The organism is Rhizobium grahamii CCGE 502 (genome assembly GCF_000298315.2).
Classification (GTDB): domain Bacteria; phylum Pseudomonadota; class Alphaproteobacteria; order Rhizobiales; family Rhizobiaceae; genus Rhizobium; species Rhizobium grahamii.
This window is the reverse complement of record NZ_AEYE02000025.1, coordinates 1-111,761: the sequence shown is the minus strand read 5'-3', so window position 1 is coordinate 111,761 and position 111,761 is coordinate 1. Positions and strand designations below refer to the sequence as shown.

105 protein-coding genes and 13 pseudogenes (1 of these 118 running past the window's edge) are annotated in these 111,761 nt (G+C 58.6%); 66 read left to right on the top strand and 52 right to left on the bottom strand.

Annotated features, from left to right (window positions below; translation table 11 throughout):
* Both RGCCGE502_RS20730 and RGCCGE502_RS20725 read right to left on the bottom strand, forming a co-directional pair.
* On the bottom strand, positions 1-2,052 hold the 5' portion of the coding sequence (locus tag RGCCGE502_RS20730) for a trifunctional serine/threonine-protein kinase/ATP-binding protein/sensor histidine kinase (RefSeq protein WP_016556152.1). The gene continues 3,492 nt to the left of window position 1, outside the view; 2,052 of the gene's 5,544 nt are visible here — the first part of the coding sequence; it begins with the start codon at positions 2,050-2,052; the stop codon falls past the left edge of the window.
* A gap of 553 nt (positions 2,053-2,605) precedes the next feature.
* A complete protein-coding gene (locus RGCCGE502_RS20725) occupies positions 2,606-3,244 on the bottom strand; it encodes a response regulator transcription factor (RefSeq protein ID WP_016556151.1) in 639 nt (212 codons plus the stop codon).
* A 252-nt stretch (positions 3,245-3,496) separates the two neighbouring features.
* Between RGCCGE502_RS20725 and RGCCGE502_RS20720 the strand changes: the two genes are divergently transcribed.
* The 7 genes from RGCCGE502_RS20720 (at position 3,497) to RGCCGE502_RS36765 (ending at position 12,682) form a co-directional block, all read left to right on the top strand.
* Complete coding sequence (locus RGCCGE502_RS20720) at positions 3,497-3,892, top strand: response regulator transcription factor (RefSeq protein ID WP_016556150.1); 396 nt, start codon at positions 3,497-3,499, stop codon at positions 3,890-3,892.
* 510 nt (positions 3,893-4,402) lie between these two features.
* Positions 4,403-4,627 (top strand): hypothetical protein, encoded by a 225-nt coding sequence (locus RGCCGE502_RS20710; RefSeq protein ID WP_016556149.1) that lies wholly within the window; start codon positions 4,403-4,405, stop codon positions 4,625-4,627.
* 654 nt (positions 4,628-5,281) lie between these two features.
* The gene (locus tag RGCCGE502_RS20705; protein ID WP_016556148.1) at positions 5,282-6,346 is read left to right on the top strand and encodes an efflux RND transporter periplasmic adaptor subunit; all 1,065 of its coding nucleotides are present in this window, start codon (positions 5,282-5,284) and stop codon (positions 6,344-6,346) included.
* Between the two features lies 1 nt (position 6,347).
* A complete protein-coding gene (locus RGCCGE502_RS20700; RefSeq protein WP_016556147.1) occupies positions 6,348-7,439 on the top strand; it encodes an efflux RND transporter periplasmic adaptor subunit in 1,092 nt (363 codons plus the stop codon).
* Complete coding sequence (locus RGCCGE502_RS20695; RefSeq protein ID WP_016556146.1) at positions 7,436-10,489, top strand: efflux RND transporter permease subunit; 3,054 nt, start codon at positions 7,436-7,438, stop codon at positions 10,487-10,489. Before RGCCGE502_RS20700 ends, RGCCGE502_RS20695 begins: the two co-directional genes overlap by 4 nt.
* A 1-nt stretch (position 10,490) precedes the next feature.
* A complete protein-coding gene (locus tag RGCCGE502_RS20690; protein ID WP_016556145.1) occupies positions 10,491-11,771 on the top strand; it encodes an alpha/beta hydrolase in 1,281 nt (426 codons plus the stop codon).
* A gap of 572 nt (positions 11,772-12,343) precedes the next feature.
* On the top strand, positions 12,344-12,682 hold the full coding sequence (locus RGCCGE502_RS36765) for a hypothetical protein (protein ID WP_141652390.1): 339 nt from the start codon (positions 12,344-12,346) through the stop codon (positions 12,680-12,682).
* 323 nt (positions 12,683-13,005) lie between these two features.
* Here RGCCGE502_RS36765 and RGCCGE502_RS20680 read toward each other — a convergent pair whose 3' ends face one another.
* Together RGCCGE502_RS20680 and RGCCGE502_RS20675 are read right to left on the bottom strand one after the other, a co-directional pair.
* Positions 13,006-13,296, bottom strand: a complete 291-nt coding sequence (locus tag RGCCGE502_RS20680; protein WP_016556143.1) for a type II toxin-antitoxin system RelE/ParE family toxin — start codon at positions 13,294-13,296, stop codon at positions 13,006-13,008.
* Entirely contained in the window at positions 13,293-13,553 is a 261-nt protein-coding gene (locus tag RGCCGE502_RS20675) for a CopG family ribbon-helix-helix protein (protein ID WP_016556142.1), read from the bottom strand. Before RGCCGE502_RS20675 ends, RGCCGE502_RS20680 begins: the two co-directional genes overlap by 4 nt.
* Before the next feature lie 1,320 nt (positions 13,554-14,873).
* Here RGCCGE502_RS20675 and RGCCGE502_RS20665 point away from each other — a divergent pair.
* From RGCCGE502_RS20665 to RGCCGE502_RS20650, 3 genes and pseudogenes are all read left to right on the top strand, one after another.
* A complete protein-coding gene (locus tag RGCCGE502_RS20665) occupies positions 14,874-15,251 on the top strand; it encodes an alpha/beta fold hydrolase (RefSeq protein ID WP_016556140.1) in 378 nt (125 codons plus the stop codon).
* An 86-nt stretch (positions 15,252-15,337) separates the two neighbouring features.
* A pseudogene (locus tag RGCCGE502_RS39260) lies at positions 15,338-16,146 on the top strand (hypothetical protein).
* 173 nt (positions 16,147-16,319) lie between these two features.
* Positions 16,320-17,354 carry an LLM class flavin-dependent oxidoreductase gene (locus tag RGCCGE502_RS20650; RefSeq protein WP_016556137.1) on the top strand — a complete coding sequence of 345 codons (1,035 nt, stop codon included), beginning with the start codon at positions 16,320-16,322 and terminating at the stop codon, positions 17,352-17,354.
* Between the two features lie 177 nt (positions 17,355-17,531).
* On the opposite strand, the gene RGCCGE502_RS20645 is transcribed toward RGCCGE502_RS20650, so the two are convergent.
* A complete protein-coding gene (locus RGCCGE502_RS20645) occupies positions 17,532-18,002 on the bottom strand; it encodes a YybH family protein (RefSeq protein ID WP_016556136.1) in 471 nt (156 codons plus the stop codon).
* A gap of 325 nt (positions 18,003-18,327) precedes the next feature.
* Between RGCCGE502_RS20645 and RGCCGE502_RS20640 the strand changes: the two genes are divergently transcribed.
* Positions 18,328-19,008 carry a response regulator transcription factor gene (locus RGCCGE502_RS20640; RefSeq protein WP_016556135.1) on the top strand — a complete coding sequence of 227 codons (681 nt, stop codon included), beginning with the start codon at positions 18,328-18,330 and terminating at the stop codon, positions 19,006-19,008.
* Between the two features lie 218 nt (positions 19,009-19,226).
* Here RGCCGE502_RS20640 and RGCCGE502_RS20635 read toward each other — a convergent pair.
* Positions 19,227-20,277 (bottom strand): annotated as a pseudogene (locus tag RGCCGE502_RS20635) (NAD(P)H-dependent flavin oxidoreductase).
* A 271-nt stretch (positions 20,278-20,548) separates the two neighbouring features.
* On the opposite strand from RGCCGE502_RS20635, the gene RGCCGE502_RS20630 reads away from it, so the two are divergent.
* The 6 genes from RGCCGE502_RS20630 to RGCCGE502_RS20605 all read left to right on the top strand — a co-directional run bounded on the left by RGCCGE502_RS20630 (position 20,549) and on the right by RGCCGE502_RS20605 (position 25,858).
* Positions 20,549-21,274: an SDR family NAD(P)-dependent oxidoreductase gene (locus tag RGCCGE502_RS20630; protein ID WP_016556134.1), complete on the top strand. Its 726-nt coding sequence runs from the start codon at positions 20,549-20,551 to the stop codon at positions 21,272-21,274.
* Positions 21,268-21,738, top strand: coding sequence for a RidA family protein (locus RGCCGE502_RS20625; RefSeq protein ID WP_040675245.1), 471 nt, complete (start codon positions 21,268-21,270; stop codon positions 21,736-21,738). Before RGCCGE502_RS20630 ends, RGCCGE502_RS20625 begins: the two co-directional genes overlap by 7 nt.
* A 35-nt stretch (positions 21,739-21,773) precedes the next feature.
* Entirely contained in the window at positions 21,774-22,763 is a 990-nt protein-coding gene (locus RGCCGE502_RS20620) for an enoyl-CoA hydratase/isomerase family protein (protein ID WP_016556132.1), read from the top strand.
* Between the two features lie 154 nt (positions 22,764-22,917).
* Positions 22,918-23,469, top strand: a complete 552-nt coding sequence (locus RGCCGE502_RS20615; protein WP_016556131.1) for a hypothetical protein — start codon at positions 22,918-22,920, stop codon at positions 23,467-23,469.
* A gap of 18 nt (positions 23,470-23,487) precedes the next feature.
* The gene (locus RGCCGE502_RS20610) at positions 23,488-24,120 is read left to right on the top strand and encodes a cysteine hydrolase family protein (protein ID WP_016556130.1); all 633 of its coding nucleotides are present in this window, start codon (positions 23,488-23,490) and stop codon (positions 24,118-24,120) included.
* 208 nt (positions 24,121-24,328) lie between these two features.
* Entirely contained in the window at positions 24,329-25,858 is a 1,530-nt protein-coding gene (locus tag RGCCGE502_RS20605) for an aldehyde dehydrogenase (NADP(+)) (RefSeq protein ID WP_016556129.1), read from the top strand.
* Positions 25,859-25,930: 72 nt separating this feature from the next.
* On the opposite strand, the gene RGCCGE502_RS20600 is transcribed toward RGCCGE502_RS20605, so the two are convergent.
* The 4 genes from RGCCGE502_RS20600 to RGCCGE502_RS20585 form a co-directional block, all read right to left on the bottom strand.
* Positions 25,931-26,524, bottom strand: a complete 594-nt coding sequence (locus tag RGCCGE502_RS20600) for an NADPH-dependent FMN reductase (RefSeq protein WP_016556128.1) — start codon at positions 26,522-26,524, stop codon at positions 25,931-25,933.
* A gap of 47 nt (positions 26,525-26,571) precedes the next feature.
* Positions 26,572-27,600 carry a D-cysteine desulfhydrase family protein gene (locus RGCCGE502_RS20595; RefSeq protein WP_016556127.1) on the bottom strand — a complete coding sequence of 343 codons (1,029 nt, stop codon included), beginning with the start codon at positions 27,598-27,600 and terminating at the stop codon, positions 26,572-26,574.
* Between the two features lie 40 nt (positions 27,601-27,640).
* On the bottom strand, positions 27,641-28,039 hold the full coding sequence (locus RGCCGE502_RS20590; RefSeq protein WP_016556126.1) for a tautomerase family protein: 399 nt from the start codon (positions 28,037-28,039) through the stop codon (positions 27,641-27,643).
* Positions 28,040-28,271: 232 nt separating this feature from the next.
* Positions 28,272-29,117, bottom strand: a complete 846-nt coding sequence (locus RGCCGE502_RS20585; protein ID WP_016556125.1) for an SDR family NAD(P)-dependent oxidoreductase — start codon at positions 29,115-29,117, stop codon at positions 28,272-28,274.
* A 245-nt stretch (positions 29,118-29,362) separates the two neighbouring features.
* On the opposite strand from RGCCGE502_RS20585, the gene RGCCGE502_RS20580 reads away from it, so the two are divergent.
* The 4 genes from RGCCGE502_RS20580 (at position 29,363) to RGCCGE502_RS20565 (ending at position 35,806) form a co-directional block, all read left to right on the top strand.
* Positions 29,363-30,031: a VOC family protein gene (locus RGCCGE502_RS20580; protein ID WP_016556124.1), complete on the top strand. Its 669-nt coding sequence runs from the start codon at positions 29,363-29,365 to the stop codon at positions 30,029-30,031.
* Between the two features lie 764 nt (positions 30,032-30,795).
* Positions 30,796-32,673 (top strand): PAS domain-containing sensor histidine kinase, encoded by a 1,878-nt coding sequence (locus tag RGCCGE502_RS20575; RefSeq protein WP_244441760.1) that lies wholly within the window; start codon positions 30,796-30,798, stop codon positions 32,671-32,673.
* A complete protein-coding gene (locus tag RGCCGE502_RS20570; protein ID WP_016556122.1) occupies positions 32,670-33,038 on the top strand; it encodes a response regulator in 369 nt (122 codons plus the stop codon). The genes RGCCGE502_RS20575 and RGCCGE502_RS20570 overlap by 4 nt, the downstream gene beginning before the upstream one ends.
* A 122-nt stretch (positions 33,039-33,160) precedes the next feature.
* The gene (locus RGCCGE502_RS20565; protein ID WP_016556121.1) at positions 33,161-35,806 is read left to right on the top strand and encodes a PAS domain-containing sensor histidine kinase; all 2,646 of its coding nucleotides are present in this window, start codon (positions 33,161-33,163) and stop codon (positions 35,804-35,806) included.
* Positions 35,807-35,942: 136 nt separating this feature from the next.
* On the opposite strand, the gene RGCCGE502_RS34680 is transcribed toward RGCCGE502_RS20565, so the two are convergent.
* On the bottom strand, positions 35,943-38,354 hold the full coding sequence (locus RGCCGE502_RS34680) for a PAS domain-containing protein (RefSeq protein WP_016556120.1): 2,412 nt from the start codon (positions 38,352-38,354) through the stop codon (positions 35,943-35,945).
* A gap of 268 nt (positions 38,355-38,622) precedes the next feature.
* On the opposite strand from RGCCGE502_RS34680, the gene RGCCGE502_RS20555 reads away from it, so the two are divergent.
* Together RGCCGE502_RS20555 and RGCCGE502_RS20550 are read left to right on the top strand one after the other, a co-directional pair.
* Positions 38,623-39,921, top strand: coding sequence for an epoxide hydrolase family protein (locus RGCCGE502_RS20555; RefSeq protein WP_016556119.1), 1,299 nt, complete (start codon positions 38,623-38,625; stop codon positions 39,919-39,921).
* A 137-nt stretch (positions 39,922-40,058) separates the two neighbouring features.
* Positions 40,059-40,943: an N-acyl homoserine lactonase family protein gene (locus RGCCGE502_RS20550; protein ID WP_114715889.1), complete on the top strand. Its 885-nt coding sequence runs from the start codon at positions 40,059-40,061 to the stop codon at positions 40,941-40,943.
* 33 nt (positions 40,944-40,976) lie between these two features.
* Here RGCCGE502_RS20550 and RGCCGE502_RS20545 read toward each other — a convergent pair whose 3' ends face one another.
* Positions 40,977-43,271 carry a PAS domain-containing sensor histidine kinase gene (locus RGCCGE502_RS20545; protein ID WP_016556117.1) on the bottom strand — a complete coding sequence of 765 codons (2,295 nt, stop codon included), beginning with the start codon at positions 43,269-43,271 and terminating at the stop codon, positions 40,977-40,979.
* Positions 43,272-44,102: 831 nt separating this feature from the next.
* On the bottom strand, positions 44,103-44,357 hold the full coding sequence (locus RGCCGE502_RS38150) for a hypothetical protein (protein WP_244441759.1): 255 nt from the start codon (positions 44,355-44,357) through the stop codon (positions 44,103-44,105).
* Between RGCCGE502_RS38150 and RGCCGE502_RS38145 the strand changes: the two genes are divergently transcribed.
* The gene (locus tag RGCCGE502_RS38145) at positions 44,259-44,768 is read left to right on the top strand and encodes an enoyl-CoA hydratase/isomerase family protein (protein ID WP_341875044.1); all 510 of its coding nucleotides are present in this window, start codon (positions 44,259-44,261) and stop codon (positions 44,766-44,768) included. The two genes, RGCCGE502_RS38150 and RGCCGE502_RS38145, sit on opposite strands and share 99 nt — an antisense overlap.
* Before the next feature lie 372 nt (positions 44,769-45,140).
* Positions 45,141-45,422 (top strand): ATP-binding protein, encoded by a 282-nt coding sequence (locus RGCCGE502_RS20530; protein WP_016556114.1) that lies wholly within the window; start codon positions 45,141-45,143, stop codon positions 45,420-45,422.
* A 194-nt stretch (positions 45,423-45,616) separates the two neighbouring features.
* On the opposite strand, the gene RGCCGE502_RS20525 is transcribed toward RGCCGE502_RS20530, so the two are convergent.
* The gene (locus RGCCGE502_RS20525; protein WP_016556113.1) at positions 45,617-46,315 is read right to left on the bottom strand and encodes a type 1 glutamine amidotransferase domain-containing protein; all 699 of its coding nucleotides are present in this window, start codon (positions 46,313-46,315) and stop codon (positions 45,617-45,619) included.
* Between the two features lie 415 nt (positions 46,316-46,730).
* Here RGCCGE502_RS20525 and msrA point away from each other — a divergent pair, with 415 nt between their 5' ends.
* A complete protein-coding gene (gene msrA, locus RGCCGE502_RS20520) occupies positions 46,731-47,207 on the top strand; it encodes a peptide-methionine (S)-S-oxide reductase MsrA (protein ID WP_016556112.1) in 477 nt (158 codons plus the stop codon).
* 19 nt (positions 47,208-47,226) lie between these two features.
* Complete coding sequence (locus RGCCGE502_RS20515) at positions 47,227-48,816, top strand: ABC transporter substrate-binding protein (protein ID WP_016556111.1); 1,590 nt, start codon at positions 47,227-47,229, stop codon at positions 48,814-48,816.
* 831 nt (positions 48,817-49,647) lie between these two features.
* Here RGCCGE502_RS20515 and vapC read toward each other — a convergent pair.
* Complete coding sequence (vapC, locus tag RGCCGE502_RS20505) at positions 49,648-50,049, bottom strand: type II toxin-antitoxin system tRNA(fMet)-specific endonuclease VapC (protein ID WP_016556110.1); 402 nt, start codon at positions 50,047-50,049, stop codon at positions 49,648-49,650.
* A complete protein-coding gene (gene vapB, locus RGCCGE502_RS20500; protein ID WP_016556109.1) occupies positions 50,049-50,279 on the bottom strand; it encodes a type II toxin-antitoxin system VapB family antitoxin in 231 nt (76 codons plus the stop codon). Before vapB ends, vapC begins: the two co-directional genes overlap by 1 nt.
* A 352-nt stretch (positions 50,280-50,631) precedes the next feature.
* On the opposite strand from vapB, the pseudogene RGCCGE502_RS20495 reads away from it, so the two are divergent.
* From RGCCGE502_RS20495 to RGCCGE502_RS35600, 3 genes and pseudogenes are all read left to right on the top strand, one after another.
* Positions 50,632-51,286: pseudogene (locus tag RGCCGE502_RS20495) on the top strand (TetR/AcrR family transcriptional regulator).
* A gap of 325 nt (positions 51,287-51,611) precedes the next feature.
* Positions 51,612-51,818, top strand: a pseudogene (locus RGCCGE502_RS20490) (isochorismatase family protein); the annotation flags it as partial.
* 208 nt (positions 51,819-52,026) lie between these two features.
* Positions 52,027-52,293, top strand: coding sequence for a type II toxin-antitoxin system ParD family antitoxin (locus RGCCGE502_RS35600; protein ID WP_016556106.1), 267 nt, complete (start codon positions 52,027-52,029; stop codon positions 52,291-52,293).
* On the opposite strand, the pseudogene RGCCGE502_RS20485 reads toward RGCCGE502_RS35600, so the two are convergent.
* From RGCCGE502_RS20485 to RGCCGE502_RS20475, 3 genes and pseudogenes are all read right to left on the bottom strand, one after another.
* Positions 52,221-52,813, bottom strand: a pseudogene (locus RGCCGE502_RS20485) (type 1 glutamine amidotransferase domain-containing protein); the annotation flags it as partial. The gene RGCCGE502_RS35600 and the pseudogene RGCCGE502_RS20485 overlap by 73 nt on opposite strands.
* 55 nt (positions 52,814-52,868) lie before the next feature.
* Positions 52,869-53,171, bottom strand: a complete 303-nt coding sequence (locus RGCCGE502_RS20480) for a putative quinol monooxygenase (protein WP_016556104.1) — start codon at positions 53,169-53,171, stop codon at positions 52,869-52,871.
* Positions 53,172-53,184: 13 nt separating this feature from the next.
* Positions 53,185-53,976, bottom strand: coding sequence for an SDR family NAD(P)-dependent oxidoreductase (locus RGCCGE502_RS20475; protein WP_016556103.1), 792 nt, complete (start codon positions 53,974-53,976; stop codon positions 53,185-53,187).
* Positions 53,977-54,073: 97 nt separating this feature from the next.
* Here RGCCGE502_RS20475 and RGCCGE502_RS20470 point away from each other — a divergent pair, with 97 nt between their 5' ends.
* On the top strand, positions 54,074-54,994 hold the full coding sequence (locus RGCCGE502_RS20470; RefSeq protein ID WP_016556102.1) for a LysR family transcriptional regulator: 921 nt from the start codon (positions 54,074-54,076) through the stop codon (positions 54,992-54,994).
* Between the two features lie 78 nt (positions 54,995-55,072).
* Here the strand turns inward: RGCCGE502_RS20470 and RGCCGE502_RS20465 are convergent, their stop codons facing one another.
* The 3 genes from RGCCGE502_RS20465 to RGCCGE502_RS20455 form a co-directional block, all read right to left on the bottom strand.
* On the bottom strand, positions 55,073-55,792 hold the full coding sequence (locus RGCCGE502_RS20465; RefSeq protein ID WP_016556101.1) for a hypothetical protein: 720 nt from the start codon (positions 55,790-55,792) through the stop codon (positions 55,073-55,075).
* A 10-nt stretch (positions 55,793-55,802) separates the two neighbouring features.
* Positions 55,803-56,627, bottom strand: coding sequence for an alpha/beta fold hydrolase (locus tag RGCCGE502_RS20460; RefSeq protein WP_016556100.1), 825 nt, complete (start codon positions 56,625-56,627; stop codon positions 55,803-55,805).
* Positions 56,628-56,691: 64 nt separating this feature from the next.
* Positions 56,692-57,714: an alcohol dehydrogenase catalytic domain-containing protein gene (locus tag RGCCGE502_RS20455; protein ID WP_016556099.1), complete on the bottom strand. Its 1,023-nt coding sequence runs from the start codon at positions 57,712-57,714 to the stop codon at positions 56,692-56,694.
* Between the two features lie 146 nt (positions 57,715-57,860).
* Between RGCCGE502_RS20455 and RGCCGE502_RS20450 the strand changes: the two genes are divergently transcribed.
* Positions 57,861-58,802, top strand: a complete 942-nt coding sequence (locus RGCCGE502_RS20450; RefSeq protein ID WP_016556098.1) for a GlxA family transcriptional regulator — start codon at positions 57,861-57,863, stop codon at positions 58,800-58,802.
* Between the two features lie 274 nt (positions 58,803-59,076).
* Here RGCCGE502_RS20450 and RGCCGE502_RS20445 read toward each other — a convergent pair.
* Together RGCCGE502_RS20445 and RGCCGE502_RS20440 are read right to left on the bottom strand one after the other, a co-directional pair.
* Positions 59,077-59,452 (bottom strand): annotated as a pseudogene (locus tag RGCCGE502_RS20445) (alcohol dehydrogenase catalytic domain-containing protein); the annotation flags it as partial.
* A gap of 257 nt (positions 59,453-59,709) precedes the next feature.
* Positions 59,710-60,429 carry a hypothetical protein gene (locus RGCCGE502_RS20440; protein ID WP_016556096.1) on the bottom strand — a complete coding sequence of 240 codons (720 nt, stop codon included), beginning with the start codon at positions 60,427-60,429 and terminating at the stop codon, positions 59,710-59,712.
* 385 nt (positions 60,430-60,814) lie between these two features.
* Here RGCCGE502_RS20440 and RGCCGE502_RS37440 point away from each other — a divergent pair, with 385 nt between their 5' ends.
* From RGCCGE502_RS37440 to RGCCGE502_RS20395, 9 genes and pseudogenes are all read left to right on the top strand, one after another.
* On the top strand, positions 60,815-61,270 hold the full coding sequence (locus RGCCGE502_RS37440) for a hypothetical protein (protein WP_176705721.1): 456 nt from the start codon (positions 60,815-60,817) through the stop codon (positions 61,268-61,270).
* A gap of 165 nt (positions 61,271-61,435) precedes the next feature.
* Positions 61,436-61,819 (top strand): ABC-three component system protein, encoded by a 384-nt coding sequence (locus RGCCGE502_RS37435; protein ID WP_016556094.1) that lies wholly within the window; start codon positions 61,436-61,438, stop codon positions 61,817-61,819.
* Between the two features lie 52 nt (positions 61,820-61,871).
* Positions 61,872-62,099: an ABC-three component system middle component 5 gene (locus RGCCGE502_RS38960; RefSeq protein WP_341875043.1), complete on the top strand. Its 228-nt coding sequence runs from the start codon at positions 61,872-61,874 to the stop codon at positions 62,097-62,099.
* A gap of 1 nt (position 62,100) precedes the next feature.
* The gene (locus RGCCGE502_RS38140) at positions 62,101-62,352 is read left to right on the top strand and encodes a cytochrome P460 family protein (RefSeq protein ID WP_244441758.1); all 252 of its coding nucleotides are present in this window, start codon (positions 62,101-62,103) and stop codon (positions 62,350-62,352) included.
* A gap of 8 nt (positions 62,353-62,360) precedes the next feature.
* Positions 62,361-62,525 (top strand): cytochrome P460 family protein, encoded by a 165-nt coding sequence (locus tag RGCCGE502_RS38135; RefSeq protein ID WP_244441765.1) that lies wholly within the window; start codon positions 62,361-62,363, stop codon positions 62,523-62,525.
* Between the two features lie 113 nt (positions 62,526-62,638).
* The gene (locus RGCCGE502_RS20410) at positions 62,639-62,872 is read left to right on the top strand and encodes a DUF6894 family protein (protein ID WP_016556092.1); all 234 of its coding nucleotides are present in this window, start codon (positions 62,639-62,641) and stop codon (positions 62,870-62,872) included.
* A gap of 186 nt (positions 62,873-63,058) precedes the next feature.
* Positions 63,059-63,547: pseudogene (ku, locus tag RGCCGE502_RS20405) on the top strand (non-homologous end joining protein Ku); the annotation flags it as partial.
* Positions 63,526-64,263, top strand: a pseudogene (gene ku / locus RGCCGE502_RS20400) (non-homologous end joining protein Ku); the annotation flags it as partial. The pseudogenes ku (RGCCGE502_RS20405) and ku (RGCCGE502_RS20400), both read left to right, overlap by 22 nt.
* Before the next feature lie 14 nt (positions 64,264-64,277).
* Positions 64,278-64,538, top strand: a complete 261-nt coding sequence (locus RGCCGE502_RS20395) for a hypothetical protein (protein WP_040675241.1) — start codon at positions 64,278-64,280, stop codon at positions 64,536-64,538.
* A gap of 41 nt (positions 64,539-64,579) precedes the next feature.
* Here the strand turns inward: RGCCGE502_RS20395 and RGCCGE502_RS20390 are convergent, their stop codons facing one another.
* The 3 genes from RGCCGE502_RS20390 to RGCCGE502_RS20380 are packed head-to-tail and all read right to left on the bottom strand — an operon-like array spanning position 64,580 to position 67,160.
* Positions 64,580-65,521: an HlyD family secretion protein gene (locus tag RGCCGE502_RS20390; protein ID WP_016556088.1), complete on the bottom strand. Its 942-nt coding sequence runs from the start codon at positions 65,519-65,521 to the stop codon at positions 64,580-64,582.
* A complete protein-coding gene (locus RGCCGE502_RS20385) occupies positions 65,518-65,763 on the bottom strand; it encodes a DUF3302 domain-containing protein (protein ID WP_016556087.1) in 246 nt (81 codons plus the stop codon). Before RGCCGE502_RS20385 ends, RGCCGE502_RS20390 begins: the two co-directional genes overlap by 4 nt.
* 47 nt (positions 65,764-65,810) lie before the next feature.
* Entirely contained in the window at positions 65,811-67,160 is a 1,350-nt protein-coding gene (locus RGCCGE502_RS20380; RefSeq protein ID WP_016556086.1) for a DUF1254 domain-containing protein, read from the bottom strand.
* A gap of 432 nt (positions 67,161-67,592) precedes the next feature.
* On the opposite strand from RGCCGE502_RS20380, the gene RGCCGE502_RS34675 reads away from it, so the two are divergent.
* Complete coding sequence (locus RGCCGE502_RS34675; protein WP_019280201.1) at positions 67,593-67,937, top strand: DUF1254 domain-containing protein; 345 nt, start codon at positions 67,593-67,595, stop codon at positions 67,935-67,937.
* A gap of 55 nt (positions 67,938-67,992) precedes the next feature.
* Here the strand turns inward: RGCCGE502_RS34675 and lhpI are convergent, their stop codons facing one another.
* Genes lhpI through RGCCGE502_RS20355 form a run of 4 tightly spaced genes read right to left on the bottom strand, consistent with a single transcriptional unit; the run spans position 67,993 to position 71,576 of the window.
* A complete protein-coding gene (lhpI, locus tag RGCCGE502_RS20370; protein ID WP_016556084.1) occupies positions 67,993-68,937 on the bottom strand; it encodes a bifunctional Delta(1)-pyrroline-2-carboxylate/Delta(1)-piperideine-2-carboxylate reductase in 945 nt (314 codons plus the stop codon).
* Between the two features lie 11 nt (positions 68,938-68,948).
* Entirely contained in the window at positions 68,949-69,710 is a 762-nt protein-coding gene (locus RGCCGE502_RS20365; protein ID WP_016556083.1) for an amino acid ABC transporter ATP-binding protein, read from the bottom strand.
* Positions 69,707-70,645, bottom strand: coding sequence for an amino acid ABC transporter permease (locus tag RGCCGE502_RS20360; protein ID WP_016556082.1), 939 nt, complete (start codon positions 70,643-70,645; stop codon positions 69,707-69,709). The genes RGCCGE502_RS20365 and RGCCGE502_RS20360 overlap by 4 nt, the downstream gene beginning before the upstream one ends.
* A 58-nt stretch (positions 70,646-70,703) precedes the next feature.
* Positions 70,704-71,576 carry an ABC transporter substrate-binding protein gene (locus RGCCGE502_RS20355; RefSeq protein ID WP_016556081.1) on the bottom strand — a complete coding sequence of 291 codons (873 nt, stop codon included), beginning with the start codon at positions 71,574-71,576 and terminating at the stop codon, positions 70,704-70,706.
* Positions 71,577-71,756: 180 nt separating this feature from the next.
* Between RGCCGE502_RS20355 and RGCCGE502_RS20350 the strand changes: the two genes are divergently transcribed.
* Complete coding sequence (locus RGCCGE502_RS20350; protein WP_016556080.1) at positions 71,757-72,857, top strand: LacI family DNA-binding transcriptional regulator; 1,101 nt, start codon at positions 71,757-71,759, stop codon at positions 72,855-72,857.
* On the opposite strand, the gene RGCCGE502_RS20345 is transcribed toward RGCCGE502_RS20350, so the two are convergent.
* Positions 72,852-73,700 (bottom strand): PfkB family carbohydrate kinase, encoded by an 849-nt coding sequence (locus RGCCGE502_RS20345; RefSeq protein ID WP_016556079.1) that lies wholly within the window; start codon positions 73,698-73,700, stop codon positions 72,852-72,854. The genes RGCCGE502_RS20350 and RGCCGE502_RS20345 overlap by 6 nt on opposite strands.
* Before the next feature lie 80 nt (positions 73,701-73,780).
* Here RGCCGE502_RS20345 and RGCCGE502_RS20340 point away from each other — a divergent pair, with 80 nt between their 5' ends.
* The 3 genes and pseudogenes from RGCCGE502_RS20340 to RGCCGE502_RS38795 all read left to right on the top strand — a co-directional run.
* Positions 73,781-74,782 (top strand): SIS domain-containing protein, encoded by a 1,002-nt coding sequence (locus RGCCGE502_RS20340; RefSeq protein ID WP_016556078.1) that lies wholly within the window; start codon positions 73,781-73,783, stop codon positions 74,780-74,782.
* Between the two features lie 67 nt (positions 74,783-74,849).
* Positions 74,850-75,351: pseudogene (locus RGCCGE502_RS38130) on the top strand (DUF6088 family protein); the annotation flags it as partial.
* 289 nt (positions 75,352-75,640) lie between these two features.
* Positions 75,641-76,319: pseudogene (locus RGCCGE502_RS38795) on the top strand (TniB family NTP-binding protein); the annotation flags it as partial.
* A gap of 266 nt (positions 76,320-76,585) precedes the next feature.
* Here the strand turns inward: RGCCGE502_RS38795 and RGCCGE502_RS20325 are convergent.
* The 6 genes from RGCCGE502_RS20325 to RGCCGE502_RS20300 are packed head-to-tail and all read right to left on the bottom strand — an operon-like array spanning position 76,586 to position 80,947.
* Complete coding sequence (locus RGCCGE502_RS20325) at positions 76,586-77,845, bottom strand: ABC transporter substrate-binding protein (RefSeq protein WP_016556076.1); 1,260 nt, start codon at positions 77,843-77,845, stop codon at positions 76,586-76,588.
* A gap of 47 nt (positions 77,846-77,892) precedes the next feature.
* The gene (locus RGCCGE502_RS20320; protein ID WP_016556075.1) at positions 77,893-78,315 is read right to left on the bottom strand and encodes a DUF4440 domain-containing protein; all 423 of its coding nucleotides are present in this window, start codon (positions 78,313-78,315) and stop codon (positions 77,893-77,895) included.
* Entirely contained in the window at positions 78,312-79,370 is a 1,059-nt protein-coding gene (locus RGCCGE502_RS20315; RefSeq protein ID WP_016556074.1) for an aldo/keto reductase, read from the bottom strand. The genes RGCCGE502_RS20320 and RGCCGE502_RS20315 overlap by 4 nt, the downstream gene beginning before the upstream one ends.
* Complete coding sequence (locus tag RGCCGE502_RS20310) at positions 79,367-79,714, bottom strand: TIGR04076 family protein (protein ID WP_040675254.1); 348 nt, start codon at positions 79,712-79,714, stop codon at positions 79,367-79,369. The genes RGCCGE502_RS20315 and RGCCGE502_RS20310 overlap by 4 nt, the downstream gene beginning before the upstream one ends.
* Before the next feature lie 7 nt (positions 79,715-79,721).
* Positions 79,722-80,210 carry a DUF3830 family protein gene (locus tag RGCCGE502_RS20305; RefSeq protein WP_016556072.1) on the bottom strand — a complete coding sequence of 163 codons (489 nt, stop codon included), beginning with the start codon at positions 80,208-80,210 and terminating at the stop codon, positions 79,722-79,724.
* The gene (locus tag RGCCGE502_RS20300; protein WP_016556071.1) at positions 80,207-80,947 is read right to left on the bottom strand and encodes a GntR family transcriptional regulator; all 741 of its coding nucleotides are present in this window, start codon (positions 80,945-80,947) and stop codon (positions 80,207-80,209) included. Before RGCCGE502_RS20300 ends, RGCCGE502_RS20305 begins: the two co-directional genes overlap by 4 nt.
* A gap of 127 nt (positions 80,948-81,074) precedes the next feature.
* Here RGCCGE502_RS20300 and RGCCGE502_RS20295 point away from each other — a divergent pair, with 127 nt between their 5' ends.
* Genes RGCCGE502_RS20295 through RGCCGE502_RS20275 form a run of 5 tightly spaced genes read left to right on the top strand, consistent with a single transcriptional unit; the run spans position 81,075 to position 85,780 of the window.
* A complete protein-coding gene (locus RGCCGE502_RS20295; protein WP_016556070.1) occupies positions 81,075-81,875 on the top strand; it encodes an ABC transporter ATP-binding protein in 801 nt (266 codons plus the stop codon).
* Positions 81,872-82,618, top strand: a complete 747-nt coding sequence (locus RGCCGE502_RS20290; protein WP_016556069.1) for an ABC transporter ATP-binding protein — start codon at positions 81,872-81,874, stop codon at positions 82,616-82,618. Before RGCCGE502_RS20295 ends, RGCCGE502_RS20290 begins: the two co-directional genes overlap by 4 nt.
* Positions 82,615-83,523, top strand: a complete 909-nt coding sequence (locus RGCCGE502_RS20285; protein ID WP_016556068.1) for a branched-chain amino acid ABC transporter permease — start codon at positions 82,615-82,617, stop codon at positions 83,521-83,523. The genes RGCCGE502_RS20290 and RGCCGE502_RS20285 overlap by 4 nt, the downstream gene beginning before the upstream one ends.
* Positions 83,520-84,497, top strand: a complete 978-nt coding sequence (locus tag RGCCGE502_RS20280) for a branched-chain amino acid ABC transporter permease (protein WP_016556067.1) — start codon at positions 83,520-83,522, stop codon at positions 84,495-84,497. Before RGCCGE502_RS20285 ends, RGCCGE502_RS20280 begins: the two co-directional genes overlap by 4 nt.
* A complete protein-coding gene (locus RGCCGE502_RS20275; protein WP_016556066.1) occupies positions 84,494-85,780 on the top strand; it encodes an NAD(P)/FAD-dependent oxidoreductase in 1,287 nt (428 codons plus the stop codon). The genes RGCCGE502_RS20280 and RGCCGE502_RS20275 overlap by 4 nt, the downstream gene beginning before the upstream one ends.
* 234 nt (positions 85,781-86,014) lie before the next feature.
* Here RGCCGE502_RS20275 and RGCCGE502_RS36745 read toward each other — a convergent pair.
* Both RGCCGE502_RS36745 and RGCCGE502_RS36740 read right to left on the bottom strand, forming a co-directional pair.
* Positions 86,015-86,116, bottom strand: a pseudogene (locus RGCCGE502_RS36745) (type II toxin-antitoxin system VapC family toxin); the annotation flags it as partial.
* 42 nt (positions 86,117-86,158) lie between these two features.
* Positions 86,159-86,325: pseudogene (locus RGCCGE502_RS36740) on the bottom strand (IS256 family transposase); the annotation flags it as partial.
* A 322-nt stretch (positions 86,326-86,647) separates the two neighbouring features.
* Between RGCCGE502_RS36740 and RGCCGE502_RS20265 the strand changes: the two are divergent.
* Entirely contained in the window at positions 86,648-87,364 is a 717-nt protein-coding gene (locus RGCCGE502_RS20265; protein WP_016556064.1) for a hypothetical protein, read from the top strand.
* Between the two features lie 552 nt (positions 87,365-87,916).
* On the opposite strand, the gene RGCCGE502_RS20260 is transcribed toward RGCCGE502_RS20265, so the two are convergent.
* The 4 genes from RGCCGE502_RS20260 to RGCCGE502_RS20245 form a co-directional block, all read right to left on the bottom strand.
* Complete coding sequence (locus tag RGCCGE502_RS20260) at positions 87,917-88,360, bottom strand: type II toxin-antitoxin system VapC family toxin (RefSeq protein WP_016556063.1); 444 nt, start codon at positions 88,358-88,360, stop codon at positions 87,917-87,919.
* The gene (locus RGCCGE502_RS20255; RefSeq protein WP_016556062.1) at positions 88,357-88,590 is read right to left on the bottom strand and encodes an AbrB/MazE/SpoVT family DNA-binding domain-containing protein; all 234 of its coding nucleotides are present in this window, start codon (positions 88,588-88,590) and stop codon (positions 88,357-88,359) included. The genes RGCCGE502_RS20260 and RGCCGE502_RS20255 overlap by 4 nt, the downstream gene beginning before the upstream one ends.
* Positions 88,591-89,666: 1,076 nt before the next feature.
* Positions 89,667-89,861, bottom strand: coding sequence for a cupin domain-containing protein (locus tag RGCCGE502_RS39255; RefSeq protein ID WP_019280199.1), 195 nt, complete (start codon positions 89,859-89,861; stop codon positions 89,667-89,669).
* A 111-nt stretch (positions 89,862-89,972) separates the two neighbouring features.
* Entirely contained in the window at positions 89,973-90,422 is a 450-nt protein-coding gene (locus RGCCGE502_RS20245) for a hypothetical protein (protein ID WP_141652387.1), read from the bottom strand.
* Positions 90,423-90,568: 146 nt separating this feature from the next.
* Here RGCCGE502_RS20245 and RGCCGE502_RS20240 point away from each other — a divergent pair, with 146 nt between their 5' ends.
* Positions 90,569-90,928: a hypothetical protein gene (locus tag RGCCGE502_RS20240; protein ID WP_016556060.1), complete on the top strand. Its 360-nt coding sequence runs from the start codon at positions 90,569-90,571 to the stop codon at positions 90,926-90,928.
* A gap of 992 nt (positions 90,929-91,920) precedes the next feature.
* Here RGCCGE502_RS20240 and RGCCGE502_RS20230 read toward each other — a convergent pair.
* Positions 91,921-93,855: a hybrid sensor histidine kinase/response regulator gene (locus tag RGCCGE502_RS20230; RefSeq protein ID WP_016556058.1), complete on the bottom strand. Its 1,935-nt coding sequence runs from the start codon at positions 93,853-93,855 to the stop codon at positions 91,921-91,923.
* A gap of 1,167 nt (positions 93,856-95,022) precedes the next feature.
* On the opposite strand from RGCCGE502_RS20230, the gene RGCCGE502_RS39115 reads away from it, so the two are divergent.
* The 3 genes from RGCCGE502_RS39115 (at position 95,023) to RGCCGE502_RS37430 (ending at position 98,289) form a co-directional block, all read left to right on the top strand.
* Positions 95,023-95,331, top strand: a complete 309-nt coding sequence (locus RGCCGE502_RS39115; RefSeq protein WP_176705720.1) for a YbaN family protein — start codon at positions 95,023-95,025, stop codon at positions 95,329-95,331.
* 113 nt (positions 95,332-95,444) lie between these two features.
* Positions 95,445-96,791, top strand: coding sequence for a hemolysin family protein (locus RGCCGE502_RS20220; RefSeq protein WP_016556056.1), 1,347 nt, complete (start codon positions 95,445-95,447; stop codon positions 96,789-96,791).
* 1,330 nt (positions 96,792-98,121) lie between these two features.
* Positions 98,122-98,289 carry a hypothetical protein gene (locus RGCCGE502_RS37430; protein WP_176705719.1) on the top strand — a complete coding sequence of 56 codons (168 nt, stop codon included), beginning with the start codon at positions 98,122-98,124 and terminating at the stop codon, positions 98,287-98,289.
* Between the two features lie 249 nt (positions 98,290-98,538).
* Here RGCCGE502_RS37430 and treZ read toward each other — a convergent pair whose 3' ends face one another.
* The 4 genes from treZ to RGCCGE502_RS20195 form a co-directional block, all read right to left on the bottom strand.
* Entirely contained in the window at positions 98,539-100,323 is a 1,785-nt protein-coding gene (gene treZ / locus RGCCGE502_RS20210; RefSeq protein ID WP_016556054.1) for a malto-oligosyltrehalose trehalohydrolase, read from the bottom strand.
* A complete protein-coding gene (locus RGCCGE502_RS20205) occupies positions 100,323-101,099 on the bottom strand; it encodes an SDR family oxidoreductase (protein WP_016556053.1) in 777 nt (258 codons plus the stop codon). Before RGCCGE502_RS20205 ends, treZ begins: the two co-directional genes overlap by 1 nt.
* A 485-nt stretch (positions 101,100-101,584) precedes the next feature.
* On the bottom strand, positions 101,585-102,406 hold the full coding sequence (locus RGCCGE502_RS20200; RefSeq protein ID WP_016556052.1) for an SDR family NAD(P)-dependent oxidoreductase: 822 nt from the start codon (positions 102,404-102,406) through the stop codon (positions 101,585-101,587).
* 18 nt (positions 102,407-102,424) lie between these two features.
* Entirely contained in the window at positions 102,425-103,594 is a 1,170-nt protein-coding gene (locus RGCCGE502_RS20195; RefSeq protein WP_016556051.1) for a zinc-dependent alcohol dehydrogenase, read from the bottom strand.
* A 383-nt stretch (positions 103,595-103,977) separates the two neighbouring features.
* On the opposite strand from RGCCGE502_RS20195, the gene RGCCGE502_RS20190 reads away from it, so the two are divergent.
* The 5 genes and pseudogenes from RGCCGE502_RS20190 to RGCCGE502_RS20170 all read left to right on the top strand — a co-directional run bounded on the left by RGCCGE502_RS20190 (position 103,978) and on the right by RGCCGE502_RS20170 (position 106,552).
* The gene (locus tag RGCCGE502_RS20190) at positions 103,978-104,316 is read left to right on the top strand and encodes a hypothetical protein (RefSeq protein ID WP_019280195.1); all 339 of its coding nucleotides are present in this window, start codon (positions 103,978-103,980) and stop codon (positions 104,314-104,316) included.
* Positions 104,317-104,404: 88 nt separating this feature from the next.
* A complete protein-coding gene (locus RGCCGE502_RS20185) occupies positions 104,405-105,016 on the top strand; it encodes a flavodoxin family protein (RefSeq protein ID WP_016556049.1) in 612 nt (203 codons plus the stop codon).
* A 326-nt stretch (positions 105,017-105,342) separates the two neighbouring features.
* Entirely contained in the window at positions 105,343-105,645 is a 303-nt protein-coding gene (locus RGCCGE502_RS34655; RefSeq protein WP_016556048.1) for a hypothetical protein, read from the top strand.
* Between the two features lie 9 nt (positions 105,646-105,654).
* Positions 105,655-106,095: pseudogene (locus RGCCGE502_RS20175) on the top strand (DUF421 domain-containing protein).
* A 106-nt stretch (positions 106,096-106,201) separates the two neighbouring features.
* Positions 106,202-106,552 carry a DUF2934 domain-containing protein gene (locus tag RGCCGE502_RS20170; protein WP_016556047.1) on the top strand — a complete coding sequence of 117 codons (351 nt, stop codon included), beginning with the start codon at positions 106,202-106,204 and terminating at the stop codon, positions 106,550-106,552.
* An 82-nt stretch (positions 106,553-106,634) separates the two neighbouring features.
* On the opposite strand, the gene RGCCGE502_RS38115 is transcribed toward RGCCGE502_RS20170, so the two are convergent.
* A complete protein-coding gene (locus RGCCGE502_RS38115) occupies positions 106,635-106,823 on the bottom strand; it encodes a hypothetical protein (RefSeq protein ID WP_016556046.1) in 189 nt (62 codons plus the stop codon).
* A 362-nt stretch (positions 106,824-107,185) separates the two neighbouring features.
* Here RGCCGE502_RS38115 and RGCCGE502_RS20160 point away from each other — a divergent pair, with 362 nt between their 5' ends.
* Positions 107,186-107,617 carry a pyridoxamine 5'-phosphate oxidase family protein gene (locus tag RGCCGE502_RS20160; protein ID WP_040675234.1) on the top strand — a complete coding sequence of 144 codons (432 nt, stop codon included), beginning with the start codon at positions 107,186-107,188 and terminating at the stop codon, positions 107,615-107,617.
* Between the two features lie 855 nt (positions 107,618-108,472).
* On the opposite strand, the gene RGCCGE502_RS20155 is transcribed toward RGCCGE502_RS20160, so the two are convergent.
* Entirely contained in the window at positions 108,473-108,847 is a 375-nt protein-coding gene (locus RGCCGE502_RS20155) for a hypothetical protein (RefSeq protein WP_019280194.1), read from the bottom strand.
* Positions 108,848-109,003: 156 nt separating this feature from the next.
* On the opposite strand from RGCCGE502_RS20155, the gene RGCCGE502_RS20150 reads away from it, so the two are divergent.
* The 3 genes from RGCCGE502_RS20150 to RGCCGE502_RS20140 all read left to right on the top strand — a co-directional run bounded on the left by RGCCGE502_RS20150 (position 109,004) and on the right by RGCCGE502_RS20140 (position 110,948).
* On the top strand, positions 109,004-109,282 hold the full coding sequence (locus tag RGCCGE502_RS20150; protein WP_016556042.1) for a hypothetical protein: 279 nt from the start codon (positions 109,004-109,006) through the stop codon (positions 109,280-109,282).
* A gap of 227 nt (positions 109,283-109,509) precedes the next feature.
* Positions 109,510-109,773, top strand: coding sequence for a DUF982 domain-containing protein (locus RGCCGE502_RS20145; protein WP_016556041.1), 264 nt, complete (start codon positions 109,510-109,512; stop codon positions 109,771-109,773).
* A gap of 266 nt (positions 109,774-110,039) precedes the next feature.
* Positions 110,040-110,948: a hypothetical protein gene (locus tag RGCCGE502_RS20140; RefSeq protein ID WP_016556040.1), complete on the top strand. Its 909-nt coding sequence runs from the start codon at positions 110,040-110,042 to the stop codon at positions 110,946-110,948.
* Positions 110,949-111,078: 130 nt separating this feature from the next.
* Here the strand turns inward: RGCCGE502_RS20140 and RGCCGE502_RS20135 are convergent, their stop codons facing one another.
* Positions 111,079-111,288: a cold-shock protein gene (locus RGCCGE502_RS20135; RefSeq protein ID WP_016556039.1), complete on the bottom strand. Its 210-nt coding sequence runs from the start codon at positions 111,286-111,288 to the stop codon at positions 111,079-111,081.
* Between the two features lie 211 nt (positions 111,289-111,499).
* On the opposite strand from RGCCGE502_RS20135, the gene RGCCGE502_RS35585 reads away from it, so the two are divergent.
* Complete coding sequence (locus RGCCGE502_RS35585; RefSeq protein ID WP_016556038.1) at positions 111,500-111,751, top strand: WGR domain-containing protein; 252 nt, start codon at positions 111,500-111,502, stop codon at positions 111,749-111,751.
* Positions 111,752-111,761 lie beyond the last annotated feature (10 nt).

The window sequence follows — 111,761 nt, the reverse complement described above, 5'->3', positions numbered from 1 at the left end:
TATGCGAAGGTGCAACTCGCCGCGTCGGTCCTCCTGAATTAGCGAATAGGCGGCTTCTTGAACGCGATCGTGGACGAAGCGGTACGCGCCTGGCAGACGCTCGAGCAGTTCGTGATCGACGGCCCGCCATAAGGCTCCGGCGACCTGCTCCTCCGGGATCCCGAGCACGAGTGAAAGCACCCTGGTATCTGCGATGTTTCCAAGACAGGCGAACTGCTGCAATGCCTCCCGAGTATCGGGCGGCTGGCGCGCAAGCTTGCCGACCATGAGGTGCACGACGTTGTCGGTGTATCCCTTGGCGTGAATGCGCTCGAGATCCCAGGACCAGCATGCCGCGTCATGGTCGAACACGAGCATTCCCTCGTCGGCGAGCGAAAACAGGAACTGACGGACGAAGAACGAATTGCCGCCGGTCTTGTCGTGCATCATTCGCGCGAGCGGGGCTGCTCGATCGGGTTGACATTGGAGCGCATCCGCAACCAACTGCTGGAGACAGTCCTGCGTGAGCGGCGCAAGCGTGATCTCCGAAACCTTGCCGCCCGCGGTCTTGATCAGGTCAAGCGTCCGCATCAGCGGACGGGCGGCGGTGACTTCATTGTCGCGATAGGCGCCGATCAGCATGAGCTGCTTCAGATCCGACCGGGTCAGCAGATCTTCAAGCAGATTGAGCGTCGCAGCGTCGAGCCATTGGAGATCGTCGAGGAACAGCGCCAGCGGATGTTCGGGTCGGGCAAAGACACTGATGAACAGCCGCAATACCAGTTGGAACCGTCGTTGCGCTTCCAGTGGTGGAAGTTCTGGGACCGGCGGCTGGTCGCCGATGACGAGCTTCAATTCGGGGACGAGATCGACCATCAGCTTTGCGTTCGGTCCGAGCGTCGCGCTCAGCGCCGCGCGCCACGGTGCCAAGTCGGCCTCGCTCTTCGCCAGGAGTCCCTTGAGCAGGCCCTGAAAGGCCTGCGCCAGGGTCGCATAGGGAATGTCTTGTTTGTATTGGTCGAATTTGCCGGACGCGAATAGCCCGCGCGGCGGCAACAGTACCTTGTGGAGTTCGTTCGCCACCGCCGACTTTCCAATTCCGGGATAGCCTGAGACCAAAACCAACTCCGGGGCCCCGCCCGACACCACGCGGTCGAAGGCTGCGAGCAAGGCCTCGACCTCGTGCTCCCGCCCGTACAGCTTTTCCGGGATCAGCAGCCGGTCTGCGATATCGCGCTCGCCGAGCGGGAACGCCTCAATCCGCGATTTCATTTCCCATTGACGGAGGCAGCGGCTCAGATCGTGCTCGACGCCGCCCGCCGTCTGGTATCGTTCCTCGGCCGTCTTGGCCAGCAGCTTCATGACGATGGCCGAGACGGTCGGCGAAACATCCGCCACCCGCTGGTTGGGCGGCATCGGCTGTCGTGCAATGTGGCAATGCACCCATTCCAACGGGTCGGAAGCGGCAAAGGGCAGGCTCCCGGTCAACATTTCGTAAAGTGTCACGCCGAACGCATAAAGGTCGCTGCGGGAGTCGATCGAGCGGTTCATGCGCCCGGTCTGCTCAGGGGCCATGTAGGCAAGCGTTCCCGCCACCACTTCGGGCGGCTCGAGCGCCTGCCGCTCGCGGGAGAGACGTGAGGCGATGCCGAAGCCGGTCAGCCGCACCTCGGCGCTCGTGTTCTTCACCAGGATGTTGGCGGGTTTGATGTCCTTGTGGACCAGGCCGCGCTGGTGGACGCTGCCGAGCGCAGCGGCGATGCCGATCGCAAGGCGCAAGAAAAGTCCCGTTTCCATTGCCGTTCCGAGCCGACGGGCGAGCGGCTCGCTGCCCGGATCTTCAAGCACCAGCATGGTCCGGCTTCCGTCGCGCACCAACTCAAGCGGTCGCACCGCCCACGCGCTATCGAGCTCATCCTTCAATCCGTATTCATGGTCGAGGCGACCGAGGCTTGAAGGTGTCGGGTACTCGAGGGCCGAAAGCACGACCAGCACCGGGTTCCACTTGCCGTCGGCACCTCGGCGCCGTTGCCGGTGGAACACGCGATCACCGTCTTCCCAAAGAACCTCCAAACCGCCATCTCCACCAACACCGAAAGAGAATGTGCCTACCTGCCGAATACGTCATCACCGCCACTTCGTTCCCCAGATCCGCCAATCAAGTTGGCCAAAGCGAGCGCATATTACAGGCCGTGACGATCCCTTCCTTCTTACCACATATGGCCGGTTCCTCACAGCAACCGAGCGGCCATCACCCGCCCGTTCGATGTATCTCCACCTCTGCTGACGACGACCGCCCAGCAGCGGCTGGGCGGTCGAGGGGTCTCGGACCCGCAGAGCTTCGGTGGGAGGGGTGCGAAGCTCGTTGGTAGCAAGGAGGAATTCGCTACCTGCCTGTCTCGAGGCAACGAGTACAGGGTAGCGGCGGAAGCGGCGGCGGGAAATTATACAGTGGTTTCTTCTAGCCACACTTTCGAATACCGGGAGCGACACCCGCGTCTCGTTGATGGATCGACATACAAACGTCTCGAGGACGACAAGGAGCAAACCGCTTCTGAGAGACGGTCTCTGGGCTATTGGCTATGGCACAGGATCGGTTCGCAATGAGAAGGGATGAGCCAAGACCTTATGAGCCGGTTTGCGCCTTTCCGGGCGCGAGCATCAGCTTGTCGGCCATACGCGCGAGTTCGGGCAAGGATCTGGTGCCCATCTTCTGCATGACTTGGCTGCGGTGAACCTTCACGGTGATCTCGCTCACACCTAGAGCACTGGCAATCTGCTTGTTGAGCCGTCCTGTCACCACCAAAGCCATCACCTCACGCTCCCGTGGGGTCAGGCTAGCGAAACGAGCCCGCACCGTCGCCATCGCCTTTTCGTTTTCAAGCCATTCGCGGTCGCGCGACAAGCCGATGTGAACGGCGTCGAGCAAGTCCTGGTCTCGGAACGGTTTTGTCAGAAACTCGACGGCGCCCCCTTTCATCGCCTTGACAGACATCGGAATGTCGCCGTGGCCGGTGATGAAGACAATCGGCAACTGAATATTTTCCCGCGACAGCTCGAGCTGGAAATCAAGACCGCTTTGTCCTGGAAGCCGGACATCGAGCACGAGACAGGTCGGTCCATCGGGTCGCCCGGACTTGAGGAAGTCTCCCACCGAGGCGAGGAGATTGACGGCAAAGCCGACGGAACGCAGCAGACTGCCAAGCGCTTCCCGAACTTCGGGGTCATCATCGATGACAATGATGGTCGCTTGCGCCTCGGTCAACGTCAGAACCCCTAATGTAAATCGACGGTGGGATAGTACACTATCTACCGCTACAGTGGCAGCCCGCGTCCGTGGGCCATGCCAGCCGGCGAACGGCGCGTTTAGACCCCGTTCGTCTCAGCAAGTTTAGATAGTGTATACGATCGTATAACTTGCGATGCCTTTGTCGTCGGCCGATAATAAGTGGACCCAGCAATCGCGCCAATCACGCCGATTTGGCGCGACGCCAATCGACGAAGTCGGGAGGCCACAGTGCCAACCAAGAAACCTCTGATTGCGATCGTCGACGACGACGAGCCGATGCGGGTGGCCATCAAGGGGCTCATGAGGTCGATGGGTTTTGACGCCGAGACTTTTTCGTCCGCGGATGATTTCTTAAAATCCCCTCACATCAGCCGTACGGGATGCCTCGTAACGGACATCAACATGCCCGGAATGAGCGGGCTTGATCTGCACCGTAGGCTGGTGGCGTCGGGCGAGAGCATTCCAACTGTTTTCATCACCGCTTTTCCAGAAAAGAACGTGCGCCCGTCTGCGCTAGGCGGGGACATTGTCGGCTTCCTTACAAAACCGTTTGGCGAACATGTTTTGCTTGATTGCATCCTTTCTGCGCTGGGTCTCGGCGGCCAAGGCCAAAGCGGATCATAGGGTGCTACGACCTCCGAGGGCCTCGCGGAGTTTTTGAGCGGCGATCCGCTCACGGTGCGCCTCGATTGTTCACCACAGATGGGCATGTCTCACGCCGTAACGGTCTCGTACAAGCGCATCGCGTTTTCGGACGCGGAGGTCTTGGACGCCCCTCTTGCATCGTGGCGTCCTGTAATCAGACGCTTCGTCGCCTTCGTGGCCTTCGTGGCCTTCGTCACAGCCGCAATATCGCCTCAACCGACCTCTCACGTCCCAACGGCTTCAACGCAGCCTGCTCTTTGGGGCGTAGTCCGGCGCAGCCAAGGGACCGAGGCGAAAGGCGAACCAAACACGAGCCGCGAGGAGCTGCGTTCGGTAGACTTCGACAATCTGGTACTAAACCAAAGGAGGAGATGAGGTTACCTAGAATTCAGAAACGCTTCCCTCAGTCCAATAGACTGAGATAACGCTGGGAACTACCCTTGAAGGTGCGAAGTGTAGAGGGATACCGCACCCAAAAGGAAGCACAGTATGACTGACACTCTGGAGCACGATGATCCTGCCATAGAGGAAATGTTCGCAGACGCAGTAGCTTGTTTCCTGCTGGACAGGTTCGAAGTCGAGGAACGGTTGAAGGCAGCCGTCCAGAAGATCGCCCTGGAACTGGTCGCTGAAGAGATGGCCGCGCTGAGGGAGAAGGCCGCGAAGATCAAGTTGTCGGATGTCCAGGTCGCTGATGTGCTGACCGCGGCGTAGACTAAAATTTTGGACGAAATTCCTCTATCCGAATTTTGATTGGATACGTATCCGGTTCGCCGAAAGCGGTTCAAGCGCCCTTGCTTCCAACCATGCGCCATGCCGCGCGATATTAATCTCTGCTTCCGGCGCACTGGCGTCGGGCCAAGCAAGATGACTGACGGGGATTGCCTCCCGAACGGCGCGTAGCTCCATGCCGGTGTAAGGCGGGGTCATTGGGAAAACACAGACCAAGATCGTTTTCGGCCTCCAGTTCTCGTGGCGGTTCATAGAGCGGTTGCACCGATCAATCTTCGCGTTTCGTCCTTGTCCGACGACGATGACCCCCGAGCAGTGCTTTCGCGCCAGCGAGATCGCCGGGTCGACGATGGCGGCCAGCGCACCAGCCCGACAACGCTTCGCCCATGCATTGCTTCACCAGTGCAACTAACGATCTCGAGCGCGGGACCCCACATCGCATCGTAATCGGACGCGGTTCCCCAACGCCGCATCTCGCTGGGTGGACATATTTTCATCTGTCAATGTTGACATTGCCCACAACACTCACTAAGTGGGCGGTGACAACATCGGGCAACGACCCGCAGATCATAGTTCGTGAGCCGTCGTACAAGACGCCGGCTTCAGGTGATCGGAAACCCTATCGGAGCAACAAAGATGCAGTCCTCTCGATTGCTGGGAATTGGCTTCGCCTGTGCAGTTCTGGCTGCCTGCGACGAGAAAGCCGCTGTGCCCCCCCCGCTGCAGCAGGTCCGCGTGGTTGCGGCGGCGGAGACCCGCTACCAACCGGGAGCCGAGATCACCGGGGAGGTGAGAGCGCGGGTGCAGACCGAGCTCTCGTTCCGCGTCAGCGGCCGGATTGTCGATAGAAAGGTCGACGTCGGGTCACACGTCCACGCTGGAGACGTCCTTGCGCGGCTCAACGACACCGAACAGGAGGCTGATGTCAGTGTCGCCCGCGCAGCGCTGGAGTCCGCGCAGGCCGTCGTTGCGCAGAAAACGCTCGCATTCGACCGGGCGAAGTCGCTCCTGCAGTCGCAGGCGGTGCCGCGGGCGATCTTCGACGACGCCCAGAAGGAACTGCTGAGCGCGCAGGCTTCTCTCGAGGCGGCCGAGGCCGCGCTTGCGACCGCCGAGGACGCTCTGTCCTACACCGAGTTGAGGGCGGCCGCGGACGGGATCATCACCGCGCGCGGTATCGAGACGGGGCAGGTCGTGTCAGCGGCGCAGTCCGCCTTCACGCTCGCCCACGACGGTCCGGAAGATGCGGTGTTCGATGTCTTCGAGGCGTTCTTCCTCGACGGCCGACCGCTGAACGACGTCGAGGTCGCGCCAGTCTCAGATCCCGCGCACGACGTGCACGCCGGCATTCGCGAGGTCTCTCCCGTAATCGACGGGAAGAGCGGCACGATCCGGATCAAGGTCGGCTTGCAGGACGCCGCGCAGTGGCCGCTCGGGACGCCGGTGGTGGGCAAGCTGCGGGCCTCGCAGCGGGACGGAATCGTATTGCCCTATACCGCAATCGCCTCTGCCGGAGGCGAACCAGCCGTGTGGCTCGTCAACCCCCAGCACCATTCGGTCTCGCTCCGCAAGATATCGGTCGGCCGGTACCGCCAGAACGATTTCGTCGTCACCAGCGGCGTGGCGGCCCAAGACCTGATCGTCACCGAAGGCGGCAAATTCCTCAAGGAAGGCCAGGCAGTCGCCTGGGAAGGCAAGTGAGATGACACTCGTCCGCATATGCAGCGCTCTTTCAATTCTTCTCTCAATTCCTCTGCTCGTCGGCTGCGATCAAAACTACGCCGCAGAAGAGCAGGCGGGACCTCGTCCCGTCAAAGCGGTGATAGCCACAGCCGAGCGGGACCAAGCGGCAGGCTTGCCTGGCGTCGTCCGAGCCCGCATCGAGACCGATCTGGCGTTCCGGACTCTTGGGCGAATGGTATCGCGCAAGGTCGAGGTTGGCGACCTCGTGCGCAAGGGCGACGTGCTCGCGGAGATCGATCCTCTCAGTCTGCAGCTCGCGGTTAAGAGCGCGGAGGCCGATCTTCGCAACGCCCAGGCTCAGTTGGAGAACGCCGCGACGACCGAAACGCGCAAGCGAAGGCTCGTCCAGAACAATGCAGCCAGCATTGCCGAACACGATCTTGCCGAACAGCAGCTCAAGTCGGCTACCGCCAATGCTGCCAGAGCAACGGCGAGCCTTGGCAAGGCGCATGAGCAGCTTGGCTACTCCGAGCTCAGGGCCGAATTCGATGGCGTCGTCACCGCTACGTTCGTAGAAATGGGCCAGACCGTCTCGCCGGGGCAGCCTGTCCTGAAGCTGGCACGCCTCGAGCAGCGTGACGTGGTCGTCGACGTTCCGGAGGCGCTACTTTCATCTGGGCGCGTGGGCGACCACGTCGATGTCGCGCTCCAACTCAACCCCAAGCAGGAGACAGTGGGCAAGGTGCGCGAGATCGCGCCCCAGGCTGATCCCAGTACCCGCACTTATAGGGTCAAGCTCGCTATAGATCAGGCACCTGAGATTTTCCGTCTCGGTTCGGTGGTTTCTGTCAAGCCCCTGGCTGGAAAGAAGGCATCAGTCACTCTGCCGATCTCCGCCATAGTCGACAAGGATGGCGCCGACCAAGTCTGGATCGTGGACCGGTCGACAGGCGCGGTCAACCTCCGAGCCGTCCAACTCGCCAAGCGGGCTGGTGGCCGCGTCGTCCAGGTGCTTTCCGGCCTTCGGGAAGGGGAAGAGATCGTCGTCGCCGGGATCGATGAACTTGTCGACGGACAGAAAGTGAAACTCGCACAGGAGCCAAGCCCGTGAAAAAAATCAACCTTTCGGACTGGGCGCTCGAGCATCGCTCCCTCGTCTGGTACTTTATGATCATGTTCGCGGTGGCGGGGGCCTTTGCCTATCTCGGGCTCGGCCGCGAGGAGGATCCATCCTTCACGATCAAGACGATGGTGATCCAGGCACAGTGGCCCGGCGCTTCAGCCGCTGAGGTGACCCAGCAGGTCACTGACCGCATCGAAAAGAAGCTACAGGAACTCGACAACCTCGAACATACGCGAAGCATCACCACCGCCGGCCAGACGATCGTCTTCGTCGATCTACTGCCGGATACCAACGCGCGGAACGTGAAGCCGACCTGGTCGCGCGTCCGCAACCTGGTCGACGACATCAGGCACGAGTTTCCACAGGGCGTTGTCGGACCCTTCTTCGACGACCAGTTCGGCGACGTCTACGGGAATATCTTTGCCTTTACGGGCGACAGCGGGCTTACGCAGAGGGAACTGCGCGACTACGCCGAGAACGCCCGGACGCAGATCCTCAAGATACCCGACGTCGGCAAGGTCGACATCGTCGGGGCGCAGGACGAGGTGATCTATCTGGAATTCTCCACCCGCAAGATCGCCGCTCTCGGTATCGACCGCGCCGCGATTATCACCACGCTGCAGGCGCAAAACGCCGTAACCCAGTCCGGCTTTGTCGAAACCGGCCCCGAGCGCGTCGCCTTGCGGGTCGGCGGGCGGTTCATCTCGGAAGAGACCTTGCGCGGGATCAATCTTCGGGTAAACGACCGTTTCTTCCCGCTGACCGACGTCGCCACCATCACACGCGGCTATGTCGATCCGCCGACGTCGCTCTTTCGCTTCAACGGCAAGCCGGCCATCGGCCTCGCGATCGGCATGAAGACGGGCGGCAACCTGCTGGCCTTCGGGGGAACCCTTGAAAAGACGATGGGCAACATCATCCAGGATCTTCCTGTCGGCGTCTCCGTCGAGAAGGTCTCCGATCAGCCGAAGGTGGTTGAGGAGGCGGTCGGCGGCTTCACCAAGGCCCTGTTCGAAGCCGTCGCGATCGTGTTGGCGATCAGCTTCATCAGCCTCGGGATGAGAGCGGGCATGGTGGTGGCGGTCGCAATCCCGCTCGTGCTCGCCATAACATTCCTGGTGATGCTCTACACGGGCATCTCGCTGCAGCGCATCTCGCTCGGAGCGCTGATCATCGCGCTGGGTCTTCTCGTCGACGATGCCATGATCGCCGTCGAGATGATGGTCGCGCGACTGGAGGCGGGCGACAGCCTCAGAAGCGCTGCGACTTACGTCTATACTTCGACGGCCTTTCCGATGCTGACTGGGACGCTGGTCACCGTGGCGGGCTTCATTCCCGTCGCTTTCAACAAGAGCAGCGCTGGCGAGTTCACCTTCACGCTTTTCGTCGTTATCGCAGTTTCTTTGGTCGTTTCATGGGTGGTCGCGGTCTTGTTCACGCCTCTGATCGGTGTGACCATCCTACCGAAGACCATGAAGAAGCACGCCGAGCATAAGGGCCGCTTTGCCAAGGCGTTTTCGAGCCTGCTGCAGTTCTGCCTGCGCTGGCGCTGGATCACCATCGTCGCAACCGTTCTGCTCTTCGCTGGTTCGGTCGTCGGTCTGTCGATGGTGCAGCAGCAGTTCTTCCCAAGCTCCGACCGTCCGGAACTGATAGTCGACTGGAGCCTGCCGCAGAACAGTTCGATCGCTGAGACGAGCCGCCAGATGGCCCAGTTCGAACATGAGGTGCTAGCCGGTAACCCTGATGTTGAACATTGGTCGACATACGTGGGAAGGGGTGCGCCGCGGTTCCTTCTTTCGTTCGACGTGCAGCCGGCAGACGTTTCCATCGGCCAGACGATCATTGTCACAAAGGGGCTAAACGTTAGGGACAAGCTGAAGCACCAGATGGAAACTTATCTTCAGAAGACCTTTCCGGGAACGGATGCCTACGTGAAGCTGCTCGACATCGGACCTCCGGTCGGCAAGCCGATCCAGTATCGCGTATCCGGCGAGAACCTGCAGACGGTGCGCGACCTGGCGCAGAAGCTGGGCACCATCGTCGGCACCCATCCCTCGCTTAGGAACCTTGCTTTCAATTGGAACGAGCCCGCCCGCGTCGTGAAGATCGACGTTTTGCAAGACAAGGCCCGACAGCTTGGGGTCTCGTCCCAGGATATCGCGACGGCGCTCAACACCGTGGTCCAGGGAAGCGCGCTGACGCAGGTCCGCGACGACATCTACCTCGTAGACGTCATCGGCCGTGCCGCGGAAAAGGAGAGGGGCTCGATCGATACCCTGCTTGACCTGCAACTGCAGAGCAGCAGCGGCCAGGCCGTGCCGCTATCCTCGGTGGCGACATTCCACTACGAACTCGAACAGCCGACGATCTGGCGGCGCGACAGAATTCCGACCATCACCATCAAGGCCGGGATCGGCGACGCGACGCAGCCGGCAACGGTCGTGAAGGCGCTCTCCGCAAAGGTCGCGGCCTTCGAACAGACGCTGCCGGCCGGGTACTCTGTACAAGTCGGCGGCGCGGTCGAGGAAAGCGCCAAGTCACAGGGACCGATCGCCAAGGTGGCGCCCGCCATGTTCGTCATCATGGCGACGCTGTTGATGATCCAACTCCAGAGCTTCCACCGGCTATTGCTGGTCTTTTCGGTGGCGCCGCTGGCACTCATCGGCGTCGTCGTGGCGCTGCTCACCAGCAACTCGCCGCTAGGATTCGTCGCACTGCTGGGCGTCCTGGCGCTCGTTGGAATCCTCATCCGCAACTCCGTCATCCTCATAGTGCAGATCGAGGAGTTGCGCGCGGAGGGAATGTCGCCATGGAAGGCGGTGGTGGAGGCGACCGAGCATCGCATGCGACCTATCATGCTCACCGCGGCGGCCGCGACGCTCGCCCTGATTCCGATCTCGCACGAGATATTCTGGGGACCGATGGCCTACGCGATGATGGGCGGGATCGTGGTCGGCACGGCGCTGACGCTTCTCTTCCTGCCGGCGCTCTACGTCGCCTGGTTCCGTATCCCCCGCGAAGTGGAGCAGAACTGAAATGACAGGATCGCCCTCGCACCCTGGGCACGTTGCCCAGGGATACCGCCGCACTACGACGATCGCGACCGTTCGTTGCGCATGTAAGGCCGTCCCAGTGCTTGTTGCCCTGTCGCTTGTCGCGTCGGGTTGCGCCAGTCGAGCGCAAGACGTCCTGCGGCCGCTCGCCGCCGCCCCGATCGGCACCACTCGGGTTACCATGCTCGTCGCCACGACGCGCAAGCCTTCGGAGGATCCCGGCAAGCTCTTTTCCGGCGACCGCGGGACTGCGATCTCGCTTAACAGCGTCGACGTCTCCATTCCCCCCGACCGGAATCGCAAGATCGGCGAGGTGCAGTGGCCGTCGCGCATGCCGCCCAACCCGCAAAAGGACTTCGCGGTCACCCGGGTTGCCAAGGTCCAGTCCGAAGGGCAAGCCTTGGACTGGTACCGGGCAAATCGAAACAGGAAGCACCAGGTCATCATCTTCGTGCATGGATTCAACAACACCTATGCCGACGCGGTTTTCCGCTTCGCACAGATCGTCCATGACTCTGGAACTGACGCCGCGCCCATCCTCTTCACCTGGCCGTCCAGAGGGCGCGTCTTCGATTACCTCTACGACAAGGAGAGCGCGAACTACTCGCGCCGCGCCCTCGAGGATCTGATCCTCCAGGCGGTGAAGAGTCCCGACGTCTCCGATGTGACAATCCTCGCTCACTCGATGGGCGGCTGGTTGGCGGCGGAGGCACTCCGCGGCGTCGCAATGCGTGAGAAATCGATCCCGGCGAAGGTGAAGAACGTCGTGCTCGCATCGCCGGACATCGATATCGACGTCTTCCGCCGTCAGTTCACGGAAATGGGACCGACGCGGCCGCACTTTGCTATCCTGACATCGAAACATGACAAGGCGCTGGAAGTCTCGGGCTGGCTTTCGGGCGGCGTCAAACGTCTCGGCGGGTCCGATCTCAGACCCTACGCACCTCTTTTCAACGAACTCGGCGTTTCCGTCATCGACACGAGCGCGATCGCGACGAACGATCCACTCGGGCATAACGCCTTTGCCGACAGCCCGGAGATCGTGCGCCTGCTCGGGCGGCGCCTGGCTGGGCAGAGCCTGGATGGCGGACAGGCAAGCGCGGCAGACCATATCGGCGTGAGCGCCGCAAACTTTGCAGGCTCTGCCGCGCGTCTTGCCATCGCGGCACCAGTCGCTGTCATCAGTCCTGAGGCGCGGGAGATTCTCAAGGAGGAACTCTCCTCCGACGGCGCACCAATCAAGGATGGGCAGATTGCGTACTGAAGTTTAGCCGCCAACGGCAAGGATTTGTTAGTCGGGACGCTCTCGCCTGCTTGGAGCTCAGGGGCCATGGCTTCCGCTCCGCTGAGAGGAAGAAAAAGCCACCTGACTGAGGCTATTCCCGCGGTGCCAACACGACAGGACAGGTGGGGACTATCTGTGCATATCGTTGATTTTTGTCCGCACGCGACCATGTGGCCGGACAGACGGTGCGCGACAGGTTGGCGTCGCCGATGTCATAAATATTTTCGCCAGCAGTAGACTTTCGCGCAGCAATCGCCACCCACGCGACAATATCGTAATCGAACAGATTTTTGGAAAGAGGGACGGCTCGTGACCCATAGCGAACAAGACAAGCCCTTTATCGCAAGTCGCACATCCTTGAACCCACCCCGGCTACAAAAATGTGGCATAATCAACATTATGGAATTCACAGGCGGTTTCGTCCGTGTTGCTTTTTGCGGCCAAACCGCCCGTTGCGTTTTTGTGGATAACCTCGATAAGCGGCGGTTTCGCCTGTTGCTTTTTCGAAGCGGCGTTGTGACATTTGCCCGCGTTCGGGAGCGCGGGTCTATATGCCGGCTAAATCACCGGCTCCTCAGACCATCAAGAAGGCACCCCTGCTGGCCGACAATCGCGCGGCGCGGACCCGTGACGTTGCGGTGCGTGGACGTCGCTGGAGGTCACTCTTCGTATCGCTCAGCGACCACTGTTGTGCCTTCATTATTCCCCATGAGCCAGACGTGTCCGTCGGCTGCCTTAAGGTCGTAAAAGACACGCTTCTCCAAAGCTTTCTTGCCCGCAAATTGCCAACCAGACAGCACCTTGTCGAACTCCCGTGGGTCAATCTCAAACGAGCAGGTGACGATCACGTCAGTGGCGGCGTTGGCGTTACAGTCAAGGTTGCGAACTGACGGCGTATCTGAGAAATGTTTAGAATGAAGGCCAAACGGTCAAGGTCCCTGGTGCGGTCCCAGTGATTCAAGGCCGTAGTGCTGCCCCAACCAAAACACGGCAGCGCCAGCCATACCTGAGCTTCAATTCTCTCCCCGTGGATGCGCCTTCGAATTCTAACAGGTCGTGAGCTTGATTGTGCTAGTTGCTTTCGGACGTCGCTGCATCGGGCTTCCCTCAGGATGACGCTATCAATAACTCCATGTGCGGCTCCAAAAAGCAAAATAGCGTTCGTTCGCGGTTGTCCACGTGGTCGGGATCACATCTCGCATCCCTACTGAGGTTACGGCCACTCCTCCTCCTGCCAGTCGCGGGCCGCATGGATGACGCGGACGACCACTACTGCCTCGTCCGTCAGCGCGTAAGCGATGATGTAGGGCAAGCCCGTCACTACCTTCTCGTAAGTGCCAGTCACGCGCCCCGGCCTGCCGGTGGCGAACTCACTGAGCCTGTTGCCCGCGTCTTCGATGGCGTCAACGACCCGCTCGGCTGCATCCGGATTATCGTCGGCAATGTAGGCGAGGATGTCGAGATAGTCGCGGTGTGCGTCAGCCGACCAGACAACTTGACTCATCCTTGCGCTTTCTTGCGCCGTGCTTCCGCAATTATCTGGCGGGCTTCAGCCATCGCTTGCTCGTGCGGGACTACGCGGCCAGCCGTCACGTCGCCCAGCCCGCGCTGGATGCCTTCAATAATGGCAAGCTCGCGCTCGACGTAGGCCGAGACCGCCTCCCCCGCGAGGAAGGATTTGCTGCGCTTCGTCCCTTCGGCGATCTTTGTCAGCTTGGCCAAGGTGTCTTCCGAGACACGGATCGTCATAGTCGCACTCATGCTCCAATCTCCGTTGTGTTTACATGTACACATTATAGCACGGAACGCCGGTTGCGGGTCAAGGTTTGGCTGGCGTTTACCCGATGACAGCCATCGCATCGGCGTCCTGTCAGCACTTCGGCGATGACCTGCGCGTGACCGGCCTCGCATGCGCGAGCCTAGAGAGGCATGCTGCCCTCCAGTTCAGCGGCGTATAAAAAAGCAACACTCGGCTCTGTCGCCGCTGCAACACTTGCAAAGATGTTGCAACTCCTTCTCGGACAAAAAGCAACAAACGCCTGCAAAATAGGTATGCAACAGCAGGTTCGAACTCCGGAGGTCGGAAGCCTATGCCGAATACGAGGATCGCCTTCACTCACTCACCCAGCTTCACTGCCGAAACCGCACTCTTTGGAACACCTAGGCGGTTTGGCCCAGACGCCGCCGGTAAGTAGTCCCGTCCCGATCATTAAAAGTGTCGCGTCCAACGAAATAATCTACGGGCGACCAATTGATTGGATTCGTCCAACCAATTGGTCGCCGCGTTTTCCTCCATCTTCTCCAAGATCTAACGACGGGCTCTGATCGCGTCAGGGGGGCCAGTCGCCGACGCGGCCAGTCGCCAAGCGCGGCAATCACACCGCTGATTTCGACATCTAGCAGCCCCACAATATCGCTCCAGGTCTGCAGCCGCATCTGACTCAGAGGTGATTGGTCGCTTCCCTGCCATGTCTACACCGACGGCAAGAGCGGCCTCAATCTCTGGCCCGGATAATTTCCTGAAGCCGCTCGCGAATCGGAACTCCGGTCTGGAGCCAGCAAATAATATCCCGTGCCACCGCCTCCGCCTCCTCGCCATTTCTGTCACAGCGTAGAGCTTCGCAGTACTCCTTCAGGAGGCTTGCGGCGATCGACACCTCGTCCGGCATGAGCGGCCGAAGGCACCGCCTATCGCTTGGGCTTGGCATGATTATTTCCCCCCGACAAACGCGATCCGACAGGCAGAGCGGCACTCGCTCCTTGGCCAGCGGAAGCATTGGGAACCCAGACACGCGTCGGCGCTGGTCGATCGCTGACGACAACCAGAACCGCGACAATCGCCACCATCACAGTCGCGATCACAACAAGCGGAAAACCTAAATTTGAAGGCCCCTGTTCAGGGTAGAACATCATCTGCTCCCGATTTTTAGGCGCGGTTGAGCGCAGCCGCCGCTTTCGACCAGGATTATGTCGAGGGACATTTCGGAAGGCATTGGCACCTTGGTATAGGCGATACGTTCGTATAGACGATACCATCGTGTCTTTACGCCGGTTAGGCAACCACCATCGGAGACTGGCACAATGTCCAATTTCGTACGCGAAAATCTCACACGCCGATCGCTTGGCAGCTTTGCACTCGCTGTTACCGCAGCGGGTGTCCTCGGCGAAAAGATAGCCGAAGCCTCCCAGCAGACCACCCGTGTAGACGTACCAGCGGCCGCTGCTGGAGCCGCTCTCGAAGCAAACAAGAGCATCGAGGCAGGTGACTTGCGTGTCTCATTTGCCGACATCGGACCAGCGACGGGATCACCGGTCTTGCTCCTGCACGGTTGGCCTTACGACATCAACAGCTTCGCGCAGGTCGCACCTCTCCTTGCAAGCCGAGGCCATCGCGTCATCGTGCCGTTCCTGCGGGGCTATGGCGGCACGCGCTTCCTAGACCGTATGTTCGTGGGGTGAAGGTGGCCCGCCCCCGCGATAAGCTGAATTCGGGGGTTGCTCTGGATAGGCCGGAGCCGAGCCCCACCGCTTAGCGAGGGCGAACCATGAGGGAAGATAGCGTAGTCTTCATCGGCTTGGATACATCCAAGCTCAAGATTTCGATTGCGGTTGCCGATGGAGCGCGCAACGGCGAGGTGCGGTTTTTCGGCGACATCTCCTCGGAGCCGGCATCAGTGGCATCGATGGTCAATAAGCTTTCAAAGCGCGGAACCAAGCTTCATTTTTGCTAGGAGGCGGGTCCCACGGGTTACGGCCTTTACCGTCAGATTGTCGAACTGGGGCATGATTGCGTGGTCGTGGCGCCGTCCCTGGTGCCCAAGCGGTCGGGCGACCGGGTGAAGACAAACCGCCGGGATGCCGTAAGCCTGGCGCCACTGCCACCGCCCGCCGAACTTCAGTGGTGGTATCAATTCTATTTCGCTACAGATCGCGGTCGCGAAGGCTACGAGAAATACACCAGCGACTTCGCCAAGCTTATCTGGCAACTCGCCTCCCCACATTGGAAGTTCGATGACGAAACGTTCTCGCGAAGCGCCGCCGCATTCGCCAATCCCGACCATGTGGCGATCGTTGTCCATAACTATCGATGGCGTCTCGGACTGGCACCCGGCGAGGACCGGTTCGACGAATACGAGGCCGTGCTCGCCAAGGTCCCAGACGTATCGGTCCCTACAATCACGCTCGAAAAGGCGACGCGAACGGGGCACCTCATCCGGATCCAAAAGCCTACGCCGGGAAGTTCAAAGGAAGATATGAACACCGTCTGATCACCGGCGGGATTGGTCACAACCTTCCGCAGGAAGCACCAGAGGCCTTCGCACGGGCAGTGATGGATGTCGATGCCTGGACATGACGGGTATTCAGATGCCGTCATGCCAAAAGCACCTATCGAATTTATCGATCATCATCATTTTAAAAAGGAGGGTGGCGCGGTGCTGGCAGAAGTAGGATGAGTGTCACGTTTCTGTCGGCGACACACCGTGCAACTTGCGCCTGGCGGAAACGTCGCCTTGGAAGGATTCGTCATTGGAAATCGGTATCGATAGTTTTGCAATGCTCCTAGCCGACCCCGCGACGGGGCGATTGCAGTCACCCATCGATCGAATGGAGAGCGTGCTTGCAGAGATCGAGCTCGCAGATCAAGTCGGCCTCGATGTTTTCGGAATGGGCGAACATCATCGAGAGAACGCGCTGGATTCAGCCCCGGCTGTCATCCTTGCGGCCGCCGCCTCCCGCACCAAGTCCATCAGACTGACAAGCGCCGTCGCAGTCCTCAGCGCCGCCGATCCCGTGCGGCTCTTCCAGGAGTTCGCCACACTGGACCTGATTTCCGGTGGAAGAGCCGAAATCGTGGTCGGTCGCGGCTCATCCGTCGAGGCTTATCCTTTGTTTGGATTCGACCTGCGGGACTACGATACGCTCTTCGCAGAGAAGCTGGACCTCCTGCTGAAGATCAGGCAGCAACCCAATATCGAATGGCAGGGCCGCTTTCGTCCCGCGATCAATGGCGAGGGTGTCTTTCCTCGTCCACACCAGCCGAACCTACCCATCTGGCTGGGCGTCGGCGGCACGCCTGAATCCTTCGTCCGCGCTGGAACCCTCGGATTGCCGTTGATGGTCGCCATCATCGGCGGAAGCTTCGAGCGTTTCCTGCCTCTTGTCGATCTCTATCGCCGCGCATGGCTCGCGGCCGGCCACCCTCCCCAGGATCCGAAGGTCGGTGTACATGCCCTCGGCTTTGTCGGGGAGACCGACGCGGCCGCCCGGGAAGCATTCTTTCCAGGCTGGTTCCAGATGTTCACGGACGCTGGACGAGAACGGGGCTGGCCGCCGCCTACAAGGGCGCAGTTCGAGCACCTCTGCGGTCCGAACGGTGCATTCCTGGTTGGCAGCCCGCGGACGGTTGCGGCCAAGATCCTCCATCTTAACGATACCTTACGCGGGATCTCTCGCATCACCTTCCAGATGAGCACGGCGGCCCTGGAGACCGAGGCGATGCGCCGCTCTATCGAACTTCTCGGCACTGACGTCGCGCCTTTCATTCGCGGACAACGTCCTTAACTGAGAAGTTTGCGCGGAACGAGATTCGAGGGAAGGTTCGGTCACGACGTTCACTAGACGTTTTCTCACAGCGTCTCCCGATATCGATGCGTGAGCGGAGGAAGCGAAGCTGTTTTGTCGATCGGTCAAAGCGATCATGCGAGAACAATCGCGCCAGCATGAGTCCTGGCGCTGTAATCAATTGCTGCTGCCAAAAATTAGGTTCTGATAGGCTGCTAGCATCTCTGGATCCTCGACGGAGCCGTGATGATGGAGTTGTCGCCAGGCGCCGTCCATCCGCACGAACCAGCGGGTTGTTCGGAAGGCGACATCGAGACTGTCGCTCGCGGTGCGGCACTTACCCCGTTCGCGACCAACGAACAGATGCCATTCCCGCCCACCTTGGCTGGTGAAGTCGTGGAACGTGACGTTTACTGTGGCGGCGCCACCGAACAGTTTGGCATACCCCCCCGCGATCTCCGTCCAACCGCGGCGGATTCCACCGATGGGGTTGTCCATACTTGGGGCCGCCCCAGGAAACCATATCGCTTCGAGGCCCACCATATCGGCCGAATTGAACGCCCTGTAGAACTCGATCAGCGCATCCAGGGCGCCGCCATCACCTGCCGTCTGTTCTGTACCGGTGATCTCTTCAAAACGTTCTTTCATGTCGAAACCTCTTTTTGGAACTGTGGCGGGCAACACCAATCTACTGGCTTTAATCGTTCGAAGGCGGTGGTCCGCCAAGCCGACCGACCCAGCATGCGTGGCGATGATGGCGTAATCCATTGTACGATGGTGTTGGCGCGAACTGAGCGCCGCAAGGTTCCGATGAGACGTTGGCGATACCATCGTACAATGGACTTCTGGCCAAAACGGCGCATCCTCATCAGCGGACGGAGCAAGGCATTGCGCTGCCGCGGCGCAAGTTGAATGTTATCATATATACTTCGATTGGACGACGAGCCTGCTGTCTTCTCTGGGGACGAAGCACATGTATCGGGTGATTTCGGCAATGACGAATGCAGCGCTTCCCGATGGCGGGGATATCGAGCGGCCAACGGTAGTGGTCGTCGACGACGACGTATCTGTCAGGGAATCCCTCGAGCTGCTGATAGTGTCCGCGGGCTGGCGGCCCCTACTCTTTGACTCAGCCCAGTCCTTCCTCGCAACGCATCTCGCCTCGGCCCCGTGCTGCCTCGTTCTCGATGTAAATATGCCAGGCCTGAACGGCCTCGATTTGCAGACCATGATTAACATGGGAGGCAATCGCATGCCGATCATTTTCGTCTCCGGCTTCGGCGATGTCCCGATGACCGTAAAGGCGCTGAAAGGCGGCGCGCTCGATTTCCTTACGAAACCCATCGACACAATGGCGCTTCTGGAGGCGATCCGATCGGCACTCGCCCGGAGCGAAGAAATGTTGCGCAACGACGAGGAGCTTCGACGGCTGCAGCGCTCGTACGAGACGCTGACAAAGAGGGAACGCGAAGTGATGATACGGGTGGTCAAGGGTCTCTTGAACAAGCAGGTCGCCTTCGAGCTCGACATAAGCGAGATCACCGTGAAGGCACATCGCGGCCAAGTCATGCGTAAGATGGACGCCCGCACCCTTCCGGAGCTGGTGAACATGGCTGCAACGCTCCGCCTCGGAGAAACTGTCGAGACGGGCTGAAGACCGACTCCCGCGGCAACACGATTTCTCCGCTCTTTGATTTCTTCGGATGGCCAGAGGACGATCATGCCCACGAATGTCGCCGCCCGATCACAAGATGCTGGGGGCCAGCGAAAGATCGAACCGCGTGTCGCTGCTGGCCGTCCCGCCAAATGATGCTCATCACCAGAGGTTCCACTCTCTGGTGGTGACCGACCGCGACGAACGCTCGAGAGCAATCAGGCTCGGCGCTCGATCACGCTCAAGGCTGCCTCGTAGAGGTTCCGAGTCAGGTCGAGGGCACCCATTCTTGGCGCTAGCCTCACCGACTGGCCCGACCATAGGTTCGTGAAGTCATTCCGTGACGCGTTTTCCGCCTGGCCTCGCACTGGAGACAGTGCAGCTCCGGCGGTTGGGAAAGCCGGCACCACCTCTGAGATTGGACCGAGCTCCAGCATGAGACGATTAACGATTCCTCGGGCCGGGCGACCGGTGAACACGTTGGTGACCGCGGTGCTGTCGTCACCTGCCTCCGCAAGCGCTTGCGCGTGTACCGCCGGGATCTTTGCCTCCGGGCAGAACAGATAGGGAGTGCCTACCTGAACCGCGGAAGCGCCGAGCATTAACGCCGCTGCAACGCCCCGCCCATCAGCGATTCCTCCCGCTGCTATCACCGGAACCCCGACGGCATCGACAACCTGCGGAACGAGCGCCATTGTTCCAACCTGGGTGGCCATGTCCTGCGTGAGGAAGTTGCCACGATGACCCCTCCGGCTTCAGACCCCATCGCGATAACGGCTTCGGCCACAGTCGTTGCCGAAGACACAACCTTCGCCCCGGCCGCCTTCACGCGGTCCACGAACGGCATGGCGGGCAATCCGAAATGGAAGCTGACCGCCTCCGGCCTGTGTTCTTCGACAACCTCGCAGAAGGCTTCATCGAAGGGTGCGCGACCCGCGCCGGAAACGGGAGCGGCAGGGTCGAGATCGAATTCGACATAGTAGGGCGCCAGCAACGCCTCCATCGCATCTGAGCGACCGCGTCCACAGGAGGCATTTGATGCGCGAAGAAGTTGACGTTCAGCGGGGACCCGGTCGAGGCGCGTATGCTGAGGATCGCAGTTTTCAGTTGATCGACGGTCAATTGAGCACTCGGCAGCGATCCTAGTCCGCCAGCCTGGGCTGCGGAGACCACCATCTCGATGGTCGTAGCACCCGCCATGGGCGCCTGGATGATCGGAAGCGCGATGCCGAAAAGATCGAGAATGCGTCGGTCTGGCCAGCTCGTCATATCGGATACCGTCCCATTCGTGAGTTCGAATCCTGATAGATCCGTAAATGCCGCCAGTCTATTGCACCTGATAATCTGCACCCGATCCAAAGGTATCGGGGACACCTTCGTACAATAGCGAGAGGCCAAGGTCCGCGAGATGGTGTCGTCACGGCGGTTGGCGACGGTCGTTCCTAGCCGCAGCAGCAGAGACCTGACTTTGAAGATTCTGGCGAACCCGCCGCAAGTCGGCGGGCAGCGGATCGTGCGAGGTCCAACAATGGAGATGCCAATGAGCACGCGGAAGACAATCTTGATCACCGGCGCATCGCAGGGGATCGGGGCAGGCCTTGTGAGATCATTCCTCGAACGAGGCTACAACGTTGTCGGTACTTCACGCCGTGTGACGGAAGCAACGCTGCCGGACGCTCCGGAACACCTGGAACTTGTCGATGGCGACGTGGGCGATCCAGCGACCGCCGAACGCGTGGCGCGACGCGCAATCGAACGCTTCGGATCGATCGATGCGCTAGTGAACAACGCGGGCATTTTCTTCACCAAGCCGTTCCTCGAATACACGATCGACGACCTTCGGCTGCTTACCGCGACAAATATCGAGGGATTCATCCACTTCACCAAGCACGCGATCCGGCAGATGATCCGCCAAGGATCCGGAGGAAGCGTCGTCACGATAACGACTTCACTGACAGACCACCCGATCGCCGGCGTGACTGCGTCGTTCGCCATGATCACCAAGGGTGGCCTGAATGCGGCAACGAAGAGCCTCGCAATGGAATTCGCCAAGGACAACATCCGGGTGAATGCCGTCGCTCCCGGCATCGTCGACACACCGATGCATGAAACCGATCCGAAAGACTTCCTGAAGTCTCTCTCGCCAATGGGCACGATCACCCCTGTAGAGGAGATCGTCAACGGCGTCGTCTATCTGACGGAATCCACCAACATTACCGGGGAGGTGCTGCACGTCGACAACGGCGCACATTTGGGAAAATGGTAGTCTCTGGCGTAGACGCACGATTGCGGAATCTTGGTATCGAGCTCCCTCCCCCGCCAACACCTTTCGGCGCCTATGTCGAGGCGATCCGGGTCGGCCCGCTTCTGTTCCTCAGCGGCATGCTCCCTGTGATTGGACACGAGGCAATCTACCACGGGCGGGTCGGCGAGGATCTTTCGGTTCCTGAAGGCTACGCCGCCGCCCGTGCTGCCTGCCTCAGCGGGCTCGCCGCGGCGAAAGCGCACCTGGGATCGCTGGACAGGATCAGCCGTATCGCCAAGCTCGGCGTCTACATCGCATCGCCCGGCGACTTCCAGGAACATCCTAAGGTGGCCGACGGAGCGTCAGAGCTTCTGCGGGATGTGTTCGGCTCTCCGCTGGTTCCACTCCGCATCGTCCTCGGCGTCTCCAGCATTCCGTTGGGAATGCCGGTCGAAATCGAACTCGTCCTTGAAATTGAATCCTAGTCACATCGTTCACAACAATCCGAGTGGAGGTACTCATGAAAGTCAGATCGCCCATCTCGACGAGCGCAATGATTTCGTCGTCCAAGTTCCTGACCGCTGCGGCAGTGCTCATGCTTCCCGCGCTCGCGCTTTCCGGGCAGACCATGGTCGCGGAAAAAATCAACCGCCCCGCCGACGCAAAGTCGCAGCCTGCAAGCGAGAAGCCGCAGATCCGGATCGAGAAGCGCACGCCCGCATATTGGCGCGTCACCTTCGACAATCCGCCTTTCAACGTATTCGGTCCGGAGACCATTCCGCAGATGGAAAAGGTCGTCGCGGAGATCGAAGCGGACCCGAACCTGAGGATTGTTGTCTTCGACAGCGCTGTGCCGGGCTTCTTCCTCACCCACTACAACTTTACGCAGCCGCTGTCCGAATCGACGAGCTTGCCGTCTGGGAGGACCGGGCTCCATCCCCTGCCGGACATGCTCGTTCGCATCAGCAAGGCGCCCGTTGTCTCCGTCGCCCTCATCCGCGGGCGAGCCACGGGCGTCGGCAGCGAACTGGCGCTCGCCAGCGACATGCGCTTTGCGAGCAAGGAGAACGCAATTCTTTCTCAATGGGAGGTCGGAGCCGGTTTTGTTCCGGGTGGCGGTCCAATGGCACGCCTCCCCCGTCTGATGGGCCGCGGCCGTGCGCTCGAAGTGCTTCTCGGGTCCGATGACATCAACGGCGAGCTCGCCGAGGAATACGGCTACGTCAACCGATCGTTCGACGACGACAAGCTCGACCCGTTCGTAGATGCACTCGCCGCGAGGATTTCCGGTTTCGACCGCCAGGCGATCGCCGATACGAAGCGGCTCGTCGATTTCGCGAGCCTCCCGAGCGATCCGGAAATCGGAGCTGGCTGGGACGCCTTCATCCAATCCGTCCAGCGCCCGGTGGCGCAAAAGAACATCGGCCGCCTGATGGAAATGGGGCTTCAGACGAACCCCGACATTGAAGCGCGCCTCGGGCACTACACCCAGACTTTGGTCGACAAGTAGGCCGGAGCCGCGCCCGCGCGTCGGAACGGCAGGTCGCGCGGGCGCACATCTCATTCTGCCAGTCGGCCAATCAGAGAAATCGCGCGGATCCCAGCCGCGGTGATGAAGGCGCGGTCTTCCGCACGAGCCACCCAATCAGCCATGGAGACGTCACATGCACAGCATCGAAAACCAGATCGTCGATTCCAGCTTTTCGGCAATCATCAACGCACCGATCGAACAGGTGGACATTCCGAAGTGGTGCTTCACCCTGCCCGAGAAGGAATACCAGGGGTGTTCTCCGGCGCACATCGCTGCAGGCTTCACGACGGCGCCCGACGGCACGCGAATGTCCATCAATGTCGAGACGATCGGCGGAAGCCTGATGGTCCAGCATTATCTCGAAACCCTCGGCGAGAAGGATCATCTCATCCTCGACTCCGATTCCGACGTGTTCACGCCAAATGGCCGCGTGACGATCCACGTCACTTGGGAGCTCAGCGTCAAGAAACTCGACGCGGGTCGATGCGAGTTCACCAACCGCGTTAGGTCCTATGCGACGGACGAGATGATGGCCTCGCTCGACCGCCAGGGGATCCCGTTCGAGATCTTCCGGACGCAGCGGCAACCGATGTCGATCGCACACAACAAGGGCGAGACCCCACTGTTTGCGGCGAGCATCGAGCGGGCGGCGCTGAAGAACGCCGCCTCCACAAAGGCAGCCTGATCACCGGAGGAATACCCTATGACCCAACTGTCTTTCGACCGGAACAATACAGGTCTGCTGGTGGTCGATCCATACAACGACTTCATTTCCGAAGGCGGGAAGATCTGGCCAAGGATCAAAGAAGTGGCCGAGGCGAACAACTGCGTGCCGCACATGCTTCAGGTGCTGAACGCGGCACGCGAGGCCAGACTTCGAGTCTTCTACGCGATGCATCATCGGTATCGACCCGGCGACTATGAGAATTGGAAGTTTATCGCTCCGATCCAACGCGCGGCATGGCATCGCAAGAGCTTCGAGTTCGGCACCTGGGGCGGAGAATTCCGTGCCGAGTTCGTGCCGCAGGCGGGCGAAGTCGTCGCCTCCGAACACTGGTGTTCCAGCGGCTTCGCCAACACAGATCTCGATCTCGAGCTGAAGCGGCACGGAATCCAGAGGCTCATTGTGATCGGGCTCGTTGCACATACTTGCATCGAGGCCACTGTGCGCTATGCCGCCGAACTCGGCTACGACGTGACCGTCGTCAAAGACGCGGTAGCCGATTACTCGCCGGAGATGATGCATGCCGCTCTGGAGGTCAACCTCCCCAGCTATGCCAGCGCTATCGTTGACACCAGTGAAGCCATCCAAGCGATCGCCAACAAAGCCGCGTGAGCTTGCATCTCGGTGACCACAGCATCGGGCGGGCGTCCACGGACGCACGCCCGATCACTCATGAAAATCGAAAAGTAATACTTTTTAATTCTCGAGGGTTGGCATGGCCCTCGCCGGCACCTATGTGAGTTCGACAGCCAAATGCCGCTGACATACACCCCCTATGGTACGTAAACGCGGTCATGGCTCCCAATTCGAAAGGATCAACATGACATTCTCCGGCGACCTTCTCATCGGCGGCGCAAGCGTGCGTGGCGCGGCTGCGACCTTCTCCGCGATAAACCCTGCCGACGGTACTGCAATGGAGCCGAGTTTCGCGGGCGCGACAAAGGAGCAGGTGGAGCTGGCCACGGCTTTGGCGTGGGCGGCGTTTCCGGTTTACAAGGAGACCACGCTCGAAGAGCGGGCGCGCTTCCTAGAAGCCATCGCTGAACGCATCATCGCGCTCGGCGACGATCTCGTCCTGCGAGCGTCGGACGAGACTGGTCTGCCACCCGCTCGAATCGAAGGCGAACGCGCCAGAACCGTCGGACAGTTGCGCCTGTTCGCGAGAGAGGTCCGTGACGGCAAGTTTCAGGAGCTTCGCTTCGATCCGGCTGACGCTGAGCGCAAGCCTGTTGCTAAACCGGACCTTCGACTGAGAAACGTCGCTCTCGGTCCGGTCGCCGTATTCGGAGCATCGAACTTCCCGCTCGCATTCTCTGTCGCTGGCGGCGACGCAGCCTCGGCTCTTGCCGCCGGCTGCCCGGTTGTCGTCAAAGCCCACTCCGCCCACCCCGGAACGTCAGCACTCGTTGGCAAGGCAGTCGCAGACGCCGTCGCGGCTTGCGGGCTTCCCCCGGGGACGTTCGCGCTTTTGTTCGATGCAGGATTCGAGGTGGGACAGACGCTCGTCGCCGATCCCCGGATCCGTGCCGTCGGTTTCACCGGCTCGCGCCGGGGCGGCACCGCGCTGATAAAGATCGCGTCAGAGCGGAAGCAGCCGATACCCGTCTACGCCGAGATGAGCAGCATCAATCCAGTTATTCTTTATCCGAACGCGCTTCGCAACCGGGCATTTGAGATCGGAAGAACGTTCGCATCCGCTCTAACCCTGGGCGCAGGCCAGTTCTGCACCAATCCGGGTCTCATAATCGCCGTCGACGGTCCGGGGCTCGACGAGTTCATCGAAACTGCCACAGCAGCGATTTCGGAAGCACAGGCTCAGACCATGCTGACAGGCGGGATCTGCGATGCCTACCGCAAGGGTGTGGCAAGGCTGTCGTCGTCATCGTCTGTGTCACAGGTGGCCGCGGGGAAGAACGGAACTCCTTATCAGGCTGCGGCCGCGCTCTTCGAGACGACGGGCGCAGCGTTCCTAGGGGATCCGGAGCTTCAGGAAGAAGTCTTCGGCGCCTCAGGACTGATTGTCCGCTGTCAGGACGAAGCGGAGCTACGTGAAGTCGTCTTGTCCTTGGAGGGTCAGTTGACGATCGCCCTGCACGTGGATGCCGAGGACATCGCGGCCGCCTTGACGATAATACCGCAGTTGGAGCTTCTCGCGGGCCGACTTCTCGTCAATGGCTTCGGAACCGGGGTCGAAGTATCCCCGGCGATGGTCCATGGCGGGCCGTATCCGGCCACGTCGGATGGCCGATCGACCTCGGTCGGAACGCTGGCGATTTATCGCTTCTTGCGGCCCGTTTCCTACCAAGACTTCCCGGCGGAGCTGCTTCCGGAGCCGCTTAGGCGCTCATAAGCGCCCTCGGGCGGTCGCTGAAGACGTCGGGGAGGCGTGAACCGCCTCCCCGACAAACCTTACCTTCAAGTATCAAGCTTCGGACGCCTTGGCTGCCATAGTGGCCTTTGCCCACCAGACCAGCTCATCGAGCGCAGTCTTGGCCGATGGCAGTAGATTTGCCTCGATGTCCTCGATCGGCTTATTTCCACCCATCGGGAAAACTGCAAAGAAATCGCTTCCGCCAATGTGAACGGCAGCGTGCGTGGAGACCATCTGCAGTTCCACGCCTATGCCCCGGAGATGCTCGAGCGCGCGCGAGCCGCCGGTGCTCCCATATGCGATCGCAGTGAATGGCTTTCGGTTCCATTCCGTGTAGGCCTGATCGAGCGCGTTCTTCAACGCTCCGGTGATAGAGCGATTGTATTCCGCGACGACGAAGATGTAGCCATCATACTGCCCTACCGTCTTCTGCCAGCGGACCGCTTCCGGATCCTGGCTAGGTGCCCATGCATTGGACGCCACCTCATGGAAGAACGGCAGCGGATGGTCACGGAGGTCGACCACATCCACATCCATGTCGTCGCGGTCCTGAGCCTGCTTCAGCATCCACTGCGCTGGTTTGTCTGCGAAACGGGTGGGACGGGTCGAGCCGATGATGACGGCGATTTTCGGTTTGGAAGCCATGCGATCCTCACTTCTGTTGGTTTCTGTCTATGGCCCTCGTTCGAGGGTTAGTCGTCGTTCAGGATATCGGCGTACGCGTAAAGTCCTGGCGAACCTCCTGTCATTACGAAGAGCACGTTTGATCCCGGCGTGATCGTGCCGCTCTCGAAGTCGGAAAGCATCCCCGCGAATGCCTTGCCTCCATAGACGGGATCGACAAGAAGACCTTCCGTGCTGCCAAGCAATCTGACGGCCTCGACCATCTCCTGTGTCGGAATGCCGTAGCCACCTCCGAGCTGCGCGCCGCTGATCCTGAGATCGCCGGCCTCCACCTGCTCCTCCCTGGACATAAGCTGGAGAACAGAATTAACCTTGTCGACGGTGGCTGCAATGCAAGCATCAACGGGTGACAGAACGGTGTGGGCCAGTATTCGGGAGGGATCGCGGCCTGCGACCACCATTCCCGCCGCAAGCCCCGCATGCATCCCACCGCTGCCATTCGGGATTTCCACCTGGTCGAATTCCACTCCCAACTCGGCAGACTGCATCGCGATCTCGAATGCGCAGTCCACATAGCCCAAGCACCCAACTGGCGTTGAACCACCAAGGGTGGCCACAAAGGCCTTGCGCCCGGACGCGGCCAGCTCGGACGCCCGGCGCATGGCGAACCCACCCGCATCATCTCCCCGCTTCAGGACGTGCAAGCGAGCCCCGAACAAGCGGTTCAGCAGTACGTTCCCGTTCCCCTGATAGATCGCCATATCTCGAGGAACCATCTGTGCGAGAACCAGCTCGCAGGCCAGGCCGGATCTGGCACACGCCGCGGCGGCGAGCCGGGCGAAGTTCGATTGGACTCCTCCGATCGCCACCAGGGTGTCGCAACCCTCGGCCGCTGCCTGCCCTACCAAGAATTCTAGCTTGCGCAGCTTGTTGCCGCCTCCCCCCAACCCCATGAGGTCGTCCCGTTTCGCCCAGACCGATATGCCTTTTGCCCGCGCACCCAGTACACTCTCGAGGCGGTCGAGGCGTTGAATCGGCGTCGGCCCTTCCATAAGGCGGTTGTGCGGAAAGCGGCTCAGAAGCGGTGTTTTAGGCATCGGCTTGTCTCCACCACGGTTGGTGTGCTTCATGACTGTCTCAGTCTGTTCTGCTCGCGGTCAGTTCTCCGGCAATGAACTGAGCCCGTCCCATGCCAAACGACCAGTCCTCGTCTGAATTCTCCACGACCGAGACCATGACGTCGGACGGATCGATACCGCATTGCATGCGAAGCGACCGAGCAAGCGTTTCGTATAGGACTAGCTTCGTTGTGCGTGAGCGGACGCAGCTAATGATTACGATAAGAACGAATCTTTCGGATCTATCCAACCCAAGACCGGTATCAAGGACTCGAAGAGATTTCTCATGCTCCTCCAATATCTGATACCGATCGCGGCGCGGGAATGCTTCGACGATGACATCGTGGGCGACGTCGAGCAGCCTCTGAAGTTCTTCGCCGCTGCGCCCTTTGAAGACGTGGATCCTTACCAGCGGCATTGGTCATCTCCTTCATCTGTAAGGTGCTTCCTCAAGACTCGAACCCGCATCCCAAGGGGTGCAACTCGTACCGGAAGTCCGAGAGCTGGATCCCGCATGCCGCGACCTCCACAACCGTCGGAAGACGCGAACGCAGACATCGTCGGTGACACAATTCAGCATCAGCCCAGCACTCCTGGCGACGAGTGCTTTCCGTCCCACTGACACCCACAATCCAAGGGCTATGGGAAACTTAGACTTCCGCATGGGACACTTGGCGGCGCGCGGCTTCGTGGGAAATCGACCCGGGACGATATCGCGGCGCCGGAACGTTCCGCGACAAGTTCGGCATCAACTTCTGTCGCGCGGCCTCGTACGCGTTCCAATCATCTGCATCCGGAACAGAAGGAAGCGTCACCAGCTCCCCCAAATCCAGGCCCGAGAGTGCGGCGTCCACCGCGTCGTCGGCCTTCATCACGATATTTTCGGGAAGCTGCTTGAGCGAACCGCCGGAAGCCTCCCAGAAGGGAGTCTCCACCGCCCCGGGAAGGACGGCCTGAACGCGGATGTTCTTCTCGGCAAGTTCCTTGTGCAACGAGAACGTCAGCGCGAGAACAAATGCTTTCGTGGCACCGTAGACGCCGTTGAGGATTTCAGGCGCGAGAGCTAGCGCCGAGGCGACGTTGATGATGGTACCCCTGTCCCGCGCCACGAAGGAAGGAGCGGCGGCATAGACCAGGCGGGTCAACGCGGTGACGTTGATCCGGATCATGCGCTCCATGTCCTCGACGTCCGAAACAAGTAGTGGCTGGACTGCGCCAACGCCCGCGTTGTTGACGAGCATAGTGATCGACGGATCGCTGCGAAGCACGCTCTCGATCTTGAGGAGGTCTTCCCTTGTGCCGAGATCGGCCCGCAAAGCCGTCACACGGCGCCCCGTACCGCCAATAATCTCTCCGGCCACCTTTGTGAGGGCGTCCTGGCCGCGCGCCACGAGAACCAGATCATAACCTCGTCTCGCAAGCCTATCGGCGTAGACTGCGCCGATGCCGGAAGATGCACCTGTGATCAGAGCTGTCCCTTTCGAGGATTGGGTCATCTAGCGTCTCCGTACTGAGCGCCCGTGGGAGTGGTTCCCATCCGGCTGTTGGTGGTAATGGTCATAGGGATCGGCCGGAACCTGCCCTGAATCCATTGGACGAAGGTATCGGCGATACCTTGGAAGGGGTTTCCGCAATCCATCACCGATCAGAACCGACACCTTCGCACAATGGACGCGACCGGTGCAGGAGCGCAGCGTCATGCCGTCTGCGGAAGGCCCGCACATGTAGAGGGAGAAGGCGAATGACCACCGAGGAGCGCAGCACTCAGTCTGCCACTGCTGTGAACGACATCGACATGAAGCTTGAGGTCGTTGTGATACCGGTATCCGACGTTGATCGCTCGAAGTCCTTCTATACGGGCCTTGGCTGGAGACTCGACGCCGATGTCTCTGGCGCAGATGGCTTCAGGGTCGTCCAGGTTACGCCTCCCGGATCGCCCTGCTCGGTCATCTTCGGCAGTAACGTCACTGCGGCCGTCCCCGGCTCGGCACAGGGCCTGCATCTCATCGTATCGGACATCGAGATGGCTCATGCGGCACTCGCCGCGCGCGGTGCCGAAATGAGTGGCGTTTTCCATGACGCAGGTGGTGTGTTCCACCATAAGGGCACAGACGGGCGGCTGCCCGGCCCGCACCCCTCTCGCGCCAGCTATGGCTCGTTCGCGTCCTTCTCGGATCCCGATGGTAACGGATGGCTCTTTCAGGAAGTGACCACCAGGCTGCCGGGCAGAGTCGACGCCAAGGGTGCCACGTTCAGCTCAACCGCCGACCTTGCGCACGCCCTTCGTCGCGTCGCAGAAGCCCATGGCGAACATGAGAAACGCATGGGTGGGAAACACGACGAAGCATGGCCGGAATGGTATGCCGAGTACATGGTGAGCGAGCAGTCGGGCGGCCCTCTCCCGACTTGATCCTAGCCGGATCGCCCCCGCAGGCTGAGGTAATCTCAGACGACTGGCGCGTGCTTTTTTGGCGAGACCGACACCATTGCACAATAGACCGCTACCGAAGGGTGATGCATCATGTGATGACATGGAGCGAGGACGAGACGGTATCGAGGACCGTGACCAATTTGGAATGTTCCAGCTTATGAAGGGATATTGTGACGACGAATAGCACCGATAGTATCCATTCACACGATCCTGTCCTGGCGCGTCATGCGGCAAAGGCCACGGCGATGAGTGATGGTGATCGACTTCGTCGGTGCATAAACGACATCCTGGCAATCACCGATCTCCCGACTAAATGGCTGGGACTGGGTCTCGAGGACATTTGTCAAAGGCTCCTGGATGTCGTTGGCCCTCTGTTGAACGTGGATTTCCTGATTCTAAGAATTGCCTTGCGGGAGGGCGAACAAGACACCCAAATCGCGTGGTTCGGGAACCTCGCCGGATTGGAAAACAGCACTGGTTTCCGTCATAGCGTGACAAGCATGTTTGGCGGCGTAATATCGGCCTTATCGCAGGAGACCGCGGTTCAATTGGGGGGCGCGAGATGTTCCTATGTTCTCGAGAAGCTTGAAGCGAACGGCGCCAAGGGCTTGCTTGTCGCCGGCTCCCGAGCGACCTCCTTCCCCGATGAACACGACAGACCGCTCCTCCGCGTTGCAGCGAACCAAGCAGCGAGTGCAATCGGAGAGGCACTTAGATTTCGAGAGGATGCTCATGCGGGCATCTTGAGCGACCGGAACAAGATCGTCGATGCGATTCCCGTGATGGCATGGTCCTGCCTGCCAAATGGCAGCGCTGATTACTTCAACATGCACTTTCTCGCATATCTCGGCATTACAACGGAGGAGGCTGTAGGTTGGAAGTGGATGTCGGCGCTTCACCCGGACGATGCGGAGCAGTTGAAGGGTATTTGGCTGGAGCTGCTGAAATCGGGTCGCCGAGGAGAAGCGGAAGCCCGTCTGCGCCGCTCTGATGGCGAATACAGATGGTTCCTATTCAGAGCGAATCCAGTCTTTGCGGAAGATGGTTCAGTCGTCAGATGGTACGGCACCAATACCGACATCGATGATCGAAAGCGGGCTGAGGAGGAGTTGCGCAGAACTGCTGCGTTCCTGGAACAGGGCCAGCGACTAACTCAAACTGGCAGCGTGTGGTGGAAACCATCAAGCGGCCAGATCTACTGGTCAGACGGAGCATATCGCGTTGCGGGTTACCCTGTCACACAGAAGCCGACGGTGAACCTCATCCTGGACCGGTGCCACCCCGAAGATCTGCCCATGGTCCGTGAGATCGTAAATCGTGCGATATATGACGGCACGAATATGGATCTTGAGCATCGTCTCCTGCTGCCGGATGGGGAGATTAAGTACGTCCATGTGGTCCTACAGAACATCAGTTCAGATGCGGGAGACCCGGAATTCATAGGTGCTGTGACGGACATCACCGGGCGGACGATTGCGGATAAAAAGCTCCGCAGAAGCGATGTCCTTCTTGCCGAAGGGCAGAGGATCAGCATGACCGGGACCTTCTCATGGAAGGTGGACAGCGACGAACTTGCATTCTCCGACGAACTCAACCGGATCTTCGGCTTCGATCCGGACGTGGTGGTCGATTTCGATAGGATCGCCGCGCGCGTCTACGAGGAGGATCTTGAACTCCTGGCAAAGAAGATGGCCGAAGTGCGCTTGGGTGGCGACAATCCCGACTACGACATCAGATTGTTGGTTGATGGCCGCATCAAGTACGTGAGGGTCGTCGGACGTATTGTTAGACACCTCGACGGAACCAGCGAATGCATAGGCGCCGTGCAGGATGTATCCGCGCAGCGACTGGCTGAGCAGGCCCGCGACCGACTAAGGTCGGAGCTCGCTCAGCTCGCCCGTGTAATGAGCCTAAGTACCGTCGCCGCCTCCATTGCTCACGAAGTAAATCAGCCGCTGGCCGGGATCATCACGAACGCCAGCACATCTCTGCGAATGCTTGCGGAAACGCCGCCGAATGTAAGCGGCGCCATCGAGACCGCGCGCCGGACCATCCGCGACGTTAACCGCGCGGCCGACGTCATTGTCCGTCTTCGAACTCTCTTCAAGCGCGGCGTCGCAACGATCGAGCCTTTGGACCTCAACGCGGCGGCCCGCGAAGTGATCGCGCTCCTAACAAACGACATGCAGCGTAGCCGCATCAGTCTGCATTCGGAATTTTCCGGCGAATTGCCTCTTATCGTCGGCGATCGGGTGCAGCTACAACAGGTCGTGATGAACCTCCTCCGAAATTCCATCGACGCCATGGCGGAAAATTCCCCATCATCCCGAAAAATTGTCATTCGAACTGAACCTGAGGACGACGGCGGTGTGCAACTGACCGTGACGGACACTGGCTCCGGATTGGCAACTCCAGAAATCGAAAGGCTTTTCGATCCTTTCCACACAACGAAGCTTTACGGCATGGGTATTGGTCTGTCGGTAAGCCGCTCCATCGTCGAAGCGCATGGAGGCAGGATTTGGGCGGCTCCAGTTTCCGGGGGCGGCGCGATGTTCGGCTTCTGGATACCTGGCCGGGATAAACCGAACAGCCCCAGCGCGATGAAGGCGGATCCACCATGACAACTAAGCGCGCGCTGGTATCTATCGTCGATGACGACGAATCGGTTAGGGAGTCGCTTCCTGACCTGATCAGGATATTTGGATTCGACGTACGCGCATTTGCATCTGCCGCCGAGTTCCTGCGATCTGAGTGGGTATCAAGGACCGAATGCCTGATATTGGATGTCGCAATGCCTGGCATGTCCGGTCCCGAACTCGAGGAAGAGTTGATCCGTCGCGGTGACCGGATTCCAATTGTCTTTATCACGGCCCACAAGGACGAGAACGACAGGATGCCCCTCATGCAGAACGGCGCGGTTGCCTGCCTGTTCAAGCCGTTTAGCGATGTCGCCCTCCAGGAAGCGCTGGACTTGGTTTTCCCCTAAAAGCTTTCAGCCCTAGCGGAAATTCACACAGTTCGGCCACACCCAACACCATGGGATAATTTACGGTAGGTTGCCGAAATCGTAGGGTACGCGAAAAGGGGTGAACCCTTGAAAGGACAGGCATGCAGACGGAACTCGCTGGGGTTCTCGACACGCTACCCGGTATGGTGTTCAGCGCTCTTCCAGACGGACGCATCGATTTCGTAAACCACGAGTTGGCCGATTTTTCCGGCGTGCCTATGTCCGAGACAGCCCCGTGGGAATGGCCCGTGCACGCGGAACCTGCGGACGCGTCGATGATCGCCGAACGCTTTCGATCGATGCTAACTCTGGCTCAGCCATTTGAGCTGCATATCCCCACCCTGCGTGCCGACGGACAGTGTCGCCTCTTGGCAGTCCGGTGCAAGCCCATGCTCGCCGACGGGGAGTTGATGAAATGGTATGGTGTCGCAACCGAACGAGAGTGCCTGACGCCGAATGATCGTTCAGCGCACGAAACGGACTTCCAGCGTATCGTGAATAGCATCCCAGTTCCTGTCGCTGTCACCACGCCGACTGGGGACGTCGAGGCACTGAACGATCCCGCTCTCGAATATTTCGGCATGACCCTGAAGGAACTGAAGAACTGGAAGGCAATCGAAGTCGTGCATCCGGAAGATCTGCAGCAAACCATCGCTGATCAGCTCGAGGCGCACAGGACAGCGACTTTCTATAATGTCGAAAGCCGTCACCTTCGCTCGGACGGGGTGTATCGTTGGCACAATGTCCTCGGGTTGCCCTTCAAGGATCATGACGGGAAGATCCTGCGCTGGTTTCATCTGCTCGTGGATATTGACGATCGCAAAAAGGCTGAACTGGCGCTTGCCAGCCGCGAGCGCGAGGCGCAACTCATATTGGAAACCATCCCTGCGGGAATTGGCGTCTTGACTCCAGACGGAAGGGTCGAGGCGGTCAACGGACCGCTTTTGCGGTACTACGGACGAACACTCGAGGAGTTGCGGAGATGGGGCAACACAGACGTCGTGCATCCCGACGACCTTCCCCGTGTGATCTCGGCCGTATCGGATGCTCTGGTGTCTGGCTCTCCCTATGATCTCGAGGTGCGTTTGCGGCGAGCCGATGGAATTTATCGCTGGTTTCAGATCACTGGGCATCCTCTTAGGACGGAGGATCATAAGATCATCCGCTGGTACGCCCTTCACGTGGACATCGATGACCGGAAGCGGGCAGAACAAGCGTTGGCGGAACGCGAGCGCGAATCGCGGTTCGTCATCGACGGCATTGCGGGAATGATCGCAATCTTCTCGCCTGACGCGCGACTGATTGGAGGCAACCAGCAGATAATCGATTATTTCCAGCGCCCTATCGAAGAGCTCGACAACTGGGCGACGAATGGGATCACGCACCCCGACGATCTACAAATGTGTATCGACAGCTTCATGGGAGCGATCGCAACCGGAGAGCCCTATGACTACGAGACCCGCTTCCTAAGGCATGATGGAACATGGCGCTGGTTTCAGCTTCGCGGGTTGCCGTTGCGAAACGCGGACGGACAGGTCGTACGTTGGTATGGCCTGCTGACCGATATAGAAGATCGAAAGCGGACGGAGGAAAGCCTCCGCAGAAGCGAAGCTTTTCTTGCTGATGCCCAGCGGCTCAGCAAGACTGGAAGCTTCTCACTCAAGCTCGGCACCGGTGAAATCACCTGGTCAGCGGAAACCTATCGCATCTTCGACGTCGACCCGTCGACGGGGGTTACGCTGCGCACGATACTGTCGCGCCTGGATCACGACAGTTGCGCACGGGTGCAGGGCGTCCTCGAACGCGCGCGCGAAGGAAACGGCGATTTCGACTACGACATCACCCTCGTCATGCCCGACAAGTCGATCAAGCACGTTCGCGTCCTGGCGCACAGCGAGCGAAACAAGGATGGCGAGCAGGAACTGACCGGCGCAGTGCAGGATGTGACTGAAAGCAGACGGGCAGAAGAGACACTCAATCAGGTTCGTTCCGATCTCGCTTATGTCACCCGGGTGACAAGCCTCGGGGTGCTGACGGCATCAATCGCCCACGAGGTAAATCAGCCCCTTGCAGGGATCGTCACCAATGCAAGCACCTGTCTTCGCGCCCTGGCGTTGGAGCCGCCGAACCTGGAGGTCGCGAAAGACACGGCTCGCCGTATGGTCCGCGACGCCAACCGGGCCGCGGACGTGATCGTCAGGCTCCGTGCGCTGTTCAGCAGAAAACCTCCGGTTATCGAGCCGATCGACATGAACGAGATCGCAAGCGAGGTGATCGCTTTGGCACTAAGCGACCTCCAGCGGGCGCACGTGTCGGTGGTGACAGAATTCGGCAAGGATTTGCCCCGTGTCGCAGGTGCCCGCGTCCAGCTCCAGCAGGTGATCATGAACCTGCTGCGGAACGCCATCGAGGCTCTGGCAGGGGTCAACGACGGACCGAAGCAAATCATAGTCAAGACCCAAGCAGACCCGGCAGGTGAGGTTCAGGTTTCCGTGAGCGATGACGGAGTGGGATTGGGGTCGCAGGAGATGGAACGGATTTTCGACGCTTTCTACACGACCAAGCCAGACGGCATGGGCATTGGCCTTTCTGTCAGTCGATCCATAGTTGAAAACCACAATGGGCGGCTATGGGCAAAAGCAAACCAAGTCCATGGCGCAACGGTAGCGTTTGCGGTCCCGGTGCATGGGCGCGCTTGCTGCTCCAGCCCGAAGGACAAAGGCTCAGAAATGCTGCCCTCCGTCTAATCATCGAACCTTCATGTCTCGGTGCCCTGGAGTCCGCGCTGTTGTTGTCGTCGGTTCCTACCGGACCCTGCAGAATGAAGCTGTCGCCGATTGGCGCTGTCTCGCACACACTTGAATGCCGTCCGTCGTTGATCGCTTACGCGTGGCTTCTCCGTGCAGGTACGTCTCTGGGTATCGAGAACGCAAATGTCGCGCCAGGTCCTTCGGAATTCGATACTCCCCAAAGGCGCCCGCCGTGGGCCTCGATGATCGACCGGCTGATCGACAATCCGATCCCCATACCGTCGGCCTTTGTCGTGTGGAAGGCTTGGAAAAGCTGTTCGACGTTCTTGGCCTGGAGCCCCACGCCGGCGTCGCGCACGAAGAGGCTAATCTCGCCGCCATCGTCGGCCTGACTGGAAACATGCATCTCGCGAGCATGATCGTTGACCGCCGCCATGGCATCGGCCGCGTTTAGCACGAGGTTCAGAATGACCTGCTGGATCTGGACCCGGTCCGCCAGTACGGAAGGAACTTCGCCCGGCAGTTCGGTGCGTACGATGACCCGTCGACGCTGTAGTTCGCTTGACGACAAAGCGAGGACCTCGCGTACTGCTTCGTTGAGGTCGATATGTTCGAGCGACGGCGGCTTCCTAGTGAACAGACCGCGAAGGCGCTTGATTACCTCGGACGCACGATCGCCGTCCCTGAGCGTCCGTTGGACGGTCATGCGGGCACCGTCCAAGTTCGGCGGATCGGCGGCAAGCATTCGTAGGCAGGTGTTAGCGTTGGTCATGATCCCCGCGAGGGGTTGGCTCACTTCGTGGGCAATGGAAGCGGTCAGGGCGCTCAGCGCGGTCACGCGCGCCACATGAGCAAGTTCCGCACGCGCGCGGTTCAGATCGGCCTCTTGACGCTTCCGCTGCGTGATATCCTGCAATGCGCCCATGAATACCGGCCTGTCAGGTATCTGATCGATGCGGTGGCCGATGACATGGGCATGCCGCATGTCGCCATCGGCCCTCAGCACCCTGAACATCAATTCGAACTTCTCCCCGATCGCCGCGCCTCTAAGAAGCGTCTCCACATGAGGCATATCCTCGGGATGTATCGTTCTGGCGATCTTGTCCATGGTCACCTTCACACCAGGATCGAATCCGAAGACCTGATAGATGACCTCAGACCAATTGTGCTCGTCGCGCTCCAGATCCCAGGTAAAACTTCCGGTCTGGCTGAGCCGCTGGGCGGCGGTCAGGTAGGTATTCGTGCGCGCGAGTTCCGCTTCACTGGCTCTTTGGACTTCTTCGGCCAGTTTGCTTTCAGTGACATCCTGGGAACTTCCGAGATAGACGATATGCTCGCTGATGTCCGATACGATTCCCATCACCGTGTGAAGATACTTCACGCCACCAACAGGCGTTACTATTCTGTAGACAAGTTCGACGTCTTTGCGTTCGCGCACGGCATTCTCAAAGGCGCTGTGGGCCCGGTCGCGATCATCCGGATGGATGGCCGCTAGAACCATCTCCATCGTTGGAGAAGCCGTAGGCTCTAGCTCCCAGATGCGATAGTTCTCGTCCGACCACACTTGTTCGCCAGTTGTCGTGTCCAGCAAAAAGCTGCCCGTCTTGCTCAACCTCTGGGCCCCAGCCAGGAAACGGTTCGCACGCCGGAGTTCCAGCGTGCTCGCAGCAAGCATCGCATCCGACTCCGCCCGCTCCATAGCAATGCCAGAAAGCCTGGCGAATCGATCGATCAGTTCCTGCTCCTCGTCGGTCGGACCGACGCCCTCGAGTTTGTAGATGGCGAATATGCCAAGGACTTGTCCACGGCTCCCGACGATCGGCGCCGACCAGCATGATCCGAGACCGAACTCGACCATCATGCCCGGCCAGGCAGATCCAAGCCAGCGAGCGTCATTCGTGGGGTCGGTGACGATGACCTTGGATCTGGTCTTGATTGCGAGCGAGCACGGTCCGAAGTACGGATCGATCCTCAACCCATCGAGAACAGCATTATACGGTCCAGGAAGATTGGGGCCGGCGCCCATTCGAAACCGAAGTTCGTCGGGATCGGAAAAGAGGATGCTGCAGAGCGAACCCGGCGACAGCTTTTCCACCTCGAGGCATAGTTGATTCAGAATTTCCGGCAGCGCAACCCCGCGCGTAACAAGCTCCAGCAGTTGCTTCTCCACCTCGAGCTGCGCTTCTGCACGACTTTGGCGCTCTATGTCGGTGTTGACTCCATACCATCCTGAAATGCGACCATCATTATCGTGGAAGGGCTCTGCCTTGACACTGAAGCGTCGATAGACGCCGTCGTGCCGACGAAGGCGCATCTCGAACTCTGCCGGGCTACCTTCGGTGACAGCAGCACACCAAATTCCGCGGACCCACTCAATATCACTTGTATGAATAGTCGCCGTCCAACCGCGTTCCAGAAGCTCGTTGACGGTTATGCCCGTGTACTCGCGCCATCGGCGGTTCACGAAATTGATTACGCCATCTGCTCCTGTTGCCCAGACTAACCCAGGCAGGATGTCGAAAAGTTTCCGGAAGTCTGCTTCCATACCTCACTTTCCCACAGTTAGGGCGCCGCTATTTTCGGGCACTGGCTACAATCCCGTCAATAGTACTTAGGTGTCGGGGTTCTTCAGGTCTGGATGTTCGTAACCAGTAGAAAACTCCACCTCTTGCAACGCCTGAAATCTTTGAAGGGCGGCACCAACAACATCATAGATACCAAAGTATCGGCGATACCATCGTGCAATAGTTCCCACGCCGTTCAGTGTGATTTTTTTCCAAATCGAAACCCAGCAAATCGCGCAGGAGGATGCTATGTCCAGTATACAGCCGGAAGTCACTCGTCGAACGCTTCTCGCCGCCGCCGCAGCAGCAGGCGCGGTGGGTATACTTCCGGGAAAACTCGCCGCCTCTACGATGAGCACCGATATCAGGCCCTTCAAGTTTTCGGCTACCGAAGAGCAGCTAAAGGACCTTCGGCGTCGTGTTGCCGCAACCCGCTGGCCGGACCGGGAAACAGTCTCCGACGATACGCAGGGTGTGCGGCTCGATACGATCCAGAAAGTCGCCAAGTACTGGCGGGCGCATGACTGGTGCAAGGTCGAGGCGCGGCTGAACTCCTTCCCGCAGTTCATGACGGAGATCGATGGGCTGGACATTCACTTCATCCATGTGAAGTCCAAGCATGAAAGGGCGTTGCCCATCATCATCACGCATGGCTGGCCGGGTTCCATCATCGAGCAGATGAAGATCATCAAGCCGCTGACCGAACCGACCGCCTTTGGCGGCACCGAAGCCGACGCCTTTGATGTCGTCATTCCCTCGCTGCCGGGCTATGGCTTCTCGGGCAAGCCGACGGAAACGGGCTGGAACCCGCCACGCATCGCCAAGGCCTGGGCCGTGCTGATGCAGCGCCTCGGTTATTCGAAATATGTCGCCCAGGGCGGCGACTGGGGCAATGCCGTGACTGAACTCATGGCGGTGCAGGAGCCTGCCGGCCTCATCGGCATCCATACCAACATGGCAGCCACCGTGCCGGCCGACATTGCCAAGCTGCTGTCATCAGGCGCGCCTGCGCCGGCCGATCTCTCGGCCGAGGAAAAACACGCCTATGAACAGCTCGACGATTTCTACAAGAACGGTCTCGGCTATGCGATCGAGATGAACAATCGACCGCAGACGCTTTATGGCATCGTGGATTCGCCTGTTGGCCTAGCCTCCTGGATGCTCGACCACGACATCAGAAGCTACCGGATGATCGCCCGATCCTTCAACGGAGACAAGGAAGGCCTGACGCCTGAGGATGTCCTCGACAATGTCACGCTTTACTGGCTGACCAACACGGCGATCTCGTCGGCGCGGCTTTATTGGGACAATGCGCATTTCCCTTCGGGCGGCTTCTTCGATCCGCGCGGCATCAAGATCCCGGTCGCCGTCAGCGCCTTCCCGGATGAAATCTACCAGGCGCCGCAAAGCTGGGCGGAAAAGGCCTATCCGAAGCTCATCCACTACAACAGGCCGCCGAAGGGCGGGCATTTCGCCGCCTGGGAACAACCGGAGCTGTTTACCGACGAGCTGCGCGCCTCGTTCAAGTCGTTGCGCGACGAAACCTAGGGGCACAAAACTGCACGGCTACTGGTACTCCGGAGAAGTCACCTCTGATGCTGCGGACCGGCACCGCCATCGTGAACTTTCCTATCGTCGTGCTCGGCCGCCACAATGGATCTGCGCTGCTAGATCGGAGACAGACAATGAAGGCTCCTTTTGCAATTGCTGAAATCACTTGCCTCATGTTGTTCGCGACAGCATTGGCTCCGCAATTGTCAGCAACAGAAACAAAAACTCCTGCTGCAACGATTGATCGGCTGTACCGGGTCGACTGCGGCCACTCGCTCGCGAATGACGAGTCCGTATGGACGCCCGGCAGGAACAAGGGCAAGTCGATTGAGTTCTCCTCGACGTGTTATCTCATCCAGCACGGTGGCGAGTACATCATGTGGGATACCGGAGTGCCCGAAAGCGCGATCGGCGATCCGAACGGCTGGTCGACGCTCCCCAAGCTTATCGTCTATCATCTCGACAAGACAATTTCCTCGCAGCTTGCAGAAATTGGATTGAAGCCGGCAGATATAGACTACGTCGTCGTGTCACATACACACGGCGACCATATCGGTAACGTCGGCCTCTTCCCGGACGCAACCGTTGTAATGCAGCAGGCGGAATACGAATGGATCAATTCGCCTCCACCGTCGGACCCGAACCTCAACACTCTCGTGCAACTGGCTCGGAAGCTGCTCGGACATCCCCGCCGTCTTGAACTCGTGACTGGAGACGTTGACCTATTTCGCGATGGTAGCGTCAGATTGCTCTCGACGCCCGGACATACCCCCGGTAGCCAGTCGCTGATGGTTCATTTGGCAAAGACTGGCTTCGTCATCCTGTCCGGCGATGTGGCACACCTCGAAGACAACTTTGAGCATGACATCGTTCCTGCACTGAATGTCCGCAAGGCCGAATCCATCTCGTCCATGGACCGGATCAAGCAAATAATGAGCGAATACGATGCGCAGCTCTTCATCAACCACGACAAGCACCAGGCCGACGGGCTCAAGCTGCTGCCCGATTTTTACGACTAAACCACTGGTTCAAAGCATCTACGCACGTACGCTTCACCCCGAGGCGTTCGCTTCCTTCGGGCGATTTCCATCCCCTCGTAAGGGTATGGAAAAGGTGAAGACAGCTCCGTGTGGATCATTCGACTCCGCCCAGAGACGGCCCTCATGGCTTTCCACAATCGCGCGACTGACTGAAAGTCCCACTCCCATGCCGTTTGATTTTGTCGTGAAGAACGGACTGAACAGTTTCTCCAACATGCCGGAATCGAGACCAGACCCCGCGTCCCTCACCGATAGGCGTACATAATTCGTGTTTTCCCGAGCGGTGCCGATCTGCAGTTCCTTTGAGCGCCCAACTACGCCGCTCATTGCCTCGATGCCATTCTTGACAAGATTGAAGATGACTTGCTGCAACTGAACGCGATCGCCGTTCACCACCGGGAGATCCATTGTGAAACTTGTCTTTACGTTGACACCGTTTTTGCGCAGATCGCTGTGAGAAAACCCGATCACCTCCTGAGCTATTTCGTTCAGGTCCACAGTTTCCACGACAGGGTCACTCTTGCTGTAGAGGGCTCTAATTCGATCGGTGACTTCGGTCGCGCGGCTTGCGTCCCGAATTGTTCGCCTGATGGTTTCGCGGGCACTTTCGACCTCAGGCGGATTCATGCTCAGCATCCGAAGCCCGGCACTTGCATTGACCGTAATGCCGGAGAGTGGCTGGCTGAGTTCATGCGCAATGGCTGCGGTAAGCTGCCCCATGCCCATCATCCTTGTCATGTGGGCTAACTCCACCTGTGCCTCACGCAATTCATCCTGCGCGACCTTCCAATCATGGATGTCGACATTGACACCGAACCATTCGACGCCATCGGAAGCGTCAACGAGCGGATTCCCACGACATAAAAACCACCGGTATTCTCCGTCGAAGCGTCGAAGTCTCGCCTCGAAATCCCAAGGCTGCGTAGTGTCCGCCATTTTTCTCCAGGTTTCCGTCAACTCCGGAAGGTCCTCCGGATGTACGGCTGACGCCCATCCCCGCTCCCGAGCATCATCCATCGAAAGTCCGAGATAGGTGCGAAAATGACGATTGGCGAAATTGCCGCTACCATCCGGGCGCGCCGACCAAACCATACCGGGGATCGTGTCAATGATTAGCTGCAGCCTTCTTTCGCTAGCTTCTAAATCCTCTTGGGCGACTTTGCGGTCATGAATGTCAATGAGGCTGCCGTACCACATGAGGATGTTGCTATCTTTGTCCAGCATCGGGAGTGCCCTGACGTCAGCCCAGCGGTAATCCTCTCCTGAAGGCCGGCGGTACAAGACTTCGACATTGTACGGAGCACCAGTGGCCACGGCGTGCTGCCATGTCCGGATGACACCGCCAACCTGGTCTGGATGAAGTCCTTCGGCCCACCAAAAGCCGTCCGTAAGGTCGTCGGCTTCCACGCCCATGAAATCGAGGCCCTTCTTGTTGAGATATCTGATGGCTCCATCGGGTGTAGCGCTCCAGAGCGCCTGAGGGATCGTTTCGGTGAGCTGGTGCAGATGGAACTCTCGAGATTGCAGCGCTTCGGCTGCGCGCTTTCGGTCTTCGATATCAACGTTCAGCCCATACCAGCGAACGACAGTCCCGGCACTGTTCAGAAATGGATTGGTCCGAAAGAGAAACCAACGGTACTCACCGTCAGACCGGCGAAGTCTAGCTTCCGCCTCGCCGCCTTTTCCGGAAGCCAGCATTTCGCTCCAGGCCTTCTTGAGTTCATCGATGTCGTCTGGATGGACGGCGGTAGCCCATCCGACACCTCGCAGACTGTCGGCACCTTGACCTACGTACCTCAAATAGTAATCGTTGAAATACTCAGCCGATCCATCAGGCCCAGCCGACCAAGCCAAACCCGGAATCGAGTCGATTACTTCGGTGAGATTGTCTCCAGTAGAAGACGAGGCCGCAGAGTCTGGTCTGGCGGACGCCAACATATTCTTAAATCCCGCATTCGCCTGGAGGACCGCATGCGAAATAATCAGGCGTTGGCTTTCCGTCGGAAACCCACTGCGAGCGGAGCCAACAACCAAGTGCCCCCTGACCTGACCCTCACCAATCGGAGTGACAAAGAGTGCAATCCTACTGCCGTTGACAGCCAGCTCTTCAGGAATAGGGGCCGTGCCGGAAAATGCCTGCTTCAAGCCTTCGCGGATGTCTTCCTCAGTGAGCTCGTGCTTGCACCGTGTCAACTCAAGGGGGTCGCCTCTCGCCGCACTACGAAGAGCCACTGCGGCAAGATCGAGGTCCAATCCGAGAAGCAAAGCATCAAGAAGCGCTTCGGCGGTGAGAATCTCGTAATCCATCTGCGATGAAATCCCCAACATTGTCGCCGACTTGCACAACCTCGCATACCGGGAGCGCACAATATCGTACGAGCTGCATACCGGCAAATGTACAGCACGGGAATTCAGGTTCTCGCCCGGCCATTTTTGGTTGCATCGCAAGCCTCATCTGATCGAGCGGTCGGTAGGCGCTCCGATACCATTAGATCATTGTGCAGGCTTCGGCTCCGAACCTCGTGCCGCACCAACTCACGACGTAGAGATAGCTCGCGAAAAACTTCTACGGCTCCTTTGCGCCGCCAACTCCAACGTTCCCCGCCGCCCCGAGGCGAGAACGGTCAAGAGTGAGAGCGGGCATGGGGGCAGACACTACAATAACCGGCAGCATGTAAACTCCGCAATCGCGCCGCTGATCCTCTCCGGATCAAGTGCCATTCTCGCGCTTGGCTCTCTCGCAATGAAGTTCGACGAGGTATGGTCAAATCTCATCCAAGAAGTCGCGACCGGACTGGCTGGAGGCATGTAACTGTAGATTTCGCCTAAGATGCAATTCAGTCGGCGATCGTCTGTAGGTTTTTAGTTTACGTCGTGCTTCACAGAGGGCGTGCAGGGTCCTGGACGACATTCGAAAGATTGGCGTGAAACTACCAGCTTTCTACCCCGCTTGAATTCGTCGTGGCAGGAATCATACGGATAGATAATGGGAAGCAACATGCGGCGAAGCGCTCCCTCGTTCCTGTTCGAACCGCCGGCGCGTGGATCGCCGCCCGGGCAAGGCCCACTCGACCCACCCGGCGCGGCCTTTCTTCGTTGCCAAGGATTCGATCCTAGCTTTGACCGCGATACCTTCGTTCAATAGGATTCCTCAATCAATTGCGATGAAGTACCCGCGCAACAGCACGGCGAGGCAACCAAAATGCGCAAACAGATCGAAATCAATGTCCCCGCTCCTGGATTCTGGCGGGCGACTTCAGCAATTCCCCCATAAACCTCGTCGATCCCGACACGATCTCCGAACTCTCCGAACTCATTGCAAAACTCGAAAGCGATCCCGACGCCAAAGTAATAGTGTTCGAAAGCTCGGTTCCAGACTTCTTCCTCGCCCACTACGGCGTTCTTGTAGACAAGGCGCGAACAGCGGCGATGCCTCAGGGGCCAACAGGCATGCATCCCTGGCTGGACGTGCTTGTGCGGCTATCCCGTGCTCCCGTCGTTTCAATCGCATCGATCCGGGGCCGCGCTCGGGGCGCGGGCAGCGAGTTCGCTCTTTCCTGCGATGTCCGCTTCGCAAGCGCCGAGAAGGCGGTGCTCGGTCAATTTGAGGTCGGCGTTGGCGCGGTGCCAGGAGGAAACCCGATGGTCAGGCTCGCGGGCCTCATGGGACGCGGGCGCGCGATCGAAGTCGTGCTTGGAGCCGATGACATTCCCGGCGTATTGGCGGAACGTTATGGATACGTCAATCGAGCAATCCCGGATGCGGACCTTGACGCTTTCGTAGACCGCTTTGCCATTGCGTGATTTGACAAAGAGGCGCTGACGAGCGCCAAGCGATTTATTGACGAAGCTACCCTTCCAAATGATGGTCTCTTCCCGCCCGCCCTTGATCAATTCTTCATCTCCACCAAACGCCCCACAACAAGGGCGCGGATGGCAAAGCTGTTAGAAGCCGGGCTGCAGAAACGGCGATGCAGAACTCAACCTCGGTCAACGAGTCGGCGATTGGGGCGGCGAAGCATCAAGCGGGGTCCGACGAGAGCGATGATTGAAAGCGTCGACGTTTTGCAGAGCGCCCCGCCGCTAGCCTCCCACAAAGCAAGTAGCGAATGAAACCACCCCCCGTTCGGACCGAGTTGACGAAGCGATCACGCAACTGAGTCCGAAGAACGGTAAATGATCGGGATCTCTACCTGGGTAGATCAAGAGGGTCATGTAAGACTGGCCGTCGCCGACAATGGGGTCGGTATCGAGACAGATTCTGCGTCACGGATGTTCGATGCATTCTACACGTCGAAGACAGAAGGTATGGGTATCGGGCTCACCATCTGCCGCTCTATCATCGAGAGCCATGGCGGCAGACTGTGGGCCGAAGCAAACAATGGCCATGGCGTGACTGTCCAATTCTCCGTGCCGAAATATTCTGCTAAGGGCGATGCTTCGTCGGCCACCGCATAGCTTCTGGATAAGCTCGTGAGGCAATACGAAAGCATCGTCCGATTATCGCGCGAACTCATGGGATTCAGCCGTAGTCGCGGTTGATCCGGGTTGTCATTCGCCCGGCGATCTGACGCCGAACTCGGGTTGCCGTTCAAACCGTCAAGAGCCACGAAGATGCCTGCCTCGCGGCCCTGTCCCCCGTCAACGACCGGCTAAGCGGCAGCGCCAGACTTTATGCTCGTGAGGAGCGCGACGAGTGCCTGCGCTCCGGCGGTCGACGATGCCGGGTTTTGCCCCGTGATAAGCCTGCCATCTGTAATCGCAAAGCTCTCCCAGTTCGCCTTCTTCTCGTAGAGACCGCCAAGCCGCTTAAGTTCATCCTCAACCAGAAACGGTACGACCTTTGTAAGTTGAACTTCCTCCTCCTCGCCATTGGTGAAACCTGTCACCCGCTTGCCCTTGACGATCGGAGCCCCGTTGTAGGTTACTCGGTGCAACACGGCGGGCGCGTGGCAGACTGCCGCGACGGGCTTGCCGGATTCGTAGAACGACTCAATCAACTTTATGGACTCGGGGTTATCGACCAAATCCCACATGGGACCATGGCCGCCAGGGTAAAACACCGCATCGAAATCGTCAGAGCGCACCTCACTCAGCTTCACGGTGGTCGCGAACACTCGTTGTGCGGCTTCGTCGTACTTGAACCTCGTCATGGCGGGCGTCTGATTTTCCGGCAGATCGCTCTTCGGGTCGATCGGCGGTTGACCGCCCTTTGGTGAGGCTAGTGTCAAGTCGGCTCCGGCATCGCGGAAGACGTAGTAAGGGGCGGCGCCCTCTTCCAGCCAGAATCCTGTCTTGCGCCCTGTGCTTCCGAGCGTGTCATGAGAGGTGAATACCATGAGGATTTTCATTGTTCAGCTCCATCAAATTCTCTTCGACAGCAGAATAGCTGCACTTAAGAACTATTGAGGATCGGCGCCCTTCGCACTTGGACGATAGTATCGCCAACACCTTGGTATCGGGTGACGCGCGAAGGCGATGGCCGAGGCGCATTTCAGGAGCGGGATCGCGTGCTGATACGTAAGAATGGCGAGATTGGGGCATGATACATTTTGTTACGTAAACTCAGTCACTTACTATTAGCGCTTCAGAGAGTTCAATCGGGTCGGCCACCACCGCTGGCGTCGAAAAAAAGTTTGTTTCGACCTTCAATTTAACAATGTGATTTCTCCACAAAATGCTCTGGTTGGCTAAAACCCATTGCCATGGTTTGGTTGCTCGGCGCGCCAGCGGCCTGAAGATTCACCAGGACGGAAAGAACATTCTATGTCAGATACCCAACAGGCCACATTCGGAGCAGGATGCTTCTGGGGGGCAGAAGCCTATTTTCGTGAGATCGAAGGCGTGATTGATACCCGGGTCGGCCACGCCACGGGAACGGACGGCTCGACGCGACCGGGTCGCATTGAGGTCGTGCAGGTTGAGTTCGATCCATCGGTAGTGAGCTACGCCAAGCTGATTGATCTTTTCTGGCTTGGGCACGATCCATTGTCGTTCGACCGGCAGGGGGAGGAATCCGGCGAGGGCGTGAGATCGGCCATCTTTTTCCATACAACAGAACAGGAAGAGGCCGCGAAAAGCCTGAGGGCAGCCTTCAATTCGACCTCCCCTTCCCCAGCGACCACCCAGATCATTCAGTACGAGGGCCTGGAACTGGCGGACGATAAACACCAGCGATATGTCGAGAAGAATGGCCACCAGGCCTGCTCCGTTCCGAGCCCGGCATCAAGCACGGCATCCTGAAATCAAGAAAGCAACAGATATGAAGCCCATCATCGCTGGCACCACCCTTGCCTTGTCTATTATCCTGGCAGGCGCCGCCAACTCTAAAAGCCTGGTGTATTGTTCCGAGGCCAGCCCAGAAGGATTCGATCCTGCGCGATACACCTCCGGCTCGACGTTCGACGCCTCGTCCAAGACCGTTTACAACCGGCTCGTTGAATATAAGCGCGGTTCGACAGAGATCGTGCCGGCCTTGGCAGAACGGTGGGAGATCTCGGACGACGGCAAGACCTATACTTTTCATCTTAGGTCCGGAGTGCACTTCCAAAGCAACGAGGACTTCAAGCCGACGAGAGATCTGACAGCAGACGACGTGGTCTTCAGCTTCGAACGCCAGTCGGGGAAAGCCGATTTTGCAGCCTACGCCAACGGCGCGAGCTGGTCATATTACAACGATGTCGGCCTCGCTCAGTCGGTCGAGTCAATCGCGAAGGTAGACGACCTCACCGTACGCTTCACCTTGAGAAAGCCGAATGCACCTTTCCTCGGCCTGCTCGCCCTCGACTTCGCGTCTATTCTGTCAAAGGAATACGCTGACAAGCTCGTGACGGACAATCGGATCGATGATCTCAATCAAAAGCCTATCGGGACGGGGCCATTCCAATTCGTCGCCTACCAGCAGGACGCCGCTATCCGCTACCAAGCTTTCGGCGACTACTGGGGTGGGAAGCAGCCGATCGATGATCTGGTCTTCGCGATTACCACGGATGCCAGCACGCGCATCCAGAGGCTCAAAGCTGGCGAATGCCAGATCGCCGTATATCCCGTGCCAAGCGACATCCCCGCACTCAAGGAGGACAGCTCTCTAAAAGTCTTGCAGAGGCCTGGACTGAATGTCGGATACCTTGCCTTCAATACGACGCAAAAACCGTTCGACGACGCCCGAGTTCGCCGTGCAATAACCCAGGCGATCAACAAGCAAGCCATCCTGGATGCGGTATATCAAGGCGCCGGCGTAGAAGCAAAAAGCGTACTTCCTCCTGACATGATGGGATATAACTCTGCCCTCAAGACGGTGCAGTACGATCCCAATGCAGCCCGCAGCACTATCTCGCAGCTAGGACTGACGGGCCAGCAGGTCACGCTATGGGCCATGCCTGTCTCGCGCCCTTACAATCCCAATGGTCGTCGGACGGCGGAACTGCTGCAGGCCGACCTGCAGAACATCGGTCTTTCGGCCCAGATCGTTTCATTCGAATGGGGAGAGTACCTGAAGCGGTCCAGCGACCCGAAACACGACGGCTCGGTCTTGGCCGGCTGGACCGCGGACAATGGAGATCCCGACAGCTTTCTTACGCCATTGCTTTCATGTGCGTCTGTCGGCGGCAACAACAAGGCTGGCTGGTGTAACAAGGACTTTGACGCGCTCCTGGACAAAGCCCGGTCGGAGACTAATGAGGCGGCTCGCGCGAAGCTCTATCAGCAGGCGCAGCAAAAAGCGGCCGACGAGACCCCTTGGATACCGCTGGCAAACGGCGTAATCACCGTCGCCACCTCGGCGAACGTTATCGGCTACCAGATCGAGCCCTCTGATGCTCACCGGTTCGATGGCGTTGACATCGCCGAATGAAGTGAACTTGCCACGAGGGCCACGCTTGGGAACGCGGCTCTCGTGGTCCAACTCGTTGCTTTACCTTGCCGGCAACTGAGGACGCCCTAGGCGCCGCCCTTAGCTCAGGTGATACTCCACCATTTGGGCTCGGCTACGCCGGAGCCCCATTGACGATCGAACAGAGACATAAGCATTCCTGCAATAATCTCATTGAAGCGGCACATGACGATGCCGCGCCCTCGCCTCACGGCTTCCATGAAGGGAACGTGGCAATGCACTCGTTGCGAATACCAAGTCGTTCCCAGCAATGATCCTCGATTATCGGAGGCTTCGATGCAAAGCTCTTCAAGCAACGGGAGCCGCGTGCCGCGGCTCCAACTGACGAATGTTATAAAGTCCTTTTCCGGCACCCAGCTTTTGAAGAACGTGGCTTTCTCGGCATATCCAGGCAAGGTCGTGGCTACTCCAAGGCCATCGCCAAATGAGTATTGCCGTTATCAAAACGCTGCATGCAGTGATGCCTCGTAGCCCCTTCAACCAGTCTTGCTTTTTCAGATCGGAGAGATTGGTCGCGAATTGAGCCCCTGGGAATGTGTGCCCGTCCGCTCGCCCGCGCCGTGCTATGCCGCAGGGCGATATCCTTGGTTTCGCACCACGGCTGTGTGTGACAAAGCAGAAGCGGACATTATTGTAACGAATGTAGTAGACGCCATAAGATCCGTGCTTGGGTAAGAACGGCCTATTGCGACCGCCGGCAAATCTGTCCTTCGATTAGATCCGAACCCGCGACCAAAAAAAGGATTGGCGTGTAGGTTACACGCCAATGCAAGGGAATGGCGATAAGTACGATTAGACGGTCCAGTCCTCGATGCGTAAGCCGTCCACACGATCAAATTCGCGCCTGTTGTTTGTCACAATTATCAATCCGCGGGAGCGCGCGTGCCCAGCGATCAGTTGATCGTACGGTCCGATAGGCGTTCCCTGCCGAGCAAGTTCAGCTCGCAACTGGCCGGTATGGGCAGCCGCGATCTCATCATAAGGCAACACTTCTAGTCGCGCAGCAAAGCCTTCGACAACTGCAAGATTACGCTCTGGCATCGCCGATTTCTCTGCACCGTAAATCAGCTCCATCACGCTGACTGAGCTTATGCATAGTTGCCCATGGTGGCGATTGAAAGCATCGCGCACCTGTTGCGGCCGGTTCTTGATGGTGAAGATGCACATGTTGGTGTCCAACATGTATTTCAGCATCATAAAGCCTCTCGCTCCTGCAAGGCTGGTTGATCACGTTCGGTCATAAAGTCGGATGTAGCCTCTAGTTCCTCGAACCAGCTATCCCAGGCCTCGCCGGCAGGGGTTATAATTCGAGCTCGTCCGACGGCAACGATATCGACACGTTTCACATCGTCAGGCAGAGCGACTGCTTTCGGCAGCCGAATGGCTTGGCTCCGATTACTCAGAAATACCGCACCCTGTTCCATGATCGGCTCCTTTGGCATCTACAAGCGACATATCCTACAAATAATACGCACGATGGATATGTCAACGGGATATACCCAAATGACGCGAAACCACACGACGAAACCGCGCCGGTGGAATTGAGTTACGCGTGTCGGGATGGCGACCAATAACCATGTGTGATCTTGAAGCGGATAGATCGGTGATGCCAAGCATGACGCAGATGCTGCTTGAAGATCTATACCGCCTTGACGAAGACGACACGTTCAGGCCGGGGGCGTGGTCGACACGATGACACAGCCTGTCGTCGTGATCTACCAGTACTTCTGCGTGACCGCGGCCCACAATGCGTTCATCAAAGCATTCAAAGTAAAAGTGACGACAGGCCACGACGGAACGGACGTCGTCGGCAAATCGGAAACACCTAACCAAGAGCTGGGCCAAACTATCGTGGATGCGGCGAGCGAGCTCTTTGCGGAACTGGGGTTCAAGCGACGACCTTGGACAAGGTCGCCCAGCGAGCGAAGACATCCAAGCTCAGCATCTACAGGCACTTCGAGAACAAAGAGGCGCTGTTCAGCGCCTTTGCGGCCCGCTGTCAACAGATTGTACTGCGTGCACTGTTCGAGGGCTTCGATGGCTCGGCCGAAGATCAGCTCATGGCGGTAGGATCATCACTGCTGCGCACGCTGTTTCTCCCAGACGTCCGCAGTGTCGAAGCCATGGTGATGTCCGACACGACGAATCTAAAGTCCCTAAGCAAGCTCCATTACGACGCCGGCCCCGCCCATATCATCGCCCAAATCGAGGAACTGCTGCGTCAACTGCACGCCAAGGTACTTTTGAACGTCCCCGATCCCGCTCTGTCCGCCCGTTTATTCGTCGCGCTTATCAAAGGCTCCGATCTGCTGATGATCGCACGCTTCGATGAGATAAGAGCAGAGGACGACACGAAATCGAATCCTATTGCCGCTCAGCCGTCGCGTTGTTCATCGCAGGGCACTGTTGCAATGACAACGCGAGCGGATAGCCCAACAGGATCGCGTACAGAATGACAGCTTGCGGGAAACCGCAAAGAGGGTCTGAATGGCCAATTAAGGAGGCACAGCAATGGTGAGCATAAACCAAAATGCCTGAACAACGTCTTCGCCTTGAAGGGAAGTTAACTGCGGGTCTCCGAGGTTAATTTAGCTAAGTCTCTCATTCGCATACTGCTGCCCTCTCGTGTATTATCGGATCCGTGCCTGACGGTTCCGGAGCAGCCGTGGCAGGCTTTTAGAACAACCAAGTTCCAGTGCGAATCAAAGGCTACTATCGGATAAGGCTTCCCGCAACCAGTACGGCAGTTGCAGGAAGCCAGCATGGAAGACCAGATCCAGGGACCGCTGCTGCCTGAGCTCAAGGAGATACTGCCCGAGGCGTTCGACGCCCGCATCAAGCGTCCCGGTATTGTCAACGCGATGCACCACGATGGCTTCAATCTGGCCGTCAAGGCGATCGGCCGCAAGAAGCTGTTCGTTGCAGGCGTGACGACGGAGATCTGCGTCACCTTCCCGGTCCTCGGATGTGAACGAAGCCTGCATTCGCTTGATGGGCGCGAAGAACAACTGTTTTGATCAGATCAAGGCATTCGTCGACGAAGCCGGGCCTTGCTGCGGCGTACGCACGGATATCTGTGACGTTTTGTAGGACCTCACCAAAAGAACACTCGCCTTTGTAATAGTTGATAAATGGTCTATGTCTTCGCCATCACATTAGATGGAGGACCGTATGATCAGCGCCGATCTGGGAAAGCAGCTCGAAAGCTATATCCAGCAACTCGTTGACACAGGGCGCTACGGTTCGAAAAGCGAAGTCCTGCGTGAAGGCGTGCGATTGGTCCAAGATCGCGAGACCAGGCTCGCCGCGCTGGATGCTTCTATCATGCGCGGTATTGCCGATGCGGACGCTGGCCGGACTAAGGCAGCGAGCGATGTCTTCGACCGCCTCGACGCCAAGTATCGGGCGACGGCTGAAAAGGCCGAAAAATCGGTATGATCCTTGACGGGACCATGGCAGGCCAAGGCGGTCGGTTTGCCGTTTTCATGGAAGTCCGTCAGCAGCTTGCCGAGTTCGGAACTCATTAGAAGATCCTGCATCGGGGCATGACCGCCAGGCACGTAGACCGCATCGAAATGGTCGTAACCGATCTGCTCGACCCGTGCGAGGCTGACGACCGGCGATGTGTCGCTCGACGTCAGTTGCAGTTCTGCCAGTTGCACCTCGCTGGCTTTCATCGCCGCTTCGTCACCGCCGAAATACATCTTGTCGATGGAGGTTACGTCAACGGAAGGCGCCGTACCTTTCGGCGTGGCAAAAGTGATCTCATGGCCGGCGTCGAGCAGCGCCTTCACCGGCTGCATCAGTTCGTTGAGGTAAAATCCGGTTTTGAGCACCTTGCCGTCTTTCAAATCAAGACGGTCCAAGTCGGACAGGACGATCAGTACGTTTCCAGCATGGGCGCTTAGGGTGCTGGCACTCGTGCAAGCGCGATACCGTGGGTGCGAAGAATGTTCACGGGTTGGGCTCCGAAAATGAGAAAATCTGGTGGGAAACGAAAAGGTGGATGCTTCTCAGCCGGCGACCTTGGTCAGCCGGTGCAGGGAGAAGTCGGCGAAATAGTCCCCGACGCCGCTCGCCTGAAAGCGCTGCATGGCGGCGCCATGCATATGGGCACGCCATTGGTCTTCACTTGCCCAGGTTTCGACGAAGATGCGGACGCGTCCATCATCGAGCGACTGATGCAGTTCGTAGCGAAGGCAGCCGTCTTCGGCCAAGGTCTCGGCGACGAGCTTTTCCTGGGCGGTCCCAAGGGTCGCCTCCTTGCCGGGCTTTGCCGTGGTGATGGCAATGATCGTCATAGCTGTGTTCGACATTGCAAAACCTTTCTCAGGCGATGGTGTTGACGAGGCCGCCTTCAGCACGAAGGGCTGCGCCGTTGGTGGCGGATGAACGGGGGCTGGCGAGATAGGCGACGAGGTTTGCCACCTCCTCCGCTTCGACCATGCGCTGCAGGATTGATGCCGAGCGGGCCGTAGCGAAGAATTCCGCCTCGATCTGCTTGATCGGTGCCGATGGATCGATTGCCTGGCTGCGCAGGAAGGCCTCGATCCCTTCCGAGCGGGTCGGCCCAGGCAGCACTGAATTGACGGTAACGTTGGTCCCACGGGTCATCTGCGCCAACCCGCGCGACACCGAGAGCTGCGCCGTTTTGGTCATTCCGTAATGGATCATATCACCGGGAATGGCGAGGCCCGCCTCACTGGAGATGAAGAGGATGCGACCCCAGTTGCGATCCAGCATGCCGGGAAGAAAGGCGCGTGACAGCCGGACGCCAATCATGACGTTGACGTCGAACAGATGGCTCCAGTCGGCGTCGGTGATGTCGCGGAAGGCCTTGCTCTCGTAGATGCCGAGATTGTTGACGAGGATGTCGATCGAAGGCGCGGTGCTGGCGATGGTGGCAGCCCCCTCGCCAGTGGCCGCATCTGCCAGAACGCCGGAGATGTCCAATCCACCTGATGCCTTAATGGCAGCGATCGCGCTGTCGAGCTTGGCGCGGTCGCGTCCCGTGATGACAACGCGCGCGCCTTCTGCGGCGAGCGTGCGGGCGATTTCGAGGCCAATCCCAGCGGTCGCGCCGGTTACAAGGGCAGTCTTTCCGTTGAGTTGCAGATCCATATCGTATCTCCAGATTGTTGCTGGAGAAAACCTATGATTTACGCCTTATCTGCACTATTGCCTCCAAAGGACATGCACCTATGAATGAGGATCATCAATGCCACGCATCCTGATGGAACGCTCCGGCGAGATGGAGGTGTTTGCCCGCGTCGTTCAGGATGGCGGCTTCTCCGCCGCCGCCCGCAACCTGGACATTACGCCATCGGCGGTCAGCAAGCTGATCGCGCGGCTGGAGATGAGGCTTGGCACGCGCCTTCTGGTACGAACCACCCGCGCCCTAACGCTAACGGAAGAGGGCGAGGCTTATCACCATGCGGCACTACGGATCCTGCAGGAGCTGAACGATGCCGATCAGGAGGCAGCCGGTGGTGCGGTGCGCGGGCGATTGCGTATCAATACAACGATCCCGTTCGGCACGATGTTCGTCGCTCCCGCGATTCCGGAATTCGTTGCGCGCAATCCCGGTCTGGTCGTCGATCTCTCCTTCACCGACGGGATTGTCGATCTCGTGGCGGAGAAGACCGACGTCGCCATCCGCATGGGCAATCTGCCGGACAGCGGGCTCATCGCCCGCAAGCTCGGACAGAGCCGCCGCGTGGTTTGTGCCGCCCGCGGCTACCTCACGCGCAAGGGAGTGCCGGAAACTCCGGCGGATCTTGAGCATCACGACTGCCTGACATTCAATTTCCGTCGCGCAAGACCCTCCTGGCCGTTTCGCACCGATGGTCGGGATCTCGCACAGCCGGTCAAAGGCACGATCGTGGTGAACAACGGCGAGACGATGAAGCAGATGGTGTTGGCTGGGGCCGGCATTGCCAGAGTGGGCCTGTTTCATGTGGCCGACGAGATTGCGACAGGGCAACTGGTCCCATTGCTCGAAGACTACAATCCGGGCGACCTGGAACTGGTCCATGCCATCTATGTCGGTGGCGGCCCCCTGCCCCACCGCGTCCGCGCCTTCATCGAACATATGGTGCAGAGATTGCGTGATTCACCGCTGCTGAATGGCACATCTTGACCTACATAAGCGGGCGGCCTTCACCTACCGGAACGGTGCATTATTTGCGACAAGTGATGCCGTGCGCCGGCGCGCCTTTCATTCGAGACGGTAGTTCGACAGGTCTACACCAACGATGAGCGGTTCGGTCGCCGGCGTGTTGTCCGGATTGCGGGGATACACCCGGAATTTGGAAGGCAGCACGATCCCCTCGACGGTGACCGGATCGAGGAGATAACGCGCGGCCGCGTTGTTGCCCTGGATCTCGACCTCATAGTCGTGACGCCGGATCAGGCCGTTCCGACCAACGTAGAAGGTCTGTTCCCGGCTGTGGGTGGCGATGTCTGCAGGAAAGGTGACCCGCAGCCGGCGCCACGTCTCTCCTTGTTCCGACCAGGGCGCGATTTCCTCGGCCACGACGCCCGGCTGCGCGAGGACGAAGGGCGAGGTCAGATAGGTCCACATCGTGTAGCCGGAGAAATAAGCGAGCTGCGGGTCGCTCCAGTGCCTCTCCATCGCGAACCCCGCGAAGCTCGCGCGCGGCTGCGCGAGCCTTTCGACGACCTTACCCCCGGGCGTTTCGATGCTGACCTCGTCCGGCGTGAAGCGGGAGCGGTTCTGTGTTGGATGGAACGGCCAATGCGACACCTCTTCCTTCCGGAGGTTCACCCGGACATCGGCATGAGCGAGAGTGTCCGGCTTTCCCTTCAGGTCCCAGAGAATGCCGAACTGATGAAGCCGTGCTGTCAGAAAGGAAAATTGCCGGAACCGATCGAGGCCGCCATGGGCCTCCATCACCTGCTGTTGAATATCGCGCATCTGTCTTTCCTCAATTGTCCAGAAAGGTCTGGCAGTGGGCGACGAACGTCTCGGCGTACTGGAACAGCGCGCCGTGGCCGGAGTCCGGATAGAGGATGAGTTGCGCGTTCTTCATGGCTTTGAACATCGTGTAAGCATTGATGCTCGGGAACATCGTGTCGTCGCTGCCATGCACGATGAGCGTGGGCTGCCCGATGGCCCGAAGCGTTGCGTCGCCCTCGTCCTTCGCAGCACACCAGCCGATGATCGCCTTGGCCTGAGGCTCGCTGACATCATCGCCGCTGTCCGGGTCGCGGTCTTGCGTGCGTGCCGTGGCGCGCGCCACGAACCCGCGCCCGGCGCGCTGGCTGTCTTCCGAGGGCGTGAAGAACAATGGCAGACGCACATCCGACGTGCCCTGCGCGAAGGCCTCATCCACGACGGCAAGCAGATGTTCCTCGCCGCCGCGGGGCGCCGCGCCGGCGATGATGATCTTGCGGATCAGCTCGGGATGCTGGACGGCGAGGACCTGGGCGAGCATGCCGCCCAGCGAGAAGCCGAGAAGATCGACCTGCGTCAGGTCGAGGCCACGGATGAAGGTCTCCGCGTCCGCCGCCATCTGCTCGACCGTGTCGGGCGTACGCCCTGTCGACGTGCCAATACCGAGATTGTCGAAGACGATGACGGGTCGCGCCTCTGCCAGCCTGTTCACGACCGTTGGATCCCAGGAATCCATCGTCCCGGTGAAGTGTTGCAGCAAGATCAATGGTGTTCCTGAGTCCCGGCCAAAACGCCTGAATGCAAAGCGAACATTGCCGGTATCGAGATATTCGGTTTTTGCCGTTTCGAGTGACATGTGATTTCCTTGTGAGATGGATCGCCTGGCGGCGAAGTTGCTTGTTAGAATTTGACCCGCGGACCTACATTGTCAGCACGATGCGAAATCGGGCTTCGCCGGCCATCATCTTCCGATAGCCTTCGGGTGCACGCCCAAGCGGCATCGTCTCGATCATGGCCGAGACGCTGGCCAGCGCGGAGAACCGCAAGGTCGCGTCGGCCATGTCCGGATCGCCGGTCAGGGCGCCTTCGATGGACCGCCCGCCGAACAAGAGGTCCGAGGTCGCGACCTGCACTGGCTCGGGAGAGGCGCCAAGGGCGATGACCCGGCCGCGCGGACGGAGTCCCTTCACCGCCTGCGCGACGGCGTCGCCGCCCGACGCCGTCGCGACGACGAGATGAGCGCCACCCAGGGCCTGCAGCGCCGGTGCAATTCCGACGGTTGTGCTGCTGTCGATGTAATGATGGGCGCCGAGCTTTTCGGCGAGACCGCCCTTGTCCGGCCCTCGCCCGATCGCGACGACCTCGAAGCCCATGCGCCGGCCGAACTGCACCGCGAGATGCCCCAATCCGCCGATCCCGATGATGGCGACGAGGTCGCCGGCGCGTGCTGGCGCGTTGCGCAGCGCGCTAAAGGTCGTGAGCCCGGCGCAGAGCAGCGGAGCGGCATCCTCGGAGGCGAGCCCCTCAGGGATCGACACGAGCCCGCTGGCCCGTGCGATCATGGATTCCGCGTATCCGCCGTCATGGTGGATGCCGGTGAATTCCTGGTTTCGGCAGTTGACGAGGTCGCCTTTCCGGCACTCCTGGCAATGCCCGCAGTTTCCGCCGAGGAAGCCAACGCCGACGCGCTGGCCCAGCGTCCAACCTTCGACGTTGCCGCCGACCGCATCGATGACGCCCACCGCCTCATGGCCGGGGACCCGAGGCCATTGGATAGGAAAGGCCCCCTCGACCGTCGCCGCGTCCGAGTGGCAGACGCCACAGGCCTCGACGCGCAGGCGGACCTGCCCGGGCCCCGGCTCGACGAAGGGCTTTCGCGTCAGTTCAAGCCGGCCCGGCGCGACGGCCTGGACCGCGGTGTATGTCTTCGAATGGCTGGACATCGGAGCTCCCGCATCTGAAAAATCTCCCAGAGCGGTAGCAGTTGGGCTGTTCAGGCCAACAGGACATAGATGCCATTATTCTGGCCACGCGATTAGTATAACGACGTGAGCGCCACCACATGGAGAATCAGCAGCAAGGAGCAAGAATGAGAATCGGTCTAATCCTTAATCCAGGTTTTCAATCCGTGTGTTTCGGGGCCGTCGCCGCGTTCGACGTCGCCAACAAGCAAGCGGGCGAGAGGCTTTACGACGTGCGTGTCCTCTCGGAAGAAGGGGGACTGGTCGCCTCGTCGCTGGGCATGCAGGTCATGACCAACGGGTTCGATGATGCCCCTTACGACACCTTGATCGTTGCCGTCGGCCTGGAGATACCGACATCGTCGCCTGGGCTGGTTCGGCTACTTCGCGCCGCCGCCCGCGACGCTCGACGCGTCGCAGCGATCTGCCTGGGCTCGTTCGTTCTCGGAGACGCCGGGCTCCTGAACGGTCGGCGCGCCACCACGCATTGGCGTTATGCTCAGGCCCTGCAGGACCGGTTCCCCAGTTGCCATGTCGACATGGACAAGCTCTTCATCTCGGACGGGCCGATCTGGACATCTGCCGGCATGACCGCCGGAACGGATCTCGTCGTCGGCATGATCGAGCGCGATCATGGTTCGGACGTCGCCCGCTCGGTCGCCAAGGGCATGGTCATGTACCATCGCCGCTCAGGCGGCCAGTCGCAGCATTCCACCTTGCTGGATCTGAGCGTGAACGAGGACAGGATCCAGCGCGTGCTGGACTACGCGCGCCAGAATCTTTCAGAGACCCTGGTAATCGACGACTTGGCCGAGGTCGCCTGTCTCAGCCCGCGGCAATTCACGCGACTGTTCCGGTCGGAGACTGGCACGACCCCGGCAAAGGCCGTGGAGGCGCTGCGGGTCGAGGCCGCGAAACTCATGCTGGAGCAGAGCCGTCTGCCGATCGAGGTGATCGCACGCGAAGCGGGCTTCGCCAACCGCGAACGGATGCGCCTGGCGTTTGGCCGCGTGCACGGCGAGGTACCGAGGGCGATCCGCAACGAAGCCGGACCTCTCGCCACGCTCTAGGTTCAGCAAGGGAAACAGGTCGTCATTTTGGCTGCCCGACCCTTGCCCGATCCGAGGCTGGCGTTCCCGCGGAGGCGTGCCCAGCACCTGCGAAAAAGCGGTACAGTGCCTGCCGCCACGATCAGCACGACGACGTTGGCAAAGACGAACAGTGCCGGTGCGAGTGTGCGGGCGATACCTTCATCGCATTAGAAGGCGGATCGGCGCTGCCGCAAGCGCCGTCACGCCGAAGGTGAAGGCCCAATACGATGGCGCGAGGGGTTCACGAAGGATCCAGGGCCGCGGCCTCCGCGAAGCCGAGTGAGGCGGGCTTTCTTGCCGACGATCCGCTCATCGACCAGATGGAACTCGGCGTTCGTCCCCGCGCGGCCGAGCGCACCGGCATAGAAGACCCTATCGCCTGGCGCGAATAGGCTCACTTCCGGACCGACCGCTTCGACGGTGCCGGCGGCGTCCCAGCCGAGCACCTTGAACGTCCCCCGTTCAGCCGATGGCTGCATCCTCATCTCGGTGTCGACAGGGTTCACGGACACGGCTTCGATCCGCACGACGAGATCCCGTCCCGTCGGCTCCGGCCGCGGCAGATCGACGTCGGTAAGGGATGCCGGATCATCGATGGGAAGAGGGGAGCGGACGCCGATAGCTTTCATGATAGGACCTCGCGATGGGAGTAGATGTCCGAGACCTATCGATCGACAACCGATACCGACAGGACGTAGATGCCGTCATTCGGGCCACGGGACAGACAAGGGTGAGGACCACCGGTCCTCGGATACAAGTTCAGACCCGCGCGATCACCATGACCGCAAAGATCCGGCAGAAGCGGCTTGTGCTGGTCCACGGCTCATGCGCATCGTTCGGCATGAGCGCGTCGAAGCTTCGTCCATTTGACCCTGAAGCCAGGCGGCTAGCCGAGGCGGATGTTCCACAGATCGATCGAAACGACGAGCGGATCGGTCGTGAAGCTGCTGTCAGGCTGCCTGGCATAGATGCGCCTTCTCGTCGGGAACTTGATGCCAGAGACCTCCTCATATCCGTCGATGATGTGAGCGCCAGGCGTGTTGCCTGCGATCTCGACGTCATAATCGTGACGCTTCAAAAGCCCGTCGCCGTCGAAATAGAGCGTTTGGACAGCGCTGTGCGTGGCGATGTCGGTTGGGAAACGGACGGCGAGACGGCGCCAGTCCGCACCATCGGCCTGCCAAGGCTCAAGCTCTTCGGTCTCGACGCCGGGCCAGGCGAGTAAAAACGGTATGTTCAAATATGTCCACATCGCGCAGCCGGCGAAGTACGCCAGTTGCAGCTCCGTCCAGGGCGTCTGAAGTGTGTGCCCGGCAAAGCTCGCACGCGGCTGCAGAAGCTCTTCGAGAACGGTTCGGTCTTCGGCTTCCAAGGCGACGCGTCCGGGCTCGAAGCGTGAGCGGCGATTGTCGGAGCCAAAGGGAGCATGCGAAACCCACTCCGTCTTGAGCCCCACCGTGACGGTGGTGTGCTCGAGCGTCTGGGGGTGGCCCTTCAGCGGCCACAAAACGCCGCCCTGCACGAGATCGGCGGAGACCTGCTCAAACTGCCGCCAACGCTGGAGGCCTCCATGAGCTTCGATCGCAAGGTCTTTAAGTCGTGTCATGAGATGCTCCTGGCAGGACACGCAAAATGGCGTGGCTTCTGGCATGGAAACTAAGCCGCCGCTCGCGTTCGTCGAACGTCTTAGATGCCTTGTTTTCGGCCACGGTCTTTGAGCTGGCGAAGCCTTGTGTAAACAGGAGCAGACTGAGGCCGCTGCCTCGATCTCGCAGCCACCATCGATCCCCTCGACGGAATATTGATCGACATCGCCAGGCGCATCCAGATGCCCAAGACGAAGCACGAGGAAGCGGCCGATCACTTCATTGGACTGTGCGCCCACGTGGATCGCAAGGGCAGCCCCCTAGAGGGCAAGGTTCTTGAAAGCTATCCTTCCGGGTCATTCTCCATCGCCGCTGCCATCTATTCGCGCGTGCGGACGATGCAGCATGATGTCGACGTCGTCGTCGAAGTCGACTTCCCTACCGGCACCGATCCCGAGTGGGATGCTGGACAAGCTCTACCAAGCTGTGAAGGGCGATCCCGGAAGCCGCTACTACGACTTCAAGGTTGAACGCAATTCCCGGTGCGCGACAGTTACCTACCCCGATGGCGTGACCGTGGACCTCATGCCCGTCGCCAGGCTTCCTGGCGGCCCTGAGCGGTCGGGAGTTCTCTTTCACCACAATGCCAAGCGCGACGAGAAGTACCGGAAGGAGGTCAATCCGAAGGCCTTCACGCTTCAATTCAATGCGCGCATCAAGTCCAGCGACGTCTTCGCTTTCCGCTACCGCGACGGCTTATGGCTGATGGACTGCTTCAGGAGCGCGCCGAGACTCAGCCGATGCCGGACCATGTTCCTATCGAGGAGAAGTCTCCCCGCCTCGTGGCCATCCAGTTGCTGAAGCGCTTCCTGGACGTGCAGTTCCGCCGCCGCGATGACCGCTGCCCGCCTTCGGTCGTAATTGCTGCAATGGCGCTTGATCCTGGCCAGATGAGCGACAGCCTGTGCGACGAGCTGATCATTATCGCCGCCCACATGCAGCGGGAGATCGAGAGCGCGGAGCGCGATGCGCGAACTTCGGAAGCTCGTCGTTGCGAACCCGGCGCACCCGGCGGACATCTTCACGGACCGCTGGCCGGAAGACAAGAGCGCTCAGAGACTGTGGCGGGATGATCTGATCCGGCTTGTCCGGCATCTGAGGACGCTTCGTGGCCGCGAATGGGATCCGCAGCAGCTGAAGAATGAATTCACCCAGGTAATCTACGGCCAGATACCGAAGAGAGAACCCGAGGAAATCAGCGCTTTGGTTATCGACCGTATCGTGAATCCCATCGTCGACGAATGCGGTGGTGACCTCATGGCCGTGAACCACAACCTGGTCCAAGGAATGGTGTTCTGGCTTGCCGAGCAGTGCTTCATCAAGTGGCATCATGGCGTGGTTGCGAGATGACAAAGCTCACCTATAACGAGGCCTTCGACCTCTATCATGCCGACTCGTCCGACTGCATCTGGCCTGCGACATAACGAAACGAGCTCCCTTCGACACGATACGTATCCTTGATTTCTACCTGCTCTTCCCGTTCCGCCTTCAATCGATGAAGTTCTTCGATGACGACAAGGGTTGGAGAAAGGTGAGCAAGGCCTATGTGGAAGAAGCGCCTTACGGCGCGATGCCGGATGACACCGTTGTCTTCTCTCGCATGGAACCCTTCTATCCAGACGGAGGTTGAAATGCGGGAAGTCACAGGGTTTTGTCTACTGGCGGCTAGCGTCGTCGCCGTCTCCGTCGGCGCCGCGAGCGTCGCATCGGTCAACGTCTCGCCGATCTACGGGGTCAGTCTTCCGGAAGGCTATCGCGGCTGGCAGATGATAGCGGTCGCTCACGAGGCCGGGAAGAACAACGACATCCGCGGCATCCTCGGAAACGACATCGCAGCGAAGGTTTCCGAGAGGGGACGCGACCCTTCCCCGATGGGTCCGTAGTCGCCCGTCTGGCATACGTTTATAAGTCGTCGCCGGAAAACGACGCTGTGTTTCCTGCCCCGCAGTCCTTCGTTGCGGGCGACCCTACGAACGTGCAGATCAGCATTAAGGACTCGAAGAAGTATGCCGACAGCGGCGGCTGGGGGTGGCCAGTTCGAGAACGGTGTCGCTAACAAGAGCGAGCCGCTCCTGAAGTCTTGTTTCGCCTGCCACACGAAACTGGACCGTTCCAAGGACTTCGTGTTCAGCCATTATTCACCGTGAGTGTCGGCGGTCGGAGAAGATCGTGGCTAGGTTCTATTCTCACATTCGGATGCAGGAGGGCTTCGACCCCAATTATGAAGGCATTGAAATCCGATCAGGCGACGGCGTCGCGGTAGCGGTCTCGATAGCCCGTAGAATGGTTTCGGAGCTGTTGGCGAACCACGAACCGATCGACGAGATGATTTTTGAGATTGCGGACGCGACTGAAGCCCTGGTGGCGGAGTTGCCGTTCCACTGCTGCGCGCAATTGCAATAAACGCGCGATTGTCGTGTTCGGAAGCGAGACCTGGCTGAGGAACCTGAAGCGAGGACGATGCGCCGGCCGAGCGGAATCTATTTCTGAGAGAGATTGGATAAGTCATTCAAAAATGGTTCGTTTCGGGTCGGAACGGATCTCTCTCGCACGTCTTTGAGTGGCACTGGGTGATTTGGAGTAAGTGTCATGGCAACGGGACATCGCTCCCAATGGAAAGGCTTTCTGAAGTTTGGTGAGGTGAGCTGCGGCGTCGCTCTTTACGCGGCAGCGTCCACTAGCGAGCGCATAACCTTCAACACGATCAACAAGGCATCCGGCAACCGGGTCAAGCGGGTCTTCATCGACCGCGAGACCGAAGATCCCGTTCCAAAGGAGAAGCAGACCAAGGGCTTCGAAATCGACAACGGCCAGTACATCATCATAGATCCCAAGGAAGTCGCGGCGACGATCCCAGAGAGCGACAAGACGCTGGAGATAGACGCGTTCATCCCCTGCTCAGAGGTCGATGATGTCTACTTCGACAAGCCCTACTACCTCACGCCCGACAAGATGGGTGACGACGTATTCGTGGCTCTCCGGGACGGGATGAAGAAGTCCAACGTCGCGGCCATCGCACGCGCGGTCCTGTTCCGCCGTGTTCGAACAATCCTGATACGGCGGCGACGTCGGAATCTGAGAGAGTCCGCTTTCACACGTTGAACAAGTACACCGGGAATAAGGTCGTCTCCCAGTATGTCGACTCCGTCACCGGTAAGCCTTCGAAGGACGACAACGAAGCCAAGGGCTACGCCCGTGGCGAGAACGACTACGTGATCCTCACAGATGACGATCTGGATCGAGTGGCGCTCGACACCGTGAAGACGATCGACATCGAGAAGTTCGTTCCCGCCAACAGGATCGAGTGGGTCTACCTGGAGAAGCCTCACTACCTGATGCCCGACGACGCCGTTGGAAACGAGGCTTTCGCTGTCATCCGGGACGCGATGAAGTCCGACAAAGTCGTCGGGGTCTCGAAACTGGTCATGGGCAGGCGCGAGCGTGCCGTCATTCTCGAACCCCGCGACGAAGGCATCGTCCTCTGGTCCCTCCGATTTGGGGACGAGGTGCGGCCGGAGGAAAACTACTTCGAGGATATCGAGGATGAGGCCGATCCCGATCTCATCCCGCTCGTCCAGAAGCTCATCAAGCAGAATTCAGCACACTGGTCACTGGACATGCTGAGCGATCCCATTCAAACCAGCCTACTGAAGCTCATCGAAGAAAAGAAAAAGGCGTCGAGACCGAAAAAGGCCGCGAAGGGGAAAGCTGCAGAAGCGGCTCCGAAATCCAATGTGGTCAACATCATGGATGCACTCCGGAAAAGCGTCGAAGCCGATCTCAAAGGCAAAAAAGGCCGGGTAGCCACGTGCACTTGCTCGAAACGAAGATTGTTCACGAGACATCTGGGTGGCGGGTAGACTTCGTCGGCGACGATGGTGAAGCTGTGTCGATCAAACTGGCTGAAGGTCACGCCGCAAGCGAGGAGGAGGCCGTACAGCGTGCGAAAGAGGTCATGGTCCAGCTAACGGCGTATGGCACGCGCGGAGGTGGCGGGAGCATCAATCCAAACGATGCCTCCAGTAATGGCAACTTCGATGATGGCGAACCGCTGGACACGCGACATTGATCGGTATTGAGGACTACATGGGTCTCGGAGATTTCTGAACGTCAGAACGGATTGATATAGTTTGTTATCGCCACCTGCCGCAGCAGCACCTTGCGGATCACATGGGCTGCCTTGACATGGTCGGTGAAGATTGCCGCTGTTCCGGTGCTGCCTGCTGGTAGCCTTGCGGCGAAGTCGGAGTCGTCAAGCTTGATCCGAACGACGATAGGGACGCTCTGAATCGCTTCCGGCGCAACGGCGTTTCCGGATACTCTCGCCTGCCCCGCCGCCACCGCCTGCAAGATACTCTCGACCTTGCCCTGGTAGATCTTACCGGGTGCAAACTTGAAGGTCGCTTCCGCAGGCTGACCTGGCTCGATGTAACGGGCATGGATTTGCGGCACCTCGATCCCGATGATCGTGTCGGAAGTGTCGATGAAGGCCATGACCGGGGACAGCGGCAGGGTCGCGACGCGAGCGCCTTTGCGGAGTGCGAGATTGGTGACGTAGCCATCGGCCGGGGCCCGCACTACCGTCTTGTCGAGGTTCCACTTCGCACTCCCCAGCTCAGCCCGGAGTTGTTCGGCTTCCGCCTGGCTCTGCTCGACGTCGAATGTCCGGCCAGCCCCCGTGGTCTTCAGCCTCGTCGTCTCCGAAACGCGGAGCTGCGCCAAATCCAACTTTGCCTGAAGCGCATCGACCTTCGCCTGGAACGGGACTGGATCGATCTTGAAGAGGACATCGCCGGTCTTGAGCGGCGTGTTGGCCGTGATCGGAACCTCGATCACCTCGCCCGCCACATCCGGAACGATGGCGACGGAGTTGCGAACGGTCAGCGCCTTCCCTTGTGGAGCACCCCAGCCCATCGGGATGAACAAGCCGACCAGAAGCAGGATGAAGACGATGACCGGAGATATCTTCCAGAACAGGTTGAAGCGGACGACACCGAACTTCACGAGGCAGAACAGAATGACGAGGTAGACGTTGAGAAGAACGACGATCATTGGACGTTCTCCGCTCTAGTGGCGCGCGGAGCATCGACGTAGGCCCAGATGAGCACGATCGGCCAGAGCGCGAAGCCTAGGAACAGAGTTACCCATCCTCCAACGGTAACGGCCTGCTCCCACGGATGGTTGCGCCGCTTGGCAATCATGCCCGGTAGCATCGCGAGGAAGATAAGGACGAAGAGCGTGCTCAAGACAAGCACCACCAGAACAATCCAGGCGAATATGTCGAGCGCTGTCATGTGGTTCCCACCGATCAGAGGAAGTAGTGTCCGTCGTAAGTTCCCGCTCATTTCAAGGGCTGAGGGAGGGGAAGTTTCCACGTACCGTCCATGGCACCCTTTTCAGGCCCGTAAACACGCGCGACCAAGCTGTATTTCCCCTTAGGTGTCGGCAGCCAGTTGGACTCTTTGCCTTTCCCCGGGGAGGTGTGGCCGAGATAGATCGTCAATGATTTGTCCTTCCCGTACTTGAGTCCCTTGGTGCGGTCGCCAATCGAATATCGCTTCAGCGCGTTCGCGTATAGAAAGCGGTCTGGCAAGGTGTACAACGTCAGCGACCAGAAGAACTTCGCCGGAGGCAGATTGTCCGCATCGAAGCGCAATAGGGTCGGCTTCGACCCATCTCCGACAAATCCGCCGTACCAGGCCTCTTCGAGCGAGTTGCCGAACAATCCCTTTTCGGCTCCCATGGCCCGCGTCATGTAGTCGTCTTTCAGAAGGTCGCGGGAGCCGAAAAGACCGTTTGAACTCAGCGTCGTCTTCGCAACCTTTCCCATCTCGGCTTTGGCGTCTCCGACACCCTTGTCGATCGCGGCAAGAGTTGTGGGATCGACTTTCGACGCGTCCCAAGGAGCGCCCGGTGCGATGCAGAGCTTTGCGAATTTAGCCATCAGCTCTTTCTCCGAGGGGACGGTCGGCTGAGCAAACTGGAGCAGGAAATTGATATACCCGATGAAGTCGTGGCTGGTAGCCTTTGCGGGGTCGTAAGGCGGGAAGTCTATCTGGCTGGAAGGCGCGGGCTTCGGTGTGTTCAAGAACTTGCTTAACGGCTGAAGTTTGTACTGCGCCTGTATCGCCTTGACGTTCTCAATGTCGTCCGCGCCGTTCAACGATGTCCGTCCAAGGATGCCGATAATGTCCGTCTCCGCCTGGAAGACCTTCGCAATTCCATCGGGTTTCTCACCCTTCCAAGCGGGGCCCGCTATCATGTAGTTTCCGGCATCGAAGCCCGTCGAGCGCACGCCGACGTAGCCGAAATTGTACGTGAACAGATCGATGAGCTGCATGACATAGTACCGATCCTTCGGGACGGCCGGCACGCTCAGTACTATCGGTTCGGCCCGCAGGTCGAGCCACGCCCAGGAATAAGGCGTGTCGTTGTTCGGTGTCACAATGTCCTTGTTTTCGGGCGTGAAGGCTTGCGAATAATGGCGAAACACGTTGAACCCGCCGACATATTCGGGCGCGCTGGGAACCGTCGCCTGCTTGGACCAGGTGCCGTAGCTGGCTATCGGCGCGTACGAATAGATGTACGCCTCCTTGGCAATTACACTTGCTTCGTCGGGTGTCGCCGTCTGACCGAAGGCTGTGACCGCCAAGCCCAAAAGAGCCGCTGTAACCGTGAGTATCCGCAACATGCTGCACCTCCGATTGTATCGCAGGCATAGTTCTGTAACATCCGGCGCGCTAGCGCAAGCCGTTTCCCCAGGACGAAGCACTTAGCGTCTTCAAAGGGTTAAGTGCAGTTCGTCTACTGTAATCACCTGCTGCTCTCCCTTTGGCACTTTGCCATAAACCAAGGAGCCCAACGATGCGACCACTCAACGTGATCTTCAGTCTGATCCTTGCAACCCTGGGGCAACTCTTGCTTTTGCAGATGAGCCTGACCAGAAAGAAGCCACCGAGATAGCGCGGGATGCCTACGTGTACGGCCTGCCGATGGTGAGCGACTACGCGACCATATACGCGTTCTCGATCAATCCTAAGAGCCCGGAGTACAAGGGTCCTTTCAACTCGGTCTTGAACATAGCGCGCGTCTTAACAAGGGTTTCGTCACCCCGAACTCCGACATGCCATATACCTTCATGGGGCTTGACCTCAGGACAGAGCCGATGGTGATAACCGTCCCCAAGATGGAGAAGGACCGTTACTTCGTCTTCCAGCTCATGGACCTCTACACCTTCAATTTCGATTACATCGGCACCAGGACGACTGGAAATGACGGTGGCACCTATATGATCGCTGGTCCGCAATGGAAGGGTGCGGCTCCTGAGGGGATTACGAAGGTCATCCAGTCCGAGACCGAATTCGTCAACGTGATCGGCCGCACCCAGGTCTTCAATCCAGACGATCTCGCCAACGTGGCGGCATTCATTGTCCAGGCCCACCGAGCCGGAGCACGGCGGGCTTGTTGACGCCACGCAGGTAATGGCGACCTGGATTTACATATGGCGCGAGAGAACGAGACCACTACGTCAGCCTGGCGAGCAGATGCCGAGCGGTAAACATATCCAAGTGACCGCCGCCGACGTTTTTGTACACGGTGATTTCGTCGCGAGTCCGCCGCCCCTCATGCTTGCCGCCACAGAGATCGAAAAGATCTGCAACAATCGTTTCGTGCGAGATGATACCGGCCGCGAGTGGCCCCGCCACGTCGCCCGACCCATCGCAATTGTTGCGCGTATCGACAAACAACCGACCGGCGCGCCGCAGCGTTTCGTCGTCGGCCTCGCGCATCTCGGGACTATAGGCTCCGATGAGATCGACGTGAGTACCTGGTTTCAGTAACTCCCCCCGGATCAGAGGTTCGGTCGCCATTGTTACGCATGACACGATATCGGCACGCGCTACCGCTTTGTCCAATTCCACCGCCGCTGAAGCCTTCTTGCCTTGCCTGCGTAGTCTGTCGGCCAGATCCTCCGCCTTGGTGGGATTCCGGTTCCATACGAGAACTTCCCTAATGGAGGGGCGCACGCTTGTGTGGGCTTCGACGACATGAGGCGCCAGTCCCCCTGCGCCAACGACAAGCAACACCTCGCAGTCTGCGCGCGCAAGACAATCTACGCCCAAGGCAGAATCGGCGGCGGTTTTGCGGAACGTCAGCGCAGCGCCGTCGCAAGTCGCAAGTGCCTCCCCCGTCCTACCATCGAAAAGCGCGACAAGGCCCTGAACGGACGGCTGCGGTGGCGTGAGAGCAGGATTGCCGGGAAAGACACCCACCATTTTTACTGCAATGACATCTCCCGACGCCCAGGAGAAAAGCGAAATGAACTTGTTTTCGTCGCGCTGGTCATCGTCGAAGACCGACACATTCAGCTGTGGCATCATGCCTTGGGCATGGGCGAATCTCAAGGCCCCGACCGTGCTTGGGTAATCGAGAGCACGATGGACCGTCTCGGCATCAAAGTGACGCATTGGCGTTGCCTTTATAGTACGCGTGCGAGGAAGGTTCGGGTCCGACCATGTTGCGGATTGGTCAGCACGTCACGAGGATCACCGGCTTCAACGACGATACCACCATCCATGAAGACGAGATGATCTGCGACATCGCGCGCAAAGGCCATTTCGTGGGTCACCACCACCATTGTCATTCCTTCCTCCGCAAGCTGTCGCATGACGGCCAGCACCTCTCCCACAAGTTCCGGGTCGAGCGCGGATGTTGGCTCATCGAACAGCATCAAGGTCGGCTGCATTGCCAAGGATCTTGCAATGGCGACGCGTTGCTGCTGGCCGCCAGACAGCTGTTTCGGATAATAATTGGCACGGTCGCGCAAACCCACCTTATCGAGAAGATGAAAGGCTTCGTCTGTTGCTTCGGCCTTGCTCTTTCCCCTAACGATAACCGGCGCCTCGATGATGTTTTCCAACGCCGTTTTGTGCGGAAAGAGATGAAAGCCCTGAAAGACCATCCCCATCTTCTGCCTCTGTACACACAGTTCATTGAAAGACATGCGCAACAGCTTGTCGCCACGCCAGCGGACGCCCACCGGCTCGCCCTGCAGATAGATCGCACCGGATGTCGGGACTTCGAGATAGTTCAGGCAGCGCAATAGCGTACTCTTGCCGGAACCGGACGGACCGACGATGCAGGTCACGTCGCCGCTGGCGACGGTCAGATCGATCGACTTAAGCACCTGATGGTCACCGAAGCTCTTCGACAGGCGCTCGACATTCAGAAGCGGCATCATGGCAGCACCTCGCCGCGGCGTAGACCCCAGAACTTGGTTCTGAAGAGCGATTTGAAGATCAATTGCAGATCAAGGGGAGAACCATCCTTTAGTCGGTGCTCGATATAGTGCTCGATGACGGTGAGGATTGTCGACAGCACGAGATACCAGATCGTTGCGACGATCAGCAGGGGTATCGTCTGGTAGGTACGCGAGTAGATCATCTGAGCTGAATAAAGAAGGTCCGGCAGGGCAAGCACGCTGACCAGGGAGGTGAATTTCAACATGGAGATCGTATCATTGCCAATTGGAGGAATGATAATGCGCATGGCCTGCGGCAGCACGATGCGGCGCAGCGTCTGGAGTTGCGTCATACCCAATGTTGCGGCGGCTTCAGTCTGGCCGACGTTTATCGCCTGGATTCCAGCTCGTATCATTTCGGCGGCATAGGCACTTTCGGTGAAGGAAAGGCCTAGCAAGGCGGCACTGAGCGGCGTTATCAGCTGGTTTGTTGACGCCGACCACATAGTTGGGCCGAAAGGAATTCCGATCGATATCTCGGGAATCAACAGTCCGAGATTGTACCAAAAGACCAACTGGACAAGCGGTGGCACGCCGCGGAAGAACCAGATCCACGCCCAACTCGCCGCCTGGAACACCGGGTTGCGTGAAAGGCGCATGATGGCAATTACCGTCCCTATGATCAAGCCGATGATCATTGCGAGAAAGGTGAGCATCAGCGTTCGGCCAAGTCCCGCCAGGATCTCGGGGCTGAACAGGTATTGCCAGACAACACTCCATTGCAGGTTCTCGTTTGTCACCAAAAGCCTGATGAACAGCGCAAATAGAGCCAAAAGAACAGCGCCACCAATCCACCACGAAAGGTGAAAGACGTCGGCGGGTTTGATGGAGTGAATGTCCGGCCGGTGACCGGGCGTGTTGTCGGTAACAGCCATGCTGCATCCTTCCTCGGAACGTGCCCGGAACGGGTCACGTTCCGGGCGTCATGCAATGTCAGGGGTTCGGATTTGCCTTGGTGACAAGGATCGCCTTTTCAAGCATGCCCGCGCCGTCGACGCCCCACTTTGCCATGATCTCCTTATAGGAGCCATCATCCATCATTGCCTGCAAGGCCCCCTTCAGCGCGGGACCCAGCGGGTCGTCCCTGCGAACGCCGATCCCGTTGTAGACTGCGTTGCTGATAAAGCCCGCCATGTCGAACTTCCCCGTCTGCTTGGCAAGATAGGCAAGCTTGGCAGAGCCTGCCGCAACGAGTTCGACGCGACCGGAAGAAACGGCCAGTTCGGCAGCATTCTGCGTGGTGAATTGCTGCAGTTCTATCGGTTTTAGGCCGGCAGCAACACAGGTCTCCTGGCTGACCTTGGTGAGGTACTGCATGTCCCATGCACCGGTAAGAAGGGCAACGCTATGACCGCAGAGATCCTTCTCCTCGGCGAGTTTCAGGTCTTTTCCTTTTGGAAAAGCATAGCCCGTTCCTTCTTTTCGCTGGGGGATGAAATCCAGCACCTCGAGGCGCTCGGGCGTTACCCCGAACGAGGAAAACCCCGCATCGTAGCGTTTGCTTACAAGTCCCGGAATGATGACGTCGAAGCTCGTCGGGTCGAATTTGAATGGCACGCCAAGCCGCTCCGACATGGCTTTTGCCATGTCAACGCTCCAGCCCTTCAACTCTCCGTTCTCGACGAACTCATCCGGCGGCCAGTCATTGAAGACGGCGACATTGACGCCGTTCGCCTTGTAGCCGTCCGCGAGCTCATCATGCAGAGCCTTGTCGGTTTCGACGGCTTGGGCGCCAAGAGCAGATGCGAAGAGCGCGGCGGCAATGCCCGCAGCTCGCAAGGCGTTTGTTCGCGATAGGTATGCCATTTATGATCCTTCCCCTTTTTCGTATCCCCGCGTTCACGGATCCGATCGATTGCCTTGTCGACGAAATTGTGCGAACGTTCTCACAATATAGTCATTGCTTTTTCTTTTTCGTCAAGTGAGAAATTCGGCCGGGATGCCGCCGGGTCGGCAAAGGCCACAAATTCGGGATGAACGAAGCTTATGAACGACAAGCGGCAGGACAAGGTTACGATCACCGAGGTGGCCAAGCGCGCAGGCGTAAGTACCGCCACGGCGGGCCGAGCACTTGGCGGTTACGGCTATTCGCGCAAGGAGATCAAGGCTCGAGTCAAGCAGGCTGCCGAGGAGCTCGGCTACCGACCCAACCTGCTTGCCCGCGGCCTCATCACCGGCAAAACCAAGACAATCGGCGTCGTTGCCGGCGACATCCAGAGCCCGTTCTACGCAAGTATTCTCAGAGGGGTCGCCGACGTCACACGAGCTGCCGGGTTCGGCATCCTTCTGACCAACAGCGATGAGCGGATAGAGCTTGAACTCGAGGCCGTGCAGCTACTTCGGGAAAAACAGATCGACGGACTGATTATCGCGCCGTCCGATCTTTCCGATTCGGCGCATCTCCAGGCAGCGATTCTTGATGGCTGCCCGGTGGTGCTCATCGACCGCGCCATCAGGAACCTGGCGGCCGATGCCGTGTGCGTCGATAACAGAGAGGCATCGCGCGATTGTGTGGCGCGCCTGACGGCGGCAGGACACCGGCGCATAGGACTTGTTGCCGAACTTGAGCGATGGAACGGCGGAAACGTTGCGGACTTTCTAGCTGCGGTTGCCAGTGGCCGTGTGGATTCTTCCACCCTGTTTCCAAGCTGGCAACGCCTTTACGGTTATATAGATGCCCTGCGAGATGCGGGAATACCTGTAGATCCAGATCTCATCGGTCGCGTCGGCCTCTATTCGGGAGAAGGTGCTCGAAAGGAGACACAGCGGCTTCTTGACTTGCCAAATCGCCCAACAGCGCTTTTTTCGGCCGACGGGCTGATGTCGGCTGCCGCGATGGGCATCATTACATCGCTTGACCTGCAGATCCCGCGCGATCTTTCGCTGATCTGCTTCGACGATCTCGACTGGATGAGCTTTCTCAAACCTGGAATTGCCGCAGTCGTACAGCCACTTACCGAAATGGGCGAGGCGGCCGCGCGACTTGTGCTGTCGCGTATCGACGGCAATGAAGGGCCGAACCAACGTCTCGCATTGAGGCCAAGATTTGCCGAACGAGGTTCGATCGCCGCCCCCCCGTCCTTATAAGTCAGGGTGTGCGAGCCTGATGGCATCGACGTCAATGGCGAGATCGATCGGTACGCCATATCCGACGGCACCATGGTAGCTGCAAGTATCCGCCGCTTCGATCGCGGCGGCCGAAAGCAGTTGCATCGGTGCTTCTCCTTTGACAAGCCCGAACAGGGTCCGAGCAATGAAGGTGTCTCCGGCACCAAGTGTATCAACGACATCCACCTTGGCAGCCGGAATCTCGAATATGCCCGCATCACTCCCAAGAATCGCGCCCTTAGAACCGCGGGTCACCAGGCACCACGTTGCTCCGCTCGCCAGCATGGCGCCCATCAGGTCGACGGCATCCTGTTGCTCGTCGGTCTCCGCCGACGCTGATGCGAGGAAGCAAAGCGGCGCGATCCGTTCGATCTTGATCTTATCGTACTTGTTTGAAAAGTCGTAGGAGAGCGGTCTCAATCCTGCGACCCGTGCCAGATGTACATCAAGCCCGCTCGATTGGCCGATATGAACAGCATCGCAACCGGAGAGGAACTCAAAGTCGCCTTCCGTCGGTTCGAACATGGAAATTCCGAGGTCGAAGGTGACGAACACCCTGTCCGCATTTCTATGTCCGATGACGCAATAAGCGGTCGGACCGTCGAGGCGACGAAGGCGGCTCGTATCGACGCCCTCCTTTGTCAACGCCGCCAGGATGCAGTCGCCTGCCGGGTCCCGGCCAATTGCGCCGACATATGCTGACGTCCCGCCAAATTTACGAATAAAAACAGACGCGTTGAGGCAATTCCCCCCTGGGAACATAGTTTCTCGCGAGAGGTAGCAATCGACGACGTTGTCGCCCATCGCAACGATCTTGACCATCGGAAATCTTTCTGATTGACTATATGTGAGAACGTTCGCACACCGCGAACATACTGTCAACGCCGACGCGAGATCAAGCAATGAAGACCGAATTGAACCCGGATATTAAGACCGCTCTTGAAGCTCTGACCAAGAGGGAGGTCCGGCACGTATTTCTTGTTGCCTGCGGTGGATCCTTGTCCATCATGCATCCTGGCAAGTATTTTCTTGATCGCCATTCCGCCGCACTTACGTCGGATGTCTACAATGGCGACGAGTTTGTGGCGCGAAATCCCCGCAAGCTCGACGACAAGGCTCTGGTCATCCTCTGCTCGCAGACGGGAACAACGAAGGAAACAGTGCGGGCAGCCCGCCATGCGCGCGAAAAAGGTGCAATCACGATAGCCATGACACTGGACGGGCAATCGCCGCTTGCCGGAGCAGCCGAACACGTCGTTGCCTACAAGGCGCCCTACACGACTGGCGTCCCAATCGATGCTGCCGACAGCAACTACGGCGTCCTTTACATGATCCTGGCGGGTCTTCTCACTCAGACAGACCGAATCGATCTGACCGCCACTCTGCTTTCCAGCCTCAGTCATCTGCAACCGGCTATCGACAAGGCGCATGCGCGGTACGCCGAGACATTCGACGCCTATGCGGAGCAGTTCAAGGGGGCACCCGTGATCTACACGATGGCGAGCGGCGCAAACTACGGTGCGGCCTACTCGTTTGCGATCTGCGTCTTCATGGAGATGCTATGGATCAACTCTCAGGCAATTCATGCAGACGAATTCTTCCATGGTCCGTTCGAGGTCGTCGACAAGAATGCAAAGTTCGTGTCGCTCATCGGGCTTGACGAGACACGCCGCCTCGAAGAGCGAGGTCGCGATTTCCTTCATCGCTTCGGTTCATCGGAAAACATCCTAACACTGGACGCACGCGATCTCGATCTCACCGGCATCGACGACCGCTTTAAAGGATATCTCGTACCGCTTATCTTCTTCGACGCGCTATGGAAGTTCGCGTATAAACTTGCGGCCAAGCGCGACAAAGTAATGCTTGAAGACCGACGCTACATGAAGAAGATTTCCGACTATTGAAATGCGGTCGTTGCCGACGAGATTTCCAGTCGCGTCGGCAACGTTACCGGCTTCCCAACTGCCGTTCATGTTTATATCTAAATATTGGTCAACGACAACAGAGCAGAGGCTGACCAATCGCGGCGAAATCCGCCGCCCTCATCGTGGTCTTTACGACAGCCAGCTATCAGCCAACTGACCGGCAAGATAGTGTTTCCGCCACGGGCCTCATTCATCGACGCAATCGCACGGCGTGACAAGCTTCGGGTTTGCGTCGATGGCATGACGGCAGCCAATAATCTTGGCCTGACGACGGCCGTTCCTGCCCGGTCAACAATCTATGCGGACACATATCCCCAACCATCGAGATCGAGGCCAATGCCGGCGATGCAGAGGCCACAAAGCCGGTGATCTATATCTTGGACTTCAAGCGCATTTCAGCAAAGACCGCTTTTTGGGCGGGCCGGCCGGCAATGCGAGTGATCCAGGCCCTCCATTGGTTTCGCGGCGAGCGCTCCAATCTGGAGGCAGTTGTCGATGGTATCGTCCGCTACCTGGCACGAAGCCCCCACAGGCAGCCGATCGTCGAGTTTCCGCCGTGAAGGTTCCACTAAAGCTCTTGAAACATGCGGATCATCGACCGCGCGATTTCCCTCCTGCGGCATGTCGTTAATTTATGGAACCCGTCAGCTGGTATTTTGATACCGCCTGCTTGAGGGATGTTCTATTATGGAACTAGCCAAACCAGCCGGACGTTATAGCCTCCAACCAGTCCGAGTGCCGCCAAACCAGATCGGATGGTACCATTTGTACGAGACTCATAGGCCCGGCTAATTTCCTCTGTGGCGAAGACAATCCCTGCCAGCGGCGTGAGCTGGCATGAACACAGATATCTCCCACCTGACTGTAAACGCCGCGGCACTGCTCGGTGATACGGACAAGCAACCCATTCGCGCCATAAGATCACGTCGCTGGCTCGTCTATCCGCGTGCCAAGCAGGTACTCGATCGCCTCAACTTTTTGGTCGATCATCTACGCGGGACGCGAGTGCCTTCCATCGCCATATACGGCGACAGCGGAATGGGCAAAACAATGATCATGAAGCGTTTCCGTCACCAGCATCCGCCAAGCTTCAATCGGCTCACCGGCAGGCCGAAGACGCCGGTTCTCGCAATGGAAATGACCAGTCGGCCTGGCGAAAAACGGTTTTATGCTGAACTCCTCACCCTCCTCGGCGCACCGCAGCGGCCGCCGCAGATATCGCAAAGATGGAGCAAGCTGCGTTGCGCATTATACGATCGGCGTGCAAGTGCTGGTGATTGACGAGGTACATAACATTCTCGCCGGAACATGCCGCGAGTAACGCATCGTCCTCAATACATTGCGTTTCCTTAGCAACCGCCTTCAGATCTCGCTCGTCTGCTTCGGGATCAATGATGCGCGTGAGGCCATTGGTGGCGATGAACAATTGGCGCGCCGCTTCGAACAGTTCACGCTGAGCCGCTGGGCTGCAAATGAGCAGTTCGAAATCTTGATCGCCTTGATCCTGCGCAACACCGCGAACATAGAACGATGGCCGCCGTTCGAAAGTGGCGGTTGCGCGAATCCAGTCCCTGCCCTCAAGCCGCGCCGCTCTTGCCGCGACGGGATCGGTGCCGTGGCCGGACAGTACGACACGCGTCGCTGACCGCATGTGCGGGAATCTACGACGTCCAGCGTACGGGAAAAGCCGCTGGGAGTTCATTAAACGCCATCCCCTGGTCCTGTCAGTTTCTAGAAAAGCATGCCGAGGGGCAGGTGGCGCCCCTCGACTCGAATGTGATCTCAGTTGATCTTCTTTCGGAGTTCATTGACCTGATCAGTGGTCATTTCGCCCGTGGTCTCGACCTTGCCGTCCTTGATCTTCCAGAGGCGGAACGGTCCAGTGATGTCGCCATACTGGTCGAAGGTGACCGGGCCGATGACACCTTCATACTTGATCGGCTTGCCTTCCCCGATTAGCTTGAGCGCCTTCGCGAACTCTTCCTTGCCAGCATAGATCGGCGTGCCCGAGGGATCGACGACCTTGCTGATCGCGTCCTTGATTTTTGCTGGGTCCTGCGAGCCGGCAATCGCGATGGCGAGGCCGGCGATCGCGCCCGCGTCGTAAGAACGGTCTGCTGCCGGATTGGAGGGTTCGATACCCGAGAAATCCTTGTAGTTCTTTGTGAAGTATTCCGTCGACGGAGTTGGGTTGGTGCCCGACGAGGTGCCATGAGCTTCATTGAGATACTCGGCACCGACGGATTCGATGAAGTCGGGGCTGTTCATGCCGTCATTGAGCAGGAATTTCTGCACACCGCCCTGCGAGATCCAGGTGCGGGCGATGGTCGCGCCATCGACCGGCGTGCTGACCAGATAGAGACCATCTGGCTCGCCGCGCATGGCCGCCGTGACTTCCGAGGCATAGCTCGACTGCTTCTCGTTATAGGGCGTGACGGAAACGATCGTGCCGCCGAGCGCCTTGTAGGCGCGGGAGAACTCGGCCACCATGTTGACACCGAAGTCGTTGTTGACCTGGATGATCGCGAGCTTCTTGAAGCCGCTGTCGATCGCGTATTTCGCAGCCGCCACGCCCTGCAGCGCATCCGATGTGATGGTCCGGAAGAAGATCCCGTTGGTCTTGCCTTCCCGGCCGAGGGTCGTCAGCGTCGGCGATGACGAGGCTGGCGAAATTTGAACGATCTTGGCGGGTGCCGTGACCGAGGTCAGGATCGGGATTGATATCGACGAGATGATGCCGCCAATGACAACGGGCACTTTCTTGACCTGAACCAGCTGGGTCGCGGCATCGACGGCGACATTGCTCGCGCTCTGACTATCGCGAGTGTCTGCGACGAGATCGCATCCCAGCACGCCGCCGGCGTCGTTGATATCACGGAAGGCCATCTCGACCGACTTAGCGCCAGCCTGGCCATATTCGCCGGCCGGACCCGTCAATTCCATGACCAGGCCGACAGCGACCTTGCAGTCGGAGGCAAAAGCCGTGCTGGCGGTTCCCGCCAGTAGCATGGCTGCGGTCAATTTCAGGAAGGTCTTCTTCACGTTAGTTCCCCTTTTCGGTTTGATTTATTTCCAGTGGTCAACCCGGTCTATTCCGCCGTCTGCATCCAGGTTTCATGCAGATGGCGCCATTCGACGCCGTTGGGCGCTGATGAACTCTCGACGAAAAGTGCGGACGCGCGGCGCGCAGTCTTCACCCCGCGACGTTCCTGCTTTTCGATATAGGTGACGACGATGGCGTTGCCGGCCTCCCAGACTGGCTCGACATCAGCGATCTCGATCGCATAATCGCCGTCGAAGGCGGCGCGGCTGCCACGGACATAGGAGACGACGGCGTCGCGCTCGAGCATGTGTCCGCTGGGCGGGATCATCTTCATGCCCGGCCCCATGACCCTTTCGAACCGGTCGATGTCGGTCGTCGCTGCTGTCTTCTTGTCGTACCAGGCGACGAAGAATTCGTGCAGGGAAACGACCTCGTCGCGGGCGCGGAGGAAGAGAGGTGACTGGCTCATGTCTTCCCCGCATTGAGGTTGTAGTGCATGATCGAGCCGTGGCGGCCCGTGCGGTCGCGCTCGAGCGTGTAGACGTCGCCTTGCGGCCCGGCGCTGCGGCCGATGACGGCGCCGATGGCCGCGAGGTCGTCGGCGGAAAGCTCGATATCCATGATCCCGGCATTGGCCAGCGCATGGCTCTGGTTGCGGGCGCCGACGATGACGGCGGCTACATGGTCGCGGGTCAGCACCCAGGCGCTGGCGATGGTGGCGATATCGACGCCATGGCGATCGGCCACGCTGCGCAGTGCCCGGAGGAGCTCCTGGAATAGATCCCAGCCGCCGAAATCGTCGATGACAAGCTTATACTTGACCAGCGAGCGGTTCTCGAGCGGCATCTCCGGCTCCGGCTGGCCGAGCCAGCGGTCGCTCAGGAAGCCGCCGGCGACCGAGCCGTAGCACAGGAACTTGAATCCATGCTTCGCGGCTGGCGCCGCCACATTGTGTTCCGGCCGCTGGTCGAGCACCGAATATTGCAGCTGCTGGCTGACTAGCGGCACGCCCGCGCTGATGATCTCCGTCAGGCGCGGCGCGTCGAAATTGGTGGTGCCGACATTGCGCACTTTGCCCTCGAGACGCAATTCGTTCAGCCAGTCTAACGCATCGACATAGCCGCCATGGGCATAGTCCCACCAATGGAACTGGACGAGGTCGAGCTGCTCGGTCTTCAGCCGCTTGAGCGACTGCTCGACGATACTGCGAATATATGCGCGGCTGATGCGCGGCAGGACTTCGAGATCCGGCACCAGCTTGGTATGGACCTTCATCCGCGCGGCGACATCGAGCCCGCGCTCGGCGGCAAGCTTCACGCGGACCGCGCCGATCAGCTCCTCGACGCCGGTATAGATGTCTGCGCAGTCATAGGTGGTGATTCCGGCATCGAAGGCGGCGATCAGGTCGTCGACCGCCTGCGCCCGGTCGATCGCGCCATGTCCGCCCGCGAGCTGCCATCCGCCGCGGATGACGCGGGAGATCGAATAGCCGGGGCTGAGATCGAATGTTTTCGTCATCGTCATTTGCTTTCTGTGGGCAATGGCACGGCCGTCGTCCCGGCATGGCTGAACTTGCGCTTTTCGAGCCTGACGATGCGCAGGCGACTGGCGCAGTTCGGATCGGGACAGGCAATCTCGGCGTCAGAGGTCATCCAGTCGTTGCGATGCGTTTCGCGCTGCTTGGCGGCGAGGAGCGGCAGCACGGCCGATAGCGAATAGATCGAAAACCCTTGCCCCGCAGGCATCGACAGCATCTCCCCGCGCAGCTCGAAATGATCGCCCGGCTTTGCGCCGCAATAGATCGGCTTGCCTTCGGGGATCACTGCCTCGACCCTGAGGTCGTAGAGTTCGAAGGCATCGTCGGTCAGGGCCATGTCAGACCTCCGTCCGGCTGAAGGTGACATCGCAGACGCCGTTGCGGCGGATCGCGCCGCAGGCCGCCGCGAAATGCTCGCGTTCTTCCGGCGGCACCTGGGCGACGACGGAACCGGCCAGCCAGCCGATTGGGAACAGCAGCCGCGCGCCGGCGCCATAGAATAGGCCGATATCGAAGATGGCGTTCGGATTGCCACCCCACATGCGCGGCGGCACATAGGAGAGCACGATGTCGCCCGGCTGCGGATTGAGAGTTGCGTTCTCGGCCGGCAGCGCCGTCGCATAAGCAGCACCCTCAAGATGCTGAGGCGGGATCGGGCAGGAGATTTCTGGTCCGGTCCACATCGCATGAATGCCGCCGACGATGCGGGGCTTCACGAGGTATTCCCAAAGGAACGCCGCATTTTCGGGCGCCTTGCCATCCAGCAAGAGCGCCTTGACCGAAAGGCCAGATCTGGGCTCCTCGATCAGAACTGCACAGTTTGTCATTTGCTCGTCCTCCCTGAATTTTCTCCGGCGAGCATCTTGCTGCGCAGATATTCAAACGGCCTGGATATGTCAGCGGCCAGCTCCTCGCGCGCGGCATCGACATCCTTAGTCGCCAGCGCGCTTACGATGCGCCGATGATATTGGGCTGTATCGACCTCGCCGGCTTCCGAGAACGCGAAAATGGCGACGCGAATGCAGGGACCGGATTGCAGCCATAGGCTCTCGATCATCGGCATCAGCACTGTCGAGCCGCAAGAGCCGTAGATCTCGAAGTGGAATTTCTGGTTTAGCGTCACCTCGCGGTCGACGTCCTTGGGCTGCTTGAGAGCCCGCATCTCGTCCCATTCGTGCAGGATCGCCTCGATCCGGGCAAAGTCCGGACCTGTGATGCGTTCGGTCGCAAGCGCTATCGCCTGGCCTTCGATCAGGATGCGCGTGCGAAGCAGGTCGTCCATGCGTTCGATCGTGATCGGAGGCACCCGGGCGGAACGGTTGGGAAGCGCTTCTAGCGCCTTTTCGGTGATCAGCCGGCCGACCGCCTCGCGCACCGGCATGGTGCTGGTGGCCAGCGCATCGGCAAGACCGCGGATGGTCAGAACCTGGCTCGGTTCGAATAGCCCGCTGATCAGCGCACGCCGCAGCTCGGAATAGACACGATCCTGTACGGTTTCACGGCCAACCGGCGCCAGCTGCGCGGAAGTCAATTCGCTGCCCTTGTCAGGCCCTGCTGTTCGCATCGCCCCCTCCGAAATTATTTCTTGCCAAATATTCTAAGCTTAATATTGTGATCAACGCAAGTGTGATCACATATCAAAATTTCGAAGCGTTAATGGCTTTAACCAAAACCTACGATCAGAGGGTACGATGAGTTCAAGCGAAACAGGCAAGGCGGAGCCGCCGGGCGCAACTGTGCTAAGCGCGAGAAACATCGTGAAGCGATTCGGTGGCCTCCACGCTGTCAACGACGTCAGTTTCGATGTCCGTAAAGGCGAGATTCTCGGGCTGATCGGCCCGAACGGTGCCGGCAAGACCACAATGTTCGACCTGCTGGCCGGCAGTATTCCGCCGACATCAGGCAAGATTGAACTCGCCGGCATTGATGTGTCGCACGAAATTCCGCACCGCCGAATCGGCCGCGGTCTAGGACGGACCTTCCAGATTCCACGGCCGCTTCCGAACCTCACGCTGATGGAAAACGTCATGCTCGCTGCGCAGAGGCAAACAGGGGAAAGGCTGCTCGCCAACTTCCTCAATCCCCTCCGCGTCGCAGCCGAGGAGCGCGCCGCCGAGAAGAAGGCAATGGACCTGCTCGACCTACTGCTGCTATCGCACCTCGCCCATGAGCCGGCACGCGTGCTCTCGGGCGGCCAGCGCAAGCTGCTCGAACTTGCCCGTGTGATGATGGCCGATCCCGCGATCATCCTGCTCGACGAACCGGCCGCGGGCGTCAATGCGACGCTGCTCGAGGTGATCATGGACCGTATTCTCGAAATCAACGCGCGAGGCATCACCTTCCTGCTCATCGAGCACAATATAGACATGGTCACGCGCCTCTGCCACCGGGTGCTGGTCATGGCGGGCGGGCAACTGATCTCCGAGGGTACGGCGAACGCGGTGGCCCGCGACCCGCGCGTGATCGAAGCCTATCTCGGAGGTGCGGCATGACGCGTCCTATACTTGAAGTCGTCGGTCTCGTAGCTGGCTATGAGCCCGGCGTGCCCATCGTGCGCGGAGCCTCGATCCGCGTCGACAAGGGCGAGATCGTCGTCGTGCTCGGCCCGAACGGTGCCGGCAAGTCGAGTTTCATCAAGGCCGTCGCGGGCCTTGTCCCGGTATCGGGCGGTACAGTGCTGCTCGATGGCGACGACATCACCACGCTTCCCGCCCATCAGATGGTGCGCCGTGGCCTCGCCTTCGTGCCGCAGACCGAGAACATCTTTCCACTGATGAGCATCGAAGACAACCTCCGCACCGCGGGCGGCATCCTAAAACCCAAACTCGCCGCGGAGCGCATTGAGCGCATGTATGAGACCTTCCCGGATCTCAAGAGCTTTCGCCGAATCAGTGCCGGCAATCTCTCGGGCGGCCAGAGGCAGATGCTCGCCGTGGCCCGCGCCTTGATCGTCGAGCCGAAACTGCTGGTACTTGACGAGCCCTCGGCGGGTCTCTCACCGAAATTCGTTTCGATGGTTTTCTCGATGCTGGGCGACATCCGCCGCGCCGGCATGACGATCCTCCTGGTCGAGCAGAACGCAAAGGCAGCCCTTGCCATCGGCGATCGGGCATATGTGCTGGTCGAGGGCAAGGAGGCCCACGAGGGTGTCGCCTCCGAACTCTGGAACGACCCCGTCGTCGCAGAACTCTATCTCGGCCAGCGCCCCCACCAGCCGCCAGGAGGCGAGCTATGAACCTGCAATTCATCATCGACGGGCTGCTGACTGGGTCAATGATCGGCCTCGGCGCCATCGGCGTCACCCTGACCTATTCAATCCTGCGCTTCTCCAACTTCGCCCATGGCGACTTCATGGCCTGGGGCACTTATGCGACGCTGGCCATTGTCAGCGCGATCGGCGCCATGTTCGGCAAGTTCGCGCCGATAGGCTCGCTCTCCTTCGGCTGGCCGCTGATCATCGCAGTCATCATTGGCGCAGGGATCACTGGCCTGCTCGCGCTCGCGCTTGATGTCGTGCTCTTTGCACGACTCAGGGCACGGGGACAGGCGATCATCGTCGTCATGGCCAGCTTCGGCGCATCGATGGCATTGCGGAGCCTGCTCGAATTCATATTCACGTCGCGGCCGGCTTATTTCAGCAAGGCGATCCAAATGGCGATGCCTGTCGGCTTAGGCATCCGCATTACGCCCGACCAGATCGCGCTGCTCGTCGTCACCGCCGTGCTGGTGACAGCCACGCATCTCCTGATGACCCGCACCCAAACAGGCCGATCCATGCAGGCCGTCAGCCAGAATCTCGCACTCGCCCGCATCGTCGGTATCGACGTCGCAAAGGTCGTGCGTGTCACTTGGCTGCTCGGCGCAGCGCTCGCCTGCGTCGCCGGCGTCATGATCGGCATTCTGGTGCAGATCCGGCCGCTGATGGGTTTCGACATGCTGCTACCTATGTTCGCTGCCGCGATCCTCGGCGGCATCGGGTCGTTGCCGGGCGCCGTTCTCGGCGGCCTCATCATCGGTCTCGCGGAAGCGGGCGCCGTGCAACTCATCGGCGCCGAATGGCGCGCCGCCATCTCCTTCGTTATTCTGATGGGGGTGCTGTTCGTGCGGCCGATTGGAATTTTCGGAGTTAACGAGCGATGATCGACCTCCTCGGCTATGCCGCGTTCTTCCTCACTACGGCGTTGATCTTCACGCTGATTACCCTCGGTCTGAACCTGCAATGGGGCCTCACCGGCCTGTTCAATGTCGGCGTCGCAGGCTTTGTCGCGATCGGCGCCTATACCTCGGCGCTGATGACCACACCTGACGATGCCGCCCGGTTCGGCGGTTTCGACCTGCCGATCATCGCAGGCTGGCTCGGTGCAATGCTTGTCGCTGGCATTGCGGCCGCGATCACCGGCTTCGCGACCCTGCGGCTGAAATCGGATTACCTCGCCATCACCACCTTCGGCGTCGCTGTCGTCGTCCAGCTCCTCGCCCTCAACGCGCAGAGCTTTACCGGCGGTGCATTCGGCGTCGGGTTCATCCCCCGACCCTTTACATCCCTGGCCGAGACGCCTTTCTATTTCAACCTCGCCAATCTGGCGGTGGTGTCGGCCGTCACACTTGTCGCCTACCTCGCGCTCCAGCATCTATCACGTAGCCCGTGGGGTCGCGTGCTCAAGGCGCTCCGTGAGGATGAGCGCGCGGCGATTTCGCTCGGCAAGAGCGCCCGCTTCTACCGCGTCCAGGCTTTCGCGGTCGGCGGCGCGCTGATGGGTCTCGCCGGAGCGGTTCAGGCTCACTATATCGGCTTCATCGCGCCGGACAACTACGTCCCGATGCTGACCTTTCAAGTCTGGGTGATGCTGATCGTCGGTGGATCGGGCAGCAATCGTGGAGCGGTCTTTGGCTCGATCCTGGTTTGGGCGATCTGGGCGGGATCGGGTGCAGTCTTGAGCTGGCTGGCGCCGCCAGACCAGCAGGCGCGCGCCGCGGCACTGCAGATTACTGCCATCGGCGTAATGCTCTGCGTCATCTTGCTGATCCGGCCGAACGGCCTGTTCGGCAACCTCGTCGAACGGCCCCGGCTCGCTTCCGAGCCCTCCGTCAATACCACGGATACATCCTCATGACAGCAATTTCACTGTGGCACGCCATCGGCGGCGCCCGTCGCGAGCGTCCGCCGGTCGACGGGACCGTCGACGCGGACCTCGCCGTCATCGGTGGCGGCTTTGCGGGTCTGTCGACGGCACTTCACGCAGCAGAAAAAGGTCTCTCGGTGATCGTCCTCGAGGCTGAGATCATTGCTTGGGGCGCGACAGGCCGCAACGCCGGCTTCGTGGTACCGAACTTCGCCAAGCGGGACCCTGACGACATCATCGCCGAGCTTGGAATGGAGAGAGGTGAGCAACTGGTCCGCTTCGCATCGGACAGCGCGAAGCTGGTCTTCGACCTTATCCACCGCCATGCCATCGATTGCCAAGCGCATCAGAGTGGCTGGATTCAGCCAGCCCATTCAGCTGCGGCCCTCGCGAAAGTCCGATCGCGCGCTGCTCAATGGGCACGTCGGGGGCGACCGGCCGTAGTGATGGATGCTGCCGAGACCGCTGAGGTCACCGGCGCCAGGGGCTATGCCGGAAGCTGGACGGACTGCTCCGGTGGCTTGCTCGACCCCGTCGCCTATGCGCGCGGGCTGGCCGACGCCGCCGAGGCGGCCAGCGCCCGCATTTTCGAACGCAGCCCGGTCACCGCGATAACCCACGCCAATGACGGCTACCGTCTGACGACCGCAACGGGTAGCGTCCGCGCGGGCAAGGTATTCATCGCCACCAACGCTTATGGCGCTGATCTCCAGCCAGGACTCGCACGGACGTACATACCCCTTCGTGTCTTCCAGATTGCCACCGAACCCTTGCCGGCCGAGGTCAGGGAACGGCTCCTTCCAGGCAATCAGTCGGTCTCCGACACGCGCCGCAACCTCTTCACCTTTCGCTTTGACGCGGAAAACCGCCTCATATCCGGCGGAATGCACATCTTCAGCCCGGGCGCTGCGACCCGTGTGCCCCGCACCATCCACCGCCGCCTCGCCGAGAAGCTGGACCTCAAAGCTATCCCGCCGATTGCCCATGCGTGGTCCGGCATGGCGGCCGTCGAACCTGATTTTCTGCCGCATCTGGTTGACCTGGGCCCCGGCCTGATCGCGGGCTTTGCCTGCAATGGCCGTGGCATCGCATTGACGACAGCTCTCGGGCGCGAAATTGCAGCCTGGGCCTGCGGCACGCCGGGCGCCGCCCTGCCGATTCCGTTTGCTCCGCCCAGCGAGATTCCGTTCCACGGACTCGTCAGGCATGCACCCAACATGCTGCTGCCCTGGAGCATTCTGCGCGACAGGCTAGATGAGCGCGGCACGTCCTGATCTGTTACGCGACGTTTTCAACACCACGATGTTGGTTTCCACGCAGAACTGAGCCGGTTATGGAGTGGCAGGCACCGTCACATCGAAAGGGCGGTCACCTTCTTCCGACTCCCCCTGTAGAGCGCCCGGTCCGGAGCTTGTCGCCATCCGATACGGTATTTGTGATCAATTCGCGCCGATGGGTGGAAGTCCACGAGCCGCCAACGATCGATTGCTCGTGGATTCTTAAGAATGCTATGTCCGGAGATCCCACGGATTCACGAGCGCCACTCCCATGCCTTCAAAATCTTTGATGTTGCGCGTGACAAGGGTCATACGCCGCATGAAAGCTGCTGAGTCCGTACCAATAATGATGACTTCATGCGCCGCGGGCGTTTCTGAGCGGTACCCGAGCCGGGCCGGCGTGCGAACGCTTTTGCCAGCCCCGAGCGCCTCGTCCATCTCCGCTTCCAGCACTTCTGCATCACTGCGCAGATCACGCCGTCGGGGTTCGATAGCAAAATCTCTTCTGCAGTACTGGCTGTCTTACCATCGGTATCGGTCATGGTGGCTTTCCGTCCGGGGAATAGGTGACGTTGAACATCACTAATCTGCCATGGCCGCCTTCCTTAGGAAATTTGCAGAACCTTCAGCACTCTACCAGCCTCCCCCGGCCCCGATGCTTTTCGCAGTCTTGATGACCGTGCTTCCCATGCTATCGCGCAACTGGTGACTTGATGGAATCGCGTTGCTCAAGCATTATCCATGCGCATCGCACATGCGCGAACAGGGCGAAACGTGGAGGGGACACCCATGAGGCCGATCAATGCATGTACATTGTCGTGCTTGGGATTCCTACTCTTCAGTGGTAGCGGCCTAGCAGCGGATATGGGCTCCACGATGTCACCCGACGCACATCGGGTCGCCACGGAGGACGGGTGGGAATTTACTGTCGCCCCTTATTTTTGGGCGGCGGGATTGTCTGGTGACGTGGGTGTTTTCGGTCTCCCAACTGTGGATATCGATGCCAGCTTTAGCGACATTTTTGATCATCTCGACTTTGCTGCCATGGCTATTGGCGAGGCCCGCTACGGACCTTACAGCGTCTTTGTCGATCTTATCTATGTCAAGGTTTCGGGGGAAACAGGAACGCCAAGAGGGGTTCTGGCAACACGTGCTGGGCTCGATTCCGAGACCTTCGCGGGGACAATTGGAGCGGGTTACACCGTTCTGGGCGACAGTCAGGGAAAGCTGGACATTGTTGCTGGCGCCCGTGTCTGGTCGGTTGACACCACCCTCTCGATCAGCGGTGGGCTGCTCGGAAATCGCTCTCGTAGCGACGGTGATACGTGGGTCGATGCAGTGGGCGGCATTCGCGCCGACTATTCGATCACCCCCAACGTCTTCCTTGCAGGCTGGGGCATCGTCGGCGGAGGGGGCGCGGACATAGATTGGGACGTGGCCGCCACCGTCGGTTACAAGTTCAACGATAGCATTTCCGCAGTGGCGGGCTACAGAGCCCTGGGCGTTGACTACAGCAATGACGGTTTTGTATTCGATGCTGTCCAGCAGGGGCCGATTCTGGGCGTGGTCGTCCACTTCTGAGGCCTGACAGGTAAAGCCCTGCGCCAGTTGCGGACTCCGTCAAAAAAGGCCCAGCCCATGGAGCAGTCCAAAACTGAAGGCGTCAGCCAAGGATAAGATCGCATAAGTTAACTCCGCTACGTTTGCGGTCGCAGCAGTTCCTGGAAAGAGCTGGTTGAAGACGACGGAACCCGAGGCAGGGCCCGTTTTCACCAGCGATGATCCGCATTGAACCCTAGACGCAACGCTAAATCAATTTAACGGGGCGTGCATCGCCGTCCAGGCCTGGATCGCAACAGCTCGAACGCACCACGACCTCTGTTCACGAGCGGTTATTACGCAAAGGGGTAGATGCAACGGCTTTGAGTATTCTTGCTAGGGCTGCCGGTATTACGCGCCCATGGTTCCAGGATTTTAAGCACTCACTCACTCAGCAACAGAAACGAAATGGCAGTTTCTGGTGCTGTTTCATTTCTATTCTGAACCCCCGCTTGCCTGGGCTACAAAGAGGCCAGCAACACCGCTTCTGACCTCTGGAGGTAGAATCTCCTACGGCATAGGCATCCCATTCACTTATTCGCGCAGCTTCAACTCCGACACCCCGCTCTTTGGGGACCCCTCGGGCGATATCAAATTGACAGTTGGGAAATATGAGCGGTATCGACGGACGTCTCGCGTTAGCAGTGGTAGACTATGAACGGCTGCATGTGCGCCAATGAAAAAATCCGGAAGGACACCGGTTCGAGAGCCACCAAGTCGGCGATATTGTGTGAACACCTTGCCGGCAAGGAACAGCGCTTCCCGCGGGAATGCGGTCAGTATGAAACCGCCTTCCTTTATAAAAAAATCAAGCTCTTCGATCCGTTCGTACCGGACAGCCATTTCGGCATATATGACGTCGTTGATCAACAATGGGCCGGCAATGCTTGCCCTTTCGAGTTGCTCGATCGACCAGTTGGCCCAGGCGCGGTCATTGGTCACGAGATCGAGCAAGACATTTGTGTCGATAAGCGTCACTCTTCACCACGCGTCAGCGCCATGATCGCGTCAGTATCGAGTCCTTTGCCGGCGTGACCCCGAAGTCGGCGAAAGCGGCTGGCAGGCTGTTTTCCGTCAGTCCGCGTCAGCAGGACAGCACCGTCGGCGGCCTTATGAAAAGTAACTTTGCTTCCCGGGACGATTCCAAGCAAGTCTCGAACGGCCTTTGGGATCGTAACCTGCCCTTTTGCTGTAACTGTCGTGGTCATCCCGATCTCCGTGTAATACTACCGGCATTCAAGGTATTACTACGTGACCCGAATTTCAATAGACGGGGCGGGTTCTCTCTCTGCCGGGGAGCTAGGAACCCTTTAAAGCGCTGCCATCGAGGTTTGAAGCCAACCACAGCTTGAATTGATTGGACAGTGTCGCGAAGGCCAAAAAGTAGTACATCGCACAAGGCCGCCAAGGTCATGTCACGATACGCCGAGAGCTGGTGGTTCGTCACATGCGCTTGACAAAGTAACCATTGAATTGAGGTGTCACGGAGGCGGCTTCACGTACGTTTCCGACCAGGAGGTGCGGACCGTGGCTTCGGATTACTAAGGCTGGTCGGGTGCGGTCATCGAGAACTTTGTCCGCCAAGCACGTCGTAGCGCGAGGCAAGGAGACGCTGATGGGCAATCTTCTTTTTTAGCGAGAAGTTCTCCCACATCTCAGGCCAAGCTCCCGCGATCAGCATCAAGCTGCTCGAAGCAGTCTGCGCTTACGATCCCGGCCCGACCAACGATCCCGTCTCCGAAGTACCGGGGCCACGAAGTAGTTTGAATTCAGTCCTTATTGCAACAACGTCAATCTTACTTCTGGCATATTCTATATCTGTCATCCCACTGATGTGGGACGATCAGTTTCGTGGGCGATGAGAAGTTCTTGGCCGTATGCGGGAAGGATTTCGCGGAAGTCCACGCTCGTCTCCAGCCTTTCATGGCTCAAATGCGAGCCTGATCCCGCTTGGAGGCCCCGCAATGCGCCCAGGCGTGCGCCTAGATCTAGACGCATCTGGCAGGTAATACGATGCACGACAAAATAAGCGTCACCTAAAATACGCCAGATTCAGATGATCCTTTAACGACCGAGAGCCTTCGACGGTCGAGAGTTTCCTTCTCCAAATGGGCGTCCAAAACCTCCTGTGCGCCCAGCAGGGTCCTGCCCTCCAATCGCAATATCGCGGGACCCTGCATTTTCGAAAGCCTTACCCGCTGACGGCAGCGCCGTCGAAATATCCTACTAGCTGCACGGTCCGTTGTGTCAGTATCACGCCGCATCGAGGACCCACTCGGCGGCATTAACGCGACATGGACGAGGATGGGGCGACGATGAAGCTGGAGCCGGCATCGAGCGTGGTGGTGATGCCGTCAACGGTGACGTTGAAGGCGCCCTCGGCCACGTAGCTCACCTGCGTATGTGGATGTGAATGAAGCGCACCATGGCGCCGGGTTAGAAGCGGATCATCCGATCTATTCGAATGATGCCGTGTCACTGATATGCTTCAGTCTGATCGGCGGTGACAAAGCTGTTGCAAGGCAAGCCGGGGCAACTTGCGTCAGGCGATCGAGGTGGTGTTTCGATCCGCCCGGAGGTCCGTAAGCGTTCAATGATATGATTCGATCTTGTCCAGCGATGAAATGTAAACCGGGTCCACGGAACATCCTGATCGTCGCCTGTCCCGTAAAGATTTGGAATACAAGCCGCTTTCCGCATCAGCGAGTAATGCCGCTCGTAGGTTCAAAATCGACCCGGCTTTGGTCAAGCCCCGCTCCAGCATCGAAACCAGGTCTGGCTGCAGGCCTATCTCATTGATCGCCTTTTTGAACGCCGTTGGACTGACGACTTCTTTGTCCAGGTTCGCCTTGGCCTGGTCGGAACCGAGTTGCCCCAGTGCCGCGGCGCGGATCACACTCATCAACGGGCTGCTACCGTTCATCTGCTCGGTCCATACGAGGGCTTGCGAGTACCGGCCATTGCGATACGCGTCCAAGGCAAGCACAATCATCGCGCAGCGCGGAACAGCGTCCGTATCCCTGCTGGCGTCTTTCGCCATCGAAGCACCCGCCTCCCTATAGCCCGAATAGAGGACGCCGGCCAAGGCCGCTGCCGTCTCTGGGTTACTTGGATTTAGAGCGATTGCCCTGTTACCGGCTTCCATTGCGGCTTGCGATCTGCCTTTCGCAGCCTGCGCCGCCATCAATGCAAGTTGCGCTCGATCGGAGAGAGGCGCTCTGGCTACAGCGTCCCGTGGCCCTCTTCGCTTATCCCGTCTCTGCCCTTTCAAAGCCGCTGACCCAGTTGAAGGACAGGACGCTGCTGACGCTATCAGCGCGGGCTACCACCCACCAGCGTGCTGCGGAGCGAAAGGCGCTTGGTGCAAATGTCGTTGCGCCCAACACAAAAGAGGCCGAAGAGAGCCTCGAACCGGTCGATCTCACGAAGCAGTACGAGCACTGGCGCAAGCTGTCGTCAATGCTAGTCAACCGCAATACGCTGCTGCCTGTCGCGGCCGCAGCGCTCGTCCCGTTCGCCATCGCTGGGGCCACCAGGCTGCCCTAAAAGGAGGTCTTTTCGGTACTGAAAAAGCTTCTGCTCATCTGAGCATCCGCCGACCCTCCCAGGGTGCAGGAAGTTGGGCTGGCTTCCCGCAGGGCCTGAAATTAAATCGTCCTGAGGTAGTGCATCGCACCTCCGGTAGACGGAACAGGCAAACTTCGGAGCCTTGGCACCGGCTTGCTTACCTTTAAAAATCGCGTGTTTTCAAAGATGGCCCTACTGTTGCCTCAGAACCACACGGCCTCCTCATTGCGAGCTTCTTCCGCCCTAATCAAAAGTCGTGGCTCCGGTGATGCCAAGGGAGGCGCGCCACCGAGGTGTCTTGGCGATACCAGCCATGGATTGCAGCATCCGATCGGCAGTAGTGGTGATAATGCCTTTGGGTTTCGCCCAAGAATTCCATTTATCAATCCGACTTGGCTTCGGACCCGGACACGGCGTTAACAAGTTTAGCGTTGGCCCCTCGAGCGCTCGTGACGGTTCCGAAACACGGTGTCGCGCGCTCGGAGCAATTCAATGTATCGATTTCGAAGAGTGGGCGTGTCAATCTCTCCCCGGGCCCATTCCTCAAGCCAACCTTCGAACTCCGTCGAGTCTTCGATTGGCAATCCTAACTTCTTCGCCCGCCCAAACGCCCTCGTGACCATTGCGCGCCGGGTCTCATAGGTTTCGCGCATGGAGCTTTCAGTCGTTTGCGGCGGCATATTCTCCGACATCGTTCTGCCTTCCCGAATCTCTGTGGCGCAGAAGATGAGAGCGTGAGCGGAGCTTGACAATCGTCCCGCGGTCCCACGAAAGCTTCGTACGATATCGCACAGACAGAAGAGTAAGCGACGCGGACTGACCCCAAGTCGGGGACGGAGGCAGACTAAAGCCCGTGGTCAGGGCCGGGAGATCGACAGCGGCTAAAACATCGGCCTTTAACCAAGAGCCCGTGGCCCTGTAAGGCTCTACAACATTCCGGAAGGCGCCGGGTGTTTCTCGCGACTTCTCAGCTATGCATCTGCGGTTCCACAGACAGTTGATAACACGTGACTAAGTTGATCTTGGGTGAAGGGTTTTGACAAGCGAGGCAGGTCCTCGCCGTCTCCATTCGGAAGTTCGGCATATCCAGTCGCAAGGATTATGGGCAGGTCGGAAAAGCGCTTCGAGACCTCTCGAGCAAGTTCCGCGCCTGTGGTCTTCGGCATGGCGTGGTCAGTAATGAGAACATCCGGAAGCGGGCCTTGCTCGAGTATCAGCAGCGCTTCTGCAGCTGACTCCGCTTGCACCGTTGTATGACCAAGATCTTCCAACATGAGGACTGTGTTCATCAACACGAGGCTGTCATCATCGACAACAAGGGCCGTGAGGGGGCGATCCACGGCGGGGGCGGCAACGGGACGTTCGGACTCCGCAACGGAATGCTCTACCTTGTCCAACACCGGCATCCATAGCTCGGCGACGGTTCCCTCGCCGACCGCTGATCTTAGAATGAGTCTGCCTCCCGCTTGCTCCATAAGCCCTTGTACCATGGAAAGACCCAATCCGGTTCCCTTACCCACGCCCTTGGTTGTAAAAAACGGTGTCGTTGCTTTCTCAAGTGTAGTCGCGTCCATTCCCTCGCCTTCGTCTCGGATAGAGAGGCAGACGTAGGTGCCAGGCTTCAGCTCGTCTCGTTCGTGGGTCAGAAATTTTTTGGTTGCACTGATTGTTATCGTTCCACCCTGCTCCATCGCATCGCGAGCATTGACGACGAGGTTAAGCACCGCGCCTTCCAACTGGTTCGCATCCGCCCAGACTGGGGGGAGCATCAATGGGAACGCGGTTGTAATTTCCAGGGACGGTCCGATTGTGCGTTGTAGAAGCTGGGCCATTCCCCTGACGAGCCCCGCGATGTCGACCGCCTGCAGCTTGAGGTCCTGTTTGCGAGAAAATGCCAGCAAGCGTTGCGTGAGAGAAGCTCCGCGCTGTGCTCCTTGTATTGCGTTGTCGATAAGGTCTGCCACGTCATGACCTGCAAGCGCGCGCTTTCGTGCTATCTCAAGACTTCCCAGGATCGCCATCAAAAGGTTATTGAAGTCGTGTGCGACGCCTCCAGTCAGTAGGCCTAGCGCCTCCATCTTCTGCGCTTGAAACAGTTCGAGCTGGGCGCGATCAAGGGCTAGCTGTGCTTCGCGCTTCTCGGTTACGTCGCGCGTAACCTTGGCGAAGCCGAGAAGGGTGCCTTCCTCCGACCGGATGGCGTCGATAATGACATTTGCCCAGAAGCGCGTGCCGTCTTTCCGGACGCGCCAACCTTCGCGTTCGAAGCGTCCTTCCTTCTCCGCGACTTCCAGCCCCTTGCGCGGGAGATCGTCCGCGCGGTCTTCGGGTGTGTAAAACTCGGAAAAGTTCTTGCCTATGATTTCGTGGGGTTCGTAACCCTTGATGCGGCGCGCCCCGGCGTTCCAGCTGGAAACATTCCCTTTCTGATCCAGCATGTAGATTGCATAGTCGGTGACGCTTTGAACAAGGAGGCGGAACTGTTCCTCGCTCCGCTTCAGACTCTCTTCGGCCATCTTCCTTTCAGAAAGGTCGCGGGTGATTTTGGCGAAACCGATCAACGCCCCTCGCGCGTCTCGGATCGGATCGATGACAACGTGGGCCCAAAAACGTTCGCCGTTCTTGCGGACCCGCCACCCTTCGGCCTCGAAACGCCCCTCGGTCGCGGCGGTTACCAACGCTCTCGCCGGCAGGCCAGCCGCCCTGTCTTCTTCGGTATAGAAGCGCGAGAAATGCTCGCCGAGTATTTCGTCTTCCGTATATCCTTTGAAGCGGTTCGCTCCAGCGTTCCAACTGCTGACGTGACCGTGCGCGTCGAGCAGGTAAACAGCATAGTCGGTGATATTGTCGACCAAGAGACGGTAGCGGTCTGAAGTGGAGGACATTTCGGACGAAGTCGGCGTCATTACGTGCATTCTCTACAAGCCTGTCGTGATCCGATGTAACGCGGAATGTTTAGATTTCATCCCTGGAGCATGTTGTCAGCGAGCTATGTACGGTGTCGTACCGTATTCGCGGCTGTTCACCAAACCTTGGTTCGTGTGAAAAAGCAAATATGGATTGAATCGCTTCGGCGGTGGAAGCCGAAGGCCGTTGGCCCGCGCGGTTTGTGCGGTTGAGCTGATGTAGCCTTGCCATTCTAAGGTTTATTCTGATGAAAAAACAGTGATCTATTGTTTTTGTACGTTGATTAGACATTGCTCATACTGATAAGGGTTGCCTCCGTGTTTGCACTGAACGACTTCTTTTTAGATTAAGGAGGCTGGACTTGCGAAAGATTAATGCGAATGAGGAATACTTCGGCAGCAGCGTTGCCAATGAAAGCAACTTGCTAAGGGGTGTCGTGTTCAAACGGGTCGACGCCATACGGTCGAACCGAGCACGAAACACTGCGCTACTGACAGATTTTTCGTTCGTAAAAGTCGCTCTCAAGGTTCTCTGTCGGGAAAACAGCATATCGCACGACCGGAAGGCAAGCGTTGAAATTGCAGCACTCCTGGTTGCACTTGTAAGAGAAGGCGCGCATTGCGAAAAAGAACTGATTGACGGCGTCCGCCAGAGATGGTCCCCATTGCGCATTCAGTAGAAGTCACTGCTGCCGCGCGGACGTCCCGGTTCATATGACTCGATGTGGAGTTTCCGATCAGTCTGCTGGTTCTTTGGGGTCGCGGAAGCGACATGCTTCTAGAGACGCCTCCATCGAAGCGATCGCTGAGCTTCTTACCGATGGGTCGCGCCCGGCGACCTTCCTTCCCTTGTTGCCAGGTGCAGTGCCCCTGCAAGCCCGAATGTCACCCTCACGAAGCGGCCGAAAATAGCACAGGAGTTGACGCATTTCCTGCAGGGACTTCATCAAAAGGCTGCGGCAAACGATTGACTTCCATGTTACAGCTCGGCAGCGCAGCCATCGGTTTGCCCGCTCCACGAATGGGGGCCGACGGCGACAGTTTACTCTTCTGAATGCGCCTTCGCCGGAAACCGTCCTGCATATATTATTCCTCGCTCTCGGATATTGATGAGCATCTTTGGTTTGATAGGGGCTGTTCTGCCCCCTCATTCCCACCACTGTCTTTTTGATCCTCGCCGCGTGGTTTTTTGGTCGTTCATCACCTCATTTTGAGACGTATCTTCTCGAACATCCGCGTCTTGGACCCCCATTTCGAAACTGGAGAGAGTCCAGGGCCATTTCTCCCACGGGAAAAGCGTTGGCCGGAGTAGGAATGATGACCGGGTTTACAGCCTTCGTGTACACCCAGCGGCCGGCCTTGTGGCTCACCTTCTTGGTTGGTGCGTTGATCTCCAGCTGCGCGATCTACGTCGTAGGCCGCCCCAGCGGAAAGATACGCTCTGGCTCAAAGAGGAACCACTTCCAGAGGGATTAGTAACAAACAAGATATTAAAAACAAAAACGATTTGGGGCGTTACACATTGAGGAATGGCGGATAGTGGTATGCCTAGGTAGCCAGATGTAGGGCTTCGGAGAAGGAACGATATCATGCCTGAAATATCTGGCGCCATCTTGGACTATGTCGGCATCGTTGCGGTGATCCTGTTGGTCGCAGCAAACGGTTTCTTCGTCGCTGCTGAGTTTGCATTGGTTTCCGTACGTCGCAGTCGTGTTACCGAGCTGGTTGCGGCGCGTCGCTCGAACGCAGCGGCGTTGCAGGTCGCTGTCGATAATCTCGATGCGAACCTCGCAGCCACACAGCTCGGGATCACGATCTCCTCTCTCGCGCTTGGCTGGGTCGGGGAGCCCGCTTTGGCCCACCTTATCGAGCCTGCCCTGTTCTGGCTCCCAAGCGGTTGGGTATTGGCAGGTTCTCATACCGTTGCCGTGGCTGTCTCCTTTGTCATCATAACTTCCCTGCACATCGTGCTGGGTGAACTCGCTCCAAAATCGCTCGCCCTCCAACGCAGCGAAGGCACCTCACTCGCTGTAGTTCGACCGCTTGGCGCATTTCTGTTCCTGTTCCGACCAGCAATCTACTTCCTCAACGGAATGGGCAATCTGGTCTTACGGATGTTCGGATTGAAGCCCGGGGCCGGGGAAGGTTCCTTCCATTCTCCACAGGAGCTCAAGCTTCTAGTGGCCGAGAGCCAGGAAGCCGGGCTTTTGAATGAAACTCAGCAGCAACTGGTCGAGCGTGTTTTCAACATTGGAGAAAGGCATATTGCAGGTGTGATGACACCACGGCTGGAGGTTTACTGGATCGACGCCGATGATCCACCGTCCGCCATTCTAACGACAATCCGGGAGTGTCCACACGAGCAGCTTCTCATTGGCAGGGGATCCATTGTGGATCCGATTGGCCTGGTCTTAAAGAAGGACCTGCTGGACCAGCTACTTGATGGGAGGGAACTCGACCCGATGAGCGTGGTGCACGCCCCGCTGGTCGTTCACGAGCGAACCTCCGTATTCCGCGTTCTCGAGAGTTTCAAGACATCGCCCGTGCGTCTCGCCATAGTGATCGACGAGTACGGTTCTTTGGAGGGCATTGTAACGCAGACCGATCTGCTGGAGGCCATCGCCGGTGATCTCGCCGGTAGTGACGCTGAAGAACCAGATATCATTCTTCGCCCTGATGGCACTCTTTTGGTCAGCGGAACGATGCCAGCCTTTGACGCCTTTCAGAAGTTCGGCTTCTCTGAAAGCCTTTCCCGTGACGGTTTTCATACCGTTGCCGGTTTTGCCCTTCATCAACTCCAGCACATCCCAGAGGTCGGAGAAGTGTTCGAGGCTGGCGGCTGGCGCTTCGAGATCGTGGATATGGATGGAATGAGAATTGATAAGATCTTGGCCACCCGCGTATCGGAGCCGGGGTCACACCGCAACCTTGTTTAGCGGAACTGGATGCAAGTTCCCCGGTCCTCGTTCGATTGGCGGCAAGAACAGCGATCTGTTGGCCGCTGAACGTTTTTGCGTGCGCGTTTTACGTTAGGCGTTCCCGTGCTGGAGATCTTCAAAATTTCAAGCATCTGACTGCTGCTGGCCCTAGCAGCTCATTCCTATCAGTTGCCAGGGCTTAATCTTTCTGCGCAAGTTTGACGGCGCCGACATCCCGGTCGCTACGATGACCCGAAAAGTGCGGGCAGAGGGCCAGTCGCGGCGTCAGACGAGCGCCAACACCGCAGTCGAGCACGCAAAGAGTGTTACCCTCGCGGTCAGGACATCCGCAATGACCATCGTTTAAGCCTTTGCTCTCTTCATTATCGCGAGCCCGAATGAACTCCTCGGCGGGCCACATTATTGCGATCGCCCGGGCAAAAAGAGCCGGAACCGCATTTGGCGGACCGAGCTTCTCGCATTGCTTCCGCCTGCTCCGGTCCCGGACGAATTCCCCGGATTGCCCGCAGAGGGGGCCAGAGCAGGATCCACCCGCCGAACGTTTCCGCCTGTGGTCGCAAAGCGCGAACCGCCGACATAGGCGTCATTTTCCCGTTGAGGCCGCGTCGTTCAAAGCACCTTTGATATTCACTCTGTACATCAAGATCGTTCTGTTAACCCTATGCGTAGAAAAGGGGATTATTCGAACTTCACATTCGTGGGACCGTAAATATGATCGGTACAAACCCACGGGAGAATTACTTGGATCGTTATCAAATACGTCCTCACGAGGATGGGACCTGGCTGGTCGTCGACAGTCACAAGGGCATCGCAATCACCGACCGCATGGCTGGACCGACAATGGACCGGCTGAGCGCGCAAGCCTTAGCCGATTTTCGCAATTCCTGCCAACCAACACAGGTGCGCGTACAGGGGCGGCTACGGCGCCTGGCAGCGATTTTCCGGAGAACACTCAGAGGATGAGGGGCGCACTGCCGAACTGATACCAACGCGACGAAGCGACTGACAGGGAGCCTATACATACGTGTCTTGCCAGGGCCTTTCCCTCAACCCACGTTTTCCGAACAGCAGTCTGGTTCACGAAATTTTACCGACTGTTGTTTTGCTTGAAGGTCATCATGTTGCGGGGTATGGTTTTTTGGTTGCCCACTCTGGGGCACTGCTCATCATACTCAGCCCCAACCATCTGGGGCTCTTTTTTATTTCAAATTGCAAAAACCCCCTCTAAGCGGTTCTAGGAGTGGCGCTTTAACCCATCGGATACTGCGGTTGACATTTCCAAAAAAAAGAACAAAGTAAGAACATAGATTTTGAGCGGAGGATCGTCATGACCCGTACCGAAGAAGTCATTGCAAATGCTCTTGCTGTCGTCGCGAGCATTCGCGAGGCGCGCGAGCGCGACGCCGAGCGACGGAAACAAGTATTCGGTAAAATCGAAATTGGCCGTCAACTGCCAAAGATTAAAGGCCGGCAGCTGTCCCTGGACCTTCACTGAGACGTTTCTGACGTGCTTTTGAGATGGCGCGATAGGCTCGCAGCTTAGCGGTGCGACGCCCGGCTGCAGCCAGTCGAAGAATAGCAAACCACTGATGGGAAGCAAACTTGCAATGGAAACTGGCAGCACTAAAGCAGCCTAGGCGGACGACGTACCGACATTTGACCCAGGTCCGGCTACCTGTTTATAGCCGGTCGACGCCAGTCACTAGTTTCTACCAGCCTCGTTGGCGTTCCCCTCCCGTCGGCGTCAGCGTGTTGGCGCTTTAATGAAAGCACTCACAGACATTGGCGGCAGGGTGGCGTCCTTTCGCGCCGCGACTGGATAGATCTGTGTACTGGACGGCATGTCACATTCAACTTCATGATCGGATAGATTCGCTCTCAAATGAAGCTGATGATCGTGGAGCTGCCAGACAATAAACAGGCACTGCTCTAACGACTCGACCACCTTGCCTGAATTCCCTTTCGCCGGGATCAGAAGCGGCACGACATGATCGCGGCGCACCTTAACCACTTCGGCGAGCCACTTCCGCCAGCGCCGCCGATGTTCCAGGAACGCCTCGCTCCACAACAGCTTGCTGTCATGAAATGCTTTCAAGGAATTGGGGTCCACGATTGCATCGCTCTTGATATCTTCGAAAAGACAGCCAAAATTCTTCGCTTCCTCCGGTCGGTTTTCTCGGATCGCTTGTGCGAGTTGGCCCTTATAGTCGGTGAAAAACTGAAATGGCCGTGAGCTCAGGTGGTCGTCGCCCATAAAGATCAACGGAATTTGAGGGGACAACAGCAGGATTTCGCTAAAGATGCGGAACTTGTCTACTCCCACCATGCTGTAAAGGCGGTTTCCTTCTGCCCGGTTGCCCACCTGGTCGTGGTTCTGCAAGAAATGCACGAAGGACGTGGGTGCAACAGCATTTGTGGGGATCTTTGCCCCGGGTAATTTTTGCACTCCCTCCCTTACATATCCCCTGGCCAGGGCATGGCGCAATTTGACCCAGGGAGCATCCTTGAAGGGCGCGTAGTAACCAGAACTTTCCCCTGTTGCGAGGACATGGAGAGCATGATGAAAGTCATCGTTCCAGTCAGCCTTGAAGAGTGGCCGGCCATCACGCTCTGCAATCATGTCTGTCCCATTCACGGGATTCTCTACTATCAAATGGACATGCCGCTGATTGAACTGCTCGGAAACAGTGTCCGATATCTCCTGGAGGATGTGGGGATCGCACTCGTCATCAATCTGATCTATGGCGTCCAGTCTCAATCCGTCCAATCTGAATTCGGCCAGCCAATATATGACGTTTTCAATGAAATACTGGCGTACCGGAAGCTGATCAAAAGCGATGCGCGGTCCCCAGGGTGTCGGGTCATCGCTTCGAAAGAATGGAGGAGCGTAAGTCGGAAGGTAATTCCCTTCTGGTCCGAAGTGATTGTACACCACGTCGAGGAAAACCATCAGCCCCAGGCCATGTGCGGTATCAATGAAGGCTTTAAAATCCGCCGGAGTCCCGTAGCTATTGTGAGGCGCATAGTGAAGGACACCATCATAGCCCCAGCCCCGGTCACCTGGAAAATGCGCGACCGGCATGACCTCTATCGCGGTTATTCCAAGGTCGGCCAATAAACCCAATCGCTCAGCGGCTGCCCGGAACGTCCCGTCTTCGGTGAACGTCCCCACGTGAAGCTCGTAGATGACAGATTCCTCCCAGGCTCTCCCCTGCCAATCTGGATGCTTCCAATCATAAACATTGGGATCGACCAGTATGGATGGGCCGCCGACGTCGCCTAGCTGATATCGAGAGGCCGGATCGGGAACGGCGGTGCCGTCGGGGAGGATGAAGCTGTAGTTCACCTGAGAAGGCAGATCGCCGATCAGTATTTCAAACCAGCCATCGTCCCGTCGATCCATGGCAACGTCCACGGAGCCCACTCTGAGTGCAAGCGTTTCGATACCGGGGGCCCAAAGCCGAAACAAGGTGCCATCCTCCTGATGGGAGGGACCCCAGGCAAATCCCTTCGAGCAGAATTTGGTCATCAACGCAGCAACCCCTGCCCGCCATCGACAAAAACCGGCGTGCCGGTTACATGTCTGGCGGCATCCGACAGCAGGAACGCGATGACTTCTGCGACGTCAGTACTTTTCCCCGGTGCGCCCCCGGTGATTGGCACCTGTCCATCGGGCCAAATGACCGGAATTGCTGTTTCCCGCTCGCCCCGCAAGGCAGTGTTGGCTTCTATGTTCGTTTCGATTTCGCCGGGGCAGACCGCGTTGATACGGATGTGATGACGGGCGAGTTCGAGTGACAATTGTTGCACCATGGCGACCTGAGCTGCCTTCGTCGCGGTATAGGCGGTCGCGCCTGGGGTGGTGAACGTCCGTGTTCCATTGATCGATGAGACCACAACGATCGAACCACCGCCGCTTCGTTTCAGCTCGGGAACCGTGACATGCAACGTCAGAAAAGTGCCCGTAAGGTTGATGTCGATCGTTTGCTGCCATTCATCCAGCTTGAGGTCATCAACAGGGGCCCACACGCCGTTGATACCCGCGTTCGCGACCACTGCATCAAGACGGCCATATTCACGAACCAGCGTACTCACGCTTTCGCGCAAAGCACTCTCGATGCCGATATCTGCGACAAGTATCAGCGCATTTCCGTTGGCGTCACGAATGATACTTGCCGTAGCTTCCAGTTCCTCGGCTGTGTGCCCCAGCAGACCGACGGAAAACCCATTCGCGCCAAGGCAGATCGCTGTTGCACGACCAATTCCGGAACCGGCGCCGGTAACCAACGCGACGGGTGTCGCCATCTCAAAAACCCCTTTTAAAGAACCCTGTTCAATGACATTGCGATGTTCACGCCGATGCAGACTGGCGCTCTGTTCTTTTGCGCCCTGCCCTAACGCCAAATCTCAACACCGGTTCCTCCTGCCCATATACGCCTTCGCGCCAGACACCTTTTCGTCTCGCCAAACCTGGCGAATGAAAGAGACTGTGCCCGTATGAAGCCCGCACTGTCTTTGGATCGACGGAACTTCGATCGGCCGGCTGTGTTATTTGTGAATGAGAAGCACAGACAGGAAAGCAAGCCGCGGCATGTCGCGGTTCGTCGCCATAATTTTCGCAATCGCCTGCGGGATCGCTTTAATCTACGTTGTCGCTTGGAATTCTGGATTGGTCTGAGCGCAGTCTGAACGCGACTGGATCATCACGTATCGGCGGCGCGGCTGATACTTGCGTTCATCGGGGATGAGGTCCTGGAGGAAATCCGGGACCCCAGTTGAAAAAATTCTGCTTACGATTTTCCGGTCTTGTCTTTTCCTGTCCCGGGCGCCGCAATTTTGGCATGACGAGAAGCAAGGATTGCGGCAGGCGTCACATTGGCCACTGCGGCCTGAAACTTGTTCTTCCAACCGGAAACGACGTCGCCTTCACCATCCATCATCGCCTTGAAACCGACGCGAGCAACATCGGCCGCATCATCCTTCTCCGCCTGCCCCACCTCGGTGTCGAGCATATCGGCGCGTTCGAAGAAACGCGTCTCCGTCGCCCCTGGCATCAAGCATGTCACGGTGATGCCGGTGTCTTTCAGTTCCTCACGCAAAGCGAAGGAAAACGAATTGATAAAGGCCTTCGTGCCATTGTAGACAGCCTGATAGCCCCCGGGCATAAATCCAGCGATGGAGCCAGTCAAAAGAATGCGTCCCACGCCACGTGAGCGCATCTGGCACGCAATCTGCTGCACAAGATATGTCGTGCCGAGAATGTTGGTATCGATAACACGCCGGACCTGAGTAAAGTCCTGATCGAGAAATGCCTTTCCGAGGCCCCTTCCAGCATTTGCCAAAAGAAGATCAACAGAGCGCCCGTCGGCCTCGACAGCTTCGATAAGGCGATCAACGCCCTCTACTGTCGCGAGATCGGTTTCGATGGCCTCTACGGCGACTCCCAAATCGCCGAGATGCGTGCCAATGTCTTTGATCTCAGGCTCGTCGGCGGCAATGATAAGATCATACCCCTCCGATGCAGCGATTTGCGCGAGCTTCAGTCCAATCCCGCTCGATGCCCCAGTGACCACGGCAAGCCCTTTGGCTTGCCCATCGGTGGTGCTTTCCATTTTACTATTCCTTTCGGCTCAGGGCTTGAGAACAACTTTGATGCATCCGTCCTGCTTGTCACGGAAGGTCTTGTAGAGGGCGGGACCCTCCTGAAGGGTCGCACGATGGGTAATAACGAAGGACGGGTCGATCTCGCCTGATTGAATTCTCTCCAAGAGCAGCGGCAGGTAGCGCTGTACAGGTGTTTGCGCCATTCTGAAGGTCAACCCGCGATTGATAGCGGATCCCATCGGAATCTTGTCAAGGAAGCCCCCGTAGACGCCAACGATGGAGACCGTTCCAAAGTTCCGACAGCAATGGATCGCCTGACGCAGGACGTGTGGTCGATCCGTGCCCATGAAGGTCGCTACTTTAATCCGGTCAATCCGGGAGTCCCAACTTGCCGACGCGTCGGCCTCGGTGCCAACGGCATCAATGCATGCGTCTGCGCCGCGTCCAGCCGTCATTTCCATGATCTGATCGTAAATATCATTGTCCATGAAATCGAGTGTGGTTGCGCCGGACGATGCAGCAAGAGCTAGCCGTTCTGGAACGGTATCGATTGCAATAACCCGTTCAGCGCCAAGAATGAACGCAGATTTGATCGCCATCTGACCTACGGGGCCGCACCCCCAGATAGCAATCGTGTCGCCGGACTGGATGTTGCAGAAATCTGCGGCCATGTACCCCGTGGGAAAAATATCGGAAAGAAACAGCACCTGCTCATCGCTCAGGCCCTCGGGAACCTTGATAGGGCCGACATCAGCATATGGAATGCGAAGGTATTCCGCCTGGCCGCCGCTGTAGCCGCCAAGCAGATGGGTATAGCCGAAGAGCCCTGCCGGTGAGTTGCCCCACATTTTCCGAACCTTGGCCGGGTCTGGGTTTGACCGCTCGCATCCAGAATAGAAACCACGCTTGCAAAAGAAGCATTCACCGCATGAAATCGTGAATGGAACGACGACACGATCGCCGACTTTCAATTTCTTGTTATCCTTGCCGACCTCGACAACCTCGCCCATCGTCTCATGGCCCATGACGTCACCGCTGTGCATGTCGGGCATCACACCATTGTAGAGATGTAGATCCGAGCCACAAATCGCACAGGCGGTCACCTTGATGATCGCGTCACGGCCATCTTCGATCCTCGGGTCCGGTACGCTTTCACAGCGGATATCATGTTTGCCGTGCCAGGTGAGCGCTTTCATGGTGGATCCTTTATCTCGCATGGATAAGCGCACTTAACCTCGAACTCTCGCGCTTGTTCCAATCTTCGTACGCTGTTCAAGCGGTCCTCCAAGACCCTTTCCACGGAGGGCAAAGCCTCGTCGGCCGATGTCGCTCCTGTCACCAGCGTTTGGGCCAGTACTTTGCGATGTCTCGGCGGCGACCGTCACAGACGAGCTTGGACAAATCGGGGCGAGAGGCAGGTGACGTAATGGCGCCTGAACGTTTTCATCTTAGCCTTTTCCGGAATATGCCGGCGAACCGGGTGCAATGCGATCAACGCGAACTTCTAGGCGGGTGGGTGGAACAACCTTCGACGCTTGGGGTTGTGCAGCGGTCAGACCCGACAATGATGGAGATTTCGATGAAGAAAGTTCTCAGTGTAGTACTCCTTTCCCTCGGCATGGCGACGTCTGTCTACGCCCAGTCCAACCCGGTGCCAAACAATATGGCGGGTGACAAAACCACGGGGCAAGATGCTGGCGGTGGTGCAAACGGCGACGTGCAAAACCAGACCGGAACCAATATGCCGGCCGTCGTTGACCCGAATGCCACGAACAGCACGGCGGGCGGTAACACCAACGCGACCGGCACGGTTGATAGAACGCGCTGCCCCGCACAGCCGACACCAGGCTCTGTCGCCACTCAAGGCGGCAATGGTGGCGCTTCTGTGAGTGAAGCCTGCCCTGACAATCAGCAGTAAATGGACAGAAATGAAGAGGCCGGGACACCGGCCTTTTCATTTTTAAGACCTTGTCGCAATCTGGCGGCGGGACGATGGAGAACAGATCATGGCACCCACTGCAATCGCCCTGAACGCGACCCTCAAGAGAAGCGGCGGCGATCAGTCTTCTACTGATAAAATGCTGGCCTTGATTATCGAGTCGTTGCAGCGAGAAGGTGTGAAAAGCCAGACGGTACGATTGGCGGACTTGAATATTCTCCCAGGGGTCACGTCGGACGAAGGCCCCGGTGACGATTGGCCTTCGATAAGAACCAAGATTCTTGACTCTGACATATTGATCCTTGGGACACCAATCTGGATGGGCCAGCCCTCGAGCGTCGCCAAACGCGCCCTCGAACGAATGGACGCATTTCTGGACGAAGTCGATGACGCCGGTCGTATGGTGTCCTATGGGCGCGTTGCAGCTGTTGCTGTTGTCGGAAATGAAGATGGCGCACACCACGTGTCCGCCGAAATTTACCAGGCCCTTAACGACGTCGGTTTTACGATTCCAGCAAATGCAGTCAGTTACTGGGTCGGCGAAGCCATGGGCAACGTCAACTTCGTGGACCTCGACAAAGTGCCCGAGGCGGTGACGAAGATGGTTGACACAGTTGCGCGCAATACCGTGCACCTTGCGAACCTATTGCGGCGCGTACAGTATCCAGGTCAACAGTGAGATCTTCTGCGTACGATGAGATGTTCGCAGCAGCCATGCTGTCAACACTGTACTCCCGGAAAGCTTTGCGGAGAAAGGCTTCCCCATTGATGGAGCCGGCACCGCCACCCGTCTAGAAACGTCGACGCCGTTCTGCAAGGTGAAACCGTGGACGCCGATTCCTGAAAGGATGAAGGATCACGATACGCTGCAACGCTACCAGTGGTTTATCCAGCGCATTGCATGGATCGGTTTTGCCGCTGTTCGATCGCGTACTTCTCGGATTGTTTTGGCCGAGGCGGCTTTTGTGCCGCACAAACCGTCCAGTTGGTGGGGGAACCAGGGAAGTGCCTGTCATTTTACGCTGGAACGCGGCAGAAACAATTACGATCAATTTCAATCCGTCCGAAGAGGCGAGGACAGTGGTCGTAGACCACGAATTCTACGAGACATTTTCCCTCGAAACTATCGATCCACGGCCGATGGCGACCGTAGTGATGAATGGACGCACGGGATACGAATTTCCTGCTGACGCCAATGCCAAGCTTGCCGTGGTTCTCAGGCTCCAGACGCAGCGTCCCTGGTTGCGCAAATTCAATATCGGTATCGGCAGCGAGGTAGTCGATCAGTCAGTCTTCATTTTTCCATAGGCGGAAGCGATGAACTCCGTTATTCGCGGGCTTGCGATATGCTTCAGCCTGCTCGTCATTATCAAGTTGTCGGGCGCCGCACGCTTGCGCAGATGACACCCTTCGACCTCGTCATTATTCTTGTGATTTCCGAAACCACCCAGCAAGCTAAGCTTGCAGACGACTTTTCGATCACGAACACGATCCTGCTTATCCTCACACTTTTTACGACCGATATCGCGCTGGCGTATGTCAAGCGGCGGTGGCCACGTGCGGCAATGTCATTGGCGGAGTGCCGAGGGTCCTGGTCAGCCATGGCGTCTGCATAATGCTGCCTTGCGGGGCTGCCGGATGGACCGAGGCGACGTCATGGAAGCGGCTCGAAGTCAGGAGGGGATGGAGTCGATCGATGAAATTAAACTCGCCATCCTCGAGGTGAGTGGAAACATAAGCATCATGAAGAAATCATAGGTATTTCGAGCCTGGCCACGACCGCCCTCGCAAAAGCGTGAACCGACGAGCGGAACTAGTTCGGTCTTGTAACGTTTTAAACTGCATTTTCGCAAGGAGCACGACAATGGCAAAGCGACCAAAGGCACCGGTCCAGGGGACACGTCCCGATGAAGGAGCAATATCAACGCCCGATGCGAGCAGCGATCAGGACCGCGGCGTGATCGATCGCATCCGCAACCGCGCCTACGAAATCTGGGAGTCGGAAGGTAGCCCGGCCGATCGTCATGACGAGCACTGGCTTCAGGCCGAACGTGAGATCCTTCACACTCATGATCAGCTGGAGGGCGACGATGTGCCGAATCTGGCTGCCCTTCGCGAAGCGACGCGAGAACATACGGATACGTTTATAGTAAAGAGCGATCTGGAAGATGCTGAGCAGCGCGAAGCCACGCCTGGCATGCGGGAGCAACCGTGATTTGACCTGAATGTGGAGCGGCCGACAAGCTGACCGCTCCTTCCCTGGGGACTTGGTGTATACTGGCTCTCGTCTTCAGACGTCAGGCCGCCCCAGCGGGGTCACCAATCGGTAGAAGTGCAGGATCAAGCGGCGGGTCGTTCGGATTCTTGGTGTCGCCAGGATCTTGCGCAGGCGTGAGTGGCGGCTTTTCCTTCGTCCGGTCCGGTATGCCGTGCTCTGGTTGCGGGCCGCGAGGGCCCTCTGCTGGATCTGGAATTGAAGTCGGCATGTTTTAATCTCCTTGCCACCATGAAACGACAGGTGGATCGCTTTGTTCCGGTCACGCTAACCTTGAGAAATGCACGGTGGTCGCTTACGGCAGTATCGGGTCTTGTGGCCAGCTCACAAACGGCAACGGTATTTTGGAATCGCGGGCGCACATGAGGGAAGGTCAGGTATTTTCGCGTTTCCCGATTATAGCCGAAGCGATCGTGGCACGGCACCGATCGCGGTTGGAGATCCCGCCGATCCCGTTGAGCGATCGCGGCGGCCCGTCACCCGAAACCCGAACGGCCCTTTTGATTTATTTGCGAGCTCCGCGGAACAGGCTGCGCCCTCAACTGTTTTGCGTGGCACACATGGAGGAGCGACATGAGATCTATGACCCTTCCGGAGTTGTCGAAAAAGCTCCAGCAGATTGATTTCTGCATGATGACGACATATGGCGGCAAGACGCTCTCCACTCGACCGATGAGTAACAATGGCGAGGTCGAATATGATGGCGACTCCTGGTTTTTCAGTTACGAGGATACGCGGAAGATCGACGATCTGAAAGGCAATCCGGGACTTTCTCTTACCTTTACCGCGCCTCCGAGCTTGTTGGGAAAACCCGGGATCTTCATTGCTGTTGAAGGCAATGCTCAATTGATCAGAGACCGCCAGGAGTTTGAAGCCCGGTGGACCGAGGGGCTAGATCGCTGGTTTCCGCAGAAATTCAATACCCCGGGACTGGTGCTGATCAAAGCTCATGCCCTTAAGATCCAGTATTGGGACGGCGATGAACACGACGTGATTGCCGTCTGATCCTATTCTCTGAAAAGAAGTGCCGTCGAATGACATATGTTGCATCGCCGAGGTCTCACAAACATGAACGAGACATCCGGGGCATCGGACGGGCAGAAAAGACAGGTGTTTCAGCTCGGCTGTTGCTGCGGGTTGGGAAGAGGAAGAGGTTGTTCGATCTCTTCCGTCCGGCGACAAGCGAGAAGTCATCGCGGCGAATGTGCCCTTCCCTGCCCCTCCTCCATGGGTTGAGAGGTTTTGGAACTAAAGAGCCGGTTATCGATTTGCAAGCAGTGCTCACCTCGTTCGGTAATTCAAGATGGCCGCCAAACGCAAAAGCGCCTTCCTGTGCAGCCAGGGAGTTTCCACCATGATATCCGTTAAGGCGGATGGAACGGCGGAACCGAATATGCAACTCCAGCGTTCATGGAACGAGGCAGGAGATGGAGGCGACTCAATGCGCGATCGGTCAATTGGTTTACTCATAGCAGTCGAAGTCTGTGCGCTTTTCTGGATTGCTACCGCATTCCTCATTTTCGGGACACATTAGCACCCACCCCAGGTGGGGCGAGCTCAGGCAGCACGTGCCGATGCCCTTTAAAGCGGCGCGATCAAACGGCCGTCTCCACGTTCCGATGAATTGCGGGCGCCGTTTGCGGATTGCTCGAGCGCCACTCGGTTGCCTATCGAGGCTTCGCTCCGCCCGGATAAACCAGACTTAAAGCAAACCAGGGAGACTGTTGCACACTGCAGGGCAGGACAGCGCCGCGCTATGCTGAAATGGTTTAGAGCGAGGAACTATGGGAGCCTTCTTTTGAAGAGCCTCCAGGACAACCACCGCAACTGCTGTCATAGATGCTCCAAGAGGCCGGCGTCTCAAGATCCGGGTGCGAGGAATGCGCCGGCCAAGGCACCCGAAAGCTTCGCCCAAGGGTAATTTCCAAGCTGCGCGTGCGCTGCGGCGTCTGCCCATTCGGCTTGGGATCGTACAACCGTTGCGGCTCGCTCAGCCACGGCAGCGGGCCTTGCTTTCAGGTGATCGATTTCGCGACGAACCAATTCGATGTCATCACGGACCTGAGCAAGTGTTACCCGACCATTCTCATTTGCTTGCCACATCTGATCTTCGACAAAGATTTCCTCAACTGCAGTTCGATAGCCCCGCATTGCTTCGTTATCGGTCTCCAAAACGCTCTCGGCAAAGCGGGAGTCACTAATGTTGCTTGAAGCCGGTTTCGTCGAGGCTTCCAATCTTAGAGTATCGAGGCTTGATCATTTGACTTCTCCTGAATGGCTAACCAGGAACGCGCCCAACGGCGAACAGATGCATGCCTCATAGAACACCCGGAAAGGAACATTTAGCCTGGCTGGAGCGTTCAAAGAGGCAACGATAGGAGGAGGCTGCGCATGCAACTTATCGATACAAAGGTCAATGACTTCGGAACCGAGTTGACGGTGGAGTTCGTTGGCGAGGGTGGCGAAACCGTTGTCGTTCGGATGAACAATGACGACCATCTCCTTGACGGCGAGAATGCAATCAATCATGCCAAGGCGGTCATGGTGCAGCTCACGGCGTTCGACGATCCCGCTATCGCCCGTCCGGGCGGGGCCCCTGGCCTCGACATGCGCGAAGCCGACCCGCTGGCAGATAGCGAAAGTCTTTTGCCTGGCGATATCTCGCACTAATCTGCGCCAACACCTCTAAGAGCATAACCGAAGCCAAGCACCGTCAACCGCCGGCGAACCAATCGGGTCGCCGGCGGAGTACCGGCCTGCGGCGGACCCGCCGAAGAGCCTTTTTTGCAATTTCCCAACAATCCCTTCTACGCCCGGTTGTTGCTTCTCGCCCAGTAAGCCAACTGGAACGATTATTGCATCCCTGCTAATATTTTCGTGCGACGGGGGCGATTGGTATGAGTCTAAACATATCGGATGAATTTCCTGCTGTAAGACTGCTCTTTGGTGGAGCACAACGTTACAAGCTCGTGCAGACCGTGGCAGATGCCGCGGTGGTGCTGGTTGAGGACTGGCCGTGCGACGACGGCGAAGAGTACATCAATGCTCTTGTCGTCTGCCTGAGCGCTTACCAGCACGCCGTGCCGGCCCGCGCCGCCAGAGAGGCTCTTATTCGAGCCGCGGATGAGGTACGAATCCCCCACCTTTCAATCGTGCGCTGATAGTCGGTGGCGCGCGAGCATGTCGAAACTCGACACTGTCTCACAGCACCCGCGTTAGGCCTGCGAGGATTGCGGGCGCAGCTTGGGCCAACGCCAACTAACCGCTGCGGATCTGGGAACAAAGACGCACAGCTGGCGTTCGGGACCTGCAAAACTGTTGCAAATTGGAGGTGTTGAAAATGGGACGTGGTCTTCTGCTTTGGCTTATTGGCATTCCACTGCCGATTGTCATTCTTCTTGTCCTCTTCATGCGTTAGGAGTCGAGGATGTCTGTTGCTTATGAAAGACGAGCTGATGTGATGCCGGTCGAGTCGTCAAAGTCAGCCATGTCCTGGGGGCCGATTTTTGGAGGAGCAGTGGCAGCAACCGGTGCCACATTGATCCTGCTTCTTATCGGTTCCGGCGTCGGGCTTACGATGGTCTCGCCTTGGTCCGCAGAAAGCAGTTCTGCTGCAACGGTTGGTGTGGCTGCAGCCATATGGCTGGTCGTCGTCCAATGGTTGTCGTCCGCTCTTGGCGGCTATCTGACGGGTCGGCTGCGGACAAAGTGGGCGGCAGTCCACACGGACGAAGTGTTCTTTCGTGACACTGCGCATGGTTTCCTGAGCTGGGCGGTCGCGACGGTGTTCGTTGCCGGCTTTCTCGCGTCATCATTGACATCTTTGGCTGGCGCAGGGGCAAGTGCCGTGGGCACCATTGCAACCGGCGCTACGATGGCGGGCAGCGCTGCAGCTGCATCGTCTTCGGGGCCTGATCTCTCGACATCGTATTTCACTGATGCCCTCTTGCGGCCCCAGGAGCAGAAGGCAGATCAAGCCCGTGAAGACAATGGCGCAGCAACAGCGGAGATCTCCCGAATCCTGCTGCAGGGCGCAAAAAACGGCTCGATCCCCGATCAGGATAAGACCTATGTTGCCTCGATCGTTGCCGCTCGCACGGGTTTGTCTGAAGCCGATGCCCGCAACAGGGTCGATACGGTCCTGAAGCAGATCGATGACGCCAAAACGGCCGCTCAGGCGGCAATTGACAAGGCGAGAAAAGCGTCAGCGACCACTGCCCTTCTCGGCTCCCTATCGCTGCTGATTGGAGCCTTCATTTCCTCCGCGGCTGCGGCCCTCGGGGGCAGGCAACGCGACGACGAGGAAGACCTTCTTGTAGGTCGCCGCACGACATAAAGAACAATAAAGAGCGCTTCGCGTACGAAGCGCTCTTTTTGCGTTCAAGAACCATGCCGGAGGAGCGCTCTGGTCGTAACTTGGCCCCACGACCGGCTGCCCGGCCATGAGACCACCGGCAGCGCGATGCTCAAAGAGCCTTTATGTTCTCAGCCGATGACTTGCCGGAGCGGCGATCAGCGACCACGTCGTAGCTTACCTTCTGCCCTTCGCGCAGACCATCCAGCCCGGAGCGTTGCACTGCCGAAATGTGAACAAACGTATCGCCTGACCCATCCTCTGGTTGGATGAAGCCAAATCCCTTGTCCTGATTGAAGAATTTTACCGTTCCTGTGGGCATAATCGCCGTCTCCTGTGAATCCCTGCGACGCAACCATAAACGGGCGGTCTGTAATGACAAGCCGGGGGATGAGCAAAATTCGATTTCGCAACCGCAGGCATTACGGGGCAACGTCTTGCCGTCAGGATTCTTCACGCATTTGAATCGATTGGCGCGGATCGATTCAAAACTCTCGTTGGACGAAAGCATCGCCAGCAGCGAATCTGTCCGTATGCTACAGCCATACCATCTTTACATCGAGCGGAAGGACGCCAGCCGGAACATGGCGCGATTTTATGCCCTGGAGGTCTCCGTCAGCCTGTTCGGCGACACCTGCCTTACTCGGTGTTGGGGACGGATCGGCACGCGCGGCCAGGTCAAAGTCCAGCATTTCGCAGATGAGCAGACTGCGGTGAATGCGTTTCTCCTTCTGTTGAGGGAAAAGCGATCCCGAGGATATAGGGCGGGGTCGCTTTCCGTTTGAGACGGGAAAA

Coding starts and splice junctions, on each gene's coding strand:
- RGCCGE502_RS20710 (WP_016556149.1), top strand. CDS start 4,403: ATGACTGACACTCTGGAGCACGATGATCCTGCCATAGAGGAAATGTTC.
- RGCCGE502_RS20705 (WP_016556148.1), top strand. CDS start 5,282: ATGCAGTCCTCTCGATTGCTGGGAATTGGCTTCGCCTGTGCAGTTCTG.
- RGCCGE502_RS20700 (WP_016556147.1), top strand. CDS start 6,348: ATGACACTCGTCCGCATATGCAGCGCTCTTTCAATTCTTCTCTCAATT.
- RGCCGE502_RS20690 (WP_016556145.1), top strand. CDS start 10,491: ATGACAGGATCGCCCTCGCACCCTGGGCACGTTGCCCAGGGATACCGC.
- RGCCGE502_RS36765 (WP_141652390.1), top strand. CDS start 12,344: ATGCCGGCTAAATCACCGGCTCCTCAGACCATCAAGAAGGCACCCCTG.
- RGCCGE502_RS20680 (WP_016556143.1), bottom strand. CDS start 13,296: ATGAGTCAAGTTGTCTGGTCGGCTGACGCACACCGCGACTATCTCGAC.
- RGCCGE502_RS20675 (WP_016556142.1), bottom strand. CDS start 13,553: ATGAGTGCGACTATGACGATCCGTGTCTCGGAAGACACCTTGGCCAAG.
- RGCCGE502_RS20665 (WP_016556140.1), top strand. CDS start 14,874: ATGTCCAATTTCGTACGCGAAAATCTCACACGCCGATCGCTTGGCAGC.
- RGCCGE502_RS20645 (WP_016556136.1), bottom strand. CDS start 18,002: ATGAAAGAACGTTTTGAAGAGATCACCGGTACAGAACAGACGGCAGGT.
- RGCCGE502_RS20640 (WP_016556135.1), top strand. CDS start 18,328: ATGTATCGGGTGATTTCGGCAATGACGAATGCAGCGCTTCCCGATGGC.
- RGCCGE502_RS20630 (WP_016556134.1), top strand. CDS start 20,549: ATGAGCACGCGGAAGACAATCTTGATCACCGGCGCATCGCAGGGGATC.
- RGCCGE502_RS20625 (WP_040675245.1), top strand. CDS start 21,268: ATGGTAGTCTCTGGCGTAGACGCACGATTGCGGAATCTTGGTATCGAG.
- RGCCGE502_RS20620 (WP_016556132.1), top strand. CDS start 21,774: ATGAAAGTCAGATCGCCCATCTCGACGAGCGCAATGATTTCGTCGTCC.
- RGCCGE502_RS20615 (WP_016556131.1), top strand. CDS start 22,918: ATGCACAGCATCGAAAACCAGATCGTCGATTCCAGCTTTTCGGCAATC.
- RGCCGE502_RS20610 (WP_016556130.1), top strand. CDS start 23,488: ATGACCCAACTGTCTTTCGACCGGAACAATACAGGTCTGCTGGTGGTC.
- RGCCGE502_RS20605 (WP_016556129.1), top strand. CDS start 24,329: ATGACATTCTCCGGCGACCTTCTCATCGGCGGCGCAAGCGTGCGTGGC.
- RGCCGE502_RS20600 (WP_016556128.1), bottom strand. CDS start 26,524: ATGGCTTCCAAACCGAAAATCGCCGTCATCATCGGCTCGACCCGTCCC.
- RGCCGE502_RS20595 (WP_016556127.1), bottom strand. CDS start 27,600: ATGCCTAAAACACCGCTTCTGAGCCGCTTTCCGCACAACCGCCTTATG.
- RGCCGE502_RS20590 (WP_016556126.1), bottom strand. CDS start 28,039: ATGCCGCTGGTAAGGATCCACGTCTTCAAAGGGCGCAGCGGCGAAGAA.
- RGCCGE502_RS20585 (WP_016556125.1), bottom strand. CDS start 29,117: ATGACCCAATCCTCGAAAGGGACAGCTCTGATCACAGGTGCATCTTCC.
- RGCCGE502_RS20580 (WP_016556124.1), top strand. CDS start 29,363: ATGACCACCGAGGAGCGCAGCACTCAGTCTGCCACTGCTGTGAACGAC.
- RGCCGE502_RS20570 (WP_016556122.1), top strand. CDS start 32,670: ATGACAACTAAGCGCGCGCTGGTATCTATCGTCGATGACGACGAATCG.
- RGCCGE502_RS20565 (WP_016556121.1), top strand. CDS start 33,161: ATGCAGACGGAACTCGCTGGGGTTCTCGACACGCTACCCGGTATGGTG.
- RGCCGE502_RS34680 (WP_016556120.1), bottom strand. CDS start 38,354: ATGGAAGCAGACTTCCGGAAACTTTTCGACATCCTGCCTGGGTTAGTC.
- RGCCGE502_RS20555 (WP_016556119.1), top strand. CDS start 38,623: ATGTCCAGTATACAGCCGGAAGTCACTCGTCGAACGCTTCTCGCCGCC.
- RGCCGE502_RS20550 (WP_114715889.1), top strand. CDS start 40,059: ATGAAGGCTCCTTTTGCAATTGCTGAAATCACTTGCCTCATGTTGTTC.
- RGCCGE502_RS20545 (WP_016556117.1), bottom strand. CDS start 43,271: ATGGATTACGAGATTCTCACCGCCGAAGCGCTTCTTGATGCTTTGCTT.
- RGCCGE502_RS20530 (WP_016556114.1), top strand. CDS start 45,141: ATGATCGGGATCTCTACCTGGGTAGATCAAGAGGGTCATGTAAGACTG.
- RGCCGE502_RS20525 (WP_016556113.1), bottom strand. CDS start 46,315: ATGAAAATCCTCATGGTATTCACCTCTCATGACACGCTCGGAAGCACA.
- msrA (WP_016556112.1), top strand. CDS start 46,731: ATGTCAGATACCCAACAGGCCACATTCGGAGCAGGATGCTTCTGGGGG.
- RGCCGE502_RS20515 (WP_016556111.1), top strand. CDS start 47,227: ATGAAGCCCATCATCGCTGGCACCACCCTTGCCTTGTCTATTATCCTG.
- vapC (WP_016556110.1), bottom strand. CDS start 50,049: ATGCTGAAATACATGTTGGACACCAACATGTGCATCTTCACCATCAAG.
- vapB (WP_016556109.1), bottom strand. CDS start 50,279: ATGGAACAGGGTGCGGTATTTCTGAGTAATCGGAGCCAAGCCATTCGG.
- RGCCGE502_RS35600 (WP_016556106.1), top strand. CDS start 52,027: ATGATCAGCGCCGATCTGGGAAAGCAGCTCGAAAGCTATATCCAGCAA.
- RGCCGE502_RS20480 (WP_016556104.1), bottom strand. CDS start 53,171: ATGTCGAACACAGCTATGACGATCATTGCCATCACCACGGCAAAGCCC.
- RGCCGE502_RS20475 (WP_016556103.1), bottom strand. CDS start 53,976: ATGGATCTGCAACTCAACGGAAAGACTGCCCTTGTAACCGGCGCGACC.
- RGCCGE502_RS20470 (WP_016556102.1), top strand. CDS start 54,074: ATGCCACGCATCCTGATGGAACGCTCCGGCGAGATGGAGGTGTTTGCC.
- RGCCGE502_RS20465 (WP_016556101.1), bottom strand. CDS start 55,792: ATGCGCGATATTCAACAGCAGGTGATGGAGGCCCATGGCGGCCTCGAT.
- RGCCGE502_RS20460 (WP_016556100.1), bottom strand. CDS start 56,627: ATGTCACTCGAAACGGCAAAAACCGAATATCTCGATACCGGCAATGTT.
- RGCCGE502_RS20455 (WP_016556099.1), bottom strand. CDS start 57,714: ATGTCCAGCCATTCGAAGACATACACCGCGGTCCAGGCCGTCGCGCCG.
- RGCCGE502_RS20450 (WP_016556098.1), top strand. CDS start 57,861: ATGAGAATCGGTCTAATCCTTAATCCAGGTTTTCAATCCGTGTGTTTC.
- RGCCGE502_RS20440 (WP_016556096.1), bottom strand. CDS start 60,429: ATGACACGACTTAAAGACCTTGCGATCGAAGCTCATGGAGGCCTCCAG.
- RGCCGE502_RS37440 (WP_176705721.1), top strand. CDS start 60,815: ATGATGTCGACGTCGTCGTCGAAGTCGACTTCCCTACCGGCACCGATC.
- RGCCGE502_RS37435 (WP_016556094.1), top strand. CDS start 61,436: ATGCGCGAACTTCGGAAGCTCGTCGTTGCGAACCCGGCGCACCCGGCG.
- RGCCGE502_RS38140 (WP_244441758.1), top strand. CDS start 62,101: ATGCGGGAAGTCACAGGGTTTTGTCTACTGGCGGCTAGCGTCGTCGCC.
- RGCCGE502_RS20390 (WP_016556088.1), bottom strand. CDS start 65,521: ATGATCGTCGTTCTTCTCAACGTCTACCTCGTCATTCTGTTCTGCCTC.
- RGCCGE502_RS20385 (WP_016556087.1), bottom strand. CDS start 65,763: ATGACAGCGCTCGACATATTCGCCTGGATTGTTCTGGTGGTGCTTGTC.
- RGCCGE502_RS20380 (WP_016556086.1), bottom strand. CDS start 67,160: ATGTTGCGGATACTCACGGTTACAGCGGCTCTTTTGGGCTTGGCGGTC.
- RGCCGE502_RS34675 (WP_019280201.1), top strand. CDS start 67,593: ATGCCATATACCTTCATGGGGCTTGACCTCAGGACAGAGCCGATGGTG.
- lhpI (WP_016556084.1), bottom strand. CDS start 68,937: ATGCGTCACTTTGATGCCGAGACGGTCCATCGTGCTCTCGATTACCCA.
- RGCCGE502_RS20365 (WP_016556083.1), bottom strand. CDS start 69,710: ATGATGCCGCTTCTGAATGTCGAGCGCCTGTCGAAGAGCTTCGGTGAC.
- RGCCGE502_RS20360 (WP_016556082.1), bottom strand. CDS start 70,645: ATGGCTGTTACCGACAACACGCCCGGTCACCGGCCGGACATTCACTCC.
- RGCCGE502_RS20355 (WP_016556081.1), bottom strand. CDS start 71,576: ATGGCATACCTATCGCGAACAAACGCCTTGCGAGCTGCGGGCATTGCC.
- RGCCGE502_RS20350 (WP_016556080.1), top strand. CDS start 71,757: ATGAACGACAAGCGGCAGGACAAGGTTACGATCACCGAGGTGGCCAAG.
- RGCCGE502_RS20345 (WP_016556079.1), bottom strand. CDS start 73,700: ATGGTCAAGATCGTTGCGATGGGCGACAACGTCGTCGATTGCTACCTC.
- RGCCGE502_RS20340 (WP_016556078.1), top strand. CDS start 73,781: ATGAAGACCGAATTGAACCCGGATATTAAGACCGCTCTTGAAGCTCTG.
- RGCCGE502_RS20320 (WP_016556075.1), bottom strand. CDS start 78,315: ATGAGCCAGTCACCTCTCTTCCTCCGCGCCCGCGACGAGGTCGTTTCC.
- RGCCGE502_RS20315 (WP_016556074.1), bottom strand. CDS start 79,370: ATGACGATGACGAAAACATTCGATCTCAGCCCCGGCTATTCGATCTCC.
- RGCCGE502_RS20305 (WP_016556072.1), bottom strand. CDS start 80,210: ATGACAAACTGTGCAGTTCTGATCGAGGAGCCCAGATCTGGCCTTTCG.
- RGCCGE502_RS20300 (WP_016556071.1), bottom strand. CDS start 80,947: ATGCGAACAGCAGGGCCTGACAAGGGCAGCGAATTGACTTCCGCGCAG.
- RGCCGE502_RS20295 (WP_016556070.1), top strand. CDS start 81,075: ATGAGTTCAAGCGAAACAGGCAAGGCGGAGCCGCCGGGCGCAACTGTG.
- RGCCGE502_RS20290 (WP_016556069.1), top strand. CDS start 81,872: ATGACGCGTCCTATACTTGAAGTCGTCGGTCTCGTAGCTGGCTATGAG.
- RGCCGE502_RS20285 (WP_016556068.1), top strand. CDS start 82,615: ATGAACCTGCAATTCATCATCGACGGGCTGCTGACTGGGTCAATGATC.
- RGCCGE502_RS20280 (WP_016556067.1), top strand. CDS start 83,520: ATGATCGACCTCCTCGGCTATGCCGCGTTCTTCCTCACTACGGCGTTG.
- RGCCGE502_RS20275 (WP_016556066.1), top strand. CDS start 84,494: ATGACAGCAATTTCACTGTGGCACGCCATCGGCGGCGCCCGTCGCGAG.
- RGCCGE502_RS20265 (WP_016556064.1), top strand. CDS start 86,648: ATGGGCTCCACGATGTCACCCGACGCACATCGGGTCGCCACGGAGGAC.
- RGCCGE502_RS20255 (WP_016556062.1), bottom strand. CDS start 88,590: ATGACCACGACAGTTACAGCAAAAGGGCAGGTTACGATCCCAAAGGCC.
- RGCCGE502_RS20245 (WP_141652387.1), bottom strand. CDS start 90,422: ATGGCGAAAGACGCCAGCAGGGATACGGACGCTGTTCCGCGCTGCGCG.
- RGCCGE502_RS20240 (WP_016556060.1), top strand. CDS start 90,569: ATGCAAGTTGCGCTCGATCGGAGAGAGGCGCTCTGGCTACAGCGTCCC.
- RGCCGE502_RS20230 (WP_016556058.1), bottom strand. CDS start 93,855: ATGACGCCGACTTCGTCCGAAATGTCCTCCACTTCAGACCGCTACCGT.
- RGCCGE502_RS20220 (WP_016556056.1), top strand. CDS start 95,445: ATGCCTGAAATATCTGGCGCCATCTTGGACTATGTCGGCATCGTTGCG.
- RGCCGE502_RS37430 (WP_176705719.1), top strand. CDS start 98,122: ATGACCCGTACCGAAGAAGTCATTGCAAATGCTCTTGCTGTCGTCGCG.
- treZ (WP_016556054.1), bottom strand. CDS start 100,323: ATGACCAAATTCTGCTCGAAGGGATTTGCCTGGGGTCCCTCCCATCAG.
- RGCCGE502_RS20205 (WP_016556053.1), bottom strand. CDS start 101,099: ATGGCGACACCCGTCGCGTTGGTTACCGGCGCCGGTTCCGGAATTGGT.
- RGCCGE502_RS20200 (WP_016556052.1), bottom strand. CDS start 102,406: ATGGAAAGCACCACCGATGGGCAAGCCAAAGGGCTTGCCGTGGTCACT.
- RGCCGE502_RS20195 (WP_016556051.1), bottom strand. CDS start 103,594: ATGAAAGCGCTCACCTGGCACGGCAAACATGATATCCGCTGTGAAAGC.
- RGCCGE502_RS20190 (WP_019280195.1), top strand. CDS start 103,978: ATGAAGAAAGTTCTCAGTGTAGTACTCCTTTCCCTCGGCATGGCGACG.
- RGCCGE502_RS20185 (WP_016556049.1), top strand. CDS start 104,405: ATGGCACCCACTGCAATCGCCCTGAACGCGACCCTCAAGAGAAGCGGC.
- RGCCGE502_RS20170 (WP_016556047.1), top strand. CDS start 106,202: ATGGCAAAGCGACCAAAGGCACCGGTCCAGGGGACACGTCCCGATGAA.
- RGCCGE502_RS38115 (WP_016556046.1), bottom strand. CDS start 106,823: ATGCCGACTTCAATTCCAGATCCAGCAGAGGGCCCTCGCGGCCCGCAA.
- RGCCGE502_RS20160 (WP_040675234.1), top strand. CDS start 107,186: ATGAGATCTATGACCCTTCCGGAGTTGTCGAAAAAGCTCCAGCAGATT.
- RGCCGE502_RS20150 (WP_016556042.1), top strand. CDS start 109,004: ATGCAACTTATCGATACAAAGGTCAATGACTTCGGAACCGAGTTGACG.
- RGCCGE502_RS20145 (WP_016556041.1), top strand. CDS start 109,510: ATGAGTCTAAACATATCGGATGAATTTCCTGCTGTAAGACTGCTCTTT.
- RGCCGE502_RS20140 (WP_016556040.1), top strand. CDS start 110,040: ATGTCTGTTGCTTATGAAAGACGAGCTGATGTGATGCCGGTCGAGTCG.
- RGCCGE502_RS20135 (WP_016556039.1), bottom strand. CDS start 111,288: ATGCCCACAGGAACGGTAAAATTCTTCAATCAGGACAAGGGATTTGGC.
- RGCCGE502_RS35585 (WP_016556038.1), top strand. CDS start 111,500: ATGCTACAGCCATACCATCTTTACATCGAGCGGAAGGACGCCAGCCGG.